The organism is Roseovarius sp. MMSF_3359 (assembly GCF_030733385.1).
In the GTDB taxonomy this organism is placed as follows: Bacteria; Pseudomonadota; Alphaproteobacteria; order Rhodobacterales; family Rhodobacteraceae; genus Roseovarius.
Window position 1 is genome coordinate 114,042 of the sequence record NZ_JASHJC010000008.1, and the last position, 107,872, is coordinate 221,913.

106 protein-coding genes and 1 tRNA gene are annotated in these 107,872 nt (G+C 61.7%); 41 read left to right on the forward strand and 66 right to left on the reverse strand.

The window, feature by feature from the left end; translation table 11 throughout:
* Positions 1 to 144 precede the first annotated feature (144 nt).
* Both RBB29_RS13105 and RBB29_RS13110 read left to right on the forward strand, forming a co-directional pair.
* Positions 145 to 1,584: an ammonium transporter gene (locus tag RBB29_RS13105; protein WP_306116103.1), complete on the forward strand. Its 1,440-nt coding sequence runs from the start codon at positions 145 to 147 to the stop codon at positions 1,582 to 1,584.
* Positions 1,585 to 1,597: 13 nt separating this feature from the next.
* A complete protein-coding gene (locus RBB29_RS13110) occupies positions 1,598 to 1,828 on the forward strand; it encodes a hypothetical protein (RefSeq protein ID WP_306116102.1) in 231 nt (76 codons plus the stop codon).
* 62 nt (positions 1,829 to 1,890) lie between these two features.
* On the opposite strand, the gene RBB29_RS13115 is transcribed toward RBB29_RS13110, so the two are convergent.
* The gene (locus RBB29_RS13115) at positions 1,891 to 3,078 is read right to left on the reverse strand and encodes an MFS transporter (protein ID WP_306116101.1); all 1,188 of its coding nucleotides are present in this window, start codon (positions 3,076 to 3,078) and stop codon (positions 1,891 to 1,893) included.
* 82 nt (positions 3,079 to 3,160) lie between these two features.
* On the opposite strand from RBB29_RS13115, the gene RBB29_RS13120 reads away from it, so the two are divergent.
* The 4 genes from RBB29_RS13120 to RBB29_RS13135 all read left to right on the forward strand — a co-directional run bounded on the left by RBB29_RS13120 (position 3,161) and on the right by RBB29_RS13135 (position 7,043).
* Positions 3,161 to 4,129, forward strand: a complete 969-nt coding sequence (locus tag RBB29_RS13120) for a GlxA family transcriptional regulator (protein WP_306116100.1) — start codon at positions 3,161 to 3,163, stop codon at positions 4,127 to 4,129.
* Positions 4,130 to 4,252: 123 nt separating this feature from the next.
* Positions 4,253 to 4,813, forward strand: a complete 561-nt coding sequence (locus RBB29_RS13125) for a GbsR/MarR family transcriptional regulator (protein WP_306116099.1) — start codon at positions 4,253 to 4,255, stop codon at positions 4,811 to 4,813.
* A gap of 101 nt (positions 4,814 to 4,914) precedes the next feature.
* Positions 4,915 to 5,535 (forward strand): DUF4166 domain-containing protein, encoded by a 621-nt coding sequence (locus RBB29_RS13130; RefSeq protein WP_306116098.1) that lies wholly within the window; start codon positions 4,915 to 4,917, stop codon positions 5,533 to 5,535.
* A 5-nt stretch (positions 5,536 to 5,540) separates the two neighbouring features.
* Positions 5,541 to 7,043: a TIGR01777 family oxidoreductase gene (locus RBB29_RS13135; protein WP_306116097.1), complete on the forward strand. Its 1,503-nt coding sequence runs from the start codon at positions 5,541 to 5,543 to the stop codon at positions 7,041 to 7,043.
* Between the two features lie 13 nt (positions 7,044 to 7,056).
* Here the strand turns inward: RBB29_RS13135 and glmM are convergent, their stop codons facing one another.
* The 3 genes from glmM to glpD form a co-directional block, all read right to left on the reverse strand.
* The gene (glmM, locus tag RBB29_RS13140; protein ID WP_306116096.1) at positions 7,057 to 8,397 is read right to left on the reverse strand and encodes a phosphoglucosamine mutase; all 1,341 of its coding nucleotides are present in this window, start codon (positions 8,395 to 8,397) and stop codon (positions 7,057 to 7,059) included.
* Positions 8,398 to 8,490: 93 nt separating this feature from the next.
* Positions 8,491 to 9,969 carry a glycerol kinase GlpK gene (glpK, locus tag RBB29_RS13145; RefSeq protein WP_306116095.1) on the reverse strand — a complete coding sequence of 493 codons (1,479 nt, stop codon included), beginning with the start codon at positions 9,967 to 9,969 and terminating at the stop codon, positions 8,491 to 8,493.
* Positions 9,970 to 10,036: 67 nt separating this feature from the next.
* The gene (gene glpD, locus RBB29_RS13150) at positions 10,037 to 11,602 is read right to left on the reverse strand and encodes a glycerol-3-phosphate dehydrogenase (protein ID WP_306116094.1); all 1,566 of its coding nucleotides are present in this window, start codon (positions 11,600 to 11,602) and stop codon (positions 10,037 to 10,039) included.
* 118 nt (positions 11,603 to 11,720) lie between these two features.
* Between glpD and RBB29_RS13155 the strand changes: the two genes are divergently transcribed.
* From RBB29_RS13155 to RBB29_RS13165, 3 genes are all read left to right on the forward strand, one after another.
* Positions 11,721 to 12,488 carry a DeoR/GlpR family DNA-binding transcription regulator gene (locus RBB29_RS13155; RefSeq protein ID WP_306116093.1) on the forward strand — a complete coding sequence of 256 codons (768 nt, stop codon included), beginning with the start codon at positions 11,721 to 11,723 and terminating at the stop codon, positions 12,486 to 12,488.
* Positions 12,489 to 12,638: 150 nt separating this feature from the next.
* Positions 12,639 to 12,715: transfer RNA gene (locus RBB29_RS13160), tRNA-Met, on the forward strand.
* A 192-nt stretch (positions 12,716 to 12,907) separates the two neighbouring features.
* Positions 12,908 to 13,702, forward strand: a complete 795-nt coding sequence (locus RBB29_RS13165; RefSeq protein WP_306116092.1) for a pentapeptide repeat-containing protein — start codon at positions 12,908 to 12,910, stop codon at positions 13,700 to 13,702.
* A 56-nt stretch (positions 13,703 to 13,758) separates the two neighbouring features.
* Here RBB29_RS13165 and pqqE read toward each other — a convergent pair whose 3' ends face one another.
* The 7 genes from pqqE to RBB29_RS13200 form a co-directional block, all read right to left on the reverse strand.
* A complete protein-coding gene (gene pqqE / locus RBB29_RS13170; RefSeq protein ID WP_306116091.1) occupies positions 13,759 to 14,868 on the reverse strand; it encodes a pyrroloquinoline quinone biosynthesis protein PqqE in 1,110 nt (369 codons plus the stop codon).
* The gene (pqqD, locus tag RBB29_RS13175; protein ID WP_306116090.1) at positions 14,865 to 15,140 is read right to left on the reverse strand and encodes a pyrroloquinoline quinone biosynthesis peptide chaperone PqqD; all 276 of its coding nucleotides are present in this window, start codon (positions 15,138 to 15,140) and stop codon (positions 14,865 to 14,867) included. The genes pqqE and pqqD overlap by 4 nt, the downstream gene beginning before the upstream one ends.
* On the reverse strand, positions 15,140 to 15,889 hold the full coding sequence (pqqC, locus tag RBB29_RS13180) for a pyrroloquinoline-quinone synthase PqqC (protein ID WP_306116089.1): 750 nt from the start codon (positions 15,887 to 15,889) through the stop codon (positions 15,140 to 15,142). The genes pqqD and pqqC overlap by 1 nt, the downstream gene beginning before the upstream one ends.
* The gene (pqqB, locus tag RBB29_RS13185; protein ID WP_306116088.1) at positions 15,886 to 16,782 is read right to left on the reverse strand and encodes a pyrroloquinoline quinone biosynthesis protein PqqB; all 897 of its coding nucleotides are present in this window, start codon (positions 16,780 to 16,782) and stop codon (positions 15,886 to 15,888) included. Before pqqB ends, pqqC begins: the two co-directional genes overlap by 4 nt.
* Before the next feature lie 22 nt (positions 16,783 to 16,804).
* A complete protein-coding gene (pqqA, locus tag RBB29_RS13190) occupies positions 16,805 to 16,903 on the reverse strand; it encodes a pyrroloquinoline quinone precursor peptide PqqA (protein WP_306116111.1) in 99 nt (32 codons plus the stop codon).
* Positions 16,904 to 16,991: 88 nt separating this feature from the next.
* The gene (locus RBB29_RS13195) at positions 16,992 to 17,693 is read right to left on the reverse strand and encodes a response regulator transcription factor (RefSeq protein ID WP_306116087.1); all 702 of its coding nucleotides are present in this window, start codon (positions 17,691 to 17,693) and stop codon (positions 16,992 to 16,994) included.
* A gap of 9 nt (positions 17,694 to 17,702) precedes the next feature.
* Positions 17,703 to 19,289: an ATP-binding protein gene (locus RBB29_RS13200; RefSeq protein WP_371931498.1), complete on the reverse strand. Its 1,587-nt coding sequence runs from the start codon at positions 19,287 to 19,289 to the stop codon at positions 17,703 to 17,705.
* A gap of 163 nt (positions 19,290 to 19,452) precedes the next feature.
* On the opposite strand from RBB29_RS13200, the gene RBB29_RS13205 reads away from it, so the two are divergent.
* Positions 19,453 to 19,656 carry a hypothetical protein gene (locus RBB29_RS13205; protein ID WP_306116085.1) on the forward strand — a complete coding sequence of 68 codons (204 nt, stop codon included), beginning with the start codon at positions 19,453 to 19,455 and terminating at the stop codon, positions 19,654 to 19,656.
* 110 nt (positions 19,657 to 19,766) lie between these two features.
* Here the strand turns inward: RBB29_RS13205 and RBB29_RS13210 are convergent, their stop codons facing one another.
* The 9 genes from RBB29_RS13210 to RBB29_RS13250 all read right to left on the reverse strand — a co-directional run bounded on the left by RBB29_RS13210 (position 19,767) and on the right by RBB29_RS13250 (position 26,564).
* On the reverse strand, positions 19,767 to 20,558 hold the full coding sequence (locus RBB29_RS13210; RefSeq protein WP_306116084.1) for an ABC transporter permease: 792 nt from the start codon (positions 20,556 to 20,558) through the stop codon (positions 19,767 to 19,769).
* Positions 20,555 to 21,274: an ABC transporter ATP-binding protein gene (locus tag RBB29_RS13215; RefSeq protein ID WP_306116110.1), complete on the reverse strand. Its 720-nt coding sequence runs from the start codon at positions 21,272 to 21,274 to the stop codon at positions 20,555 to 20,557. Before RBB29_RS13215 ends, RBB29_RS13210 begins: the two co-directional genes overlap by 4 nt.
* Positions 21,275 to 21,379: 105 nt before the next feature.
* Positions 21,380 to 21,976 (reverse strand): ABC transporter ATP-binding protein, encoded by a 597-nt coding sequence (locus tag RBB29_RS13220; RefSeq protein ID WP_306116083.1) that lies wholly within the window; start codon positions 21,974 to 21,976, stop codon positions 21,380 to 21,382.
* Positions 21,973 to 22,722: an ABC transporter permease gene (locus tag RBB29_RS13225; protein ID WP_306116082.1), complete on the reverse strand. Its 750-nt coding sequence runs from the start codon at positions 22,720 to 22,722 to the stop codon at positions 21,973 to 21,975. The genes RBB29_RS13220 and RBB29_RS13225 overlap by 4 nt, the downstream gene beginning before the upstream one ends.
* Positions 22,723 to 22,728: 6 nt before the next feature.
* On the reverse strand, positions 22,729 to 23,694 hold the full coding sequence (locus RBB29_RS13230) for an ABC transporter substrate-binding protein (RefSeq protein ID WP_306116081.1): 966 nt from the start codon (positions 23,692 to 23,694) through the stop codon (positions 22,729 to 22,731).
* A 6-nt stretch (positions 23,695 to 23,700) separates the two neighbouring features.
* Positions 23,701 to 23,952: a PepSY domain-containing protein gene (locus tag RBB29_RS13235; protein WP_306116080.1), complete on the reverse strand. Its 252-nt coding sequence runs from the start codon at positions 23,950 to 23,952 to the stop codon at positions 23,701 to 23,703.
* A gap of 14 nt (positions 23,953 to 23,966) precedes the next feature.
* A complete protein-coding gene (locus RBB29_RS13240; protein WP_306116079.1) occupies positions 23,967 to 24,404 on the reverse strand; it encodes a hypothetical protein in 438 nt (145 codons plus the stop codon).
* Between the two features lie 18 nt (positions 24,405 to 24,422).
* A complete protein-coding gene (locus RBB29_RS13245; protein ID WP_306116078.1) occupies positions 24,423 to 25,394 on the reverse strand; it encodes a YVTN family beta-propeller repeat protein in 972 nt (323 codons plus the stop codon).
* 12 nt (positions 25,395 to 25,406) lie between these two features.
* Positions 25,407 to 26,564: an ABC transporter substrate-binding protein gene (locus RBB29_RS13250; RefSeq protein ID WP_306116109.1), complete on the reverse strand. Its 1,158-nt coding sequence runs from the start codon at positions 26,562 to 26,564 to the stop codon at positions 25,407 to 25,409.
* 187 nt (positions 26,565 to 26,751) lie between these two features.
* Here RBB29_RS13250 and RBB29_RS13255 point away from each other — a divergent pair, with 187 nt between their 5' ends.
* The 4 genes from RBB29_RS13255 to RBB29_RS13270 are packed head-to-tail and all read left to right on the forward strand — an operon-like array spanning position 26,752 to position 29,525.
* On the forward strand, positions 26,752 to 27,246 hold the full coding sequence (locus tag RBB29_RS13255) for a DUF3280 domain-containing protein (protein ID WP_306116077.1): 495 nt from the start codon (positions 26,752 to 26,754) through the stop codon (positions 27,244 to 27,246).
* On the forward strand, positions 27,243 to 27,788 hold the full coding sequence (locus RBB29_RS13260; RefSeq protein WP_306116076.1) for an SRPBCC family protein: 546 nt from the start codon (positions 27,243 to 27,245) through the stop codon (positions 27,786 to 27,788). Before RBB29_RS13255 ends, RBB29_RS13260 begins: the two co-directional genes overlap by 4 nt.
* Positions 27,772 to 28,710 (forward strand): YncE family protein, encoded by a 939-nt coding sequence (locus RBB29_RS13265; protein WP_306116075.1) that lies wholly within the window; start codon positions 27,772 to 27,774, stop codon positions 28,708 to 28,710. The genes RBB29_RS13260 and RBB29_RS13265 overlap by 17 nt, the downstream gene beginning before the upstream one ends.
* A 2-nt stretch (positions 28,711 to 28,712) precedes the next feature.
* Positions 28,713 to 29,525 carry a quinoprotein dehydrogenase-associated SoxYZ-like carrier gene (locus RBB29_RS13270; RefSeq protein WP_306116074.1) on the forward strand — a complete coding sequence of 271 codons (813 nt, stop codon included), beginning with the start codon at positions 28,713 to 28,715 and terminating at the stop codon, positions 29,523 to 29,525.
* Between the two features lie 7 nt (positions 29,526 to 29,532).
* Here the strand turns inward: RBB29_RS13270 and RBB29_RS13275 are convergent, their stop codons facing one another.
* The 7 genes from RBB29_RS13275 to RBB29_RS13305 all read right to left on the reverse strand — a co-directional run bounded on the left by RBB29_RS13275 (position 29,533) and on the right by RBB29_RS13305 (position 35,821).
* Positions 29,533 to 30,090, reverse strand: coding sequence for a PQQ-dependent catabolism-associated CXXCW motif protein (locus tag RBB29_RS13275; RefSeq protein ID WP_306116073.1), 558 nt, complete (start codon positions 30,088 to 30,090; stop codon positions 29,533 to 29,535).
* On the reverse strand, positions 30,087 to 30,926 hold the full coding sequence (locus RBB29_RS13280) for a substrate-binding domain-containing protein (RefSeq protein ID WP_306116072.1): 840 nt from the start codon (positions 30,924 to 30,926) through the stop codon (positions 30,087 to 30,089). Before RBB29_RS13280 ends, RBB29_RS13275 begins: the two co-directional genes overlap by 4 nt.
* A complete protein-coding gene (locus RBB29_RS13285; RefSeq protein ID WP_306116071.1) occupies positions 30,910 to 31,446 on the reverse strand; it encodes a c-type cytochrome, methanol metabolism-related in 537 nt (178 codons plus the stop codon). The genes RBB29_RS13280 and RBB29_RS13285 overlap by 17 nt, the downstream gene beginning before the upstream one ends.
* Positions 31,447 to 31,531: 85 nt before the next feature.
* Positions 31,532 to 33,334 carry a methanol/ethanol family PQQ-dependent dehydrogenase gene (locus tag RBB29_RS13290; RefSeq protein WP_306116070.1) on the reverse strand — a complete coding sequence of 601 codons (1,803 nt, stop codon included), beginning with the start codon at positions 33,332 to 33,334 and terminating at the stop codon, positions 31,532 to 31,534.
* Positions 33,335 to 33,458: 124 nt separating this feature from the next.
* On the reverse strand, positions 33,459 to 33,848 hold the full coding sequence (locus tag RBB29_RS13295) for a cytochrome c family protein (protein WP_306116069.1): 390 nt from the start codon (positions 33,846 to 33,848) through the stop codon (positions 33,459 to 33,461).
* A 25-nt stretch (positions 33,849 to 33,873) separates the two neighbouring features.
* Positions 33,874 to 34,704, reverse strand: coding sequence for an S-formylglutathione hydrolase (gene fghA, locus RBB29_RS13300; RefSeq protein ID WP_306116068.1), 831 nt, complete (start codon positions 34,702 to 34,704; stop codon positions 33,874 to 33,876).
* A 4-nt stretch (positions 34,705 to 34,708) separates the two neighbouring features.
* Entirely contained in the window at positions 34,709 to 35,821 is a 1,113-nt protein-coding gene (locus RBB29_RS13305) for an S-(hydroxymethyl)glutathione dehydrogenase/class III alcohol dehydrogenase (protein ID WP_306116108.1), read from the reverse strand.
* A gap of 171 nt (positions 35,822 to 35,992) precedes the next feature.
* Here RBB29_RS13305 and RBB29_RS13310 point away from each other — a divergent pair, with 171 nt between their 5' ends.
* On the forward strand, positions 35,993 to 36,610 hold the full coding sequence (locus tag RBB29_RS13310) for a hypothetical protein (RefSeq protein WP_306116067.1): 618 nt from the start codon (positions 35,993 to 35,995) through the stop codon (positions 36,608 to 36,610).
* A gap of 107 nt (positions 36,611 to 36,717) precedes the next feature.
* On the opposite strand, the gene RBB29_RS13315 is transcribed toward RBB29_RS13310, so the two are convergent.
* Positions 36,718 to 37,761 (reverse strand): quinoprotein relay system zinc metallohydrolase 2, encoded by a 1,044-nt coding sequence (locus RBB29_RS13315; RefSeq protein ID WP_306116066.1) that lies wholly within the window; start codon positions 37,759 to 37,761, stop codon positions 36,718 to 36,720.
* A 124-nt stretch (positions 37,762 to 37,885) separates the two neighbouring features.
* On the opposite strand from RBB29_RS13315, the gene RBB29_RS13320 reads away from it, so the two are divergent.
* Positions 37,886 to 38,698, forward strand: coding sequence for a quinoprotein dehydrogenase-associated SoxYZ-like carrier (locus RBB29_RS13320; RefSeq protein ID WP_306116065.1), 813 nt, complete (start codon positions 37,886 to 37,888; stop codon positions 38,696 to 38,698).
* Positions 38,699 to 38,716: 18 nt separating this feature from the next.
* Here the strand turns inward: RBB29_RS13320 and RBB29_RS13325 are convergent, their stop codons facing one another.
* From RBB29_RS13325 to RBB29_RS13400, 16 genes are all read right to left on the reverse strand, one after another.
* The gene (locus RBB29_RS13325) at positions 38,717 to 39,067 is read right to left on the reverse strand and encodes a hypothetical protein (RefSeq protein ID WP_306116064.1); all 351 of its coding nucleotides are present in this window, start codon (positions 39,065 to 39,067) and stop codon (positions 38,717 to 38,719) included.
* Entirely contained in the window at positions 39,064 to 39,735 is a 672-nt protein-coding gene (locus RBB29_RS13330; RefSeq protein WP_306116063.1) for a hypothetical protein, read from the reverse strand. The genes RBB29_RS13325 and RBB29_RS13330 overlap by 4 nt, the downstream gene beginning before the upstream one ends.
* 36 nt (positions 39,736 to 39,771) lie before the next feature.
* Positions 39,772 to 42,060, reverse strand: a complete 2,289-nt coding sequence (locus tag RBB29_RS13335; protein ID WP_306116107.1) for a PAS-domain containing protein — start codon at positions 42,058 to 42,060, stop codon at positions 39,772 to 39,774.
* 2 nt (positions 42,061 to 42,062) lie between these two features.
* Positions 42,063 to 43,220: an FIST N-terminal domain-containing protein gene (locus tag RBB29_RS13340; RefSeq protein ID WP_306116062.1), complete on the reverse strand. Its 1,158-nt coding sequence runs from the start codon at positions 43,218 to 43,220 to the stop codon at positions 42,063 to 42,065.
* Between the two features lie 8 nt (positions 43,221 to 43,228).
* A complete protein-coding gene (locus RBB29_RS13345; protein WP_306116061.1) occupies positions 43,229 to 43,948 on the reverse strand; it encodes a response regulator transcription factor in 720 nt (239 codons plus the stop codon).
* A gap of 162 nt (positions 43,949 to 44,110) precedes the next feature.
* The gene (locus RBB29_RS13350; RefSeq protein WP_306116060.1) at positions 44,111 to 45,298 is read right to left on the reverse strand and encodes a hypothetical protein; all 1,188 of its coding nucleotides are present in this window, start codon (positions 45,296 to 45,298) and stop codon (positions 44,111 to 44,113) included.
* Positions 45,295 to 45,969, reverse strand: a complete 675-nt coding sequence (locus tag RBB29_RS13355) for a hypothetical protein (protein ID WP_306116059.1) — start codon at positions 45,967 to 45,969, stop codon at positions 45,295 to 45,297. The genes RBB29_RS13350 and RBB29_RS13355 overlap by 4 nt, the downstream gene beginning before the upstream one ends.
* Positions 45,966 to 46,865, reverse strand: a complete 900-nt coding sequence (locus RBB29_RS13360) for a VWA domain-containing protein (protein WP_306116058.1) — start codon at positions 46,863 to 46,865, stop codon at positions 45,966 to 45,968. The genes RBB29_RS13355 and RBB29_RS13360 overlap by 4 nt, the downstream gene beginning before the upstream one ends.
* Positions 46,862 to 47,824: a VWA domain-containing protein gene (locus RBB29_RS13365; protein ID WP_306116057.1), complete on the reverse strand. Its 963-nt coding sequence runs from the start codon at positions 47,822 to 47,824 to the stop codon at positions 46,862 to 46,864. The genes RBB29_RS13360 and RBB29_RS13365 overlap by 4 nt, the downstream gene beginning before the upstream one ends.
* Complete coding sequence (locus RBB29_RS13370; protein WP_306116056.1) at positions 47,817 to 48,188, reverse strand: hypothetical protein; 372 nt, start codon at positions 48,186 to 48,188, stop codon at positions 47,817 to 47,819. Before RBB29_RS13370 ends, RBB29_RS13365 begins: the two co-directional genes overlap by 8 nt.
* Positions 48,185 to 49,090 carry a DUF58 domain-containing protein gene (locus RBB29_RS13375; protein WP_306116055.1) on the reverse strand — a complete coding sequence of 302 codons (906 nt, stop codon included), beginning with the start codon at positions 49,088 to 49,090 and terminating at the stop codon, positions 48,185 to 48,187. The genes RBB29_RS13370 and RBB29_RS13375 overlap by 4 nt, the downstream gene beginning before the upstream one ends.
* Positions 49,087 to 50,043 (reverse strand): AAA family ATPase, encoded by a 957-nt coding sequence (locus RBB29_RS13380; RefSeq protein WP_371931499.1) that lies wholly within the window; start codon positions 50,041 to 50,043, stop codon positions 49,087 to 49,089. Before RBB29_RS13380 ends, RBB29_RS13375 begins: the two co-directional genes overlap by 4 nt.
* An 82-nt stretch (positions 50,044 to 50,125) precedes the next feature.
* Positions 50,126 to 51,040 carry a hypothetical protein gene (locus RBB29_RS13385; protein ID WP_306116054.1) on the reverse strand — a complete coding sequence of 305 codons (915 nt, stop codon included), beginning with the start codon at positions 51,038 to 51,040 and terminating at the stop codon, positions 50,126 to 50,128.
* A 153-nt stretch (positions 51,041 to 51,193) separates the two neighbouring features.
* A complete protein-coding gene (locus RBB29_RS13390; protein ID WP_306116053.1) occupies positions 51,194 to 51,628 on the reverse strand; it encodes a universal stress protein in 435 nt (144 codons plus the stop codon).
* Positions 51,625 to 54,231 (reverse strand): TRAP transporter permease, encoded by a 2,607-nt coding sequence (locus tag RBB29_RS13395; protein WP_306116052.1) that lies wholly within the window; start codon positions 54,229 to 54,231, stop codon positions 51,625 to 51,627. The genes RBB29_RS13390 and RBB29_RS13395 overlap by 4 nt, the downstream gene beginning before the upstream one ends.
* A gap of 100 nt (positions 54,232 to 54,331) precedes the next feature.
* Positions 54,332 to 55,303 (reverse strand): TAXI family TRAP transporter solute-binding subunit, encoded by a 972-nt coding sequence (locus tag RBB29_RS13400; RefSeq protein ID WP_306116051.1) that lies wholly within the window; start codon positions 55,301 to 55,303, stop codon positions 54,332 to 54,334.
* A 452-nt stretch (positions 55,304 to 55,755) separates the two neighbouring features.
* Here RBB29_RS13400 and RBB29_RS13405 point away from each other — a divergent pair, with 452 nt between their 5' ends.
* Together RBB29_RS13405 and RBB29_RS13410 are read left to right on the forward strand one after the other, a co-directional pair.
* Entirely contained in the window at positions 55,756 to 57,696 is a 1,941-nt protein-coding gene (locus RBB29_RS13405; protein ID WP_306116050.1) for an ATP-binding protein, read from the forward strand.
* Between the two features lie 40 nt (positions 57,697 to 57,736).
* Positions 57,737 to 58,375 (forward strand): response regulator transcription factor, encoded by a 639-nt coding sequence (locus tag RBB29_RS13410; RefSeq protein ID WP_371931500.1) that lies wholly within the window; start codon positions 57,737 to 57,739, stop codon positions 58,373 to 58,375.
* A 15-nt stretch (positions 58,376 to 58,390) separates the two neighbouring features.
* Here RBB29_RS13410 and RBB29_RS13415 read toward each other — a convergent pair whose 3' ends face one another.
* Both RBB29_RS13415 and RBB29_RS13420 read right to left on the reverse strand, forming a co-directional pair.
* Positions 58,391 to 60,043, reverse strand: a complete 1,653-nt coding sequence (locus RBB29_RS13415; protein ID WP_306116049.1) for an amidohydrolase — start codon at positions 60,041 to 60,043, stop codon at positions 58,391 to 58,393.
* Positions 60,044 to 60,128: 85 nt separating this feature from the next.
* Positions 60,129 to 61,721: an ABC transporter substrate-binding protein gene (locus RBB29_RS13420; protein WP_306116048.1), complete on the reverse strand. Its 1,593-nt coding sequence runs from the start codon at positions 61,719 to 61,721 to the stop codon at positions 60,129 to 60,131.
* Between the two features lie 209 nt (positions 61,722 to 61,930).
* Here RBB29_RS13420 and RBB29_RS13425 point away from each other — a divergent pair, with 209 nt between their 5' ends.
* Positions 61,931 to 62,659, forward strand: coding sequence for a helix-turn-helix domain-containing protein (locus RBB29_RS13425; RefSeq protein ID WP_306116047.1), 729 nt, complete (start codon positions 61,931 to 61,933; stop codon positions 62,657 to 62,659).
* Between the two features lie 84 nt (positions 62,660 to 62,743).
* Entirely contained in the window at positions 62,744 to 64,300 is a 1,557-nt protein-coding gene (locus RBB29_RS13430) for an acetolactate synthase large subunit (protein WP_306116046.1), read from the forward strand.
* A gap of 2 nt (positions 64,301 to 64,302) precedes the next feature.
* On the opposite strand, the gene RBB29_RS13435 is transcribed toward RBB29_RS13430, so the two are convergent.
* Positions 64,303 to 65,094, reverse strand: a complete 792-nt coding sequence (locus tag RBB29_RS13435; RefSeq protein ID WP_306116045.1) for a LuxR family transcriptional regulator — start codon at positions 65,092 to 65,094, stop codon at positions 64,303 to 64,305.
* Between the two features lie 95 nt (positions 65,095 to 65,189).
* Here RBB29_RS13435 and RBB29_RS13440 point away from each other — a divergent pair, with 95 nt between their 5' ends.
* From RBB29_RS13440 to RBB29_RS13460, 5 genes are read left to right on the forward strand one after another with little or no spacing between them, the layout of a single operon-like run.
* Positions 65,190 to 66,332 carry an ABC transporter ATP-binding protein gene (locus RBB29_RS13440; protein ID WP_306116044.1) on the forward strand — a complete coding sequence of 381 codons (1,143 nt, stop codon included), beginning with the start codon at positions 65,190 to 65,192 and terminating at the stop codon, positions 66,330 to 66,332.
* A 33-nt stretch (positions 66,333 to 66,365) separates the two neighbouring features.
* A complete protein-coding gene (locus RBB29_RS13445) occupies positions 66,366 to 67,520 on the forward strand; it encodes a PotD/PotF family extracellular solute-binding protein (RefSeq protein WP_306116043.1) in 1,155 nt (384 codons plus the stop codon).
* A gap of 22 nt (positions 67,521 to 67,542) precedes the next feature.
* Positions 67,543 to 68,394 carry an ABC transporter permease gene (locus RBB29_RS13450; protein ID WP_306116042.1) on the forward strand — a complete coding sequence of 284 codons (852 nt, stop codon included), beginning with the start codon at positions 67,543 to 67,545 and terminating at the stop codon, positions 68,392 to 68,394.
* 11 nt (positions 68,395 to 68,405) lie between these two features.
* Positions 68,406 to 69,218: an ABC transporter permease gene (locus RBB29_RS13455; protein ID WP_306116041.1), complete on the forward strand. Its 813-nt coding sequence runs from the start codon at positions 68,406 to 68,408 to the stop codon at positions 69,216 to 69,218.
* 27 nt (positions 69,219 to 69,245) lie between these two features.
* On the forward strand, positions 69,246 to 70,004 hold the full coding sequence (locus tag RBB29_RS13460) for an SDR family NAD(P)-dependent oxidoreductase (RefSeq protein WP_306116040.1): 759 nt from the start codon (positions 69,246 to 69,248) through the stop codon (positions 70,002 to 70,004).
* A gap of 22 nt (positions 70,005 to 70,026) precedes the next feature.
* On the opposite strand, the gene RBB29_RS13465 is transcribed toward RBB29_RS13460, so the two are convergent.
* From RBB29_RS13465 to RBB29_RS13510, 10 genes are all read right to left on the reverse strand, one after another.
* Entirely contained in the window at positions 70,027 to 71,850 is a 1,824-nt protein-coding gene (locus RBB29_RS13465; protein WP_306116039.1) for an ABC transporter ATP-binding protein, read from the reverse strand.
* A gap of 297 nt (positions 71,851 to 72,147) precedes the next feature.
* Complete coding sequence (locus tag RBB29_RS13470) at positions 72,148 to 72,360, reverse strand: hypothetical protein (protein WP_306116038.1); 213 nt, start codon at positions 72,358 to 72,360, stop codon at positions 72,148 to 72,150.
* Positions 72,361 to 72,364: 4 nt separating this feature from the next.
* Entirely contained in the window at positions 72,365 to 72,859 is a 495-nt protein-coding gene (locus RBB29_RS13475; protein WP_306116037.1) for a hypothetical protein, read from the reverse strand.
* Positions 72,860 to 72,868: 9 nt separating this feature from the next.
* Complete coding sequence (locus RBB29_RS13480; RefSeq protein ID WP_306116036.1) at positions 72,869 to 74,953, reverse strand: FAD-dependent oxidoreductase; 2,085 nt, start codon at positions 74,951 to 74,953, stop codon at positions 72,869 to 72,871.
* A gap of 21 nt (positions 74,954 to 74,974) precedes the next feature.
* Entirely contained in the window at positions 74,975 to 77,044 is a 2,070-nt protein-coding gene (locus RBB29_RS13485; protein ID WP_306116035.1) for an FAD-dependent oxidoreductase, read from the reverse strand.
* A gap of 63 nt (positions 77,045 to 77,107) precedes the next feature.
* Positions 77,108 to 77,821: a TetR family transcriptional regulator C-terminal domain-containing protein gene (locus RBB29_RS13490; RefSeq protein ID WP_306116034.1), complete on the reverse strand. Its 714-nt coding sequence runs from the start codon at positions 77,819 to 77,821 to the stop codon at positions 77,108 to 77,110.
* Positions 77,811 to 78,905 (reverse strand): ABC transporter ATP-binding protein, encoded by a 1,095-nt coding sequence (locus RBB29_RS13495; RefSeq protein WP_306116033.1) that lies wholly within the window; start codon positions 78,903 to 78,905, stop codon positions 77,811 to 77,813. The genes RBB29_RS13490 and RBB29_RS13495 overlap by 11 nt, the downstream gene beginning before the upstream one ends.
* Positions 78,906 to 78,918: 13 nt before the next feature.
* Positions 78,919 to 79,722 carry an ABC transporter permease gene (locus RBB29_RS13500; RefSeq protein WP_306116032.1) on the reverse strand — a complete coding sequence of 268 codons (804 nt, stop codon included), beginning with the start codon at positions 79,720 to 79,722 and terminating at the stop codon, positions 78,919 to 78,921.
* Positions 79,719 to 80,648: an ABC transporter permease gene (locus tag RBB29_RS13505; protein ID WP_306116031.1), complete on the reverse strand. Its 930-nt coding sequence runs from the start codon at positions 80,646 to 80,648 to the stop codon at positions 79,719 to 79,721. Before RBB29_RS13505 ends, RBB29_RS13500 begins: the two co-directional genes overlap by 4 nt.
* A gap of 74 nt (positions 80,649 to 80,722) precedes the next feature.
* A complete protein-coding gene (locus RBB29_RS13510; RefSeq protein ID WP_306116030.1) occupies positions 80,723 to 81,847 on the reverse strand; it encodes a PotD/PotF family extracellular solute-binding protein in 1,125 nt (374 codons plus the stop codon).
* 273 nt (positions 81,848 to 82,120) lie between these two features.
* On the opposite strand from RBB29_RS13510, the gene RBB29_RS13515 reads away from it, so the two are divergent.
* A complete protein-coding gene (locus tag RBB29_RS13515; RefSeq protein ID WP_306116029.1) occupies positions 82,121 to 82,873 on the forward strand; it encodes a cupin domain-containing protein in 753 nt (250 codons plus the stop codon).
* Between the two features lie 3 nt (positions 82,874 to 82,876).
* Positions 82,877 to 84,208, forward strand: a complete 1,332-nt coding sequence (locus tag RBB29_RS13520) for an NAD(P)/FAD-dependent oxidoreductase (protein WP_306116028.1) — start codon at positions 82,877 to 82,879, stop codon at positions 84,206 to 84,208.
* Here RBB29_RS13520 and RBB29_RS13525 read toward each other — a convergent pair.
* The gene (locus RBB29_RS13525; protein ID WP_306116027.1) at positions 84,205 to 84,537 is read right to left on the reverse strand and encodes a hypothetical protein; all 333 of its coding nucleotides are present in this window, start codon (positions 84,535 to 84,537) and stop codon (positions 84,205 to 84,207) included. The genes RBB29_RS13520 and RBB29_RS13525 overlap by 4 nt on opposite strands.
* Before the next feature lie 77 nt (positions 84,538 to 84,614).
* Here RBB29_RS13525 and RBB29_RS13530 point away from each other — a divergent pair, with 77 nt between their 5' ends.
* Genes RBB29_RS13530 through RBB29_RS13540 form a run of 3 tightly spaced genes read left to right on the forward strand, consistent with a single transcriptional unit; the run spans position 84,615 to position 88,124 of the window.
* Entirely contained in the window at positions 84,615 to 85,907 is a 1,293-nt protein-coding gene (locus tag RBB29_RS13530) for an FAD-binding oxidoreductase (RefSeq protein ID WP_306116026.1), read from the forward strand.
* Positions 85,908 to 85,954: 47 nt separating this feature from the next.
* Entirely contained in the window at positions 85,955 to 87,340 is a 1,386-nt protein-coding gene (locus RBB29_RS13535; protein ID WP_306116025.1) for an aminotransferase, read from the forward strand.
* Positions 87,333 to 88,124 (forward strand): phytanoyl-CoA dioxygenase family protein, encoded by a 792-nt coding sequence (locus tag RBB29_RS13540; RefSeq protein WP_306116024.1) that lies wholly within the window; start codon positions 87,333 to 87,335, stop codon positions 88,122 to 88,124. The genes RBB29_RS13535 and RBB29_RS13540 overlap by 8 nt, the downstream gene beginning before the upstream one ends.
* Here the strand turns inward: RBB29_RS13540 and RBB29_RS13545 are convergent.
* Entirely contained in the window at positions 88,106 to 88,705 is a 600-nt protein-coding gene (locus RBB29_RS13545; RefSeq protein ID WP_306121165.1) for a GNAT family N-acetyltransferase, read from the reverse strand. The genes RBB29_RS13540 and RBB29_RS13545 overlap by 19 nt on opposite strands.
* 170 nt (positions 88,706 to 88,875) lie before the next feature.
* Between RBB29_RS13545 and RBB29_RS13550 the strand changes: the two genes are divergently transcribed.
* The 4 genes from RBB29_RS13550 (at position 88,876) to RBB29_RS13565 (ending at position 92,970) form a co-directional block, all read left to right on the forward strand.
* Positions 88,876 to 89,970 carry a phosphatase PAP2 family protein gene (locus RBB29_RS13550; protein ID WP_306116022.1) on the forward strand — a complete coding sequence of 365 codons (1,095 nt, stop codon included), beginning with the start codon at positions 88,876 to 88,878 and terminating at the stop codon, positions 89,968 to 89,970.
* A 134-nt stretch (positions 89,971 to 90,104) separates the two neighbouring features.
* Positions 90,105 to 91,184, forward strand: coding sequence for a glycosyltransferase family 4 protein (locus RBB29_RS13555; RefSeq protein WP_306116021.1), 1,080 nt, complete (start codon positions 90,105 to 90,107; stop codon positions 91,182 to 91,184).
* A complete protein-coding gene (locus RBB29_RS13560; RefSeq protein WP_306116020.1) occupies positions 91,184 to 92,062 on the forward strand; it encodes a hypothetical protein in 879 nt (292 codons plus the stop codon). Before RBB29_RS13555 ends, RBB29_RS13560 begins: the two co-directional genes overlap by 1 nt.
* Positions 92,059 to 92,970 carry a hypothetical protein gene (locus RBB29_RS13565; protein WP_306116019.1) on the forward strand — a complete coding sequence of 304 codons (912 nt, stop codon included), beginning with the start codon at positions 92,059 to 92,061 and terminating at the stop codon, positions 92,968 to 92,970. Before RBB29_RS13560 ends, RBB29_RS13565 begins: the two co-directional genes overlap by 4 nt.
* Positions 92,971 to 93,050: 80 nt before the next feature.
* Here RBB29_RS13565 and RBB29_RS13570 read toward each other — a convergent pair whose 3' ends face one another.
* Positions 93,051 to 94,682, reverse strand: a complete 1,632-nt coding sequence (locus RBB29_RS13570; RefSeq protein ID WP_306116018.1) for a hypothetical protein — start codon at positions 94,680 to 94,682, stop codon at positions 93,051 to 93,053.
* A 52-nt stretch (positions 94,683 to 94,734) separates the two neighbouring features.
* Positions 94,735 to 95,748 (reverse strand): glycosyltransferase family 2 protein, encoded by a 1,014-nt coding sequence (locus tag RBB29_RS13575; RefSeq protein ID WP_306116017.1) that lies wholly within the window; start codon positions 95,746 to 95,748, stop codon positions 94,735 to 94,737.
* 254 nt (positions 95,749 to 96,002) lie between these two features.
* On the opposite strand from RBB29_RS13575, the gene RBB29_RS13580 reads away from it, so the two are divergent.
* The 3 genes from RBB29_RS13580 (at position 96,003) to RBB29_RS13590 (ending at position 100,036) form a co-directional block, all read left to right on the forward strand.
* Positions 96,003 to 97,958 carry a C1 family peptidase gene (locus RBB29_RS13580; protein ID WP_306116016.1) on the forward strand — a complete coding sequence of 652 codons (1,956 nt, stop codon included), beginning with the start codon at positions 96,003 to 96,005 and terminating at the stop codon, positions 97,956 to 97,958.
* 247 nt (positions 97,959 to 98,205) lie between these two features.
* Positions 98,206 to 99,300: a ribosome small subunit-dependent GTPase A gene (gene rsgA / locus RBB29_RS13585; protein WP_306116015.1), complete on the forward strand. Its 1,095-nt coding sequence runs from the start codon at positions 98,206 to 98,208 to the stop codon at positions 99,298 to 99,300.
* Positions 99,290 to 100,036: a VOC family protein gene (locus RBB29_RS13590; RefSeq protein ID WP_306116014.1), complete on the forward strand. Its 747-nt coding sequence runs from the start codon at positions 99,290 to 99,292 to the stop codon at positions 100,034 to 100,036. Before rsgA ends, RBB29_RS13590 begins: the two co-directional genes overlap by 11 nt.
* Positions 100,037 to 100,525: 489 nt before the next feature.
* On the opposite strand, the gene RBB29_RS13595 is transcribed toward RBB29_RS13590, so the two are convergent.
* Positions 100,526 to 101,020, reverse strand: a complete 495-nt coding sequence (locus RBB29_RS13595) for an Rrf2 family transcriptional regulator (RefSeq protein ID WP_306116013.1) — start codon at positions 101,018 to 101,020, stop codon at positions 100,526 to 100,528.
* Positions 101,021 to 101,135: 115 nt separating this feature from the next.
* Here RBB29_RS13595 and RBB29_RS13600 point away from each other — a divergent pair, with 115 nt between their 5' ends.
* Both RBB29_RS13600 and RBB29_RS13605 read left to right on the forward strand, forming a co-directional pair.
* Positions 101,136 to 101,570, forward strand: coding sequence for a carboxymuconolactone decarboxylase family protein (locus tag RBB29_RS13600; RefSeq protein ID WP_306116012.1), 435 nt, complete (start codon positions 101,136 to 101,138; stop codon positions 101,568 to 101,570).
* Complete coding sequence (locus RBB29_RS13605; protein ID WP_306116011.1) at positions 101,567 to 102,037, forward strand: cupin domain-containing protein; 471 nt, start codon at positions 101,567 to 101,569, stop codon at positions 102,035 to 102,037. Before RBB29_RS13600 ends, RBB29_RS13605 begins: the two co-directional genes overlap by 4 nt.
* Before the next feature lie 88 nt (positions 102,038 to 102,125).
* Here the strand turns inward: RBB29_RS13605 and RBB29_RS13610 are convergent, their stop codons facing one another.
* Genes RBB29_RS13610 through RBB29_RS13620 form a run of 3 tightly spaced genes read right to left on the reverse strand, consistent with a single transcriptional unit; the run spans position 102,126 to position 105,180 of the window.
* Positions 102,126 to 103,223 carry an agmatine/peptidylarginine deiminase gene (locus tag RBB29_RS13610; RefSeq protein ID WP_306121166.1) on the reverse strand — a complete coding sequence of 366 codons (1,098 nt, stop codon included), beginning with the start codon at positions 103,221 to 103,223 and terminating at the stop codon, positions 102,126 to 102,128.
* A gap of 17 nt (positions 103,224 to 103,240) precedes the next feature.
* Positions 103,241 to 104,161 (reverse strand): LuxR family transcriptional regulator, encoded by a 921-nt coding sequence (locus RBB29_RS13615; protein WP_306116009.1) that lies wholly within the window; start codon positions 104,159 to 104,161, stop codon positions 103,241 to 103,243.
* Positions 104,161 to 105,180 carry an agmatine/peptidylarginine deiminase gene (locus tag RBB29_RS13620; RefSeq protein ID WP_306116008.1) on the reverse strand — a complete coding sequence of 340 codons (1,020 nt, stop codon included), beginning with the start codon at positions 105,178 to 105,180 and terminating at the stop codon, positions 104,161 to 104,163. The genes RBB29_RS13615 and RBB29_RS13620 overlap by 1 nt, the downstream gene beginning before the upstream one ends.
* A gap of 95 nt (positions 105,181 to 105,275) precedes the next feature.
* Here RBB29_RS13620 and RBB29_RS13625 point away from each other — a divergent pair, with 95 nt between their 5' ends.
* Both RBB29_RS13625 and RBB29_RS13630 read left to right on the forward strand, forming a co-directional pair.
* Entirely contained in the window at positions 105,276 to 106,172 is an 897-nt protein-coding gene (locus RBB29_RS13625) for a LysR family transcriptional regulator (protein ID WP_306116007.1), read from the forward strand.
* Between the two features lie 277 nt (positions 106,173 to 106,449).
* On the forward strand, positions 106,450 to 107,016 hold the full coding sequence (locus RBB29_RS13630; RefSeq protein WP_306116006.1) for a protein-S-isoprenylcysteine O-methyltransferase: 567 nt from the start codon (positions 106,450 to 106,452) through the stop codon (positions 107,014 to 107,016).
* A 112-nt stretch (positions 107,017 to 107,128) separates the two neighbouring features.
* Here RBB29_RS13630 and RBB29_RS13635 read toward each other — a convergent pair.
* Positions 107,129 to 107,872 (reverse strand): TonB-dependent receptor domain-containing protein (locus tag RBB29_RS13635; RefSeq protein WP_306116005.1); only part of this gene is annotated, 744 nt, incomplete at its 5' end.

Genomic DNA, 107,872 nt, shown 5'->3' on the forward strand with positions numbered 1-107,872 from the left:
TTTTGCAATGAAAAGAGTCGAGTTAGAGGTAGTATTGGTGTACCATCCATAACCACTGATGGACCAATACTAAACCAAAACGAAGGGGCCGCATCAAAAGAGCCCCGCAGACAAAAGCAACTGTCCAAACGGGAGGACAACTGAATGGATACCGATATCGGTGCTTTGACGGTGATATTCACCGAGTTCTATTATTGGGTGACTGTACCGCTCATGTTCCTGATCCATGTAGGGTTCTGCATGTATGAGGTCGGCGCAACCCGCCACAAAAACCACGTTCACACGCTGATGAAAAACACCATGCTCATTCCGCTGGTGACCGTGACCTTCTTCTTCTTTGGCTGGTGGATTTACTTCGCCTTCCCCAATGGTCCGGGCATCACCGGCGGCATCACGCAATCCGACAACGCGGTGCCATGGGGCGAACTCATGGGTACACACCTGGGCGGCCCGGGCGTGGCCAGCCAGGACCCGGTCATGGGCTATGGCGTGGAACTGGGCAACAGCTTCTGGGCGCGCATCAACGGCGTGTTCTGGGCGGCCTTCCTTCTGTTTAGCTGGACCGCGGCCTCGATCGTCTCTGGCGCCACCATCGAACGTATCCGTCCCTCGGCCTTCTGGATCCTGGCCGTTGTCATCGGTTCGTTCACCTGGATCATCGACGCGGCCTGGGGCTGGCACCCGGATGGCTGGATGGTCACGCAGCTTGGCTATCACGATGCCTACGCTTCGGGGGTTATCCATGCGATTGCCGGTGGCTTCGCGCTTGGGGTGGTCTGCGTGCTTGGGCCACGGATCGGCAAATTTGCCCCCGATGGCACCCCACGCAACATCAACCCGCATAACAAGTGGCTCGTCACCATCGGCCTCTTCCTGATCTATTGCGGCTTCTGGGGCTTCTACGTCGCCTGTAACGTGCCGATCATCGACCACGGGACACTTGGCGGTGCCGAAGGCGTGGTGAACTTCACCGCGACGACGATCTACCTGACGCCCACAACGCTGTCGGCCATCGTGTTCAACTTCCTGATGTCGCTCTCGGGCGGTCTCATCATGGGGTACATCGTGTCCAAGGGCGAGGCATTCTGGACGTATTCGGCCGGTCTTGCCGGGGTCATCACCGCATCCGCGGGCAACGACCTCTACCACCCCTACCAGGCGATGATCATCGGTGCGATCGGTGCTTACTGTGCCTACAAGCTCCACTTCTGGGTCGAGCGCAAGTTCAAGATCGACGATCCGGTGGGCGCGATTGCCGTGCATGGTTATGCCGGTTTCATCGGTCTCATCATCTGTGGCTTCATGCTCTGGGGTCACCCGGCGACGGCGGCCTATCATGATCCGGGTGCGGTTATCACACCCTGGGGCCAACTGGCCGGTGCGATCATCATGTTCGGTGTTCTGGGCTTCCTGCCTGCCTTCATCGTCTCGAAGATCCTTTCGGGCATGGGCATGCTGCGGGTGCCGCCGGCAGTTGAACTGGTCGGGCTCGATATGAGCGAGGAAATGGCCGAAGAGGCTGATGCCATCGCGATTTCCGAGGCCGATATCGCCGAGGCCAAGCGCCTTGGTCTGCTGAGTTAAGGAGGACGATGATATGTCAACGACACAAGTAGAAACCTGGTCCGGCGCAGATCTTTCGCAGATCGGACCGATCTATCCGATGGTCGGGATGGAGTTCATCCTCTTCATCATCTGCGTCCTCTTCTGGCTGGCCTTCCACGTCATGCAGGCGGGAATCGAAAAACGCGAGATGGAGGCCGATGACGCCGCCGCCCGGAGCCCGGAGCGACTAAAACGGGTATTCGAGGAAGAAGCGAAAGAGTAGCTCAGCCAGCTATTCGTGTGATCTCGGCGCCGACCTTCGGGTCGGCGCCTTTTTATTGGCGTTCATATCTCCGCGGCCATCTTCCGGCGGCTGAAAACCAGCACACCGGCAATCACGCAGATCAGGATCGGCAGGGCGATCAGGTTCAGGGAGATCCACCCAAGCCCGGTGACAACCGCCCCCGATGCAAAGGCACATACCGTCGAGGCCAGCGCGACAATCGTGTCATTGGCCCCTTGTACACCTGCGCGCTCTTCGGGCGCGAGGGCACTGGACAGCATGGCTGTGGCCCCGATGAACCCAAAATTCCAACCGATGCCCAGGAGGATCAGCGCAAGGTAAAAATGCAGCGCCGACAATCCGCTTGCCGCAACCGCCGCCGATGCACCCAGCAACGCCAGGCCGCACAGCGCGACCGGTTGCGCTCCTACCCGCTTGATGACGAAGCCGGTCACGAAACTCGGCGCGAACATCGCCACCACGTGCCAGCGTATCACGTCCCCCGCCATCGTCTCCCCCAGGCCACAGCCGATCATGGCAAGCGGCGTGGGTGCCATCAGCAGAACCATGAACCCTTGCGCCGCACCGGCGATGACCACCGCCTTGATGACCGGCCCGCGGCGCAGTGCGGCAGAGACCTTGGCTCGTCTCGGCCCCCTCCCCGGTGCCGTTCCCCCGGGCATCCGGACAATGGCCAGGGGGATCATGCCGAGCAGGCTGACAACACTGATGGCCGCATAGGCGCCGGCCAGGGGCACAGGCGCAAAGAAATCCTTGGTGGCAATGAAGATCTGCGGGCCGACCAGGGCCGCCACCAACCCCGAGGTCAGCATCAGCGATATCGCCACCGGCTGCCACCTGTCCGGCACCACCTCGGCGGCGGCAAAGCGGAAGTACTGGTAGCAGGCCAGTGCCGCGCCGAAAAACACATGGCTGAGGCAGAGGAGAAGGAAACTCCCCTGCAACAGCGCGAATGTGCCGATCACGCCGCCCAATGTCGCGATGGCCCCGCCCAGCAGGAAGCCAGCCGTGCGCCCCAATCGCCCCATCAGCAACGAAAACGGTCCCGCCGCCGCCAGCCCTGCCAACATCTGCACCGACGGTGGAAAGGTCGCCAGCGCCTTGCCCGGTGCCAGCATCAACCCGGCGAGGCCGCCAAGGATGATCAACATGGGCATCGCCACGCCCAGGACCGTATTTGCGGTCAGCAACCCCACGAAATCACGCGCGCCGGTCTGTTCCTCTGCCATGATGCACCTCTTTCAATCGATCTTGACCAACCTGGTTCTAGCTGCCATTGATTTTGTCTGAAATGTCAATTGAGCGTCAAATTTGGACAAATCACCTACCAACCGCAATATCGACGTCCTGATTTTCGAGGGTGTGAACCTGCTCGATATCGCGGGACCGGTGCAGGCGTTCGAGGCGGCGCTCCATCATGACCGCCGGGTCTATGCGCATCGGTATGTCAGCTTTGACGGCGGGCCGGTGCGGGCGTCGAACGGATTGCTCTTGCAGGCCGACTGCGCCCTTGCAGGCAGGGTGCCGGGGCGTGACTTTCTGGTGCCCGGCGGAGATGGCGTAGACGCAGCCCTGCGCCACCATCCACTGCTTGACGCCGTGCGCGACAAAGCGGCCGAGACCTCGGGCGCCCGCCTGATCTCGATCTGCTCGGGGGCGTTGATCCTTGCAGCCGCCGGGGTGCTTGATGGCCGCCCGGCAACGACCCACTGGTCCCGCGAAGGGGATACGCGCGATTACGCGCAGGTGATGTGGGACCTCGACCGGATCAGCGTATCACAGGACAACGTCTTTACCTCCGCGGGCGTGACGACGGGGATCGACCTGGCGCTGGCGATCATCCGTGCGGATTGCGGCAATGCCACCGCCCTCGCGGTCGCACGGGAGCTGGTGGTGCAACTGCGCCGTACCGGCGGGCAGAGCCAATATGCCATCCATCTGGCGGGGCAATTCACCCGCGACGACAATCTTGGGCGGTTGATCGAGGCGGTCATCGCCCGCCCCGACCGGGACTGGACCCTCGACGATCTGGCGCGTGAAGCCGGGATGAACAGCCGGACCCTGTCGCGGCAGTTCAACCGGCACCTCAAGACCTCTCCGGCGCAGTTCGTCGAACGTGTCCGCGTCGATCATGCCCGTGGATTGCTGAGTGAACGGATGCCCCTCAAGACCGTCGCCAGCAGCAGCGGCTTTGGCGACACGCAACGAATGCGCCGCGCGTTTCAACGGCATTTCGGCGTCGGTCTTGGGGACTACATCCGCATTTTCGGTGACGGATGACGTGCCGAATAGACACAAAATCAAATACTTACCGCCGGTTCAGCTCTCTTTGTGCCCGGCTGGCGCAGGGTTGTAACATTCGTTGGGCTTGACTTTATTGCGGATATGACAGATATTTCTGTTATGACAGAAATTATAGATACCACCGATTCTTCGGCCAAAGCCCAGTTCATCCTCTATTGGGGCGACATGGGCAGCCAATGGGGCGTCAACCGATCGGTGGCGCAGATCCACGCGCTGCTCTTCCTGAGCGTCAGCCCGATGAACGCCGAACAGATATCCGAGGAGTTGGGCATCGCACGGTCCAACGTGTCGAATTCGCTCAAGGAGCTGGTCGGCTGGAAACTCATCCGCCGCGTCCCCCTGCCCGGCGACCGGCGAGAACATTTCGTGGCCGAGGTCGATGTCTGGGAAATGGCGATGCTGATCGCACAGGGCCGCAAGGAGCGCGAGATCGACCCGGCCATGGCCGCCATCGACATGTGCCTGAAACAGGCCGCGGACGAGCCGAACCTCAATCCCGTGGTCCTTGGAAGGATGCAGGAAATGCAGACCTTTCTGCAAACCGCCGACCGCTGGTCTACCCAGATGCTGTCGGTTCCCAAATCCAAGCTGAACGCGTTGATGAAGATGGGCGACAAGGTGTTTTCCCTTCTGAAATTCACCGGCAAGAAGTCCGAATAGCCACGTCGCTTTTTATTTGACTGTTTATTTCTCTCTGTACAGAAATAAACGATTTTACTGAACGCGTTGATGTTATGATGATACACCCCGCCCCTCTCCCGATGGCCCGCCACACAGACACCCGGTTTCGCGACCTTGTGGGGGCGAAAAACTGGAGCTGCCTGCCTCGCGCGATCCGCCAACGCTTTGGCAAACGCCTGAGCGGCGGGGCCAGCGTGACCTATCAGGGCCAGGTGACGGTGATGCGGATGAACCTCGCCGGGAAGGTCCTTGCCAATCTCGCCCGGCTGGTGGGCGCGCCGCTTCCCTTCGATGCCTCCGCCGTGGGTCAGCCCGCGATTGTCTCGGTCACCGAGGATATCGCCACCAATGGGCAGTTCTGGATCCGCCAATATGGCCGCGCCGCAGGGTTTCCGCAGGTGGTCCACAGTTCCAAACGCTTTGACGGCCCGACCGGGCTTGAGGAATACGTGGGCTATGGCATCGGCATGGCGCTCAGGGTCGAGACCGGCCCCGATGCGCTCTACTTCAAGAGCGACCACTACTTCCTTCAAATCCTGGGTCGCCGCCTGCGCCTGCCGCGCTTTCTCAGCCCCGGGAGGTTGGTGATCGGCCACCATGACCTGGGCCACGGTCAGTTCATCTTTTCGCTCGACCTCAAACACCGTCTGCTGGGTCAGTTGATCCGGCAGGACGCCCTTTTCAACGACGCCAAGGAGTAAATGTTATGGACAATCCCATCCTCTGGACCCTGATCTCAGTGCAGGTCTTCATGGGCGCGTTTGACACGCTTGTGCATCACGAAGGCACCGAACGCCTCGCCTGGCGCCCCTCGCAGAAGCAGGAATTGCGCCTGCACGGGGTGCGCAACTTCTTCTACATGGTGATCTTCCTTTGTTTTGCGTGGTTCGAGCCGCGCGGGGTCTTCACCGTGATCCTCGCGGGCATCCTGACCGTCGAAGTGCTCATCACGCTCTGGGATTTCGTCGAAGAGGACCTGACCCGCAAGCTGCCCGGCACCGAGCGGATCAATCACACGCTTCTGGCTCTGAACTACGGCGCGATCCTGGCGCTCGCCGCGCCTTACCTGTGGGACTGGGCCTTTCTGCCAAGCGCGATGATCCCGGTCAGCTATGGCTGGTGGAGCGTGATGGCGACTGCCTCGGCCATCGGTGTTGGCCTCTTCAGCGCCCGCGACCTGCTGGCCGCATCGCGCAGTGACCGGCTGCATCGGGGCGATTCCGCGACCCTCGTGGCAGGGCTGAAGCCGCGCCAACACGTGCTTGTCACCGGCGGCACCGGGTTTATCGGCGCACGTCTGGTCGAGGCATTGGTTGGCGCCGGGCACCACGTCACCGTCCTGACCCGCGATCTGCGCCATGCCGACGATCTGGCCCATCCCGTGCGCCTGATCTCTCGCCTTGAGCAGATCCATGACGACGACCACTTTGATGCCATCGTCAACCTCGCGGGCGAGCCGATTGCCAACGGTTTCTGGACCGCGCGTAAACGCAGGCGCATCGTCGCGTCGCGGGTCGATATGACCAAGGCGCTCGTGGCGCTGGTCACGCGGCTGCACCACAAACCGGCCTGTTTCATCAATGGCTCCGCCGTCGGCTGGTACGGCCTTCGCGGTGACGCGGAACTGACCGAAGATGCAGGCCCCGCCCCGGCCTTCACCCATGATATCTGCGCCGCGTGGGAGGCCGCCGCCGCGCCCGTCCGCGACCATGATGTGCGGCTGGTCATCCTGCGCATCGGTCTGGTCCTGGGCGTCGATGGCGGCATGCTCGCCAAATTGCTGACCCCGTTCGAATTTGGTAGCGGCGGCGTCATGGGGGACGGTCGGCAATGGATGCCCTGGATCGAACGCGATGACCTCATCCGCGTGATCGCCTTTGCCATGGCCCGTTCTGATGTCGAAGGGCCGGTCAATGCCACCGCCCCCAACCCGGTGCGCAACGAGAACTTCTCGCGCGACCTGGCGAAGGCGTTGCACCGCCCGCTGCTCTTGCGGTTCCCCGGCTGGCTGCTCTCCGCCGCACTGGGCGACCTGGCACGCGAGACCATGCTTGGCGGACAGCGCGTTCTGCCCGCGGCCCTGCTGCGTCACGGGTTCCGCTTCGACCATCCGCATCTTGGTCCGATGCTGGCGCGGATCACCGGATCCAACGCGGCACCGCGGGCGAAGAGCCGCCAAGACGAAGGCGCCCCCGCGCGGGAATACTGAAAAAACGCGCCGATTAGCTCTCGGCGCGAACCGCATCGGTGATACGGCTCAGGACCTGGTCCAGCAGGGGCAGGTCCTCGGCCTCTCCCATCACCCGGATCAGGGGTTCGGTTCCCGATTTGCGGATCAGGAGCCGCCCGCCCGTGCCAAGGGCCGTCTCCCCGGCAGAGATCGCCTCCTGCACCCGATCCGCGTCCAGCGGCGTCTTGCCCTGCTCATAGCGGATGTTCACGAGTTTCTGCGGCACCGGATCAAACACGCGGCTCAAGTCGCTTGCCTTGCTGCCGGTCTCGACCATCGCCGCGAGGAATTGCAGCGCACCGATCAACCCGTCGCCGGTCGTGGCATAGTCGGTCATGACGATATGGCCGGATTGTTCCCCGCCCAGGTTGAAACCGCCGCCGCGCATCCGTTCGACCACATAGCGATCGCCAACTGACGTCCGCTCCAACCCGATACCGTGCCCCTCAAGGAACCGCTCAAGTCCGAGGTTGGACATCACCGTCGCCACAAGCGCATCGCCCGAAAGCCGCCCTTCCCGCGCCCAGCGGGACGCAATGAGGCCCATGATCTGATCGCCGTCCGACACGTGGCCGGTCTCATCAATCAGGATCACCCGATCAGCGTCCCCATCGAGGCAAATCCCCAGGTCTGCGCGGGTTTCGATCACCCGCTGCGCCGCCCGCTCGGGATGGGTCGACCCGCAATCCTCGTTGATGTTGAAACCGTTGGGCTCCACACCAAGGGGGATGACCTCGGCGCCCAGTTCCCAAAGCACTTCCGGCGCGGTCCGGTACGCGGCCCCGTTGGCGCAATCGACGACAACCCGCAGACCATCGAGCCGTTTGCCGGTCGGAAAGGTCGTCTTGGCATATTCGATATAGCGCCCACGCACGTCGTCAATCCGCTTGGCGCGGCCGATGTTTTCGGGCGCCGCGGGCGAGACCCCGGCCTCCAGCAGCGCTTGGATTTCCGCCTCGGCCTCATCGCTCAGCTTGAAACCATCCGGGCCGAAGAACTTGATCCCGTTATCCGAGGCCGGGTTGTGGCTGGCGGAGATCATCACGCCCAGATCGGCGCGCAGACTATGGGTCAGAAACCCGATGGCTGGCGTCGGCACCGGCCCCAGCAGAAACACGTTCATGCCCGTCGAGGTGAACCCGGCGGTCAGCGCGTTTTCGATCATGTAGCCCGACAGCCGCGTATCCTTGCCGATCACCACGCGGTGTTCGTTCTTGTCGCGCCGGAAATAGCGCCCCGCCGCCGCGGCCAGCCCAAGTGCCACCTCGGCCGTCATCGGCCAGCTATTGGCGCGCCCCCGCACCCCATCGGTTCCAAAGAGTTTGTCCGCCATCTTTTCCGTGCCACCCTGCCCCAATTGGCCTGCGTTGCAGGCGTATCTTCATTTACCCGCTGATCCGCCTGTTTTCCAGCGGCTTGTTTGGCATCAGACGGCCATGGTTGCCGCAACCGCGCGCTTCCAGGTGGCGTATTTTGCCTCCCGCGCCTCCGCGTCCATACCCGGCGCAAACTGCCGGTCGCGCGCCCAGCTTTGCGCAAACTCCTCCGGCCCCGGATAGATCCCGGCGCGCATCCCCGCCAACCAGGCCGCGCCAAGAGCGGTTGTCTCCAGCACCTTGGGCCTGTCCACCGGCGCATCGATGATGTCGGCCAGGAACTGCATGGTCCAGTCCGACGCACTCATCCCACCGTCCACACGCAAGACCGCCTGCCCGGCATCCCCCGCCCAATCGGCGCGCATCGCCTCAAGCAGGTCGCGGGTCTGATAACCCACGCTCTCAAGCGCCGCACGGGCGAATTCCGCGGGACCGGAATTGCGCGTCAGGCCAAAGACCGCACCGCGGCAGTCGGCATCCCAATAGGGTGCGCCAAGCCCGGTAAAGGCCGGGACGATTACCACGTCCTGCGCGGTATCAGCAGCCTCCGCCAGCGGTTTGGTTTCCGCCGCATCGCTGATGATCTTCAACCCGTCACGCAGCCATTGCACCACGGCACCCGCCACAAAGATCGACCCTTCAAGCGCATATGTCGGCTTTCCGTCCAGTTGATAGGCGATGGTGGTCAGAAGACGGTTTTGCGAGGTCACCGGCGTGTCGCCCGTGTTCAGAAGCGCAAAACAGCCGGTGCCATAGGTCGATTTCATCATGCCAGGGGCAAAACACGCCTGCCCCACCGTGGCGGCCTGCTGATCCCCGGCGACGCCGAGGATCGGGATCTCCCGACCCAGCAAATCTGGCCGTACATGGCCAAAATCGGCGGCGCTGTCGCGCACATCGGGCAGCATGCCCATGGGTATGTCGAGCAGATCGCAGATGGTCTGACTCCACCGCCCCTTCCGGATATCATAGAGCAAGGTGCGCGCGGCATTGGTGGCATCGGTGGCATGGACCTTGCCGCCGGTCAGTTTCCAGATCAGGTAGCAATCGACCGTGCCAAAGAGCAATTCGCCGGCTTCGGCCCGGGCGCGGGCACCCTCGACGTTCTCGAGGATCCAGCGCAGTTTTGTCCCCGAGAAATACGGATCGGCCAGCAACCCGGTGCGCGCCGTTATCATCTCCGCATGGCCCGCCTCGCGCAGTTCCCGGCAATAGTCTGCCGTGCGCCGGTCCTGCCAGACGATGGCGTTGTGCACAGGCTCGCCGGTGGCCTTGTCCCAAACGAGGGTTGTCTCACGCTGATTGGTGATCCCGATGGCGGTAATCTCGCCCCCGGCCTCAGTCATGGCCTCGCGACAGGTGGCCAGGGTCGTCTCCCACAAATCCGCCGGGTCATGTTCGACCCAACCCGAGGCCGGGTAATGCTGCGGAAATTCCTGTTGCGCCGTGGCCACGACGTTCATCTTGTCATCGAAGACGATGGCGCGGCTCGATGTTGTCCCCTGGTCAATCGCGAGAATGCTGGTCACGCGGCGGCCCCTCCCTCTTGTGGTGCCGACACTCTGGCAATCGCGGGTGCAGAAGGCAATCCCGCGATCACGCGGCCTTCATCCACGCATCCAGCGCGGCGATCTCGTCGGCACTCATCCGCAAGCCCAGCTTGGAGCGGCGCCAGACCACATCCTCGGCCGTCCGGGCAAATTCGCGATCCATGAGCCAGCGCACTTCGGCCTCGGTCAGACCCGCACCAAATGCCTTGCCAAGCCCCGTCTCGGTCGCAACATCTCCAAGGACGCGCCATGCCTCTGTGCCGTAGGCGCGTACGAGCCTGCGGGCCTGCCGCGCCTCGAGGAACGTGTAATCCTGCACCAGATCCGCGACCAACCCCTCGAAACCGTCCACCGGAAAATCCCCGCCGGGCATCGCCACCCCCGCGGTCCAGGCGCCCGGTGTGCCGGGAAAGAAGAGCGCGATCTTCTCCAGCGCCGCCTCCGCCAGTTTGCGGTAGGTGGTGATCTTGCCGCCGAAGATGTTGAGCATCGGTGCGCCGCCATCGCTCCGCACCTTGAGGACATAATCGCGCGTGGCCGCCGTGGCCGAACTGGCCCCATCATCGTAAAGCGGCCGCACCCCGGAATAGGTCCAGACGATATCGTCCTTTTCAATCGGCGTGCGGAAATAGGACGAGGCGAATTTGCGCAGGTAGTCCGCCTCTTCAGGCGTACAGACTGGTTTTTGGCCGACATCCGCGTGTTCCGCATCCGTTGTGCCGATCAACGTGAAATCTGTCTCGTAGGGAATGGCGAAGATGATCCGCCCATCTTCGCCCTGGAAGAAATAGCATTTGTGGTGATCGAATAGCTTGCGCGTCACGATATGGCTGCCGCGCACCAACCGAATCCCTTCCGAGGCATTTACCCCCGCGACATTGCCGATCACGTCCTTGACCCACGGACCGCCCGCATTGACCAGCATCCGCGCCGTCACCTGCCGCGCGCCGTCGGGGCCATCCAGGTGGATGACCCAGTGATCCACGCCCCGTTCCGCCCGGGTGACCCTGGTGCGGGTGTTGATCCGCGCCCCGCGCGCCTCGGCGTCACGGGCGTTCAGCACCACAAGCCGGCTGTCTTCGATCCAGCAATCGGAATATTCATAGGCTTTCTTGAACCGCTCCTGCAGCGGCGCGCCGGTCGCATCGCGGGTCAGGTCCACCGTGCTGGTCGCCTGCAGGATTTTCCGTCCACCCAGATTGTCATAGAGAAACAGCCCCAGCCGGATCAGCCAGGCGGGCCTGCGCCCGCGCATCCACGGCATCACGCGGCTCAGGAGTTTCGACGTCGGTGTCTCGGCCTCGAACCGCATGTCTTTGTGATAGGGCAGCACGAAACGCATGGGCCAGCTGATATGCGGCATCGCCCGCAGGAGCGTTTCGCGTTCGATCAGCGCCTCCCGCACCAGGCGGAATTCGAAGTATTCCAGGTACCGCAGCCCACCATGGAAGAGCTTGGTCGAGGCCGACGAGGTGGCCGATGCCAGATCGTTCATTTCCGCCAGCTCCACCCGCAGCCCCCGGCCCGCCGCATCGCGCGCGATGCCACAGCCATTGATGCCGCCGCCGATCACGAAGAGATCGACATCGAAGGGATTGGATGATGCAGACAAAGCGAGGCCCCCGGCCACAGGTTGACGGATATCCGTGATCTCCCAAAACTTAAAACTTGTCAATATCGCGCGTTCGTTTACTTTCGTTTTCGATCAGAAACGCGCATGAAGGCTCCAGATGCCGCAGACTTTCCGCCACCCTGAAATCATCGACATTGCCCGGGCCGAGGGGAAGGTCACTGTCGAAGACCTCTCCGAGCGGTTCGGTGTCAGCGTCCAGACGATCCGGCGCGACCTGACGGATCTGGCCAATGCGGGGCAGTTGGCGCGGGTGCATGGCGGTGCCATCCTGCCGTCGGGCAGCCGCAACATCGTCTACGAAGAGCGCCGGCAACTGAATAGCGCCGCGAAGGAGGCGATGGCCCGCGCTTGCGCCCGGCTGATCCCCGACGAGGCGTGTCTTTTCCTCAATATCGGCACCTCGACCGAGGCCCTGGCGCGGGAGTTGGTCGGACATGAAAACCTGATCGTGGTGACCAACAACATTAATGTGGCGCAGATCCTGGGCGCGAATCCAAGCTGCCAGATCACCTTGACCGGCGGCAGTTTCCGGCCTGCGGATGGCGGGTTGACCGGCGCCCTGGCCGCCCAAGCCCTGCGTTCGTTCAAATTCGACTTTGCCGTCATCGGATGTTCGGGCGTGGATGCCGATGGCGAGCTGCTCGATTACGATTTACAGGAGGTCCTGGTCAGCCAGGCCGCGCTCGACAGGTCGCGGCACCGTATCCTCTTGGCGGATCAATCGAAGTTTGGCCGCGCCGCCCCGGTCTGCATCGCTTCGGTCGCGCGGCTCGACACGGTTGTCACGGATGCGCCCGTGCCCGCCACGATCGAAGACCTGTGCCAGCGGTCCTCGACCGAAGTTCGATCTGTCTTGCCCGGCTGACCCGCTCCGGGAAACCAAATCCATGCCCCGTCGGTGCCGCTCCACCATACCATCTATCGCAATCCCGACCCCGCCAGACCAATGCCAGCTTTTTCGCCCAGATTGAGGCTTGACGCGGCGCGCCCGCTGTCTTACCTAGCGGCTCGGTCCGGCGGAGTAGCTCAGTTGGTTAGAGCAGCGGAATCATAATCCGCGTGTCGGGGGTTCAAGTCCCTCCTCCGCTACCAAATTCCCAATCTCTGTTTGTACAAAACACTGCGTATCGCACGGCGATGACCTGTTGCTGCGTTCTCATCGCGTATGTTGAACCCCGTAACAATCGCGTGAAACACGGCGATCGACGTTATGTCGATCCGGCAATTGCGGCCACAATCCCCCATCCGGGCGCCAATGCGCCGGACCCAGGAAAGGGGGGCAAGATGTTCAAATTCGCTCTGGCGGTGAGTGTGTTGATCCTGGCGACAAGCCCATCGCCACCCTTTGCGCAATCGGCGATGCAAGGTGTCGACATGACGCTGCCCCGGATGACCGAGGCCGAGTTGAGCCGCGAAGAGGTGGCAGAGCGTCTGGCGCATGCCACCGAGGCGCAGCCGGCGGATTTTACGCGCATGCGCCTGAATGGCCTCGACCTCTCTGGGCTGGATTTCACGGGTGCGATCCTGCGGGCTGCGGCTTTCAACGGCGCTGATTTTTCCGGCTCCATTCTGGATGACGCCGTTCTGGATCAGGCCTGGGCGGTCGAAGCGGATTTCTCGGGCGCAAGCCTTCGCAACGCATCGTTGTTCCAGACCCAGTTTCGCCGCGCCAACCTCCAAGGCGCAGATCTTGAAGACGCGCGCGCGGCCGCTGATTTCAGCCGGGCCGACCTGCGGAACGCCAATCTCCGCCACGCGGATTTTTCGGCCGATATGCGCAATCAATCCATGGGGTTGATGCGTGGTGTCCTGCGGAAGGCAATATTGGATGGGGCGGACCTGACCGGCGCCCGTATGAACCGGGCCGATCTCGAATTCGCGACCCTCAAGGCGGCCGATCTGACGGGGGCGGACCTGTCGATGACCACGCTGGGCGGTGCCGATCTGAGCCGCGCGAACGTCTCGAATACAGATTTCAAAGATGCCGATATCACCTCTACCCGCCTTGCGTCGCTAGTCGGCCAGACCCGGGATCAGTTTGCAACTAGCAAGAACCTGGAAAGGGCGATCTGGGAGTAGCGAGGGCAGGCAAGCGGCATCGCGCCAACAGGCGACGCCAAGGGGGACAACCCTTTCTACTCGGCCATCTCCACCGGCTTTCCCGGGGATACCCTGTAGGTCAGTTCGGCGTCGTCCTGGCTGGCATGGGCATTGGCCTGTGCCTGCAATGCGCCGTGATGCGGTGACTTGACGCAAACCGGATCTGTGGCCGAGGCATCGCCGATAATCGCCATGGCCTGGCAACGGCAGCCGCCGAAATCAATCGTCTTGCGTTCGCAACTCCGGCACGGCTCCGCCATCCAGTCGGTGCCGCGATAGGCATTGAAGGCCGCGCCGTCATACCAGATTTCCGACAGCGCCTTTTCCTGCACCCGGTCGAACACGAGGTGAGGGATGGATTGCGCCGCGTGGCAGGGCAACACCTGCCCGTCCGGTGCCACGTTCAAGCCCGACGTGCCCCAGCCCCCCATGCAGCGTTTGGGGTAGTCCTCGTGATAATCCGCGGGCACGTAGTCGATTACCAACCGGCCCTTCAGCGCGGCACGGGCCTCCGTCACCAGGTGGGTCGCCTCGGCGGCCTGTTCCCGGGTCGGCATCAGCGCGTCGCGATTCTTGAGCGCCCAGCCGTGAAATTGCACCGTCGCCACTTCGATCCGGCGTGCGCCCATTTCCTGCGCCATCTCCAATGCGCGGGGCAGTTGATGCAGGTTTCGGCGGTGCAGCACCGCGTTGAGCGTCAGCGGAAACCCGATTTTGCCAATCCATTCCGCGACTTGCATCTTGCGCTTGAAGCCGCCGTTATAACCGCCGATCTCATCGGCCAGTTCGGGATTGGTGCCTTGCAGTGAGAGTTGCACATGATCTAGCCCCGCCGCATCAAGCTCATTCAAACGCCGCTCGGTCAGGCCAATGCCCGACGTTATGAGATTGGTATAAAGCCCCGCCTCGCGCGCCGCCTTGACCAGAGACACCAGATCGCGGCGCGATGCCGGTTCACCGCCCGAAAGATGAAGCTGCAACACCCCCAAATCCGCGGCCTCGCGGAAAACCCGCACCCATGTGTCGGTATCCAACTCCTGATCCTGCCGCGCCAATTCGACAGGGTTCGAGCAATAGGGACAGGAGAGCGGACACCGGTGGGTCAGTTCCGCCAGCATGGCGATGGGGGGCGCGACCTTGGTCATGCGGTCACGTCCAGAAACCGCCTGTTTCTGAGCGCGTCGAGAAATCCGGCGCTGTCCTGCGTGATCTGCTGCACCGAAGCATCGTATTTCTGCGCCAGCATCTGCGTGATCTCGCCAAAACTGCGCGTGCCATCAATCTCGGAGAGGATGGCATGGCCCACCGGGTCCAGCGTCACGGCCCGTTCCGGCGCCAGAAGCACCCATTTTTCGCGCACCTTGTCGAAATGCAGGCGGACGCCACGCGGCAAGACGGGAATATCGGTGCTTTCCATCACGATGCCTTTCTTAACAAGAGCCCCTCACCGGGTTGCCACGCACCGGGCGGGATGCGGGCGGGTTCGACATAGGCGCCCCAAAGGGCGTCCAGTTGCGACCAGAGCACGTCGGTCTTGAAGATCAGGGCTTTGGCCGCTGCATCCTGCTTCTCGGCGGTATCGGCGTGGTCAAGCACCCAGGCGAGCCCGAAGGCCACATCCTTGGGGGCTTCCTTGAGGCGATTTTGAAAGTAGGAGAGCGAGCTGTCATCGGCAAAGTCGTAATTCTGCAACAGGCCCTGGATGCGATTTGCGTGAATCTTCGGTGCAAAGAGTTCGGTCAGGGACGAGGCGACTGCTTCAAGCAGGGTTTTCTCGCGCACGAACCGGACATAGGCGTCCACCGCGAATTTAGTCGCGGGCAGCACGCCGGCGGTCGAAGCCACGTAGTCGGGATCGAGCCCGACCGCCTCGGCCAGACGCAGCCAGCGACGGATGCCCCCTTCGTTTGTCTCGGTCCCGTCATGATCTTCGATGCGCGAGCGCCATTGCCGCCGCAATTCCGGATCCTCGACCCGCGACATGAAGGCCGCATCCTTCATCGGGATCGAATGCTGATAGTAGTACCGGTTGATGACCCAGGCGCGGACCTGATCCGGGGAGCAACCGCCGCCATGCAGCAGGTCGTGAAATGGGTGCAGGTCGTGATAACGCTCGGCCCCGATCTGACGCAGGCGGTCTTCGAAATCTGCACGGCTTTGCATCATATCACCATCTCCATGCCATCCTGCCCGATGATCCAACCGGCGGCTTCGGCCGCGGCCCGCTCCTCCGAGCTTGGCCGCAAAACCGGGTTGGTGTTGTTCATGTGCACAAACACCTTACGCCCGATATCGAGATCGCCAAAGGCTTCGATTGTCCCGTCGGGGCCGCTCATCGACATGTGACCCATCCGCTTGCCGGTTTTCTGGCCTAGGCCCGCGCGGAGCATCTCGTCATCGGTCCAGAGTGTGCCGTCGAAGAAAACCGTTTCCGCCCCCGACAGCCGCGCGCGCAGATCGGGGGTCAGGGCCGCGCATCCGGGGATGTAATGCGCCGTCTTGCCGCCCGCGGTGAGGGCGACGCCCACGGTCTGCTCTCCGATGAGATCGGTTTCCACCGTCTCCCCTTCGAGATAGAGCGGCACCTTGCCCGGCACGGGGTAGAGCGTAGCCTCCAGCCCCGGCGCGATCTCAAAAGGGGTGTCGAGCGCGATGACCTCCCGGGTCACGACCGAAGCGTTCAGCGCGTCGAAAACGGGGTTCTGGCGCAACACCTCGTGAATACTCTCGGTTGCGAAAAGCGTAAAGGGCTGCATCTCACGCAGAGTCAGCAGACCGGCGATATGATCAATATCGCCGTTTGTCACGAGAACCGAAGAGAGGGGGAGCTGTCGCAAGCCTTGGGGGAAGAGAGACTGGGCCTGCGACATTTGTAACCGAATGTCGGGAGAGGCATTCAGTATCACCCACGCATCGCCGTCCCCCGTGACGGCGATCGAAGATTGTGTCTGTGACGGAATATCGCCCGACCGCGCAAGCACGCAGTTCTGGCAACCGCAGTTCCACTGAGGCAGGCCGCCCCCGGCAGCCGCCCCCAGAATACGCGCGCGGAATGTCATGTCATCCTCGCGCGCGGAAGCGTCAGAACAGGACTTCGCGCTCTTCGTCGTAGTCCGGGCCGTACATGTTGATTTCCATGCCGCATTCGATTTCGCGGATGATTGGTTTTGCCCATGCCATGATCTTGATCCTCCTATCACGCATTTCTGGTCCTCCTCAAGGTGCCAGAAGGCCGTCCCGCAAGCGACTCTTATTTTATAAGAAGAGCTTAGACTTTGGTCGATACCGGCGGCTGCTCGATCACCGGCACGAGGCCGGTCACACAGAAACCTTGATTGCGTATCGTTTTGATTTCAAACTGAAATTCACTTTCCGCCAGTTTCTTGCGCAAATACCCGATATAGACATCGACCACATTTTCGTTACCCGACCCGTCACCGGCCCAAAGCGTGTCGAAGATCTCGCCACGTGGCAGGGGCGCGCCCGCATTCACCGTCAGCAGTTCAAGCAGGTCGTATTCCCGTTCGGTCAGGGTGACGGTGGCATTGGCATCGCCGAGGGTGCGCGTTTCGGGATCGAGGCGTGGCGGTTGCAGCCGCTCGGACTTGGCGCGGTGTTCCTGCACACGCAGGCGGGCCACCAACTCGTCGAAATGAAAAGGCTTTACCACGTAATCATCCGCCCCCGCCGCAAGGCCCGCGGCCCGGTCTTCGACATCGGAAAGCGCCGAGAGCATCAGGACCGGTAGCGTGACTTGCGCCTCCCGGATGCGCCGCACCAGGTCGATGCCGCTATCCGCCCCCAGCATCACGTCCACGATCGCGGCGGAAAACTCCCCCGAGCAGAGCCGCTCAAGCGCCCTGTCGGCGCGGTTTTCGGCCTCGGCGTGATAGCCGTGCAAGGTCAGACCCCGCACCAGGGCGGAGGTGATCTCGGGATCATCATCAATGACAAGAAGTCGCGGTGTCATACGGGCAATCTAATCCTCTGCGTCCGGCAAGCGAACCGAGATTTTGGTCCCGGGTGCGGACCCAAGCGCCTCATCGCGCCCGACGGGGCTTGTGACCGTGATCTGCCCGCCCTGCGCGTCGATCACCCAACGCGCAAGCGCCAAGCCGATCCCGAACCCCTGCGCCTGCGTCTGGCCCGCCTGCGCGAAGCGGTCGAAAATTCGGTCCTGGTCCTTTGGCGGGATGCCGGGGCCGTTATCGGTTACGCTCAATTCGACCCCGTGCTCGGTCCTGGCCGCCTCAAGGCGGACCTGACCGCCATCGCGGGCGTGTCGGATGGCGTTGCTGATGAGGCTGACCAGCACCTGGCGCACCCAGTTGGGGTCGCAGTTGAGCGACAGGCCGGGCTCTTGTGCTTGGCTGAGCGTCATGCCCGCGTTGTCAAGCTCCGCCTGAACCTCCTTGGTTACCTCTTCGAGTAGATCATCGACAGAAACCGCCGCATCCTCCAGCGCGAGCTGACCACTATCGGATCGCGCCACCCGTAGCAGGTCGTCAATCCGCCGGTTCAGGCGCCCGGCACGCGCTTCGATCGTGGCGAAGGCTTCGGCCGCCTCCGGTGCGGCCTGCCGCCCGATCTGCGCCTCCATCAGGATCACGGTGAGCGGCGTACGCAACTCGTGGCTCACATCCGCGAAAAAGCGGCGCCGGTTTTCGTCGATCTCCGATAGTTTCGCATTGGCATTGCGCAAATCCTCCGTGCGCTGCGCGATGGTGTCATTCAGCCGTGCCCATTCCTCCTGCACGGTCTCGTACCGGGCGGAAAGCGCCGCCGCCATGCGGTTTGTCTCGGTATAAAGTTGGCCGATTTCATCCGGTCGCGTGACCGGCAGCGCGACATCGAAATCCTCCTGCCCGATCTGATGGGCCGCCGCCCGAAGTCGATCAAGGCGCCGGAATTGGGGGCGGATGAGGCCCAGGTAAAAAAGCGCGACTACCGCCATCGTCATTCCCGCAATGACCAGCGAGGTAAGGATGAGGGTGCGCCGCAGGGCGTCGATGCTCGACAGGGTGGCGTTGCGAAACAGCACCTCGGTATTGACCGCCTGGCTCAGCAGCGGATCGAAACTGGACGCGAAGGTGTCAACATGCGCCCGCAGACGGGCGGTATCGTCGGTATCTGCGCTCAGCCCGTCCAATGTGTTGTTCAGCATCGCCTCCATCCGGGCGAGGCCCAACGATTGCGTGCCATAGCGCGACTGCGCATCAAGCCCCAGCTCTTCCGCCGCAATCACCGCATCCTCGACATCGGCGCGCAGGCGCAGGAAGGTGCCGTTAATCTGATTGACCACCGGGTCGAGGCGATCCATCCGTATCTCGGCGCTTTGCCCGGTCTGGATGGCCTCTGTGCCGATCACGAGGAAGGTGGCGACCTGCGTCGAAAGGGTGGCATAACGCGCCATTCGTTGCTCAGAGGCCAGCGCCGTGTCGAGGCGGCTCGCCACCTGTTGCAGCCCCAGATAGAGGATGCCCGCCGTCAGCAGGGTCGCGGCCCCGAGCGCCGCCGCCCCCAGCCCGAGGCGCATCTTGAGGGATAATGATCGGGTCAGGCGCAACAAGATATTCCAGTGCTTCCAGGGGTAAATTCAGGTTGGATGGCGACCCAAAATGGCACGCCGCCCCTTTTGTGGGCGGCACGATAACGGTATTTTTACGGCTCCTGAGTTCTATGACAACACTGCAAACTACGACCAAAGTATTAGTTTATGAGGAAATGATATGGTTGAGCTCATGTTTGTTGCCTGCCTGTCGGGCGCGCCGGAAAACTGTCTTGAACGCAGTCTCGTGTTTACGGATATCACGCCGATGGCCTGCATGATGGGCGCGCAGCCCGAATTGGCCAAATGGGTGGCATCACATCCGAACCACACGATCCAAAGCTGGAAGTGCCGGACGGTTTCGTTTGCCGAGATGGAAACCTGATCCCGCCTAATAGCATCGACCAGGAAGCCTGGATCACGAAAGATGCTGTAGGCTATTGAGATTACGCGGTATCGGAGCCGAAAATCGTTTCCGATTTTCCCGCCATCGCTCTAGACCTTGCGTTTCATCAATCCGCGGGCAGGATCATAGCCCCAGATCGCAATGGCCCCGAGGATGAACGTGCTTGTCACGACCCAGAGGAAGGCCGTCGGGTTGAACTGCAGATAAAGCAGGAACCGGATCAGTTCCACCACATGGGTAAACGGGTTCAGCGCGCAAAGATCGTGCAGGAAAGGTGAACTTTCTGCCATTTTCCATAGCGGATAGAGCGCCGATGACAGGAAGAACATCGGGAAAATGATGAAGTTCATCACCCCTGCGAAATTCTCTAACTGCCTGATGAAGCTGGAGAGGACGAGGCCAAGCGCCCCCAGCATCAGCCCCCCGAGAAACAGACCCGGCAAGACCGCGATATAGCCCCAGGCGGGCATCGTTATGTCAAAGACCGCCGCAATCCCCAGAAAAGCATAGACCTGCAGGACGGAAATGACCGTCGCGCCGAAAAGTCTGCAAAAGAGCAGCCACCAGCGCGGAAACGGGCTGGTCAACAGAAGGCGCATTGATCCCATTTCACGGTCATAAACGAGGCTCAGCGAACTTTGCATGCCGTTGAACAGGAGCACCATCGCGCAGAGGCCCGGCACGATGTAGGTCTCGTAAGTGATATAGGTCTGGTAGGGCGGGATGATCGACAGGCCAAGCGCCGCACGGAACCCCGCCGCAAAGACCAGAAGCCAGACCAGCGGACGCACAAGGGCGGCGATGAAACGCTCGCGCTGATGTACGAAGCGCAGAAATTCGCGGCCGATGACCGCGCGCGTGACGCCCCACCAACCGGTCATGCCGCCTCTCCCGTCTGCGCGAGGAACCAGTTCGATAATGTGTGGTCGCCACGAAGGACCCCCGCCTGGCCATGGGTGAGAACGCGGCCCCGGTGCAGGACGATCAACTGATCGCCATCGCGCACTTCATCCGTCAGGTGCGTTGTCCAGAGTACACAGAGCCCCTGAGCCGCAAGGTCGTGGACATGATCGGTGATCGCGGACCGCGCCGCCGCATCGAGGCCCACGGTCGGCTCATCCAGCAGCAAAACCTTGGGATCGTGCAACAGCGAGCGGGCCAGTTCGGTCCGGCGCCGGTGGCCGCCATTCAAGCCCCCTGCTCGTTCATCTGCCCGCTGCCGCATGTCGAGGCGGTCGAGCGCCGCATCAATGCGCCCCGGCACCTCGCTGCGCGGCAACCCATGCAGGGCGGCGAAATAGGCGAGGTTCTGACGCACGGTGAGGTTCAGATCGAGCGTCGATTGCTGAAACACCACGCCGAGATCGCCCAGCGCCCGGCGCGGATGTTTTCGGAGGTCGTGACCGGCGACATGGATCTCGCCCGCGGGCGCCACCAGAAGCCGGGTCAGCAGCGCGGTCAGGGTGGATTTGCCCGCGCCATTGGGTCCAAGCAACGCGCAGAACGTGGCGGGCGGGACGTCGATCGACACGTGGTCCAGCGCCTTTTTCGAGCCGTAGTCAAAGCTCAGATCGCTCACGCTCAGGCCGCCTGTCATCTGCCGCTCACCTTTTGCTGCATCGGTGTGATCCATCCCCATCTGGCGGACAGAGTGCCGTCAAAGCCCGCACATCTCAAGCGCCCCGGACCAAAAGCGGTTTTCTTACCCCAATGTCGCGCCATCCGGCCCCTCCCGCAGTGTCAGCACCCGATCCGCCAGGTGGTTCGCCTCCTGCATCGAATGGGTGACGAACAGCGTGGCGGGTCTGTGCCTGGCGATCAGGGTCTCGGTCAGGCGCAGCATGCCCTGCGCGGTTTCCTGATCCAGGGACGCATAGGGTTCGTCCATGATCAAGAGCTCTGGCTGGCCCGCGAATGCCCTAGCCAGCGCAAGGCGGCGTTGTTGCCCCAGCGAAAGCTGCCCCGGAAAGAAATCCGCCTTGCCCGCAAGCCCCACCTGTACAAGAGCCTCTTCCGCCTCCGCGGGGGTCAATGCCGGGTGCACGATCCGCAGATTTTCCCGCAGGCTGCGCCACAGCAGAAGCGTGGGTTCCTGAAACACCATGGCGACCGCATCGGGCCTCTCAACCCGCCCGTCAAAGGCGGTATCAATCCCCGCCACGATCCGCAGGATGGTGGATTTACCGATGCCCGAAGGCCCGACCAGCGCGACGGTCTCACCCTCGTCGATGGTAAAGGAGACGCGGCCAAGCACCCGCGCGGTGCCGAAGCTTTTGGACGTGATCTCGACCCGGGTCATGCGCGGCGCCAGCGCGCTGTGCGCCGCTCCCAGGGTTGCAGCAACAGCCATTCGACCAACAGCATGACCGCGATGAAAGACAGCGCATAAACCAGCACCATGCCGACATCGAAAAGCTGGAAATAGAGGTGGATCTGGAAACCCACACCGGAGGAGCGCCCGAGGAATTCGACCACCAGCACGATCTTCCAGATCACCGCCACGCCAGAGCGGGCGGCTGCGGCAATGAACGGTGCAAGCTGCGGCAGGATCACATGGCACATCCGGCGCCACCAGGAAAGGCGATAGACCTGCGCCATCGCGTCCAGCGCCGGGTCGAGCGCCCGCCCACCTTCGCGGACGACGGTGGCCACGTTGGGGACCTTGTTCAGGGTGACCGCGATGATCGCGGCGGCTTCGGTCAGCCCGATCCAGAGATAGCACAGCACAATCAGCACCAGCGCCGGCAGGTTGAGAAAGATGACCAGCCAGGGATCGAGCCAGCGGTTCAGTCGCACCGAACGTCCCATGGCGAGGCCGATCGCCGTCCCGAGGCTCATGGCCAGAACAAAGGCCCAGAGCACGCGGATGATCGTGGCTCCGAGATGGGTCAGCAATTCACCGGATGCCAGTTCCTGCGCAAATTTCGGCAGAAGCGCCCAGGGGGTCGGCAGTAGTTGCGCGTCATCGGTCAGCAACGCCGCCACGACCCAGAGAACCAGAAGCCCCAGGATCGACAGGAAGGGCGTGAGGCGCGTGTCCTCCATCCCGTGCTATTTCACATCCGCGAAAAGACCGGCGGGAAGTGTGGTCGCATCGCCCACAAGGGCCGGTCCGCCAAGGTCGGCCATCACGCCGAGGAACTCCGCCGCAGCCTTTTCATCCATCCGTGCGCGGGCCGGGATGCCCTTGATCCAATCGGTTTTCAGTTGCTCGAATTCCGCATCATTGGCCGCGTTCATCTGCGGGCGGATCGCCTCCCAGGCTTGGGGATCGCGGGCCAGGATATCCTTGGCCTCACGACTGGCCTCGAAGAAGGACTGCGCCAATGCCGGGTGATCGTTCAGGAAACGCTCTTTCATGTAATAGCCGACAAGCGGTGTTTCGATGTCAAGGCCGAGTGCCGCCCCGGCCTCTTCGACCGAGATCAGTTCGCTCATCCCGGCGGCTTTCATTTTGGCGAGGAAATGCCAGAAATTGATCGCTCCGGCATATTCTCCGCCCAAAGCGGATTTGAAGATCAGAGGCGGCGCGCCATAGACCTGCTCGGTGGTGGCCTTGAGGTCCATGTCATGGGCCTGTGCCGCATAGGCCCTGAGGATCAGCCAGGACTTGTCGAGCGGACCGCCCGCAATGCCGATCTTGCCCCCGGCCAGATCCTCAAGGCTGGTGCTGGCGGCGTCCCCGGGGACAACAACACCACCCACGGCCTTGGAATAGGGCACAAAGACATAATCCTTGCCCGCCGCGCGCTGCCGCGCGAGCCAGATCCAGTCGGCCACCGCCATGTCGGCCTCACCACCCTCGACCGCGATCCGTGTCGCGCCGTTGTCGGCATAGGGTTGCACCGTGAGTGTGAAGCCGTGTTTGCGGTCAAGCCCGTTGTCGATAATCGTCGACAATTCCCAGTTGACCGTCCCGATCTTGAGCACCGCCGCGCGGATCACCGGCATATCCCCCGCCAGGACCGGCCCGGCGGCGAGCAAAATCAGCGCGATGATCCAGCGGCAAGTGGCCATGCGCCGCTACTCTGCCCGGCGCTCGACCTCGTTGAGATCCTTGTCCAGTTCGATATCGAACTGGTTGCCGCCCTTGCAGATCACATCGTCAAGCTCATAGCCCTCATCGGTGACCTCGATGTCATCGGGGTCCATCTGGCATTCGATGGAGGTCAGCATCGCCTCGATCTTGCCGATGGTCTCGGCGTCGAGATGTTCATGCGCCATCGCCGGTGCTGCAAAAAGTGTGGCCAGTGCCAGTGCGCCCATGTGTTTCATGGAGTAACTCCCTGTTATTGAATGGAAAACGTGACGGACTGCGCGTCACCGGTGGAGCCCGGAATGCGCAGCGTATGACTGCCCGGCTTGATGGCGATGAAGGACAATTCGACCACGCCCGCCTTGTCGAACTCGATGGAATCGATTGCCATGGGACGAATTTCGATCTTGTTGATGACGATCTCGTTCATCCAGATCGCGCGGAAAAAGCTCGGCCCCTCAACGGCGAGTTCGGCAGATCCGTCAGCGGTGATTTCGAGCTTGTAGTAGGCCCCCGATTGCAGCACGACATCCTCGCCCAGGGGCTGCCCCGAGGCCAGCGTCAGCTTGATTGTCTCGCCGCGGTTACATTTCGCCAAGAGCCCCGCAAAGCCCAGATCGTCGCAAAGCGGTGCCGCGGCCACCGGCCCGGCCAGGGCCGCAAAACACGACGCCAATATCCAGTTTCTCATTCTGTTACCTCCCTAAATTCATTCGATTGTCACCACGCCCCAGGGCTGCTGCCCGACCTGTACGGACCGCACGGCCTTCTCGCTGGCCACGTCGATCACCGTCACATCGTTGGAGTTGCCGTTGGTGGTGAGCAGGTATTTTTCATCCGGCGTGAAATCGAGTTGCCAGACCCGTTGCCCAACCAGGATATAGTCGAGCACCTCAAGGCTTTGCGCATCCACCACGGCCACCCGGTTGGCAGGTCCAAGCGCCACGAAGAGCCGCTTGCCATCGGATGTGACCTTGGCCCCCACCGGTTGCAGCCATTCCGGCAGAACGCCGGGCACCTCGAAGCTGATCTTGCCCACGACCGTCGGTGCGCCATCCTCGGCGATGTCCATGACCGAGACAGTCCCACCGATCTCGGAGGTCACGAAAAGCCGCGATCCGTCCGCCGTGTATTGCGCATAGCGCGGTCGTTGATCGACCAGCACGTTGTGCTTGATCTTGTAATCCTCGGTCGAGATGAAATGCGCCATATTGGTCGTCTCGGACGTATTCACCACCCACTTGGCGTCCGGGCTCATGCCCATCCCTTCGGGTTCGACCCCCACCGGCACCTCCGCCAGGATCGTGCGGGTTTCGGTATCGGTGACGGTCACCAGGTTGTCATCCTCGTTGGCGATGTAAAGCCGCTTGCCCGAGGGTTCGATGATGAAAAGCTCCGGGTCTGGCCCCGAGGGCAAGCTCGGCAATTCCTCGTAGGTCTCGGTGTCAAAGACCCGCACGATATTGTCGTCGGAGGCGCAGACATAGAGCTTGGTGCCATCCGGGCTGGCGGTGATGCCGCGCGGCCGGTTGCCGCCCGGGAATTCTGCGATCACTTCCCAGCTTTCGGTATCGAGCACGGTGATCGTGTTACCCCGCTCGTTCGAGACAAAGGCTTTGCCTGCGAGCCCCGGACCAGCCAGTAAGACCGCCAAAAAAGTCGAGAAAAACAAGGATTTCATCGGTATCTTCCCTTAATTGAATGCCGTGCATTTAGATTCCGGCCGGTCGAGTCCCAGCGTATCCAGCGGCGAAGTCTGGTGCAGGAACCCCTCCTGCGGGCTGACGCTGACCGTGATCGAACCGTCATAAAGCAGGATCGGCTGGCGCAACTGCCCGTTCCAATCGCGGAATGTCACCTTCTGCCCCTTGAACGCGGCCAACTCAAAGGCCTTCGACAGCGCATAGTCGCGCACGCCGTCCGGTTCCGCGGTATTGGCGCGGGTCACGGCCTCGCCAACGACCCGCAGTGCCAGCCAGACGTTGTAATCCTCGGGCTTGGCATAACGCCCGGACAGCTCTTCGAACCGCGTCTGATACTGCGTTGCACCCCAGGCCTCATGGGCGCCATGGAAGGTGACCGGGCGCAAGCCACCCGACCCCATGACCGCCCGAGGCGACCAGAGGTGATAGGGCAGGAAGCGGGCGAAGTAATCGGTTTCGTCGGCGGCGATCACCACGTCATGGTCATCGGCCTCCTGCATGAAAAGCGGCAATTGCCGCTGCACCAGGACATGGCCGGAATCGGTCCGGCGGGCGCCGCCGGTATCTTCGAACGTCAACTCACTCACCAGCGTTGCGCCGAACTTGTTGGCCGCCCTGCGATACGCCTCGGTCAGGGCCATGTCCGCGGGGTTGGAGCCGCCGATCAGCACCCAGTCGTCCCATTTCTTCCAGATCGCAAACTGCGCCACCGCATCGGCTTTCATTGCGTGTGATGGCGCCGTATGCAGCATATTCACGCGGCATTCCGCATCTCGCAGGGGAAGGTCCGCTGCGCCGGCGTTGAAGACCAGCGCACCTTGGTCCGCGGCCTTGTCCGTCAGGCGCAGGAGGTCCTCTCCCGCTGCCAACACCACGATCAACCGGATGCCATCTGCAAGGAGTTTATCCATCGCCGCATCGGCGTCTTCGGGCGCGGCGGCAACGGTGGTGGTCTCGTAAGTATGCCCGAGGAAACTGCCCGTGGTCCCGTTATCCTCATCGGCCAGCGCGGCCCCCGCAAAGCCCAGATCATCGGCCTTCAGGTCATATCGCGAAATCGGCAGCAACGTGGGATAGTCGACGCGCAGTACCGCGGCCTTGACGTCAATCGCAGCCGCAGACCCGGCGCCCAGGCACCAGATCAGCATCGACAGAAGCGGCAAGACACCTTTCAGCACATGGACCTCCCCTCGGACACGCCTCTTGAACAGGGCTTGTCCGACTTTACTCTGCGGCACTTTTTTCGAATGAAAACCGATACTTTTGGCCGTCTTGTTAAGAGAACCCTAGCAGCCTCATCATGAAGCTCGATTCTTATTTTTTAAGAATGGAAATATGCGGCTGATCTTGCTTACCCTTTTCGCAACCGCTCTGGCGGGCGGCGCGCTGGCGCAGGACAAGGTTGCCTTTTTCGGCCTGACGATGCTCGATACCTCGCTTCAGACCACGGTGCAGGGGCAGCACCCCGATGAGGTTGCCCGCCTCGAGATGCTGGAGGTGCTTGTGGCCGACCGTTTTCGCGACGAAGGCTATGAGCTTGTCGATCTGGCGCCTGTGCAGATCGATCTTGACCGCGTGGTGAACCCCGCGAAGTGTTACGGCTGCGACACGCGGATGGCCGCCAAGCTGGGCGCGGATTATTCGCTCGTGGGCGAGGTGCAGAAAGTGTCGAACCTGATCCTGACTCTCAACCTGCAAATGCGCGCGGCGGAGAGCGGTGAGATGGTCAAAGGCGGGGTTGTCGATATCCGCGGCAACACCGACGAAAGCTGGACGCGCGGCATGCGCTACATCCTGAAAAATCGCTTTTTCAAACGGGAGGAACAATGAAAAAACGAACATTCCTGACGGCCATGGCCGCCGCGGCGCTGCTGCCGGGCCTGGCGCTGGCCCATGGCCCCACACGGCAGAAAGTCACCCTGACGACCGAAGTGGCCGCGGACCCGGCGGAGGTCTGGGCCGCCATTGGTAACTTCCAGGATGTTTCCTGGCACCCGGCGGTACATTCGACCACCGGCGAGAATGGCAACGATATCGACGCCACGCGGCTTCTGACTCTTGGGCAGGAAGGCGGGCCGACGATTGCCGAAGTGCTCTACAAGTACAGCGACGAGAAGATGAGCTATTCGTATCGGATCACCGATGTGAAGGTCGAGGTGCTGCCGGTGACGAATTACTCATCGCACCTGACCGTCAAGCCCCGCGAGGGGGGCGGCTCGATCATCGAATGGCGCGGGGCCTTTTATCGCGGCTATCCCAACAACGATCCGCCCGAGGACCTCAACGACGCGGCGGCAATCGCGGCGGTAACCGGTGTCTATCAGGCCGGGCTTGACGCGCTCACGGAACGCTTTGGTGCGGCGGGCTCTTAACGCCCTGCTGGCCTTCGGGCTTACCGCCACGATGGCGATGGCCGATACCGCCTTTGTCACCTGCCAGTCGGGTGACGAACTCAGCGTTCTGGACATCGACGCCGGGACCGAGCGGGCGCGATGGCCACTGCCCGGCAAACCGGCAGGCATCGCGGTCACGCGCGCCGGGCGTGTCTACACGGTTTCCGCCGGGTCGAAACACGTGCGCCTCAAGGATGGGGCAACCGGCGAAACCCTGGCCGAACGAGCGTTGGAAGGCGGTCCCACCGGGATCGCCGCGGACCCAGAGCGGGGGCGGATCTTCGTCTCGGATTGGTACAACGCGCGCCTGTGGGTGCTCCATGCCGAAACGCTCGAGCCGCTTGGTGAGTTGGCCACGGGTGAGTCGCCAGCGGGCATTGCCCTGTCACGCGATGGGCGGTTCCTGGCCTCGGCGGACAAGGAGGCCAACCAGGTCTCCGTCTTTGACGCGGAAACCCTCGCGCCGCTGCGCCAAATCCCCGTCGGCACCCGCCCCTTCGGCCTTGGATTTGCGCCAGACGGTCGGCTCTTTGTCGGCAATGTCGGGTCCAACGATGTGAGCGTGGTGGATGTGGAGGCGGCAAAGGTGGTGGCAACCATCCCGGTGGGCGAGCGCCCTTATGGGGTGAGCTTCACCGGGTCGCGCGCTTTCGTCACCAATCAATACGATAACAGCCTGAGTGTGATTGACCTGCAAACCCTGACCCATGAGGCGAAGATCGCCGTCGGCGAATACCCCGAGGGAATTGATACAACCTCGGATGGCGACCGGATCGTCGTGGCCAACTGGTTCGACAACACGGTCAGCGTCGTAGACGCAAAAACCCTTTCCGTGTTAAGTAAAATCGAGACATGCGACGGCCCCCGGGCCTTTGGCGCATTTCTTCTCGGAGGAGAATAATTATGAAGAAGTCATTTTTGATCGCCGCGTTGCTCTGCGCCATGGCGCAGCCCGCCCTGGCCTCAAACGAGGCCTGGGAAGCGGTCAAGGAACAGCTTTATGGCGACCGGATGCTGCTCAACGGGAATAGGGTGATCGCGATTGACGCGCCTTACCGGACCTTTGACGACGCGCGCACCGATATTGCCGCGCAGGTGGTCGCGCCGGAGGGGGCAAAAGTGGCCAAGGTCACGGTGGTGCTCGACGAAAACCCGATGCCCGTCTCTGCCGTTTTCGAGCTGGCAGAGCCGCAGCCGAGCTTCTATTTCGACGTCACGCTGCGGGTGAACGGCCCCACGCCCATGCATGTCATCGCCGAGACGAATGACGGGCGGGTGTTTGTCACCGAAACATTCGTGAAAACCTCCGGGCAAGGCGCGTGTTCCGCTCCTCCCGGGACCGATCCGGAACTGGCGCTGGCCTCGCTGGGGCGGATGGACATCGCCGTGGCCTCGACCCTGCCCGGCGTGGATACCGGACGCCTGTCGAGCCTGACCGCGGGCCTGAACCGGATGGATGTGGACATCTCGCACCCGTCGCATTCGGGGATGCAGATGGACCAGATCTCGCTTCTGTTCATCCCGATGCGCTATGTCGAAAATGTCGAGATCGACCTTGACGGCAAGGGTTATGTCGAGCTGACGGGCTCGATTTCACTGTCCGAAAACCCGCGTGTGGGCCTGTCGGTGCCAAGCCGGACGCAGGAGGTGGATGTCACAATGACCGACACGGACGGGACGCAAAGCAAGGCGCACAAGAAACTCGCGGGTTTCTAGGCTTGCGTCAGCCCCCGGTCTGGGGCTGGCCCGGCGCGGGTTCGAGCCGTTCGAGCGGGTAATCCCAAAGCTGCCAGCCATCGGTGCCTTCGGGCAGCCAATAGACGTCCGTATACCCCCATTCGACCGCGCGGCGGGCGGCGTTCCAGCTCATCCAGCAATCCTCCAGGCAAAAGATCACCACCGGGTGTGACACGTCCCCGCCTGTCGCCGTCTCAAGCCCCTCGCGAAAATACTTGGCCGTCTCCTCGGCGATGGCGCCATAGCCCACATTCGGCAGCCAGATCGCGCCGGGGATCGACTGCCGTGGCTTGTCGCGCCAGATTGTGCCTTCGGGCAGGTTCGAGGGTTTCGGCGCCTGGGGCAGCACGTCGATGAAACCGGCGGTTCCCGCCTCCCAAAGCGCATAGGCCTCTTCGGGGCCAATGGTCGTTCCCCCGGTCAGGCTCCCCGGTACCGGCGCGCGGTAATGGTCCATGCGGTAGTCATCAGGTTCCGGCACGGTCTGGGCGAGGGCCGCCTGCATGAGCAGGCACAGCCCCCCGACCGCCAGCGCACGGATCATTGCGAGGGCTCCAGAACCTCTGTTCCCAGATCATTCAAGAGCGGCACGCCAGCGTCCCACAGGATGCCGTTGATCTCATCCTGGTTGCGCCGGATGAGGGAATTGAGCTTGCGCTGCCAAACCTTTTCGCCCTGCCTGACGCCCATCGTAATTCGGAAGAAAAGACGCGGTGGCAAGGTCTCTTTCACCAGCGGGACCACCTTCATGCCCGGATAGTCAGACTTGACCAATGGCCCGCCAAGCGGCCCCCAAAGAATGCCCGCGTCGATATCGCCCGCCGCCAGATCATCAAGCATGTCGACCACCGGGCTTTCGTGGCGCCGATCCACCACGAGGTTATAGACCTTTGCCTTTGCGATCAGGCCGTTGCGGGCCATATGTGCCGCAGGTGGCGTCCCGGCAATAATGCCAACCCGGCGCCCGTCAAGGGCCGGATCACCAAGGGTCTGAACCTTGGCCAGATCGCCGTCCTCGGGGACGATCAGCGCATAGGCGGAGGTGAAATAGTGGTTGGTGTTGAGCACCAGCTCATGCCCCTGCGCATAGCCCATGACGATATCGCACCGCTTGGCCTTGAGCGTGTTGCGGATGAAGCCGGTGGCCTGCGGGTACCAGGTGTATTGCACGGGCAGGTCAAGCTGCCCGGCAATCAGCTCGGCCAGCTTGTTTTCATACCCCTCGCCCGCGTCATTGGACATCGGGTAATTGGCCGGATCGGCGCAGACGCGCAGGGCGTTGTTCGACACCAGATCCGAGGTTTGCGCGGCGAGCGTCCCCGGCGCGAAAAGCAGGGCGACAACCAGCGCCCTGCGCAGGAGATCAGCCCATGCAGGCATCTTCCGCCTCGCGGATCAGATCCGATTTCTTCTCTTTCTTGGCGGGGCGCCCACGGGGTACCGCCTCCATCCCGCGCGCGGCGAGATAGACGTAGATGTCATCGAGATAGCACATGACATTCTGGTTTTCGCCGAAATGGGGCATGACCGAATTACCGTTCTTCCGGCCGTTCACGACCACGTCGAAGAAGTCGTAATAGCCCATGTGCAGGGCGGAGTTCTTGATCTTGGGCGCGTAGGTCGAGCCTTCGCCATCGGGGCCGTGGCAGACATGGCACTCGGCGTGATAGCGGCGGAACCCGTTGAAGGTCAGCCAGTCGACGGTGCCATCCTCGGCGATGTTGTAGGTCGGGATGTCGTCCTCGGTATAGTAACGCCCGTCCTCATCATAGGAGATGACAACCTGATCCTCGAAATCTGCGGGATCCACGGGCTGATCGTCCCAGTTCGAAGCGAATGCGGCGATCGGCAGCGACGCCAGCGCGGCGGCGAAAACTAAATTGGATGCGGGGCGCATCATCTGGGCGAACCTCCCTGGTATTTGTGATACTTGGGGCCGGCACCCCTGATCGGAGCGCCGGCCCGCGTTGCTTAGGCCTGATACCTTAGTTGGGCAGTGCGAACACTGTCAGCTGGCCACCCAAGGCGGTGTAGTCGCTGAGCGCAGCATAGCCGCCCACAGCACCCAGACCGTCATTGGGATTGGTCAGACCAGCCGCCAGGCCGATACCGGCCCAGCCCCCGACACCCGAGAGAATGCCGACATACTGACGTCCCGCATGCTCATAGGTCATCACGTTGCCGATGATGCCCGACGGTGTCTTGAACTTGTAGAGCTCCTCACCGGTTTCGGCGTGAATGGCCTTCAGGTGACCCTCAAGCGTGCCGTAGAACACCACGTCACCCGCGGTGGCCAGAGCACCTGACCAGACCGAGAACTTCTCGGGGATGGACCACTTGATTTCGCCGTTGATGTTATCCCAGGCGATGAAGTTGCCCATGCCGCCATGGCTGTCAGGAGCCGGATACATCGCCAGGGTCGCGCCCACATAGGGTTGACCAGCGGTGTAGCTGACGCGGAACGGCTCGTAGTCCATGCAGACGTGGTTCGTCGGCACGTACATCAGCTCGGTTTTCGGGCTGTAGGCCGCGGGCTGTTGGTCTTTCGTGCCCAGAGCCGCCGGGCAGATGCCGGTGGAGTTAACGTCTTCGCCGTTCTGCTCGGTCGAGTACTGAGCCACCACGGCCGGACGGCCATAGGTCTCTGACTCGGGGTCCATGTCGACGCCGGTGGTCCAGTTCACGACCGGGTCGAATTTCTCGGCAACCAGAAGCTCACCGGAAACACGGTCCATCGTGTAGGCCAGACCGTTACGGTCAAAGTGGGTCAGAAGCTTGCGCGTCTCACCATCAATTTCCTGTTCCGACAGGATCATTTCATTGATGCCGTCATAATCCCACTCGTCATGCGGGGTCATCTGATAGACCCAGCGGGCCATGCCAGTGTCGATGTCACGCGCCATGATGGTCATCGACCAGCGGTTGTCGCCCGGGCGTTGCGCCGGGTTCCAGGTCGACGGGTTCCCTGTACCGTAATACATCAGGTTCTCGTCGAGATCGGCCGAGTACCAACCCCAGGTCGTACCGCCGCCGATCATCCACTGATCGCCTTCCCAGGTGTTCGTCCCGGAATCGGCACCCACCGGTGTCCCCAGATGCGTCGTTTTCTCAGGATCCATCAGGATGTCTTCATCCGGACCCATCGAATAGGCGCGCCAGGCGAGGCTGCCATCGGCCATGTTATAGGCGGTGACACTGCCGCGCACACCGAACTCGCCGCCCGAGATGCCGACAATGACCTTGTCCTTGATCGGCAGGACGGTCGCAGTGTTGGTCTCGCCGATGGCGGGATCACCATTCTGCACTTCCCAGACCACGGCACCCGACTTGGCGTCGAGCGCGACGACCTTGGTATCCGCCTGATGCAGGAAGATCTTGCCGTCGCCATAGGCCACACCGCGGTTCACGGTATCGCAGCACATCACCGGAATGACATCCGGATCCTGCTTGGGCTCATACTTCCAGATGATCTTGCCCTCATTGGCCAGATCCAGCGCGTAGACGATGTTGGGGAAGGGCGTATGCACATACATCGTGTCCCCGATCACCAGGGGCGAACCCTCATGACCGCGCAGAACGCCGGTCGAGAATGTCCAGGCCACCTGCAGATCGCCGACGTTATCCGCGTTGATCTGATCAAGCTCCGAATACCGCTGGTTCTTGTAGTCGCCGGTCTGGATCGCCCATTGCTTCGGGTCCTCCATCTGTGCGACGAGATCGTCATTCGCCATCGCCATCTGCGACGCGAAGAACGCGATCCCTGAGGTTAAAAGCATTAGCTTCTTCATTTTTCTCCTCCCATGGATGCGGCGCGCTGGCCGCTTAGTTGGACCTGTCCCGGGATAGGGTCAGGCGTCGTTTAAAGTCCGGGCCATCGGGTCTCTCCTCCGACGCCCCGGACAATTCGAAGGTCTACGATCCACCCTCCGAAAAGCTGTCCAGATAGGCGATCACGTTGTCCCGATCAGCCTCCTTGCGCAGCCCGGCAAAGGACATTTTCGTGCCCTTGGCATAGTCGCGCGGTTTGGTCAGAAAGGCCGCCAGTTCTTCGGCAGACCATGTCTTTCCTTCCGCGCCAAGCGCGTTCAGCGCATCTGAATACTTGAAACCTTCCGCCCCCGCGATGGCGCGGCCCACGACCCCGTTGAGTTCGGGGCCGACCTTGTGTTTGGCGCCCTCGCCCACCGCGTGGCATGCCTTGCATTTCTTGAACACCTTCTCTCCCTTGGCCGCATCGCCCTCTGCCATGCAGAGCGCAGGTGTGGCCATCAGGCAGACGGTGGTCAGAAAATTCTTGAACATGGATACCCTTTCCTAAGTCCTGTCATCAGTTCAACTGCTGCGCATGCCATGCGACGTGATCGCCGGCGAAGGTGTTCACGAAGAAATACGAGTGGTCATAGCCTTTCTGCATCCGCACCTGTCCAGGCTGACGCCGCTTGGCCATCATGTCGGCAAGCGCCTCGGGGCGAAGCAGGTCAAGGAACTGATCGCTTGCGCCCTGATCGACGAGCAGATCGCTTTTCCAGCCGTGTTCTTCGAGGAGCAGCGTGGAATCGTGATCGGCCCAGGCGCCCTCGTCATCCCCGAGATATGCGCTCAGTTGTTTGCGCCCCCAATCGGATTGGGTGGGGTTGGCAATCGGGGCAAAGGCCGAAAGGGAATCGAACAAATCCGCATTGCGAATGGCGATGGTGATCGCGCCATGTCCGCCCATTGAATGCCCGGTGATGCCGTGCCGGTCCTGCAGGGGCATGTTGTCCATCGCAAGCGAGCGCAACTCGCTGACGATATAGTCATACATGCGATAATGCGCGCGCCAGGGGTCACGGGTTGCGTTCACATAGAACCCCGCCCCCTGCCCCAAATCATAGGCCCCGTCGTCGCTGACCCCTTCGCCGCGCGGCGAGGTGTCGGGAAAGATCAGGGCCAGCCCGTGTTTGGACGCATGCGCCTGGAACCCGCCCTTGGTCATCGCGTTTTCATGGGTGCAGGTGAGGCCCGACAGGTACCAAAGCACCGGCACGGGGCCATCCTGTGCCTGCGGCGGCAGGTAGGCGGCAAAGGTCATCTCGCAGCCACAGGTATTCGAGTGGTGCTTGTAGACACCCTGCGTCCCGCCGAAGCTCTGGTTGGTTGAGATGACCTCGAGATCCATCGCGTCAGAACTCCACCACGGCGCGGATGCTTTCGCCCTTGTGCATGAGCTCAAACCCGTGGTTGATCTCATCGAGTGACAGCTTGTGCGTGATCATCGGGTCGATCTCGATCTTGCCGTCCATGTACCAGTCGACGATCTTCGGCACATCGGTGCGCCCCTTGGCGCCGCCAAAGGCCGTCCCGCGCCAGACGCGCCCGGTGACCAGTTGGAACGGGCGGGTCGAAATCTCGGCCCCCGCGGGTGCCACGCCGATGATGATGCTTTCGCCCCAGCCCTTATGTGCGGCCTCGAGCGCCGTGCGCATCACGCCGACATTGCCGGTGGCATCAAAGGTGTAGTCCGCCCCGCCACCGGTCAGGTCGACAAGATGGGCCACCATGTCGCCATCGACCTTCGAGGGGTTTACGAAGTCGGTCATGCCGAAATGGCGGCCCATCTCTTCCTTGTCGTCATTGAGGTCTACGCCGACGATCTGATCCGCGCCCGCCATCCGCAGGCCCTGGATAACGTTGAGGCCGATGCCACCAAGTCCGAAGACGACGCCGCGCGAGCCGATCTCGACCTTGGCGGTGTTGATGACCGCCCCGATGCCCGTCGTCACGCCGCAGCCGATGTAGCAGATCTTGTCGAACGGCGCGTCCTTGCGCACCTTGGCAAGCGCGATCTCGGGCACCACCGTGTGATTGGCGAAGGTCGAGCAGCCCATGTAGTGATGAATGGGCGTGCCATCCAGCATCGAAAACCGGGTTGATCCATCGGGGAGAAGCCCGGCGCCTTGCGTCGCGCGTACCTTCTGGCACAGGTTGGTCTTGGGGTTCAGGCAGTATTCGCATTCCCGGCATTCGGGCGTGTAGAGCGGGATGACATGATCGCCCACTTCTAGGGTGGTGACCCCCTCGCCCACCTCGATCACGACGCCCGCGCCCTCATGGCCCAGGATCGCCGGAAAGATCCCCTCGGGGTCATCGCCGGAGCGGGTGAATTCGTCCGTGTGACACAGGCCCGTCGCCTTGATCTCCACCAGAACCTCCCCCGCGCGAGGCCCCTCAAGGTTGACCTCCATGATTTCAAGGGGTTGGCCAGCAGCGACAGCAACAGCGGCGCGTGTCTTCATCATCGACGGTATCCTCCCTAACGCATACGGCAGACAAAAAGGCGCATGCGGCCGGGTTTCAGTATGTATGCGACGACCTCACCCAAACAACTAAGACAATAGTGTGTATTCCGCAGGATAGACTTGCCGGATCAGCGCGGGCATAGTCGCGAACCAACAAGGAGCCTTGCCATGTCCTTTGCCCGTCCTGCTTTTCTTGTCCTTTGCCTCGCAGCGACCCCGGGTGCCGCCGCGGACTTCTCCGATCCTACCTGGCCGTGCATACAACGCAAGGTAGAAAATCTTTCGCTTGGCCTGATGTGGCCCCTGCCGGTTGACCTCACCTTGACCGAGGGCGACGCGGCGCTTGAACGCGACGTGGCGGAGCTTGCGGAAACGCTGATCCTGCGCCGTATCCCGCTGGAAGATCTGCAAGGCCAGGTTGACGGTTTCGCGGCGACCTATGAGGGCGACGCCGACAAGCTCGGCCTGGTCTTTGCCCGGGCTTTCGACACGATTTCCAAGCGGCGGACGCGGATCATCAAGGGCATTGGCGATTTTTCGCTGGGTCAGATCGCGCTTGCGGAAAAGATCGACGTGGCCCGCGCCGAGATCGACACGCTGATGGCCGCGTCGGAGCCGGATTTCGACCGGGTGGACGCGCTTGAGGAACAGATCGACTGGGATCAGGTGATCCACACGGATCGGCAGCGATCCATCACCTATCTCTGCGAAACCCCGACCTTGCTTGAACGCAGGCTTTTCGGCATCGCGCAGATGCTACAACAGGCGATCCGGGAAGACGGATAGAGCGTGTTGCGTTTAATCGGAAACAGAAGAACGCTGCCGCTCGCTCACGCTCGAACGCGTTTTCTATTGCTTGACCCCATCTGATAGAACGCCACCCGCTGTAAGCCCTATTCCCACTCCAGCTCGGTAAAGGCCACGGTGGCGTTGCGCGGATTGTAGTCATCGAATAGCTGCCAATGGGGCGCTTCGCTCCGGGCTATTTCCTCAACCGCCTCGCCCAGCCGTTGGCCGCTCTCGATGGCGGCGCGCGTGTCCTCTTCGAGCACGGCCAGATAGCGCGCCATCGGCGCAACACTTTCCGGCCAGTCAAGCACCGGCCCGCCATGGCCCGGCACGATCCGCGCGACCGGCATCTGCGCCATCTCGGCCAGTACCGCCCGCCAGCCAAGAAGCCGGCCGTCAAGCGCGGGGGTGTGTTCATGAAAGACGAGATCACCGGTGAAGAGGGTGCCTGTGGTCAGGTCAAAGACGGTCACGTCCGTGCCCGTATGCGCCGCCGGCCATGCCTTGATCTCAAGCACCCGGTTGCCGAGATCAATCTCAAATCCCCCCTCTACGCTTCGGTCAATCGCGACCGCGCGCGTCCCGAGAAATGCCTCCGCCCCGATCAGGCGTTCCAGGCTTTCAAGGTAGTTTGGCGCCCGGTCCGACAAGGCCCGTGGCAGGGCGGCATGCCCCACGATTTCGGCCCCCGCATCGGCAAAGAGGCTCGCGCCAAGGACGTGATCGGGGTGCATATGGGTCAGGATCACGTGGCTGACCGGCAGGTCCGTGCGCGCCCGTATGGCCCGCCATGTCGCCTCGCCCATCCAGCGCGCCGTGCCGGTGTCGATGACGGCAACGCTCTGCGCACCGACGACAAACCCGAGATTGGTCACATCGCCCTTGTTCTGGGCGTTCGGCACGTCGATCGCGCCGCGATGGGCATAAACGCCGGGGGCTACTTCGGTGAAATCAAGCGTCGCGCCGACCTCCTGACACCGCGCAGGGCCCTGGGCCACAGGCCCCTCGGGTATTGCCTGAAGGCGTGGATCAGAGGTCAGGATCGCTTCGCATTCGGCCTGTGTCGCCGCCTCTGCCCCGGGCAGAAGATGGTCGCGGCAAGGCGCCCCCGACAGGCCCAGACAAAGCGTTATGACGGCTTCGAACATCCGCGATCCTCCGCAGGCCAGCCTAGCACAGGAGAGGGCCAGACCCATTCAGCCATTCGTCGCAGTATCTTTTTCAGGGGTTTTATGTCATAAAACGCCCGAGTTTCGAACAGGAGGACAGGTAATGGCTCCCAAGTTGACGACCTTGGCGGCGGTTGTGGCACTGTTGGCGGCCCCCGGATGGGCAAGTGACACGATCAAGAACCCGCTGACCGAAAGCGAGACCTGGAAGGATCTGCGCGGTGATGTTCTGGGCGAGGTCGAGGTGACCGATGCCGATCAATTGCTGGCGGTCGAGGCACCTTACCGGGCCCATGACGCGGCCACCGTGCCGGTCATCCTGCGCCAGCTTGACCCCTCGACACAGATCACCGCGGCAACGGTCGTGGTGGACGAAAACCCCGCCCCTGTCGCGGGTGTGTTTGCATTTTCCCCGGCCATGGCACCGCTTGATTTCGAGATGCGGGTTCGGGTCAACCAGTATTCCAACGTCCGCGTGATTGCCGAAACGCCCGACGGGCTGCACATGACCGGTCGCTTCGTGAAGGCATCGGGCGGGTGTTCGGCGCCCGCGTCGCGTGATCCCGAGGTCGCGCTGGCCTCCATGGGGCAGATGAAGCTGCGGACTTTCGACGGCGCCGCGCAAATGTCAACGCCCCGGCGCGAGGCGCAGATCATGATCCGGCACCCGAATTATTCCGGGCTGCAACGGGATCAGGTGACGCAACTTTTCATCCCTGCGCATTTCATCGACCATATCGAGGTTTGGCAGGGCGATGATCTGATGTTCACCATGGATGGCGGCATCTCGATCTCGGAAAACCCGGTGTTCCGTTTTTCCTATAACGACAACGGATCAACGTCGCTAACCGTCAAGGCGACCGATACCGAGGGCAATAGCTTCGAGCGGGAATTGCCGAAATCGGCCGAAAGCTGAGAGCTTAGACTTTACGGGTCAGAAGCAGATCAATTCTGCTTCGGCCTGCGCGCGGCGCAGGTCAGCCACGAGGTTCTCCGCCATGGCGGCCGAGTTGAAGAAGGCCATGCGCTCACCGCCCACGCGCCGCATCGACAGGACCGTTTCGGCCTCCAGGTATTGCTCATAGGTCAGGATCGCCGCGATTTCGTCGATTGAGCAGGAACACCGATCCAGCATTTCGCGGGTCTGGCCGTTGGTCACCATACAGGCAAAGACATAATCCGCCCGCGCCGCCGTTGGATAGTCATTCAGACGCTCGGTCACGGTCTGCCCCGATGCCGCGAGCGGCATCAGCAGCGCCACCGCCATGCACAAGAAACGCTTCATTCCGGCGCGGCCTCCAGCCTGTCGAAAAGCACCTCGGAGCGATAGACAGGGCTGCCCGCCTCCGCCGCTTCGGCCACGAGGCTGATATACCAGCCCGGCACCGCGTCCGACATGGTCACCGCAAGCTCCAGCGTGCCGAACCCCTTCATCCGGTCCTGGTTCGGGTCACCTTTGAAGGGGTACAGGCGGATCGTGCGGGTGGGTACCGTTTTGCCATCCAACACCGTCTCGCCCTCCTCGATGTCTGATGGTTGCACCAGGGCCTCCTTGACCCGGTTGCGGATGTAGTAAGGGCTGCCACCGGCAGCCTCGGCCATGTCACGCACGACGGTTTCATAGAAATACATAATCATCGGATTGCCGACGCTGGCGGGGAAGACGCCCAAAGCGCGATGTTTCTCGTCCTGACGGAACTCAAGCTGCGCCATTTCCTGCTGGCTTTCGCGGAAGGAAAGCGCGATCTGCCCGGTATCGCGCTCGGCCGCGTCGGGTTTGAGCGTATTGGTCACGTTGCGCTGATAGACCAGCGCCGTATCCCGGTCGACCTGATCCAGCGTGCCATCGCGGAACAGGAGGTCATAAGTCGCCTCGCCGTCAATTTCCGACGCAAGCGCGACCCCGGCGGCCAGAACCCCCGCCACTATAGTCATGGAAAAAGATCTGATCATCGCTTCACTCCTCCGGCCTTCCGCGACTCTAGGCGCTCAGGCAATCCTGTCATCGCCGACCTTTGTCGGTATGTTCAACCGGCGCATCCGGTCCTCGCCCTGGACCACCGAGCTCCACCGGATTTTCCAGTCAATCAGCGGGCGCAACTGCGATAGCTTCACCGGCTTGGTCATCACCGATATGTCGTTCTGAATGCCCGCCTGACGCAGTGTCTTGCTGCGGTCCGCGGTGATCAGGATCGCCGGCACATGACATCCGGACGCCGCCCGTATCTGCGCGATGGCCTCGACACCCGTGGTGCCGTGATCCAGATGATAATCGGCCAGGATGATGTCCGGCGGGAGGCCCATATCGGCCACGAAAGTCAACGCCTCTTCGATGGAACTCGCCGGCAGGACGCTCGCCCCCCATTGTTCGAGCCATTGCGTGGTCCCGTAGAGCACATCGCGGTCATTTTCGATCACCAGAACGATATGCTCCAGCGACAGATCGTCGGTCAATTGCATCAACCCCTCGGGTTCCGCCCGTTCCGGCGTGCCTTCAACCTGTTCCAGTTCGATCCCGAAGACCGAGCCGACACCGGGTTTCGACCGGACCGACAGCTTGTGGTTCAAGAGCCGGCAGGCGCGGTCCACGACCGACAGGCCCAGCCCCACACCAGAGCCGATCGGCACATCGCCCGCGCGGGCGAATTCCTCGAAGATGCGGGCCTGATCCTTGAGCGCGATGCCGATGCCGGTATCCCAGACCTCAAGCCTGACCTTGCCCTCCTCGCGCCTGCAGCCAACAAGCACACGCCCGCCCGGATTGGTGTATTGGATCGCGTTCACCACGAGGTTCTGGACCGAGCGCAGCAGATAGATCGGGTCGGAATGCACAAAGACCGAACAGGGGATGACCGACAGCTTGACGTTCTTTTCCTCGGCCACAAGCACCTGATCGGCGAAGATACCCCCCATGAGCGGCGCCAGGTTCAGCGTCGTGGGCGAGACCGCATCGGGATCCGGGCTTTCGAGGCGCGAGATATCGAGCAGCGAATGCAGCAGGTGTTCAGCCGATCCAAACGCCCCTTCAAGCCGTTCCATCATGCCGTGAAATTCGGTCTCGCGCGTGGTTTCCATCAGGGTCGAGATCAGGAGTTTGGCCGCATTGATGGGCTGCAAGAGGTCATGGCTTGCCGCCGCCAGGAACCTGGTCTTGGAGGACACCGCCGCCTCGGCACGTTCCTTGGCCAGCCGCAGTTCCTCTTCGACGCGGGCCTTTTCCTCGTATTCCGCCACCAGCTTGGCATTGGCCCGGGTCAGCTCTGCCGTGCGCTCCATGACCCGGTTTTCAAGCATTTCGGTCGCGCGCGCCTCAAGCGTCACGTCCTTGAGTTCAACCAGAAACCCCCCATCGGGCAGCATGTTGGCGTGAATGTCCATCACCCGGTCGGCCCCGTGCCGCACCCGCCGGTGAAACCGTCCCTTGCTCGTCAGGATATGCCGCCATTTTTCGACCAGGTCGCCGTCGCCGGGCCGGATCAGGTCACGCTTGACCATGAATTCAAGGACCCGTTGCAACGGCATGCCCGGCTCGAGGATGGTCAGCGGTATCCCTAGGATTTCGCGAAACCGGGCGTTTTGCATCATCACCTCGTCCGAGGCGGAGAAGGTGCATACGCCCGAGCCCATGTTCTGATACACCGCCTGCAGATAATCCGCCTGCCGGTCGATCAGGCTTTCCTTTTCCCGGCGATTGCGGCGCAGGATGGCGGTGATTTCCGTCAGCAGCAGCACGAGGTTTTCCGAGGACGCATATTGCGCGCTCATCTGGTACCAACGGTCATTCCTGAGCTCGATGACCATCGACACGATCGCCGCCTCATTCTGAGGGTTTTTCAGTGCCGTCGCGACCAGCCCCAGATGCCGGTCGGTCGAGACAAGATGTCCGCTTTCACTCAGAAGGTCGAAATACTGCTCGACCCTGAGGCCCGTGACGATCCGGTCGGACACATCCGGCAGCAGGTTGCGAAAAAGGTCGTTACACAAGTCCAGACGCCCCGAGGAAAACAGGGCAAACCCCTCTTCCATCGACGACAACGCCTCAACCAGGCTCTTGCGGCTGCGTTCGCGTTCGTACCGGGCGCTCTCAAGCTCCGTCGTGGCGCGTTCCAGGTCGCGGCTCTGGGCGGCGATCTGCTCCTGCAGGTCAATCGCCGACTGAAAAGCCCGAAAGGCGGAGGGGCCGACATCCTCCTGACGGCTGGCGCGACGGACCAGGGCATCAATGATCTTGGCCTGCCGGGCGATCTGCTGTTCCGGCGGCTCGTTGGGGTCGATCATCGTCAATTGAGCGCCCTCTCCTCCGGCTCAAAAAACGCCACCCCGACGAAGGTCTGGTTCATGTGGACGCCAGATTGCTGCTCGCCATAGGTGTTGAAGCCCAGAACGCGGTGCGATTTGAGGCAATCCGATACTTCCTTGCGCAACTGCTTCTGCTCGATCTCGAGCTTGCGCAGCACACAGTCGAACCCGAGGATGAAATCCGGGTCACGCCCCTTCTGGTCGCGGACATCAAGCCCGGCCTCGAGCGTCTCGAGGATCTCCTGCCCCTGCCCAAGCGTCATGATGAGCCCATCGTCGATCGCCGCCAGGAAAGACAGCGCGTGTCCTGTTCCCGCATCACTGATCGCGCGGACGTAATGGTTGGACTTATGCTGCACCAGTAACGGGTTTTCGGCGAAGACCTCGGGCGACAGCTTTTCGGTGGGACACCCGACCAATCGCGCATATTCCAAAGCGGCAGGCGCCCCGTTGATTTCATAAACCAGCCGCTCATCGGGGTTGGCGCCGGTGATTACGATCGGGGTGCCGACCGGCAGAAAATGATCGAAGCCAAGCCCCTGGAATTCCAGGTTCGTCTCGATCAACAGAAGCACGGCGGCATTGGTATGGGCGCGTCCCTCATGCAGCACGAAGGTCTTCTCGAACAAGAGCCCATCCCCCGCCGATCCGCCAAAGATGGGCAAACCATCAAGGGCAATCTCAAGCGTGGCGACCAGCACGTCTTCCTGCTTGGAAAGGCCATCGGCAAAGATCAGCGCCAGGCGGTTCCAGCCAGCCGTGTGGCGGAATTTCTCCGCATGGCGCCGCGCCTGCGCCGCGATTGTGGTCGTGGAAAGCGGGTTAAGACGGTCAAGCAGCGTCGAGGCGCAGCGAAAATTCGCCTTTGGAAAGGCCAGAAGCAAGAGAGCCTCGGATTCGTAGCCTTCACTGGTGATCTGGCCCGCGGTGGTGCAGCCGAAGACCGGGACACCGCCAAGCCGGAGATCAAGCGCCGAGATCGTCGCGTCGAGGTCAAGCGCGTTGGGCACAAACGCCATGACGAAACAAGTGTCGGATGGCCGGATCTCGGCAGTGGCCTCTTCAACCGCCAACGGCGCCGCCGGGTTATCCGATCGGCCGACCTTCACGTAGGATGGGCTTGATCCGTTTTCGTGCATCGGAGCACCTAATGCTGCAGAAAGGCGCGCGCTTCCGGCTCAGTACCGCTTTGCCGGGCCAGAATCCCTTCGACCCGGACCACCGCCTGCGTACGGTTCCGCACGCCAAGGCGGCGTAGAAGGGCCGTGATGTGAGCCTTTACCGTGGCTTCGGCCAGCGACAATTCATAGGCGATCAGCTTGTTTGGTTTGCCAAGGCAGATCAGTTTCAGAATGCGGACCTGCTGCGGCGTGAGCGAGGCAAGTTCCGGGATATCCTGAAATGGACACTGATCCGCCGTCCCACCGTCATCGGTGCGCCGATATTCCTTGGGGACGTATTCGCGCCCGGAGGTGATTTCGTTCACGGCGAACTTGAGCGTCTTCGCGGAGGAATCCTTGGGGAGAAAACCGGCGGCCCCTTCGTCCAGCAGCGATTGCACCAGTTCCACCGAGGCAAGCGACGAGATGACGAGGACCTGCGTGTCCGGCAGCCGCTTGCGCAGCTTCTGAAAACCCGAGATGCCGGCAACATCCGGAAGTTTAAGATCGAACATCACTAGGTCGGGGTCAAACCCGTCTTCGAGCGCCTCGAAAGTCTGCTTCAGAGAGCCGGTTTTGCGGATCATGCAGTCGTCAAAGACGAACTCGAGCGCCGAGGCAAGCGCGTCACTGTAAAGCGGATGATCATCGACGATCAACATCTTCGACATCTTGCGATGCGTTTCCACGGCAGACGATTGCTGCATTCGATCTCCTCCCCAGCTCAAGCTAAACTAAACGCCGTTCAAATCAAATAAATTAAGTGAACACTCGGGCAGCAGCATAAACAAATCAAGTAGATAAGCGATAAATTGCGCATAGGTCACTGGCGGGAAGTTTGTGGTTGCAAGGTGGTTTCAGGGCGTCCGTTAAGGCGTTTTTCGTAGGAAATCGCCCGCGAACCGCCTCAGGTTCACCGGCGGTTTTGCAGGGTCAAACAAGGCGCGATCGAGGGTGTTCAAGACCTCTAACCGGGCGTCCAGCGGTCCATCACGCCGCAAGATCAGGCGCGCCAGGCGCCGCACGGCCACCGGGTTGTTCGCCCGCGCCTGCCAGCGCAACCGCCACGCGAGCGGATCGAGCAGAGAATTGTTGCGCAGAGCATCCCGACCTGTGAACCGCCACCCGGACAACGCCATGAAGAGCCCGGTCCCAAAGGTCAAAAGCGCGGCAAGCGCCACAGGCCAGCCGGGCAGACGTGCCGGGGCCGCGGCATCGGGTTGCGCCGGGGCGGCCTCCGGCAGGACATCACCGTAAGCAATGCGCTGCGCCGAAATCGTCACCTCCCGCGCGACACGTTCGCGGGTATCGAAATAGGAGAAGCTCAGCGGCTCCACGATGGTCGAGATGTCATTGGACGGCCGGATGGTCCAGCGCCAGAACGCATAGGTCACGGGACCTTCGGGCGTCAGCTCGACCAGGCGTTTTTCGGGATGCGGAAAGATCATCGCCGAGGGCGAATTGAGCTTGGGCATCGGCGGGATCATCTCCGGCGTCACGCCAAGCGCCTCAAGGCGCACAACCCGCAACACCCCCTCGCCCGATGCCAGTTGATCGGGCGCGTTCGACCATTGATCCGAAACCTTGAGGCTGCGCACGGGAAACCACCAGCCATCGGTTTCCGGTGCCGGCTTGACCTCGATACTGACGGGCTCGGACGTGATCCGGTGTTCGAACCAGTCATCAACCTCATCGGTCAAGGTGAGTTTGTGGACGAACGGCCCGATGGTCAGGGTCCCGGGGCGATCGGGGTAAATGGCCATCCTGCGGTTGAGGACCTTGACCTTCTTGCCATCCAGCAACTCTTCGGACCAGGCATCCGGGCCAAGTTGCGACCAGCTGAACCCCTCCAGGTCAGGCTGCACCAGCGTCTCGCGCGTGATGTGGCGCCGGTATACCCCGCGGATGTTGAGCAGGATCATCTCGCGCACGAAAGGCGGCGCGTCGGTTCTTTCGACCGAAACGCTCAGGCTCAACTCATGGGGCAGAACCGTGCGGGACTGCGCCATGAGGCCCGGAGACCAAAGCAGAAGACAGAGGCAAAGGATCACCCTCATTCCGGATCCTCCGGAGCGGCAGGCGACAGCCCGGCCTTGACCCGCCGCTTGTATTCCTGCGCGATGCGGGCGGCGAGGTATTCACCGGGAACGTCGCTCAATTGCCTGAGCCAGCGTTCATCGGCGACCATGAACTTGTCATCAAAGATGCGCCGCACCCCGAGGCGGCCGCGGCTATCGAGTTCGGCCAGCCCCAGCATCGTGTTGGCGTTCGTCACCTCGCTTCCCGATCCGGCGGCGCGGGCGTCACCGCGGGCGATGAAACTGTCAGCCTCCGGACCGGTCTTGCGCTCGGGGAAAAGTCCGAGGGAAGCCGGGTCTATGCCAAGCCCCGCGTAAAACGCCGCGACCACGTCGAAATTCGCCTGCGCATGAGGATGACCCTGCGCGATGGCCAGGTCATATGCCTCAAGCGCGGCGGCATGGCGCCCGGCATGGGCCAGGGCGTTGCCCGCGTTGAACGGATCGCGCGCCGCGGTGAAGGCCGCAGCCGCCGCATCGAAATCGCCCGCGCGATAGAGCGCGACCCCGCGCCATCCGGGGGCGTCGAACAAAGGCTCCGCCACGCGCGGCAGGCCAAGCGCCAGGGCCACCCGGCCCAATGGCGCCGTTCCCCCAAGCACCAACGCGATGCCCAGGGCCAATATGGAGAAAAGCAGAAGACGTCTCATGCCGCCTCCCGCCGGAACATCATCAGGATCGGGATCAACGAGAACAGCAATAGGTACCGCCCGAGGTCGTGCCAGAACAGGAGCGGATATACCTCCCGTTCAAGCCGCGTGCGCGCGTCTTCCGAGAGCCATCGCCCCAGGTCGTCGGTCTGATCGAGGGTGAAGACCTTGCCGCCACCGATGGACGCATGGGTGGCAAACGCCGCCTCCGGCGCGTGCAGCGAAATCAGCGATAGGCGCGCGCCCTGTTCCGCGATCCGCTCCGCCGCCCTTGCCGTTTCGGGATTAAGACCCGCGCCATCGGTGAAGAGGACCACATCGCCGGCAATCACGTCGGCCTTGGCCAGCAGGTCCGCAGCAAGCGTCAGCGCGCGCAGGGGGCGTGATCCGGCGTCGGGGACGATTTTGGCGTCGATGAGCGAGAAGGTCTGCCCCAATTGCAGGTGATCGCGGGTCATGTCGGTCGCGACATAGGCGTCGCCGCCATAGACGATCAGCCCCCCCGGACGGGTCCCGAGGGCCGCAAGCCCGAACCGTCCCATGGTCAGCATGGCAGGCCAGCGGTCATCGCCCGTGACGCTCGACGACGTATCGACCAGAAAGAGCACCCCGTCGAGGTTGCGGAAGGACAGGGCATCGCGCCGCTCGATCGCGGGCCCGGAGAGGGCGAGCACGCTGATCGTCACCGCCGCCAGCGTCCCGATCAGGGCCATCCGCCCGGTATGGGGATCGACCCGGCCAAGGGCCGCCATTGCCTCGATCAACCCAGGATCCGCCGCCTTGTGCCAATCCCCAAGCCCACCGCGGCGGTGCATGAGCCACCAGCCCAAAAGCCCGATCACCGGCAGGGCCAGAAACCACGCGGGGCGCAGCAGGGTGACCTCGACCCCGCTCATGCGCCCTCCCGCCAGGCCAGACCCAGGCAGAGCAGCGCCGCCACCGCCGCTGGCCAAGGCCAGTAGTCGCGATAGACCTCGGCCGAGAGGCCATCGCTATCGGTCGCCTCCAACCGGTCAAGCGCCTCGGTCACGGCGATCAGGTCATCGGTTGTCTTGACGCGAAAGCTCTCACCGCCCGAAATCTCGGAGATCGCCCGCAGGGTGGCGGCATCTACCACGCCGCGTTCACCCTCTTCGGCGGTGGCGCGGTCCTTGGGGCCAAGGGCAATTGTGTGCACGCGGACACCCATCCGGGCGGCCAGTTCGGCCACGCCGCGCGGGTTGGTGGCACCGGCATTGTTCACCCCGTCCGACAGCAGGATCACCACCCGCGTTTCGGCATCGCTGTCCGCCATGCGTTTGAGCGCAAGGCCCAGCCCGTCCGAGATGTTGGTGGCACGCCCCGACACGCCGATGGCGGCCTCTTCGATCCGGCGAGCAACGGCATCGGTATCGAATGTGAAGGGGGCGGCGTAATAGGCCTCGGACCCGAAGACGATCAGCGCCAGCCGATCGCCGCCCCGGCGGCGCGCAAAATCGGCGCCGACGGTCGTGACCGCCTCAAGCCGGGTGACCTGCTGCCCGTCGAGCGCGAAGTCATCGCGCACCATCGATCCGGAGAGATCGAGCACGATCGCCAGATCGCGGCCGGACACCTTGAGAGCCGGAACAGGCGCGAGATCCCGCGGTCCCGACAGCGCCAGCAGCATCAGGCCCCAGACGACCCAGATCATGATCCGCCGTTGTTGCAATGGCCCTGCCCCGGCGGCGCCGCGTCCGGCGGCCAGGAGCGCCTCCCCGATGCCGTCGGGCACACGCAGCGCGCTTCCGGCAAGCGCCGCCGGACCCAACAGGCGCCGCGCCAGCAAAGGCAGCGGCAGCAACAGCAGGAACAGGGGATCGGCCAGCTCAAGCAAGGCGGGCGACCTCGGCGGTGAGTTGGTGCAGCTCGGGGCCGCCATCGGGGCGATAAAGCGAAGGCGCCAGCGCCGCATAACGCTCTGGTGCCGTGTCACGAAGCAGATGCAACAGCGCCACGCGGCGCTCAGAGGCAGGCAGAAGGGCGATCTCTGCCAGGCGTTCCTGCATCGTCGGAACACGCGCCGCCCGTCGTCTTTCCGCCATAAGCCGCAGGAGTGCCGCGACACCAACGGCCATCAAACCAGCCAACCCCAAGGCGGCGGCGGCGTCCGCCCATGGGCCGCCGGCAGCCTCCGCAGGAAGCGAGATGTCGACCAGGGACGCCCGCATCGCGGCCTCGCTCAACGCACCTTCGCTCATGCCACCTGCCCCCCGGGCCGCGGTCGGACAAGACGTTTCGCGGTCGTCTCGATACTGTCCCCGGCATCAAGGACCAGCGCGGGGCGCCCGGCAACCGTCTGAACGTCCGGGGGATCAACCTCCGCAGGGCCGCCCAGATGAACCCGCACCCGGCGCCCATCCCGCAAGCGCATCGGATAGCGCCCCCTGGGCAGGGCGCTGGCCGCGACATCGGTTATCATAAGCAATTGCGGGTGGCGTCGCCGCGCCAGCGCGTCGAGCCGGTCGGCCAGCCCCTGCCCCATCGCGTCGAAACCCGATGCGATGATCAATTCGGACCCGGGCGGCACGAGGCGGCTTGCGCGGGTCAATCCTTGCTCCAACGGCGCCTCGTGGTCTTGATCCGTGGCCAGCGCGTCAAGCCCGGCCTGGTGGGCCTGCACAAGGCCCCCAATGACATCCAGCATCCCCCGCGCGCGGCCTCGCACCGGTACGATCACCGGCTCCGTCGGCGTCAGGGCCAGAAGCCCCACGCGCGCCCCTGCCTCGACAACATTCCATCCGATCATCGCTAGGGCTTCGGCGGCGGCAACCGAGCGAAAGGCCCGGCGCACGCCCCAGAACATCGAGGGCCGAAAATCCGCGATCAGAAGGCAAATCCGGTCGCGCTCCTGCTGGAACTGACGCACATGCAGCCGCCCTGTTCGGGCGGTCGTGCCACGGTCGAGATGCCGGATATCATCGCCTGCCACATATTCCCGCATATCGGCCACTTCGAGCCCGTGACCCTTGCGGCGGGTGGCGAAACCACCGGGCAATGCGGCCAGCACCGGCGATGTTGCCGCCGCCATGATGACACGGCGCAGGGCAATCAGATCCTCGGCCCTGAGCATCACGCCGGGGATCTGGAGCGCGGCGGTCACAGCGCCTCGACCTCGGTCAGAATATCCGCCACCACATCGCGGGCGCGGCGCCCCTCGGCCACGGCGCGCCAGGAGAGCACCATCCGGTGCGCCAGCGCGTCCGGCGCCAGCGTTGCCACGTCTTCGGGCAGGGCAAAGTCGCGCCCCTTCAAATAGGCCCGCGCCTTGGCTGCCGCCGCCAGTGCAAGCGATCCGCGGGGGGACACCGCATGTTCGATATCCGTCGCCTGCGCGCCCTCCCGTGTGGCCAGAACCAACCGCACGATATAGTCGCGCAACTCCGGCGCCAGGTGGACCGACCGGACCGCCGCCCGGGCTTCGGCAAGCGCATCGAGGCTCATCGGCTCGGCCTGCGGCGCTCCGTCTTGGCTCTCGGCCTCGACCAGGTCAAGGATCTGCCGTTCCGTCTCGCGATCCGGCAGGTGCAACACCACATGCAGCAGGAAGCGGTCAAGTTGCGCCTCGGGCAACGGGAATGTGCCGTCATGTTCGATTGGGTTTTGCGTCGCGACCACGAGGAACGGATCGGGCAGCTTGTGGGTGTCGTTCCCGGCAGTGACCTGATGCTCGGCCATTGCCTCAAGCAGGGCGGATTGGACCTTGGGCGGGGCGCGGTTGATCTCATCGACCAGCACGAGGTTGTTGAAAACCGGACCCGGCACAAATTCGAACGTGCCGTCCTTGGGATGATAGACGGGCGTGCCGGTCAGGTCCGAGGGCAGCAGATCAGGCGTGCATTGAATGCGGGCGAAACTGCCCTCGACCGCGTCGGCCAGCCATTTGACCGCCCGCGTCTTGGCCAGCCCCGGCGGCCCTTCGACCAGCATATGCCCTCCCGCCAGAAGCGCGATCAGCAGCCGCTCGATCAGTTCCTGATGCCCAACAAGTCCCTGCGTCAGATGCGAGGTCAGCGCACCCATGAGCGGCGGCGATACGTCCGGTCGTGCATCCATGTTCTGTCACTCCTGCACCGGCAGGCTAATCCATAAGGCAAGGTGCGCAAATACCCCCGAAGGTATCATTGGCATAGGGATTTCAGGTTGGCCGTTCGCAGGTGGGGTCGAGAATGGGCGCGAATTGCGGGTCGGCCATCGTCTGCTGCGCCAGGGCCAGCAGGTCATCGAATTCGGTGTCGATATAGTCGAGGAACACGGGCTCGACCGTCTGATCCACCGGCGCACGGGCCACCGCGTGCATCATAAACACGTCAAAAGCGCAGAGGCCGCTTGGGTTCGAACCCAGCAGCGCGCGCATATAAGCCTGCGAGCCCCAGGGCAGCCGCTGCAGGTTCAGCGGTGTTTCCTGCAGCTTCGATAGGAACCGGGAGGAGCGGTCGAACTGGATGATGTCCATGCCGAATGTGAAGGATTGGAAAAGCTCTTCGATCAGGATGGATTTGTAGAACCGCGCCTCCATCCGACCGGGGCGTTCAAACGCGGATTGCTTGACCATGATATGCGTCCCCTGCCCACGCCGCCCGAAAAAGGTCTGCGCCATGGCCGGAGAGGTCGCCGCATAGTCGCGGTTTTCCGGCAGGCCCAGCAGATAGGCCTGGTTCATCCAGCGCAGATCGGCGGAGAGCGCCTGATTGGGTGGATAGCCGGAATAGAGCCGCAGGATGACAGTGCGCCCCGAGCCACAGCCCCGGGCATCGGGTCCCGCGTATCGCATCGGCAGCGGCTTGCCGAAGCTGTGATGCGCCAGCGCGCGAAAGGCGTTGAGGATTTCGAGCGAGACCGGATGCGGCCGTTCGCCCACGATGCAAAGCGACGCCCCGGCGAGGTCACGCCCGTTGATATGGACCGGGATCGACATGTCGCGGCCAACCATTGTTGTCCGCAGCTCGTAGATCCACCCGCGCTCTGCCAGTTCAAGATAGGCATTTTTGTCTGCCCGGGCGGCACCAACCGACCCCGCAACCATCACCAAAACCGCCAGAATTACGCGCATGAACCACTCCTGTCAGGCAGAAGGTAGTTCGAAAAGGGCGCATCGTCCACGATCTTGGCCCGCCGGGCAATCCGGCCCCGCGGGGATCATCGCGCCGAAAGCTGGACCACCGGCGCCCCGAAACGGAACGCCGGTGGTAACCCCCAGTACTCTTTACCGAACAACGAATACTGAACAGCTGGAATGGCGAACCACCCGCGAGGCGTTCGGGCCAAGCAGGTAATCCTTGAAATCCGGCTTATGGGCCCCGATCACAATGAGGCCCGTATCCGCCTTTTCGGCGGCGTTCAGAATTTCTTCGTAAGCGTTGCCCGTGGCGACCACGTGGCGCACGCTTTGATTGGTTTCAGCCCCAAGGACCGTTTCGACGAGTTCGTTAAGGCGGCGCTTGGCCTCCTCCACCGCTTTTTCGTGGTGGTGCTCCTCGAAAAAGCTGCCGACGACACTCATGCCGAAATCCGGGACGACGGTGATGACATCAAGCTGCGCGTTGTCGAGGCTGGCCAATCGTTGTGCCATCCTGAGGACGTCGTGATCGCGGTCCGAATTGCTGATGTCAACGGCACATAATACGGGACGCAAAGTCATGCCGGCACTCCTTCCTTGTTCATGCGGCCACGCTGCAGCATCGCGATCAGACCGAGCACGATCAGCGCCGGGATAAAGACCAGCTCCTTGGGCATCTGGTTTGCAGGGGCCTTGACCTGGCTGATAACAACCGGGTCATCGCCATAGAAATCATAGCCTTGCATCGTGTCCGAGAAGGGCGAACCAAAGAGCGGTTCTTCCATTTTCACGACGCCATCCTCTTCGAGCAGCATGACACCAAGCGCCTCAAGCCGTTCCGCTCCGGTCCCGTCGGCTTCGGGCGCGAACACCAGGGTGGTGTCCTTGGGCTCGCCGGTGTCGAAATCTGGGCCGGTGACGATGACACGCAATTCATCGCCCACTGCCGCGTTCCCAAGGGCCTGCTCCAGACCCGCGGGTTCGATCATCTCGAACGGCGGTTGCAGCCTGTCCATGATGAAGTCCGGCCGGAAGAGCGCAAAGGCCACCGCGATCAGGATCACGCTTTCATAGATCCGGCTGTGGGTCAGGAAAAAGCCCATCGTGCCGGCGGTGAAGACAAGAATGGCAATGGTGGCGGATATCGCAACCAATATGCCTTGCATCATCGTCACATCAATTAGCAGAAGATCGGTGTTGAAGATGAACACAAACGGCAGCGCCACGGTACGCAGGCTATAGAAGAACGCCACGAAACCCGTCTTGATCGCGTCCCCGCCGGAAACGGCGGCGGCCGCGAAACTGGCCAGGCCCACAGGTGGCGTCACATCCGCCATGATCCCGAAGTAGAAGACGAAGAGGTGTACCGCGATCAGCGGCACGATGAGGCCCGATTGCGCGCCCAGTTCGACAACGACACCGGCCATCAGCGAGCTAACCACGATGTAGTTCGCCGTGGTTGGCAGACCCATCCCGAGGATCAGGCTGAGTAGGCCCACCATGACCAGCATCAGGATGAGGTTACCGCCCGAGAGGAACTCCACCAGGTCGGCCATCACCTGCCCCACACCGGTCAGCGTCACGGTGCCCACGATCACACCCGCCGTCGCCGTGGCGAGACCGATGCCGATCATGTTGCGCGCGCCGTCGACGAGGCCCTGGATCAAGTCCATGACGCCGAAGCGGAACGCACCGCCCATGTCACCCTCGCCGCGGAACATCGCCTTGAGCGGGCGTTGGGTCAGCAGGATGACGAAGAGCAGCGACGAGGCCCAGAAGGCGCTGAGGCCGGGAGATTTCTGCTCGATCATCAGGAAGTAGACCAGAACGATGATCGGCAGCAGGAAGTAGAGACCGGATTTGTAGATCTCACCAACCACCGGCAGCTTGACCTCTTCGGCATTGGGGTCATCGGGCTCAAGATCCGGCACCGATGCGGCCAGCTTCAGAAGCAGCAGGTAGACCACGAAGATCAGTGCCGAGAGGATCAGGCCAGATGATGGCAACGCCGAGGTGATCCAGCGGACCGGGTATTGCACCCCGTAGCACAGAAGCGCGAAGCCCACGAAGAATGCCGCCATCCCGCCGATGGTACGGCCCATCGAGACGACGCGGTCGCCCAGGGTCGGCATGTTGTTCTTCACCGCTTCGAGGTGAACGATGTAAACCAGCGCGATGTAAGAGATCGCGGCAGGCAGGAAGGCGTGGGTGATGACCTCGACATAGGAGATGCCCACATATTCCACCATCAGGAAGGCCGCAGCGCCCATCACCGGTGGCATGATCTGCCCGTTGACCGAGCTTGCCACCTCGACCGCGCCACCCTTCTCGGACGAGAAGCCCACACGTTTCATGAGCGGGATCGTGAACGTCCCGGTGGTGACCACGTTGGCAATGGACGAGCCCGAGATCAGGCCGGTTGCGGCCGAGCCGACAACCGCGGCCTTGGCTGGGCCACCACGAAGATGACCAAGCGCGCCAAACGCCATCTTGATGAAGTAATTGCCCGCCCCGGCTTTTTCGAGCAAAGCGCCGAATAGCACGAAGAGGAAGACGAACTTGGTCGAAACGCCAAGCGCGATGCCGAAGACGCCCTCAGACGTGATCCACATATGGCTCATCGCTTTTTGCAGGCTGGCCCCTTTCCAGCGGATCACATCGGGGACCCAGGAGGATGAACCGAAGAAGACATAGCCCAGGAAGATCGTCGCGATGATCGCCATGGCCGGCCCGAGAGCGCGACGCGCCCCTTCGAACAGCAGGATCAGGCCGATCAGGGCCACCCATTTGTCGGTATCGTCGGCCAGGCCGCCATTGTTGACGATCTTCTCGTAGAAGAAAAACCCATAGAGCGCGATCCCCGCGCCCAGAAGACCCATCACCCAATCCTGTATCGGCACGTAATTGCGGGGGGAGGATTTGAGCGCCGGGTAGGCCATGAATGCCAGGAAGATGGCGAAGGCCAGGTGAATCTGACGGGAGTTGTTGATGATGTCGCCGGGCAGCACGTAGTTGGCAATCGGCGAGGCCAGCAGCACCTGGAACAGCGACCAGACAAGCGCCACGATCGCGAGCAGCATGCCGACCGCACCGGCAGGATCGCGGGAGCCCGCGTCACTGGACGAGACCAGTTCCTGCAGCTCTTCTTCACTAAGAGGGCCTTTGCCCGACGCGTTCTCGGCCATGATTCACTCTCCCTGATGCCGCGGTTTTTTGGTGCGGCTTAATCTTGTTCTGAAATCGAAATGAGGGGGCAGTTGCCTGCCCCCTCGGATGGTTGGTCGATTATTCGATCCAGCCTTTTTCTTTGTAGTACTTGGCCGCACCGGGGTGCAGCGGCGCCGAGAGGCCAGCCGAAGCCATCTCTTCGGGCTTCAGGTTGGCGAAGGCCGGGTGCAGCTTCTTGAAGTCTTCGAAATTGTCGAAGACCGAGGAAACAACCGCATAGACAGCGTCTTCGCTCACGGCATCCGAGGTCACGAAAGTCGCGCCCACACCGAATGTGGTCGTTTCATTGTCGCTACCGCGGTACATGCCGCCGGGGATCGTGGCCGTCCGGTAGAACGAGTTGTCGTCGATCAGCTTGTCAATCGCGTCACCGGTCACGTTCACCAGGACCGAGTCACAGGCAGTCGATGCTTCCTGGATCGACCCCGACGGGTGACCGACGGTGTAGATCATGGCGTCGATCTGGTTGTCGCAAAGGGCTGCAGACTGTTCTGCCGCCTTCAGCTCGGATGCCAGGGCGAAATCGTCGATGGTCCAGCCCATCGCCTCCAGGACAACATCCATGGTGCCGCGCTGACCCGAGCCGGGGTTGCCGACGTTGACACGCTTGCCTTTCAGGTCCTCGAAGCTCGAGATCCCGGCATCGGCGCGGGCCACGACGGTGAAGGGTTCCGGGTGCACGGAAAAGACCGCACGCAGCCCTTCGAAGGCGCCTTCATCTTCGAACTTCGATGTGCCGTTAAAGGCGTGGTACTGCCAGTCCGACTGGGCGACGCCGAACTCCAACTCACCCTGGCGGATGGTTTTGATGTTGTAGACCGACCCGCCGGTCGATTCGACCGAGCAGCGGATGCCATGTTCCTTGCGGCCCTTGTTCACTAGGCGGCAGATGGCGCCGCCGGTCGGATAATACACACCGGTGACACCGCCGGTGCCGATGGTGATGAACTCTTCTGCCATCGCATGCGGTGCGGCGACACTGAGCGACGTGGCCAGAGCGGCCGCGACGGCGAATTTTCCGTGATACATTTTTTTGACTCTCCCAATTTTAGTTGCATACTCTCACGCGCCGCGGGAACGATTGACCTCGTCACTCGTTCTTTGGCGAACTCATACTCGTAAAGAAACGGATACCCCCGGTTCGGGTTCCAAAAGTCTCAGTCATCCATCCGCCTGTCTATGCGCGTTAATACCTATAGAAAGCAGCAGGCAAAAATAAGAACATCGACAGATTCGCGGGCGGATTCGAAAGCATGGTACACTTTTATCCGTTAAATTCCAAAATCTTGGCGCCGCTTCCTGCTGTGACGTCGAACGCCGCGCCCCGCTGTTTGGTGGCCCGGGAAAAACCGGGGCGCGTGACCTCCACAGCAGATCGGTCAAGCTGGCTCCGCTCGTCTCCGGACGTCCCCGCGGCCCTTGTGCCGTCTTGCCCGACAACCCTGCGCAGGGAATGGGATCGCCGTGATGCGTGAGCTGCGATGAAGTTTTCGCTCGGGTCCGTTCTGGCAATCAGCCTTGCTGGTCTGCAGTTCCTGGCCATCACGATCGTGGTGTCCACGACCTATGTCACGTCGGAAAAAGCGATGCTGGAGCTGGCGCGGCTCCGGCTGGCCGAGGCCGGCAAGAATGCAAGCCAGCACTCCCAGAGTTTCCTGAAGCCCGCCCGCGAAACCGCCGAACTGGTCAGCCGTGTGTTCGAAAGCAGTGTCCTTGATGTGGAGGACGCGGCCGAGGTCGAAAAGTTCCTGTTCCAGAGCCTGCAGGCGGATCAACACCTCTCGGGGCTCTATTTCGGCGATGAGGCCGGGAATTTCATCTATGTCATGCGCAGCAGCGGCCCTGGCCCCTTCCGCACCAAGATCATTGACGTCGCCGAGGACGGCAGAACGACGCAGCTTATCTGGCGCACCGCGGATTTTTCCGTGGTCGAGCAGCGGTACGACCCCGAAGACCGTTTCGATGCGCGCCAACGGCCTTGGTATGAAAGCGCCACCAAGGAACGGCAGAGCATCTGGACCGCGCCCTATATCTTCTTTTCGTCGCAACAGCCCGGCATCACCGCGGCAACACCGGTGTCCTACCCGGACGGGCGCCTCAGGGGCGTTATCGGCGTCGATATCGAAATCGCCGCGATTTCCGAGTTTCTGGCAAATCTCGGCATCAGCGAGAACAGCTCGGCGCTGATCCTGAACGAGAATGGCGATGTGATCGCCTATCCGACATTCGAACAGACAGCGGCAGATGGTGCGCTTGATTTCGACAGCATTGCGAGTTTCGACGATCCCGTGGCCCGGGCCGCCTTTGCGGAGCTTGCGGCGAATGGCGGCATCACGGTCACGCGCGAAACCCTTTCGGAGTTCGAATACCGGAAAAACACCTATGTTTCGCTGGTCAAACCTGTGCTGGGCAAGGACGTGCCGTGGACCATCGCGATTTATGCACCACAGAATGACTTTATCCAGACGATCAAGGATAACCGCCGGCGCAACGTCTGGATCGCCGCCGCGGTGTCGATTGTCACTGCCTGCCTGGGCCTCCTACTGGCCGAACTGATCCTGCGCCCGGTGCGGGCCTTTGCGGTCAGGACCGCGCTCGTCTCCCAGGGCGAGGCGCTGGCCTCCCAACCCCTGCCCGGCACCTACCGCGAGTTGGAGCGCGCCAACAAGACCCTGATCGACGAGATCGCGCAACGCCGCGAGGCGGATGCCAAGATTCTCCAGTTGAACCGCGATCTGTCGCATTTCTCGCGGCTTGACCTCATGGGTCAGATGGCCACCGGCCTTGCCCATGAACTCAGCCAGCCGCTCACCGCGATCTCGCAGAACGTCGATGCGGCCATCACGATGGTCAAAGAAAAACCCGACCCGGATCAGGAGCTGATCGGCATCCTGACGGAGCTTGACGAACACGCCCATCGCGGCGGCGACATCATCCGTACGCTGCGGGGGTTCATTCGAAAGGACAAGGGCGAAAGCAAGCCATTTGACCTTAACGCCCTGATTACGCAGACAATCAGCCTTCTGCAGAACGAAGCCACAACCAATGACGTCGATATCCGCTTTGCCCGCCGCACCCTGCCGGAGGTCATCGGGAACCGGGTTCAATTGGCGCAGGTTCTGGTCAACCTGGTGCGCAACGCGATCGAGGCCATGGCAGATGCCGACAGCACGCAGAGAACCGTGACGATCCGCGTCGAGCCGAAAGGCGACCACGCAGAGGTCTCTGTCGAGGATACCGGCCCGGGCGTTTCCCCCGGTATTACCCTTTTCAAACGGTTCGAAACCAGCAAAACGGGCGGTATGGGCCTCGGCCTGTCGCTCTGCCGGACGATCGTGGAAAACAATGGCGGCAAGCTCTGGTATGATCGAGAAAGCCTTGAAGTTTCCCGATTTTGCTTCACGATACCGTTTCAGGCATAATCGCCTGCATGAACTTGGGTAATCCATTGGTGAAGAAAACGTGACTTCGGTGACGGACAGGCAATCGACGGTCTTTCTGGTGGATGATGACGAACGTATTCGCATCAGCTTGTCACGCGCTCTCGGCAAGCGCGGCTTCCAGGTCAGCACATTTGCCTCGGCCGAAGATTTCCTTGAAGGTTACGATCCGGATCTGCCCGGCTGCCTAGTGCTTGACTACGGCATGCCGGGGTTGAACGGGCTGGAACTGCAGGAACATCTGTCACGCGAACGCATCAGCATCCCCATTATCTTCATCTCCGGGCATGGCGGTATCCCGGAATCCGTTCAGGCCATGAAAGGCGGGGCGGTCGATTTCCTCGAAAAACCGTTTCGGCAGCATGTCCTGGTTGATTGCATCGAACGGTCGTTCAAGAAGGACCTCGAAAGCCGGGCCATTCGCGAAAACACCCGCTCTGCGCGGGAACGCTACGACATGCTGACGGCGCGCGAGAAAGAGGTTGCCCGGTTCATGATCGCGAACCCCTCCAACACCTCAAGCAAGGAAATCGGGCGGGAGCTGGATATCAGCCCCCGAACCGTAGATCACCACCGCGCCCGGATCCTCGAAAAGATGGGCATACGCTCGGTCGCGGAACTGATCGACCTGTCGGTGTCGGCGTCCCTGCCCGAGGAGTGACCGCCGACGCTATCGTTACCCTGCACGCGATTGCGGCGCTGCCAACTCAGAGACAAAGACTGTTCTGCCGCGACGCACGGTCCGAGTGACCGCGCAGCTTTCGAGACTGTCGGCATGATCCAGAGGGTTTGACCGAAGCACGGCGAAATCGGCCAGCTTGCCTTCGCGGATCGACCCGCGCACATCCTCCTGAAACACCTGCCAGGCCGCGTCGATCGTCTGCGCCCTGAGTGCAGACATCACCGGCACGCGCTCCTCCTCGCCAAGGATGCGCCCCGATGCGGTGCGCCGGGTCACCGCGCAATTGGCCAGGTGCAGGGGCCGCGTGGGCGTGACCGACGCATCGTTATGGATCGTATAGCGCAGCCCATGTTTTTCCGCCGACGCCGCCGGCGAAATGCGTTCGGCGCGGTCGGGGCCCAAGAACGTGTCATAATGCCGGTCGCCCCAGAAATGGATATGGGCCGAAAAGAAACTGACCGTCACGCCAAGCTGCACCATGCGCGCCATCTGATCGTCGCGGAGCACCTGCCCATGAATGACCGTATGGCGATGATCATGCCGCGGACATTCGGCCAGGGCCGCGTCAATCGCATCGAGGAACATGTCAGTCCCTGCATCCCCGTTGCAATGGCAATGGATCTGAAAACCCATCCCGTGCAGCTTGCGCACTTCGGCGTTGAGCGTCTCGGCATCGGTATAGGACATGCCATTGGGCGCCTCCGGGTCGGCGGGCGTGTGATAGGGCGCGGTCAGAAAAGCGGTTTGAAGCTGGAACGCCCCGTCGGTGAACAGTTTGCGTGGGCCAAGCGTGAAATAGGGTGTTTCCGGCCAACAGATGGCCTCCGGCCCGCGACTGACCGCGGGTTCCAACTCGCCGATTGGCAGCAGGAGGATGTCGATACCCGGATCTTCACCCGCCGGGAGGCTGGCAAAGTGCCCGAGCATCTTGCGCGACGCCCAGGCATTCTGCGCAAAAGTCACCCCGTGGGACAGGTATTCATCACGACACGCCCTGAAGCCGCGCCAGAAACGGTCGCGGTCGATCAGGAAATCGGTGTCACCCAACGCGCCCATGGCCGAGATGCCTTCGATCACTCCGGTCAGCGAGCCAATGTCCGGATCACGGCCAAAACGCCCGCCCGGCGGATCAGGCGTATCACGATGCACGCCGTGGATCTTCAGCGTGCAGGAATTGGCGGTGCCGTTGTGACCCGAGGCGTGGATCACCCACACCGGATGTTCGGTTGAAACCGCGTCCAGTTCCGCCCGCGTCGGCATCCGGCCTTCTGCAATCGCGGTATTGTCGAAGAGCACGCCCATGACCCACTCCCCCTTGGGTATTTGCGCCGCCTTGTCCCGCAGGCGCGCCAGGGCGGTGGCCATATCCACGCAATCGCCCCGCGGTGGCGGCGCCAGATCGACACGAAAAAGCCGGATGAACCCGGGATCCGGGAAATGGCCATGCGGGTCGATAAAGGCGGGGATCATGGTCTGCCCCCCAAGGTCGATCTCTTCCGCCGTGCCGGTCATCTGCGCACGCAACGCGGTCTCGTCACCCATTGCCAGGATATGCGCGCCCCGGGTCAGCACGGCCTCGACATCCGGCCGGTCCGCTTCCATCGTCAGGATGGTCCCGTTGAAATAGAGCGTCTGTTGTTCGCCCATGGCTCACCCCTGTCCAGTTGTTAGGCCAACGCGCCTTCCGCACCTGGCGGGGTGCGGAAGGCCTCGTGTGATCCGGGAGGAGAGATCACACCATCCACCAACGCTCCATGATGCGCCGGCCATCGAAGCCGCGGACCCAGCTCAGATCGCCATGGCCGATCTTGTCGTTACGGGCGTGGACTTCATTGGCGAACATCGGCACGATGTTGCCGCCCTCGTCGCGCAGGATGACCTGAATGTCGCGGTACATTTCGGCGCGCAGCCCCTCGTCCAACTCGGCCCGCGCAGCGACCAGCAGTTCATTGAACTTCGGATGGTCCCATTGCGTGTCGTTCCAGGCCGCACCGGGGGCAAACCCGGTCGAGAGCATCGTATCCTCGGTCGGATACCCGCCCCAGTAACTGGCGCTCCACGGCTTCTTCATCCAGACGTCAGACCAGTAGCCATCATTGGGCTCGCGGACGACATTGATGTTGATCCCCGCCGCCTTGGCCGAGGCCTGAAAGAGCACGGCCGCATCCAGCGCGCCGCTATAGGCAGCATCCGACGCGCTCAGGTTGATCTCGACACTGCCGAGGCCGGATTTCTCCATGTGATGCTTGGCCTTGTCGGGGTCATAGCTGTTTTGCTCGATATCCGCGGCGTGATAGCGATAGGACGGCCCGATCGGATGATCGTTGCCGACGACGCCATGACCAAAGAGGATCTTGTCCACGATGTCCTGCCGGTTGATCGCAAACTTCAGCGCCTTGCGCAGTTCAAGGTTATCGAAAGGCGCCATCTTGGTCATCATCGGGAAGGTGTAGTGCAGCGGCCCTGCCCCTTCTTCGATCACCACACCGGGCGTGCGTGACATCAGCGCCAGGGTCTTGAGCTCTACCCTGTCGATGCAATCCACCTCGCCGGTGATAAGCGCATTCTGACGGGCCGCGGGGTCGGTGATTGACTGCAGGTCAATAGTGTCCGCATGGGCCGCACCGTCTTTCCAGTAGTTCGGGTTGCGCTCGAACTCATAGCGTTGGCCGGGTTGTTCGTTCTTGAGGATATAGCCGCCGGAGCCGCCTGCCTGCCAGTCGATGCCGTTATCCTTGGCGGGATAAATGCCGAATGTCGCCTCGTTGAAGTTGAACGGGAAATCCGCATTCCCGGCGGCAAGCGTCACAATGATGGTGTTTCCATCGGCCTTGATCTCGGTCACCGCGTCCATGACCGGCTTGCCGACCGAAGTGGACTGCTCTCCCCGGTGATAGTTAAGCGAGGCGATCACGTCCTCTGCGGTCATGGTCTTGCCATTGTGGAATTCGACGCCCTCGCGCAGCTTGAAGGTCCATTCCTTGGCATCGGGCGATGAGCTCCACTCCGTCGCAAGCGACCCCACGAGGTTGCCCTGCGCATCCAGTTCGGTGAGCGTGTTTGCCACGCCATAGGCAACAACCCATTGCAGCCCGTTGGTCAGCGTCGCCGGGTCCAGCGTGTCGGAGGTCGCCCCGTGACCCATCGCTAGGCGCATATGGCCGCCCTTGCTGGGCGTGGCGGCATGGGCCGCGTCAAAGATCCCCGTGCCAACGCCGAGCGCCACGCCGAGCGCGGTACTGCGCCCGAGAAATTCCCGCCGCGACATGCGACCTTTTTCAACTTCGCCAATCAGCCACTTGGCATGTTTTTCCTGTGCGTCCATGTCTCTTCCTCCCAAAAACGCTCCCGGGGACACCGGTGATATGGCCGCATGGTCCGCCAATGGCTTGATTCTTGAAACTGAGCGAGTGTATGTATCTGTAAGCAATCTGACGCTATAATACTTTTCTTCGCGAAGGAATTATCCCGCTGGCCAATGATTTTTCGGAAAACCTGCGCAGCATCTGCGCGGATTACGGGTCCATCGCGCAGGTGTGCCGCGAAATCGGCATCAACCGTCAGCAGTTCAACAGGTATCTGAACGGCGGCGGTATGCCCTCGGCTCACAATCTGCGACGGATCGCGCGGTATTTCGAACTGCCCGAGGCCGATCTTCTTGGCGATCATGGGGAATTCACCCGCCGTCACATCCTGAACCAAAAGCGGATCGCCAGCGGCCCGGCCGACCTGATGACCGGCGTGTTCCGCGACCAGGCCAAACCGCTGCGGCGATATCTTGGGTTCTATCATTCGCATTTCCGAACGCCGACCTGGGACGGGAAAATCCTGCGCAGCCTGATCTGGCTCTACGAGAAGGACGGGTATGTCATGACCCGGTCGCTGGAGCGGGTCCATGACCGGGATGGAAGCCTGTTTCAGAATTCCCGCTATGAAGGGATGGCCGCCCAACGGGGCAACCGCATCTATGCGGTCGAACATGAAATGGTCCGCGAGGGCAGCATTGTCGAGACGATCCTGACCCCGTCCCATCGCCAACAAGTCAAGTATCTGCGCGGTATGACCATGGGGATCGCCTGGCGTCCGCATATCAGCCCCTATGCCTCCCGGGCGATCTGGAAACGAATCGACGAACGGGTCAGCGCGCGCGAAGCGTTGAAGGCTTGCGGTGCTTTTCCGTTGAACAGCCGCCACATCGACCCGACGGTTCAGGCCTACCTCAAGAAGTCGGATGCGGAACGGGGTGCAGATATCCTCGTCTGACCGTTTTATTGGCCATCATAAAGCGATTCAAACTTCCCCGGAAACGCTCTAGGCTAATGCCGAACAGCTACCGGAGGGGTCCATATGAACGGCGCGAAATCACTGGTCGAGACCTTTCTGCAAGCCGGTATCGACACGGTCTTTGCCAATCCCGGCACGTCCGAGATGCATTTCGTTGCGGCCCTTGACGAATATCCCGAGATGAAGTGCGTCCTGTGCCTTTTCGAAGGGGGTACAACCGGTGCCGCCGATGGCTATTTCCGGATGAAACGCGATGTGGCGGGCACCCTGCTGCACCTCGCGCCGGGCTTCGGCAATGCGTTTGCCAACCTGCACAACGCCCGCAAATCCGGCTCCGGGATCGTCAACGTGGTGGGCGACCATGCCAGCCATCACCTGCGGTATGAAAGCCCGCTCAAAGGCGACGTGACCGGGATCAGCCAGGCCGTAAGCCACTGGACACATGTCTCTCCCGATGCTGCCAGCGTCGCCCGTGACGGCGCCGCTGCGATCCGTGCGGCGCGTTCCCACAGCGGTCAAATCGCCACGCTGATCCTGCCTGCCGATACCGCCTGGGGTCCTGCCGACGGGCCAGTGCCGAGCGCCGAGCCGCCCGCGCTGCATCGCCCTGATCTTTCGGTGGTCAAAGCCGCGGCAGAGCGCCTCAAGACCCCGGGTGCTGCGTTGATGATCGGAAGGGACGCGTTGTTCGGCCCGCTGCGCGCGCTTGCCGGGCGGATTGCTGCGCAGACTGGTTGCCGGCTCATCGCCGATACGCTGCTGCCGCGCCTGTCGAAGGGCGCGGGCGCGGCCATGCTTGACCAATTGGTCTACCCGATCACGCCCAAGATCGCGCAGCTAGAGGGGACAAGCTCGATCACGCTGCTCGGGACCGAGCGCCCGGTGGCCTTCTTTGCCTATCCGGGCAAGCCGAGTACGCCCGAGCCTGCAACCTGCCCGGTCAACGATCTCTGCGCCCCCGGGGATGACATCGCCTGGACGCTCGAGGCTCTGGCCGATGCGGCCGGGGCCACCCGCAAGACGCAGCCCCGCACCTATGCCCTCGACATCCCGGCCCTTCCCGTAGGGGCGCTGACCCTCGACAAGGTCGGGCAGGCATTGGCCCACCTGATCCCCGAAAACGCGATTGTCTGCAACGAATCCGTGACCTCCGGTTTTCACGTGATCCCCCCCATGGCGACCGCGCGGCCTCATGACCTTCTGGGCGGCACGGGCGGGGCGATCGGGTTGTGCCTGCCCTGCGCCACCGGTGCGGCAACCGCCTGCCCCGACCGCAAGGTGATCGCGCTGACCGGGGACGGATCGGCCATGTACACCCTACAATCCCTCTGGACGATGGCGCGCGAGAACCTTGATATCACGGTGGTTGTCTTCGCCAATCGCGGCTACCAGATCTTGCGCGATGAGCTTGCAAATGTCGGTGTCGAGACAATCGGGCGGAACGCGCAGGCCATGTTCGACGTCGAAAACCCCATGCTCGACTGGGTGGCGTTGGCCAAGGGTCATGGCGTACCCGCGACAAGGGCCGAGGATATGGAGAGCTTTGCCAAGGCCCTCTCTGGCGGATTGCAGAGTAGCGGCCCATCCCTGATTGAGGTCGTCTGCCCCAACCCGGCCTGACCCTAACGGCTGAGGCGCGCGATGAAGAGCGAGAACAACTCACCCTGCGAATGTATTCGGAGCTTGGCATAGATGTTGCGCCGGTGAATGCGCACGGTCCCCGGCGCAATGCCCAGTATCTTGCCGGTGGCATCGGCGGAATGGCCCTTGAGCGTGTACTCCACCACCTCCTTTTCGCGGGGCGTCAGCGTGTCACCGCCGAATTGCCGGAACACGTGCGAAATATCATCTCTCTTGGCCTTGCTCATACGTGGCTGGCCGCTGGCGTTGAAGAGCGGGCGCGTATCCTGCCAGTTCTTCGCGCAGGCCGCCTCGACAATGGGGAAAAGCCGTGCCAGCAAACGTCCTTCCCGGGCGGAGAAAACGGTGCCCTTGCGCATTAACGAGACCACAATGGATACCGCGCCCGGCAGGATCACGAAAAACCCGACCTCTTCGGCGAGGTGGGTCTGCTCGTAGTAGCCGCGATAGTATTCGCTTTGATAGAATCGGTCCGGTGCCAGGTCCCGCAGCCGGTAAAAGCCCGGCGAAACGGGCTTCACCGAGGCAAGGTAGAACGGGTCAAGAAGGTACGGCCCCTCCTGATAGTCGGCGATGTGGATTTTCTTGCGTCTTTTGTCGGGGAAACTGTCAAACAGGTCCTGCGGCACCTGATTGCCCTGGTAGGCAAATATCACCATGAAATCAAAGGGAACCACCGCATCAACCATGCGGTTCAGCGCCTTCGGGAAGGCGCTGCTGCCAATCGCCTCGATCACCGAAGCGACATTTTCATTCAGCGCGGCATCTGACAATTTCGCCCCATTTCTTCAACCCTACCAAATTCGTGGTATATTCAACATATCGCCACTTTGCTACGATTTTTCAAAATCAAGTGGTATGCCGATACATGAAAATTCCCGACTTTCCGGCAGAAAACTCGGAGCCATCGACTCAATCGCAACGTGACACCTGCATCGCGGAGCTGAAGGGCGTCACCAAGAGGTTTGGCGATGTCGTGGCGGCGGCAGACCTTGACCTGCAACTGCGCCAAGGCGAATTCATCTCCTTCCTCGGTCCATCCGGCTGCGGCAAGACCACTGCCTTGCGCATGCTGGCCGGTTTTGAAACCCCGACCGAGGGGGAGGTCTTGATCGACGGACAGGTCGTGAACGCCCTGGAGCCCTACAACCGGCCGGTCAACATGGTGTTCCAGAGCTATGCGCTTTTTCCGCATCTGACGGTTGCCGACAACATCGCCTATGGCCTGAAACAGAAGCGTCCCCGCCCGCCAAAATCCGAGATCGCGGACAAGGTCGGCAAGGCGCTGGAAACCGTGCGTCTGGCGGGGTTCGAGCACCGCCGCATCTGGGAAATGTCCGGCGGGCAGCAGCAGCGTGTGGCCCTGGCCCGGGCGATTGTGAACGAACCAAAACTGCTTTTGCTGGATGAACCTTTGGCCGCGCTCGACCGCAAGCTGCGCAAGGAGATGCAGATCGAGTTGCAGGATATCCAGCGGCAATTGGGCATCACCTTTATCCTCGTAACCCACGATCAGGAAGAGGCGCTGTCGCTCAGTGACCGGATCTTTGTAATGCGCGCGGGCCGGATCGTGCAGATCGGCACGCCGCAGGATCTTTATGACAACCCCGGCTCGCGCTATGTCGCTGATTTCGTGGGAACATCCAACTTCTTTGACGGGCGGATTGATGCCGTTAAAGGCGAGATATCAACCCTGCAAACCGAGGGCGGCTTGACCCTTGACGGGCGTAATACGGCCAACCTCACCAAGGGCGAAAAAGGCTGCCTGAGCCTCCGCCCCGAGCAGATACGCATCAGCGGCGAGGCAACCGACGGCAGCATGGAGGTCACGGTCCAGAACCGGATTTTCCTGGGCGAACACACCGAATACCTCGTACGGCACGAGGCGCTTGGCAACATCAGCGTCCTGGCGCCGCGACAATCCGAACTTGGCGCGCGCGGCTTCGAAAAGGGCGACCGCGCGCATCTTAGCTGGAGCGGGCAATCCGCTCTCATCCTCAGACCCGATTGAGGAATTCAAACCCATTCAACAGGGAGAAAGATAATGAAAAACAGGGATACGATCTCGAAAACGAAATTCATGGAAGAGCTGCGCCGATATGAAAAAGGATCGGTCACGCGGCGGCATTTCCTGGGGGTGACGGGCCTTGGGGCCGCGACGGCGGTCATGGGCGCGGCGATGCCCGGCCTGCGCGCCGGCCCGGCCTTTGCGCAGGATATCGGCGACCGGGTCGTGCTGGCGACCTGGCCCAACTACCACGATACGGCGAATTTCGACGCCTTCACCGACGCAACCGGCGCCTTCGTGCAGGTCAATGTCTTTGGCTCGAACGAAGAAATGCTGGCCAAGCTGCAAGCGGGCGGCAGCGGGTGGGATGTGTTTGTGCCGACCAACTACACCATCACCACCTATGTCTCCGAGGACCTGATCGAGCCGCTCGACGTCTCGAAACTGCCGAACTATGACCCCTCGGCCTTTGACCCACGCTTCTCGGACGCGGGCACCGTCGATGGCACGCTTTACGCGGTCCCGAAAAACTGGGGCACGACCGGGTTTGCGGTCAACACAGCCCATGACGGCGGCAATGCGTTGACCACCTGGAAGGATTTCTTTGACCGCACCAAGGACGATTATTCCGGCCGGACGATGGTGCATGACTACCAGCTTACGACCATCGGTAACGCGCTGAAATACTTCGGGTATTCCTTCAACTCGGTGGATGAAAACGAGTTGGCCGATGCCGAAAAACTGCTGATCGAGGTCAAGCCGCATCTCTTTGCGATCTCCTCCGACTACCAGCCCGCGATGCGCTCGGGCGACGCCTGGCTCACCATGTGCTGGACCGGCGATGGCAAGCAGATGAACAGCGACATGCCCGAGATTTCCTATGTCCTGGGGGCCGAGGGTGGCGAAATCTGGAGCGATTACTACGCCATCCCCAAGGGTGCGCCGCATAGCGATGCGGCCTACGCGCTCATCAACCACATGCTGGACCCGCAGGTGAACGCGCGCGAGGTGCTGGCCCATGGCTATCCGGTCGCGGACGCCAACACCAACGCGCTTCTGCCGGATGAGATCAAGAATGATCCGATCCTCTACCCGGCGCAGGAGTTGCTCGACGCGCTTGAATTCGGCGCGGCGGCGACGTTGACCGACCCGAACCGGGCGGAACTGCTCGCGCGGTTTAAATCCGCCTGATGGCAAAGACGGGCGGCAGATCATGACCCAACGCGAACGCAACTGGCTGCTTGTGGCCCCTGCGGGCGCGTGGTTCCTGGTCATGCTCGTGCTGCCCCTCAGCGTCGTCTTCATCTTCAGCTTTGGCGAGCGTGGGGCCGCGGGCGGCTATGTCCCGGCCTTCACGTTCGAGCAATATGCCAACCTGCCCGCCCGCCTGACCGCGTTCAAGAACACGATGATCCTCGCACCGCTCGGGACGCTGGCGGCGATGCTCATCGCCTATCCGTTGGCCTATCAACTGGCGGTCCGCACCGATCCGAAATGGAAAAACATCCTTCTGGTCCTGGTGATCGTGCCCTTCTGGACTTCGATCCTGATCCGCAGCTATGCGTGGATTTTCCTTCTGGGCGGGCGCGGCATCCCTGCCCTGCTCGGCACGTTCGGGATCGAAGGCGTGCGGCTCATCTATACGCCCTTCGCGGTGCTCATCGGTATCGTCTATGGCTACCTGCCACTGATGGTCTTCCCGATCTACGTGGCGCTTGACCGGCTCGACAATCGTCTGCTCGAGGCGTCGTCGGACCTCGGCGCGCGGCCCCTGGCCACGTTCTTCAAGGTCACGCTGCCCCTGTCGATACCCGGCGTCGCGACGGGCTGCATGTTGGTCTTCATCCTGCTCATGGGCGAATTCCTGATCCCCGCGCTTCTGGGCGGCGGCAAGGTCTTTTTCGTGGGCAACGCGCTCGTGGACCTCTTCCTGCAATCGCGCAACTGGGCCTTCGGATCGGCCGTCGCCTTCACCCTGATCGTCATCATGCTGGTGACCGTCACAATCTACATGCGTCTCATCGCCCGGCTGCAAACCGGTCGCGACGACGTGTCTGTCATGTGAGGGGGAAAGCCATGCGCGCCTATGCCATCTGCGTCTATCTCTTCCTCTACACGCCGATCGCGATCATCGCCGTGTTCAGCTTCAACGCCGGGCGCCATGCCAGCCAGTTGCAGGGGTTTTCGATGCAATGGTATGGCCGCGCCCTGAAAAACCCCTTCGTTATGGAGGCGCTGGAGACAAGCCTGATCGTCGCCCTCATCTCGGCCACCCTGGCCAGCATCCTCGGCACGCTGGCCGCCGTTGGGTTACAGGGCATCCGCGGTCCGGCACGCGCGATCTTCGACGCGATCATCTACGTGGCCGTGATGATCCCCGGCATCGTGATCGGCATTGCCACGCTCATCGCCCTCGTCACCGTCTTTGGTGTCCTCAACCCCTGGCTGGCCGCGATCTGGCCCGAGGGTGCGACACCACCTGCCCTGTCGATGGGGATGGGCTCACTCATCGCCGCGCATACGATGTTCACCATGGCGCTTGTCATCATCATCGTCCGCGCCCGCCTTGGCACCTTGGAACAGGCCCTGGGCGAAGCCTCCGCCGACCTTTATGCGACACCTTTCGGCACATTCCGGCAGGTGACGCTGCCGCTCATAGCACCCGCGGTCCTCGCCGGGTTCCTGCTGAGCTTCACGTTCAGCTTTGACGATTTCATCATCGCGTTCTTCGTGGCCGGGTCCGAGACAACATTGCCGATCTATGTCTTCTCGTCGATTCGCCGTGGGGTGACGCCCGAGATCAACGCCATCGGCACCATGGTCATGCTGGCCTCGCTGATCCTGCTGATCGCGGCGCAGTTGATCCTGCGGCGTGGCGACCGGAAATGACGCCTCCGAAACAAGTGGGAGAGAATAATGCAGCTTGCTGGTAAACTCGCTTTTGTCACCGGGGCGGCCTCCGGCATCGGGGCCGCAGGCGCACAGGCGCTGGCCCGCGAAGGGGCGCTTGTGATCGTCACTGACCGCGACAGCACCGGAGCCGAAACCGTGGCCGACGCGATCCGGCAGGCAGGTGGGCAGGCCGAGGCGCGCACCGTCGATGTGACCGACGATGTCGCGCTGACGGAGGCCATCGCGGAGACGACCGAGCGGCACGGACGGCTCGACATCCTACATTCCCATGTCGGCATTCAGATCGAGGGCAAACTTGAAGACGTTAATGTTGTCGATATGGATGCCTCCTGGGCGCTCAATGTGCGCTCGCATTTCGTGGCCGCACAGGCCGCCATCGCACCGATGCGCGCGCAGGGGGGCGGCAGCATCATCATCACCTCCTCCAACTCGGGCGTTCAGTATGACCGTGGGATGATCGCCTATTGCACCACGAAACACGCCGTCCTGGCCATGACCCGACAAATGGCGGCGGATTATGCGGGCGAGAATATCCGCTTCAACGCTCTCTGCCCCGGCTTTGTCGACACGCCCTTCAACCGCGGGTTCGAGATACAGATGGGCGGGCGCGAGAAACTCGAAGACTACGTGGCCTCTGCCATCCCGATGGGCCGTTTCGGCACCGTTGACGAGATTGCCGAGAGCGTCGTGTTCCTGGCCAGCGACAAGGCGTCCTTCATGACCGGCCATGCGCTGGTGTTGGACGGCGGCGAATGTCTCTGACCCCGCCGCCGTACCTTGTTTTCTAGCCGATGAACCCGCCGGATTGACGCGCCCATAGGCTCGCATAGAGCCCATCCTGCTTCAGCAGCTCCGCAGGCGGGCCATCCTCGACGATCCGGCCTTCATCCAGAACCACGACACGGTCCATCTGGGCGATGGTCGAGAGGCGATGCGCGATCGCGATCACCGTCTTGCCCTCCATCACGCCGTAAAGCGTCTTCTGGATCGCGGCCTCCACTTCGCTGTCGAGGGCCGATGTCGCCTCGTCCAGGATAAGTATCGGCGCGTTCTTGAGGATCACGCGCGCAATCGCGATCCGCTGCCGCTGCCCACCCGAGAGCTTCACGCCCCGCTCGCCGACCTGCGCGCTGTAACCCGCGCGGCCCTGCGGATCGCGCAGATCCTGGATGAACTCATGCGCTTCGGCACGTGTCGCGGCGGCGATCATCTCGGCTTCGGTGGCGTCGGGTTTGCCATAGAGGATGTTGGCCCGCACCGACCGGTGCAGGAGCGAGCTGTCCTGCGTGACCATGCCGATCTCGCCACGAAGGCTGTCCTGTGTCACCTCGGTGATGGATTTTCCATCAATCAGGATACGACCCTTTTCCGCATCCCGAAACCGCAGCAACAGGTTGACAAGGCTGGATTTTCCGGCTCCCGACCGCCCCACAAGTCCAACTTTTTGCCCGGCGGGAATGGTCAGGGTCACATCGTTGAGCCCACCCTTGTCCCGGCCATAGTGGTGGCTGAGCTTCTCGAACCGGATCTCGGCATTCTGCACAACAAGCGGCGTAGCATCCGGCGCATCAACGACCTCCTGCGGCTTCGCGATGGAACGCAGGCTTTCGCGGATCACACCCGCATGTTCGAAGAGCTCAATCGTGACCCAGACGATCCAGCCACTCATGCCGTTCAGCCGGATCGTCAACGCCGCCGCCGCGGCGACCTGCCCGATCGACACCTCGCCCAGCGACCAGAGCCAGACCGCAGGGGCCACAACCCCCACCATCAGCACACCGTTGATGAGGTTCAGGCCAAACTCAAGCTCGGTCATCAGCCGCAGGAACCGCTGGAACCTGAGCCGCAAACGGCGCATGGCACTCAGCGCATATTGTTCTTCGCGGTCCCCATGGGAGAAGAGTTTGACCGTTTCGATATTGGCATAGGCATCGACCACGCGGCCGGTCACGAGCGAGCGCGCATCGGACCATTTCTCGGACGCAACCGCGACCCGCATGGCGATCTTGCGCACATAGACGACATAGACGACCAGCCAGATCACAACCGGGATCGCGAGGCGGATATCCACATCGCTCAGGATCAAGATCGCCCCGAAGACGTAGGTCAACGCGAACCAGAGCGCCTCCAATGACAGGTACGCACTATCCTCGACCGCGGGGCCGACCTGCATGACGCGATTGGTCAGCCGCCCGGCGAAATCGTTCTGGAAAAAGCTCGACGATTGCCCCAGCAGATGCCGGTGCGCGCGCCACCGGGCCTGCTCCTGCAGGTTCGAGGCCATCGCCTGGCCCAGAAGCAGGTGATTGAGCGCGAACATGACCGGTCTCAGGAAGAGGATGAACAGGGCGGCCGCGATCACCTCGAACTTGTGACTGGCCCAAAAGGCCGCTGGCCCGGCCTCGGTCATGAGGTCGATCAACCGGCCGGAATAGAAAATCAGCCAGATCTCCATGATGGCCACGAGGAACCCCACGACGCAGATGATCGGCAACAGCTTTTTGAACGGTTGCAACTGCGACCAGAGATAGGCCCATAGGGTCCCGGGCGGTGTGGCTGCCGACACGGCGACAAACGGATTCACGATATTTTCGAATTTGCGAAACATGATGCCCTCCAGCGGGCGCAGAAAAACAGAAGATGGGAAGTGAGATGGCACCAAGCCACCCCTTCAGGACCAGCTTGTCAGCCTTGGCTTGGGATCCTGAAAATTCTCATCATTGTCTCTCCTTCATGAGTCGCCCGAGTGATAGCAAAGTTCCGAAGACTTGTCAGGCCCCTATCTTGCCCTAAGCGGCAGCGCGCTCACCAGATCAGATACAACCCCTTGTAATCATTACCTTTCGAAGAAGAGAGCCGTGTTCATTGGGCACCATACTGATCACCTCAACCGCATCTCTGCCATTCAATTGTCGGAGGTCGCTTCCCGCTCGTCATCGTCGCTGCCCTCCGCGGCATCGGGGGTCTTCAAGGCTTCCTGCAGGGCTTGGAGGCTCTTGTGCCGTGCCGTGCAGCTTTGACATTCCTTAGTCTCCGTCACCTCTTCGGTCCCTGAGCTTTGCTGCGCCTTGCCGGCCACGGGGGCCGAGAACAGCAACAGAAGAAGAACCCATCGCATCGCGTCACCCGGCCCGGGCGATCCAGGCCACCGGATCGGTATCGAGATAGGCCCTGAGCGGCGCAGCACTTGCTGCGGGGTCCTGCGCCTCGATTTCCAGAAATTTGAGCGCCGCGACCTCGTGTTCGGTAAGAAACGACAACCGGGGAAGATCCGCCGCGGGTGCCATGGCCTCGAGTTTGTGAAACGACACCAGGTAGCCCGGATAGGTCTTGTTCATACCCGCCAGCAATTCGGCCCAATCCACCGTCGTCGTTTGGGCATCCTTGCGCCCCATCTTGGAGAGTTCTTCACGGGGTCGCGGGATCAGGTCGTATTGCTCCAGCAAAGGCGCCACGCCGTGGGCCGCATGACGTTCTACCTCGGCCAGCAGCAAGAGCTTCTCCCGGGCATCGGGGGCTTCGAACCTGGTGGCCAGCTCATTGAAATAGGCTTCACCCTCCACTTCTTCCTCGTAGTAGAGCAACAAGGTCTCAAGATATGTCGGATCTGCGGTCATGGCGGCCTCCTACTTCCATCGCGCCGGGGCGCTATCGTCCTGCCCCACATCCACGCGGTCATGGCGCAGTGGCATGTCATGGTCGATATCGCAGTCGAGTTCCTGCGCATAACGATGCCCGGCATAGACCGCGGCGGCGATGATCGCGGGCCCGTTGCAGTCACCGATCCGGGTCAGGGTAAAGGGAAGGCCTTCGGGCCCCTCTGCCGCGCGAAGGTCCCGATAGAGACCGTCATTCGGGCGTCGCCCGGACACCATCACGATATTTGAAACCGGGAGGGTTTTTTCCACACCGCTATATGCACATTCCAGAACCGCGGTACTGCCGTCAAAGCCAGTGAGGGACTGTGCCGTTTCGATGCTAACCCCCAGGCGCATCAGATGGGTCCGCACCCGCCAGCGTTCCGACGTGTTGCCCGCCCAGCGCGACACGCTGTCGGAGGCAGTGCAATAGGTCACGTCATGCCCAGCGGCCCAGACCCGCTCGGCCAGCACGCCCGCCATGTAGTAACCATCGCCGTCGTAGACCAGCGTCGGCCCATCGGGCAGGTTGCCGTCCATGATGTCATCAGGCGTGTAGATCCTTGCGGCATCATCGCCATCGGCAATGGGGCGGAACACCTCGCCGTCAAAAACCTCCCGACGCCATGTCGCGCCCGTGGCGATGGCCACGTGATCGGCTTCGACGGCAAAGACGTCGTCGGCGCTCAGGCGGCTTTCGCGGAAGATCTCGACATTAGGCATCTCGACAAGCTGCTGCGCGCGATAATCGCGCACGCGGATGTATTCGCTCATCCCCGGCAGGGACGCTTCGCGGGTGACCCGCCCGCCGATCTCGCGCGTGGCCTCGGCCAGCATCACCTGATACCCGCGCTCACCAAGGGCACGGGCAGCTTCGAGACCCGCAGGCCCCGCCCCGACGATCAGAACACGCGCCTCCGATGCTTTCCCGGCGATGATTTCCGGATGCCAGCCGCGGCGCCATTCCTCGCCCATCGTCGGATTCTGCGTGCAGCGAATCGGCACGCTCAGGCTGTCGCCGGAGTAGCAGACATTGCAGCCGATGCATTCCCGGATCGCCGAAAGCTGCCCGGTTTCGATCTTGCGGGGCAGGAACGGATCGGCAATCGACGGGCGGGCCGCACCGATGAAATCGGTAATCCCGCGCTTGACCTGGCTGACCATCGTGTCGGGGGACGTGAAACGGCCCACGGTGACCACGGGCTTGGTCGTGACCGACTTCACCCAGGCCATGTAGGGCTCCAACGACGCTTCCTTGACGAAGCGTGACACGCCCATTTCCAGCGAGTAATCCGCGATATTGATATCCCACAGGTCGGGCAGATCGGCCAGCATGGCCAGCATTTCGCGGCGCTCGCCATGGATCGGCTGGCCGTCCTCGCCGATTTCCTCGTCCGCCGAAAACCGGACCGCGACGGCACAGCGATCCCCAACCGCCTCCTTGGCGTCTTCGATCAACTCCCGCACAAGCCGGACGCGGTTCTCGAGACTGCCGCCATATTCATCGCTTCGGTCATTGATCCGCGGGTTCAGGAAATTCGACAGGAGATAGCCATGGGTCGCATAGACATAGACCACGTCAAACCCGGCCTCCCGCGCCCGGATCGCCGCGCGGCGGTGCCAATGCCGGAGGGTGCGGATATCTGCCTTGTCCATCGCGCGGGTCTGGAACGGGTGACCTGCGAGGTTGGGCATGCTGGCCACATCCATGGAGGGCAACCGGGTCATCAGGTTGGCCGACCGCGCGCCGCCATACCAAAGTTCCGCCCCGGCCAGCGCGCCATGTTCATGCACCACGTCGGTCATCAGGGAATGCGCCCGCACGTCGCTATCGTCCCAGAGCGAGGCGGAGGGGTGCGGCAGGTCGTCCGACGTGGGATGGATGGAATTGTACTCGGTACACACAACGCCCCAGCCGCCCTGCGCTTTGACGCCCCGCATCGCCGCAAGGGTCCGTGGCCTGAGATGGCCCATGCCAGTGCAATGCGGCACCTGGTAAAACCGGTTCTTCGCGGTGACAGGGCCGATCTTCACCGGCTCGAACAGGATATCGTAACGGGGATCACGTTGCATGGCCTGTCTCCTGCTTTGGTCTCATTCGGCGGCCAGTTGCGGCAGTTCGCGGCGGAACGGCACCCTGTCGGGGTCATTCACTCCGCCCCCCAGTTCACGCGCGTAACGGTGTCCGGCATAAACCGCGGCCGCAATGATCCCCGGCGCCAGGCAGTCACCGATCCGGTTGATGGATTGCGGGCCGCCCTCGGTCAGTTCCGGCCGCGCCATCAGGTCGTGGAAAAGCTGATCCACCGGCCGGCGCATCGTGACCGGCACGAAGGTGCCGCAGGCGATCTTGCGTTCGCGTTCCGTGTAGACGCAGGACAGCGTGACGTGATCCTTGCCGATATGGACGACATTCTGCAGCGGCATGATGTTCACGTCCATTTCGATCAGGCGCTTTTGAATTCGGCCTTGTTCCAACGTGTTATGCGTCCAGTGCGACACATCCGACGACGGGGTGACTAGCGTCACCTCATGCCCCTGCCCGCGCAGAAGTTCGGCCATCAACCCACCCATGTAGTAGTGGTCATCGTCGAAGATCACGACCGGACCTTCCACGGCGTCTCCGGCGCAGATCGCGTCAGGCAGGAGAATACGCGCGGCCTCGTCCCGGTCGATGGGGGCGTGGTTTTCGCGACCGACGCCGCTGTCGCACCATTTGGCGCCGGTCGAGATGACCACGTGATCAGCCTCGAATTCCAGAACCTGCGCGGCGGTGAGACGGCTTTCGAGATAGGTTGCGACATTGGGCATCTGGCTGATCTGGTGCTGGCGATAATCGGCAACCCGCTTCCATTCGGTGAGGCCGGGCAAGCGGCTCTCGATCGTTACACGTCCGCCCAGGGTGTCGGTCGCCTCGGCGAGGGTTACGTCATAGCCACGCTCGCCAAGGGCCCGTGCGGCCTCAAGCCCCGCGGGTCCTGCGCCCACGATCAACACGCTTTCATCCGCATGTTTCCGGTCGATACGTTCCGGATGCCATCCCCGCCGCCATTCTTCACCCATGGTCGGGTTCTGTGTGCAGCGCATCGGCACGGAGGTGAAATCCGCCGAGACACAGATATTGCAGCCGATACATTCGCGGATGTCGTCCACGCGCCCCTCTTCGATTTTGTTCGGCAGGAACGGGTCAGCGATGGACGGACGCGCGGCCCCGATTAGGTCCAACGCCCCGGATTTGATGAGCCGGACCATCGTATCGGGCGAGGTATAGCGCCCGACCCCGACAACCGGTTTGTTGGTGACCTTTTTGACGAAGGACACGTAATCATCCTGAAACCCCTCGCTGGCAAAACGGGAGGTCACGCTGTCATTGTCCCAATCACTGACATTCACGTCCCAGAGGTCGGGAATATCCGCCAGCATTTCGACCACATCACGGCCCTCGCCCTCGCAGTTGAGGCCATCATTGCCCATCAGTTCATCAACGCCGAAGCGTATCGCGATGCCGCAGGTATCCCCGACGGCCTCCTTGGTATCTGCCAGGATTTCACGGAAGAGGCGCACCCGGTTCTCAAGGCTGCCGCCGTACTCATCGCCCCGGTCATTCCACCGCCGCGACAGGAAATGCGAAATCGCGTTCAGGTCATGACCCGCATAGACATAGATCACGTCGAACCCGGCGCGCCGCGCCCGCTTGGCGGCCTCGACATACCAGCGGCGCATGTTGCGAATGTCGGTCTTGTCCATCGCGCGGGCCTGGACCGGATCCATGTAGCTCACCGGGCGTGCGGAAGGGCCCATCGGGATCTCACGGCTATAGCGGTTCGGCGTCGCCAGACCGTCATAGCAGGGTTCGATCCCCGCAAGGCTGCCATGGGCGTGGATCTTATCGGTCATTTTCTGGAACACCGGCAGATCCGCATCATCCCAAAGCCGGCCCTCGATCACCGGGCTCAGCTCCGACGTGTGGTGGATTTCGACCTGCTCGGTACAGACAACACCCCAGCCGCCCTCGGCCTTGATCCCGCGCATCTCTGCCATTGACGACGGATAGGCACGCCCCATGCCATTGCAATGCGGCACCTGGTAGAACCTGTTGCGGGTGGTGACGGGACCGATCTTCACAGGCTCGAAGAGGATATCGTAGCGGGGGTCGCGACTCATAGAGGTACTCCGATCGCAAGTAGGGCGGCGGCGCGGAAAACGCGGTCGCCTGGCGGCGGGATGTCAGAAACTCGGCATCTTGAAATGTTGCGGAAAGACGGTCGACAGGAACCCATGCACATGTGCCCGGGCGGTCTCGCGCGAATAGCTGTCGGGATAGGTCAGGATATCAAGCCAAAGCCCGTCATAAAGTGCCTCAAGCATGTTGGCGACCTGACGCGGCGGCATCAGTTTGTATCCGCCTTCCTCGGCAATCTTCGTGCAGAGGTCGATGGAGATATGGAACCGTTCGATGTCGATGTCTTCGATCAGCTTGCGATAGACACGGCGGCGCCCGGCCTCGCCGTAAAAGGCAAACCACACGGCCAGTTTCTTGCGCGAGCAGATGTTGCGATGAAAATGCGCATCGACAATGGCTTGCAGCTTGGCCGCCGCGCTTAGGCCTGCATCCTCATAGGCCCGGTGCCATTGTTCGTGATGCTCACGCGCAAGAAATACCAGCGTCTCTTCGAACAGCTTCTGCTTGCTCTCGAAATGGAAATTCACGATCCCGATCGACAGGCCCGCAATCTCCGTCACGGACTGCATCGTGGTGCCGCCGATCCCGTGCTTTGCAATCGACTGGATCGTCGCATCAATCAATTGCCGCCGCCGGACCTCTTTCGATTCCGTGCGCCGGGTCGGCTTGTGACCGGTTTTCTGGTTTCTGATCGTCTGGTTCATCGTCTTGCCCATATGGCCATGATAATTGCTGCGCGCATGGTTGTCAGTCCGCATCAAGAATAACAATCGAGTCCGGCGACCACGACAGCCAGACGTCGGCACCGGCCTGCCCCAGATCGGACGCGCCGAGGTTGGGCATCGAAACGGCAACCGGCTCCTCCCGGCCCTGGATCGCGACATAGTGGTGGCTGCGCTCACCGAGATAGGCGGTGTTGTCCATCTTCCCCGCCACGGTCAGATCGGCGGCAGGTTTTTCGGCGCTCAGTGTAAACTTTTCCGGCCGCAGCGCGATCTGCACCGGCGTCTCATCGGGTTTGGTCAACTGTTCCACCGGCACCGGGATCGCGCCGAGCCCCTCGACCTCCACCGCGCCAGTGGCCGACCCGTTCCGCCGCACCGTCCCATTGAAGAAGTTCATGTTACCGATGAAGCTCGCCACGTCGCGTGTCCGCGGCGTTTCATAAAGACCTTCGGGCGTGTCGACCTGCAGCACCTTGCCACCGGACATCACCGCGATCCGGTCCGACAGGGTCAGCGCCTCTTCCTGATCGTGGGTCACAAAGACAAAGGTAATGCCCACCTGGCGTTGCAGCGCGCGCAGCTCAAGCTGCATCTGATCGCGCAACTGCTTGTCGAGCGCGCCCAGCGGTTCGTCGAGCAGCAGAACCTTGGGCTTGAGAATGAGCGCGCGGGCAAGCGCGATCCGCTGCCGCTGCCCCCCCGAAAGCTCCGTGGCCTTGCGGCTGCCAAAACCGGGCAGCTTGATAAGCTCCAACATCTCCTCGACCATCTCGTCGCGTTTGGCCTTGGGCAGTTTCTGCCGACGCAGCCCGTAGGCGATGTTGTCGCGCACATTGAGATGCGGGAAAATCGCATAGCTCTGGAACACCATGTTGACCGGGCGGTGGTGTGGCGGCACGTCGGACATGGCCTGCCCGTCGATGAAAATCTCGCCATTCGACGTACTTTCGAAACCCGCCAGCATCCGTAGAAGCGTGGTCTTGCCGCATCCCGACGCACCGAGCAGCGAAAAAAACTCCCCCTTGGCGATATCCATGGACACATCTTCGATCGCCTGGAACGAGCCGAAGAACTTGTTCACGTTCTGGATGGAGATGAAGGCATCAGCGTTGGTCATATGTCGTCACCCATTAGAGCTCGTCCTCTAGCCCGACTCGCCCTATCCGTTGTGCAACGAAGACCAGGGCAAAGGAGACAAAGAGGATCAGTGATGAAAGCGCCAGAACCGAGGGGAACTCCTGCGGGAACCGCAACTGGCCCCAGATGTACATCGGCAAGGTCGGATCCGTTCCAGTGAGGAAGAACGCCATGATGAATTCGTCGAAAGAGATGGTGAAGGTCAAAAGCATGCTTGCGATCACGCCGGGGAAAACCATCGGGAAGGTCACGCGCCAGAAGGTCCACCAGCCGTTTTCGCCCAGATCGGCAGAGGCCTCTTCCATCGACGGGTCGAACCCTTCGAACCGCGGCAGAAGGGTGGCGACTGCAAAGGGCAGGCACACGATCAGATGGCCCACCGTCACCGTGTAGAGCGACAGCGGCACACCCATCCGGCTCATCAGCACCAGAAGTGCGACCCCGAAGATGATGCCGGGGATGACCAGCGGCATCATGATGAACGTGACCAGCGCGCTTTTGCCCGGCATCCGGTAGCGGGTGATGGCGCGGGCGGCCACGACACCAAGGAGCGTCGAGATCAAGGAGACGACGACACCCACCTTGATGCTGTTCCACAGCGCGTTCCAGACCGGCTCACGTGTCCAAAGTTCGCCATACCATTGCAAGGTGAAACCCTGCAGCGGGAAGCGGACGTAAAGCGAGTCGTTGAAGCTGAACATCGGGATGAAGAGGACCGGCGTGTAAAGCACGATCAGGAAGATCACCGCGTAGATCTGCAACGGCCGATTGGGGCGTTTGATATATGTGCCACTCATGCGATTTTCTCCTGCGCCTTGCGGGTGACGAAGAGGAACACCAGCGCGATGGCAGAGATCCAGAGCATCAGCACAATGGAAAGGGTGGCGCCCATGGGCCAATTGTTCACCGCACCGAATTGAAGCTGGATGAAGTTGCCGATCATCGCGCCATCGGGGCCGCCCAGGAGCGCAGGCGTGATGTAGTCTCCGGTGGTCGGGATGAAGATGAGGAAGGAGGCCGCGATTACGCCGGGCATGGACAGCGGTAAGGTGATGCGCAGGAAGCGTGTCACCGGTCCGTCACCCAGATCCGTCGCCGCCTCGAGCAGAGATTTGTCGATCTTTTCCAGCGAGACGTAGAGCGGCAGGATCGCAAAGGCCGCCCAGGCATGGGCCAGGGTGATGATGACAGCGGTCTGACTGTAGAGCAGGAATTCCAGCGGTGCTTCGATCAGGCCGAGTGACATCAGGCCCGAATTGATGACACCCTCATACCCCAGGATCACCTTCCACGCGAACACCCGCAGCAGGTAGCTTGTCCAGAAGGGCAGCGTCATCAGGATGATCCACATCATCTTGTTGCGATGCACATGGAAGGCTACGTAATAGGCCATCGGATAACACAGCAGCACGGTCGCCACCGTCGCCACCCCCGAAATCCAGAATGACCGGCTCAGGAGCGCGCCAAAGATCGGCTCGGTCCAGACACGTTGGTAATTGGTGGTGGTCAGGGTGGTGTCGAACCCGAACCCCTCACGGGTCCAGAAACTCATCACCAGGAGGATGATGAACGGCACCAGGATGCCCACCGTCATGATCACCATTGTCGGCGACATCAGCAGGTAGCCGCGCAATGTCTCGTTCCGGTGCAACAGGCCACCCAGACGCGAACCCTTGTAGGGTGTCGGATCTGCCTTGGCTTGCGAAAGAGATGTTTCTGCCATCAGTTCAGGTGCTCGCGCGACATCAAAAATTTGGCCCGCCGGCGATGTGCCAACGGGCCAAAGGGGGTGATTTATCAGAACCCGGCTTTGATCTGTTCGAAGGTCTCGTTCATCCGGGTTTCCCACTCCTGCGATTGCGGGATCTGGAAATGCCCGGCTTCGAGGACATCCGCCGGGTTCTTGCTCAGGCCCAGGTTGGCGAGCGTTTCGGCGTCGAACTCGTTGAAGGATTTGGCATTGGAATGACCATAGCCGTAATCGTTGATCATGAACTTGCCGGAGTCGACGCTCAGCAGGGAATCGATCACGTCATAGGCACGGTCCAGGTTGGGGGCGTCCTTGTGCACCATCAGGCCACACACCCAGGTCAGCGCCCCCTCCTTGGGATTGGCGAACTTGACCGGCACCCCTTCGGACTGCAGCAGGGTGGCCGAGCTGTTCCATGTCATCGCGGCGGCCATCTCACCGGACGACAACGCCTGCTCCAGCGTTGTCGTGTCATCGGTATAGACGCGGATCAACGGGCGTTGTTCGCGCATTACGGCAGCGATCTTTTCGAAGGCTTCGTCGGTCGCGATATCTGACATCGGAACACCGGCCTTGATCGCGCCGCACCACCAGGCGTCGCCACCCGACGCAAGCGACCCCAACCGGCCCGTGTAGCGTTTATCCCAAAGCATATCCCAGCTTTCGTCGCCCTCCAGCTCAAAGAGGTCCGTGCGATAGGTCACCGATGTCTGCCCCCAATCGAAGGGCGTCATCCATATCTTGCCGCCATCGGCCTGGTTGCCCGGCAGGTCCACAAGTTCGGGAATGACATCGGGCCAGTTGCTGAGGCGCGATGTGTCGATCGGCTGGAACAAGCCGGTCTTGACCCAGCGCGGCATCCCCGAATTGCACGGGTGCGACACGTCCACCACGAAGCCACCCCGCATCTTGGTCAGCGCTTCTTCGGAACCCCCGAAGATCGAGAAATTCGGCAGTTCACCGTGCTTTTCCTGGTAAGGTACGAAAAGCTCCGGAATGTCATATCCACCCCATGTGAAATAAGACGCCTGATCCTCGGCTGCGGCCATCGCGCGCCTGGTTCCGGCTGGTACGGTCGCCATGGCCACCCCGGCCGACAGCAACCCTCTTGTAAATGCGCGACGGCTCAGCTTGCCTTCGCGAACGGAACCCAATTGGTCAACTACATCCATGTCAGTCTGATCTCCCTTTAGGCCCCGCACCGCATCCCCCGGCTCTGGTGCCCATTTGTTTTTCCAACCCGCTCTGACCCGCGACCGCAACGGAATTGGCAGATTGACTTTTTGACGTCTTGCGGTCATTCCATTGAATGATCATTCAATCATTTATGGACCAAGCCACTCAAGTCAAGTTTTTTGCGCCTCACAGGGCTGAGGCCAGGAAAAAGCCTAGGAAAAAGGCTGTTTTGCAGTGGCGGCGATGGAGACAAAGGAGAGGCAACCGCCATGAAATCGCGCCAACGAATCGTCCGCCTTTCTCCAAATGGCCCCGACGGTCTTGACCCGATGACGCTTGATCCTGCGGATTTTGCCACCCCGCCCGAGGCGCAGAATGTGCATGTCTATTTTCAAGACGACGAGTTGGGTTTGAGTGTTGGCGTCTGGGACACCACCACCATGCAGGAGGCTTTCGGCCCCTATCCGGGGGACGAGTTCATCGTCGTTCTTGAGGGCCATTTCAGGATGCTTGACGCGGATGGCGACGGCGTTCCGGCGCAGCAGGGTCAAAGCGTGATTTTCCGTAATGGCGCGCCGGTCAGTTGGAAGCAGGACGGGTATCTCAAGAAGTTCTACATCACCTATCTCGACCCCCGCGCCCCGACGCCTGCTGTCGAATGCGCCAACGGCGGCATCATTGCGCTGGACCCGGACCAGACCCTGACCGACGCTGACCTTTTGACCGACACTAGGACGCCGCAACGGGAAAAGGTGTTCTTCACCAACGACCACCGCAATTTCGAAGTCGGCCTATGGGACACGCAAACGCTGCAAACCGAAATGGCCCCCTTTGAAAGCCACGAATTCTGCCAGGTTCTCGATGGAGAAGTCACGCTGACCGAAGACAACGGCACAGCTCATCATTTCAAAACTGGCGATGTGTTTTTCGTTCCAGCAGGCACCGTTTGCGCCTGGAACGTCCCCGCCTATCTCAGGAAATACTATGCAACGCTTGATCCATCCATACGCCCAGGAGGGTAATCCATGTCTACACATATCGGACGCCGCGCCGTCTTGGCCGGTCTGACCATGGCCGGTGCAACGCCGCTTCTGGCGCAAAACCTGCCGAGTGATCCCGATGTCGTCATCGTCGGTGCCGGGGCCGCCGGTCTTCAGGCCGGGCGCACGCTGCAGCACAAGGGGATCTCGTTCGTGATCGTCGAGGCGGCCACCCGTGTCGGCGGCCGCGCCTATACCGAAAGCGCGACCTTCGGCGCGCCGGTCGATCACGGCTGTTCCTGGATATCGGGCTCAGACAACAACGCTTTCACGCGCATCGGCAACGAGGGCGGGTTTACCCTTGTCAATCACACCAGCGCCGGAACCGACCTGTTCGACCTCGAAGGGAACCGTGCCGATGACGATGAATGGGCCGCCTATGACCGCGCCTGGGGGGCGATCGAGCGTCCCATGAACAAGGCCGGGCAGGCGGGCAAAGATGTAGCGGCCTCGACCGTCATCCCCGACATCCCCTATGGCGCCTCGGTCCAGTCCTGGTCCGGTGCCATGGACTATGGGGTGGATTTCGATCAGATTTCGACCGCCGATTACTGGAACGGAACCTCAAGTCAGCCCAGCTACATCGTCAAGGAGGGTCTTGGCGCCGTGGTGGCAACGCTGGCCGACGGTCTTCCGATTTCGCTTGGCACCAAGGTTACCGCCATCGACACATCCGGCGCGGGGGTGTCGGTCGAGACCTCCAATGGCACGATCCGCGCCAAGGCCTGTCTTCTGACGGTATCGACCGGCGTGTTGAACGCAGGCCACATCAAGTTCACACCCGAGTTGCCCGATTGGAAACAGCAGGCCGCTGCCGACATCCCGATGGGCCTCCTGATGAAGGTGCCGCTGCTTTTCGACGGTGCGCGGCTTGACCTTGGTGAAAACAACTGGGTCACCTACCGCATCCCCGAAGATCAACCGGGCGAGGCCTGTTACTTTGTCGCCTGGCCGTGCGGGCACGACTATCTCTTTGGCAATATCGGCGGGCGCTTTGCATGGGAACTATACGGCGCCGGGCAACAAGCCGTGGTGGATTACGCGCTTGAGCAACTCGTGCGCCTGGTCGGCAGCGATGCGCGCAAGCATTTCGTGCAGGGATTTGCCACGGATTGGGCAGACAACCCGCTGACGCTGGGGGCTTATGGTGCGGTCCGCCCGGGTGCCTGGGGCGCGCGGGAAAAACTCGGGCAACCCATTGATGAAAAACTCTATTTCGCGGGCGAGGCGATCGGCGGTTCGGTCTCGGCACTGGTCAACGGGGCGTATTACAGCGGCCATGCCAACGCCAAGACGATCGCAAAGAAACTGGCCTAACTCTGCTGCCAGAAGGTGAAAACAGGATCATGAACAAGACCGAAAACACCTGCATGCAACCGGCCAAGAGGTTGTGCGCGCGCCTCAATCGCATCCCAGGCCAGATCGGCCTGCGCCTTGTCGCGAAAGCCGATCACCGCCATCAGGTTGTGCGCGCGCACATCATCGGTATCATAGCCCGATTGAGGCTCGCGATTGAAAAGCGGGCCGACAGATACCGCCAGATCCTCGTCGATCAGATAGGCGCCGAAAGCCGCCCAGGCCGCGTCGAACCGCGCGCGATCCACGCCGGGTTTCAGGTCGAACTGGTTGAGCAACTGATAGGTCATGCCGGGCGCCCCCACGCGCTTCTTCCGGTCAAGGCTGCGGCGGTTTGCGGGGCAACGCAAGCAGGAAAACGACACTTATGATCCAGAACGAACGCCCGGTCATCGCCAACTCGCTCTGGACGGCCACGGCAAACCGCGTCCCGGATTATCCCGTTCTGGAAGGGACGCAAACGGCCGATGTTGCCGTGATCGGCGGTGGTTTCACCGGCCTTTCGGCGGCGTTGCATCTTGCGGAGGCGGGCGCCAACGTGACGCTCCTCGAAGCGCAGCAGCCGGGCTGGGGCGCATCCGGGCGCAATGGCGGACAGATCAATGTCGGGCTCTACGACCCGCCCAGTGTCATTCGCCGGAAATTCGGCGACGAGCACGGCAACCGCATGATCGACATGTCCGGCAATGCGGGTGATCTGGTGTTCGACCTGATCGAAAAACACCGGATCGAGTGCAACGCCATCCGTCCCGGGTGGATACGGGCAGCGCATACGCCCAAAACCCTGCGCGAGTTGCACGCTTTGGCCGAGGAATGGCAGGCGCTTGGCGCCAATGTCGAAAAGATCGACCGCGACAAGATCACCCGCCTCACCGGCACGGATGTCTATCTGGGCGGTCTGGTCGATCATCGCGGCGGCAACCTGCAACCCCTGAACTTCGCGCTCGGCCTGGCGGAGGCCGCCGACCGTCTGGGGGCGACGCTTCACGGGCAATCCCCCGTTTCCGCCATAGACCGGGTGGCTGCCGGCTATACCCTACATGCCGGTCGTGGCACCGTGACCGCGCCACAGGTTTTGATCTGCACCAACGCCTATTCCGGCGACTTGCACAAACCACTGGCAAAATCGGTGCTGCCGGTCCGCTCGGTCCAGGTGGCAACCAAACCGCTTTCCGACAATATCCGCGCGTCGATCCTGCCTGATCTGCATGCGCTCTCCGACGCGCGTCGCCTGCTGCTCTATTTCCGGCTCGACGCCGATGGTCGTTTCCTCATGGGCGGGCGCGGGACGTATAACGACCATTCCACCCGCCGCCAGCTCGACCGCCTCCGCCGGGTCAGCCGGACGTTCTTTCCACAGCTTGCCGACAGTGAATGGGAATACGCCTGGGGCGGCCTCGTCGGTCTAACCCGGGATCACTACGCCCACCTGCACGAGATTTCACCCGGCCTGAAGGCGGGCCTGGGTTTCAACGGACGGGGGGTCGCGATCGCCACGGCCATGGGGCGCGTTTTGTCGAGATGGGCACTGGGCGCGCATAATGACGACCTGGCCTTTCCGGTGACCTCGATCAAACCCCTGCCCCTCTCCTTCGCGCGGCAGACGATGGTCGAGGCTGAAATCCTCCGGCTCAGATTCCTCGACAAGATGGGATTGTGAGGGCTCGACCGACTGCCGAACGAACGAATGCAACACTGCAACAGGGGATGAAAATGGATACCCGGAATACGCCGTCGGATACCGACCTGACCACGTGGAACCGTGACCACCACCTGCACCCCTGGGCCAGTGTCGAGGGGTGGCGCAAGGATGATTACATGCGCGTCAACACCGCCGAGGGGATCTATCTTTGGGACAGCACCGGCAAGCGGTTCATCGACGGGCCGGGCGGAATGTGGTGCGTCCAGATTGGGTATGGCCGTCAGGAAATGGCACAGGCCATCGCCGATCAGGCACTCCGCATGCCCTATGTCTCGCCCTGGTCCTCGACCAGCGAGCCCGCGGCGATCCTTGCCCGCAAGATTGCCGAACGCACGCCCGGCGACCTCAACAACGTGCATTTCACCACGGGCGGCTCGACCGCCGTCGACACCGCCCTGCGCATGGTGCAGTTCCTCAACAACCGGCTGGGACGACCGCAGAAAAAGATCATTCTGTCGCGGGAAAAGGCCTATCATGGATCGACCTATCTGGCCTCGACCATGACCGGCAAGGAACGGTTCAAATCCCGGCTCGACAAGGCCACGGAACTGGTTCGGTTCCTGCCTGACGTGAACCCCTACCTGCGACCCCAGGGGATGAGCGAGTCGGATTGGTGCGATGCCAAGATCGCCGATTTCGAGGCGATGATTTTCGAGGTCGGCACAGACCGGATTGGCGCCTTCATTGCCGAGCCGATCCTGTGCTCCGGGGGCGTGATCGTCCCGCCAAAGGGCTATCATCAGCGCACGCTGGAGATCTGCCGCAAACATGACATCCTCTATATTTCCGATGAGGTGGTGACCGGATTCGGCCGGTTGGGCCACTGGTTTGCCAGCGAGGACGTGTTCGGGATCACGCCCGATATCATCACCTGCGCCAAGGGGCTGACGTCGGGCTATGTGCCGCTGGGCGCCTGCATCATCTCCGACCGGATCATGCAGCGCCTGGCCGATGCCGGAGGCGAGGACGACCTCTTCTACAACGGCTATACCTATTCCGGTCACCCGGTGAGCTGCGCCGCGGCCCTCAAGAATATCGAGATCTTCGAGGATGAGGATATTCTTGGCCATGTCCAGCGTGTCACGCCGCATTTCCAGGGCCGCTTGCGTCAGATCGGGGACCGTTTCGACATCGTGGGCGAGGCGCGCGGCATGGGCCTTCTGGGCTGCCTCGAATGCCGGCCCGACCTGAGCGACGAAAGCTATGCGGCGCATCTGCAGTTTGGCGCCAAGCTCGATGCGGCCTGCGAAGACCGCGGCCTGCTGCTGCGGCCCTATGGCAACATGGCGGTCTTCTCCCCGCCGCTCGTGATCTCAGAGGCCGAGATTGACGCGATGTTCGACATCATGGAGGCCGGGCTGCAACACCTGAGCGAGACAGATTATGCCTGAGATCAAACGCCTTCCGAATGATCCCGTCGCCGTCGCCGGCACACTCCTGAAGGATGGCGGTGTAATCGTGGAGACCTTGTCCGACACGCCGCTTCTGGACCGGATCGCTGCCGACCTGCGCGGGCCATTCGATGACCAGGGGCACAAATTCGCCAACGATTTCAACGGATACAAGACACTCCGCCTGGGCGGCATTCTGGGCCTCAGCCGAGCTGCGGCGGCGTTGATTGCCCATCCTTTGGTCATGGCCGTGGCCGACCGCGTCCTGAAACGCCATTGCACGACCTACCGGATCGGATCTTCGACGGCGATTGAAATCCTGCCCGGCGAGAAGGCGCAGGAGTTGCACCGCGACGATGATTTTTACCCGATCCGCATCCCGGACGTCGAATTCCAGATCTCCGCGATGTGGGCGCTCGACGACTTCACCATCGAAAACGGCGCCACCCGGGTTGTCCCCGGCTCGCAGGATCTGCGCGACATCGACACGATTACCGATGCGGACACGACCCAGGCCGTGATGCCGCGGGGCTCCGTCCTTTTCTATCTCGGGGGCACGGTCCATGCCGGGGGCGCCAACAGGTCCCGCGCCCCACGCTCCGGGCTGATCACCACCTACTCGCTCGGCTGGCTCCGGCAGGAGGAAAATCACTACCTCACCATCCCGCGGGAGGTTGCCGAAAGCTATCCCGACGACATCCGCCGTCTCATGGGGTATCAGTCACACGGGCCTTACCTTGGCGTCTGGCCCGGGGATCCGGACGGTCATTGGTTCGACGCCTGAGCGTTCCATTCCTCGCGCGTCACTTCAAGCCATTCTACATCGTCGTAGCCATAGGCGCGTTTCCGGCCGATCGACCGCATCCCGCATTTCTTGAGAACATGCTGTGAGTTGACGTTCTCCGGATCCGTCGTGGCCACAACTTCGGGCAGGTCCGTCATCTCGAAGGCAAAACGCAAGAGCCGGGCGCAGGTCTCTGTCGCGAATCCCCGTCCCCAGGCTTCGGGAACAAAAAGGTAACCCACCTCGATCTGACTTTGTGGATAGGCGTCCGGCACCACCTGCGTCCAATCGGTGTCGTCCTCATCAATCGGCACCGGCGTCAGAACACCATCCCCGATCTTCTCGCCCGTGTCCTTGCGGGTGATGCACCAGATCCCGATCCGCCCCCCTGCCCCGCGTTTTACCGCGTCCTTCATATGGGACACGACCGCCTCCGGCGTCATCTCATCCGAAACATAATGCATCACCCTGGGGTCACACAGAACCCGCTGCGCGATATCAAGGTCATCCGGCGACAACGGCGTTAGCCGCAACCTTTCCGTCTCGAGGATCAGCGCGGTCTCTGGCAAAGGCTCAATCATGGTCATTCTGGTCCGGAAAAGCTGTTGATATTGCAAAAATCGTGGGCAACAGGCCCCATCTTTGCGCCTCCAGACCCGTCTTGACAATATATTGACGTGTTCGGGCCAAGACTACGTCACCTTTTTCGGGAAAATGACCGCAAAACAACAGGCATCTGGACGTCTTGGCAATGCAGACGGAACTTCTTTCGGGACAGGCCCCGATATCGCAGCGGAAAGCCAGCAGCGTGATCGGCGCGGCCTTGCGGCAGAACAGTATCCTCTGCGGCTTGGTGGCGACATATTTCCTCGCGGCGATCATTCTGAGCACGGCGATTTCCGTTCCACTCTTCGCCGGCCGCCTGTCGAGCAGCTTCTGGATGCTGCTTGGATTGGTGCCGATTTTCCTTCTGTCGATGGTCATCTGGCGTTTTGCACACATGGTTGCGCATGTCCGCCCCACCCGTCCCATCGGCTGGCTCATCCGGGATCTGCGCGATCTTCTCATTACCGACCGGGCGCGGCTCGCAAGCGGCGCGATCGCCATCCTTGGCATCGTTTTCTTCGCGGTGATCTTTTCCTATGTCAAAGAGGCCATTCCGCTTCTGAACCCCTTCGCCTGGGACGAAGCCTTTGCCGAGTTGGACAGGCTCGTCCATGGCGGCGTCGATCCCTACCGCCTGCTGTTGCCGGCCCTGGGCAACGCCGCGATGTTCCAGATCGCGGATCTGACCTATTCGACATGGTTCCTGCTAATCTATTTCTTCGGCTTCCTCGCGGCGATGGACCGCGAAAACCCCGACCGGCGGAACACCTTTCTCTTTGCCTTTATCCTGAGCTGGATCATCGGCGGATCTATCCTCGCAACCCTGTTTTCCTCGGTCGGTCCGATCTATTTCCAGGCCTTTGGCTTTGGCGATCAGTTCCTGCCGCTGAAGGACATGCTGATGCGGATCAACGCAGAAACACCGCTGGTTGCGGTTGAATTGCAGGCGATGCTGCTCGACGGGTACCAAAATAGCGGCGGGCTGGGCGGTATCTCGGCCATGCCGAGCATGCACCTCGCCACCTCCTGGCTGATGGCGTTCCAGGCGTTCCGCTACACAAGGGCGCTCGGGTGGACCATGGTGGCGTTTGCCATCATGATCCAGGTAAGCTCGGTCCTGCTGGGCTGGCATTACGCCATCGACGGGTATTTTGGCTTCCTGGTCGCGCTCGTCTGCTGGATCTGCGGCGCCGGGCTCGCCCGCCTGCAGGCGCGGATCAACAGACCGGTCGCCCCCTGACAACCTCCGCCAAGGCAAGAGCCTTCCCGACTGCAGGGTTGCACCGATGCGTCAAGACCAGAAAATCTGTCCCAATACGGTGTTCGGCGCCGGTGCAGTATTGCCATTTAGGCAGCCTCGCAGAAGATAAAGCCATGTCTGAAAGACCCTCCGTCATGTTTGTGTCGCGCAAATGGCCCCCGGCCATGGGTGGTATGGAAACGTATTCCAAAGAACTTTCCGATGCCTTGCGCCGTTATGCGGAGGTTGAGACGCTTGCCTTGCCGGGGCGTTCCGACGGCAGTGTGCCCGGGAAGGGCGCGCTTCTCTGGTTTGGTTTGCGGGCAGCAATCCGGTTATTTTGCGCCCGGTCGCCGGCAAAGATCACCCATGTGGCTGATATGGCAAGCTGGCCCCTTGCGCTGTGCGCCCGGATCCGGTCGCCGCGTGGTCGGCGGGTACTCTCTGCTCACGGCACGGATGTCGCTTATCCTTTGCGTGGCGGTGCGAAGGGCCGGATCTACGGCAGCTACCTGCGTCTTGGTGCGCGTTGTCTCGGTCATGTCACGGTCATTGCCAACTCCGAGGCGACCGCAAAGGCCGCAAACCGCTATGGCTTCCACGATACTTTGGTTGTCCCGCTGGCGGCAGAGGTCACCGCAGGCGCCCCGTCCAGCCCCGGCAAATCGCTGCTCTTTTCGGGCCGTCTGGTCCCCCGCAAGGGGCTTGCATGGTTCGTGCGAGAGGTTTTGCCACTCTTGCCGGACACCATGACGTTAGACGTGGCCGGGACGGTATGGGATACGGCCGAAGCCGCCGCCCTCGACCATCCCAGGGTCCGGCACCTCGGGCGTCTCGATCAGGCGGAGTTGTGGTGTACCTATGCGTCTGCCGTTTGTGTGATCGTCCCCAATATTGACGTGCCAAACGGCGAATTCGAAGGGTTTGGCCTCGTTGCTCTCGAAGCTGCCGCTGCAGGGGGGATCGTGCTGGCAAGTCACCATAGCGGCCTCAAAGAAGCGGTCCTCGATGGCCAGACCGGGTTTCACATCACACCGGGCGACCCCCGGGCTTGGGCCGACAAGATCATGGAAATCGCAAGTTGGGATGACGCCCAACGGTCAGATTTCACAGGACGCGCCAAAGACCTTTGCAATCGTCATTTCTCCTGGGATCGGGTGGCAACGGATACGCTCTCTGCCTATGCCTCCCCCCGGGCTGGCGGAACCGCCTGATGCGCCCGCCCGTGTCCTCATCCCCGGTCCAACGATTCAGGGCCTGGCATCAGCGCCCTGCGGTCCGGGGCGGGTTGCGGCTGTTGGGGCTGGTAGTGGTTGTGTGCGGGGCGATCTGGTCTCTGGCGACGCTGGAGCTGAACTGGCGCAGCCTGTCGCCAGGTTTGCTGTTTCTGAATCTTCTGGTCCTGACCCCGCTGAACATTCTGATCGCAGCCATCGCTTTGCGGGTTAATGCACGCACCCTGGGCTGCGACATCCCGAACCGCCGCAGTATCTACACCGTCGCCACCGCAAATGTGGCCGAGTTACTGCCGCTGCCCGGTGGCGCGGTGGTCCGTGGTGCGGCGCTGGTGGATGCGGGCGCGGGAATTGGCGACAGCACCCGGATCATCATCTTGACCTCTCTCCTAACCCTTTTCATGACGCTAACACTGTCACTTATGGCCTTAACGCTATTGGCAGATCCGACCTGGATCTGGCTATGCATGGCGAGCGGCATGGGCCTTGTAGGTGTTTTGGTCATCCTGAACCGTCATGCGGCGACACGTTACATCCTCGCCATGATCGCCGTACGGATCGCAATGCTGATCCTGACGGTCCTCAGGGTCGCAGTCGCTTTCGCAACGCTCGGCCTGCTTATAAGCTGGACCGAAGCGGCACTTTACGCAGTCGCCCCGACTCTCGGGGCAGCGGTCGCGATCGTTCCTGCCGGGCTTGGCGTCAACGAGACCGTCGCGGCGGGCCTCGCGGCGTTGATCGGAGGCTCCGCAGCGACCGCGTTTCTTGCGGTGGCCCTCAACCGGGTTCTCGGCCTCTGCGCCGGGGCGGTCATGGCCGTTGCCCTGCCGGTCTCTAAGGGAGCAGAAGCGCCGTGACCAAGCAACTCACCTTCATCGCCTCTGGCGGGCGCACTGGCACACAGTTCTTTGGCGACATGCTGGGTCAGGTCGTGTCCGATTGCCATTCCGAGCATGAGCCCGACATGGTGGCGGGGTTGTCCAGGCTGACCTTAGAGCGCGTCCGCCGTTTCGGCGTTTGGCATATGGGGCCGGGGCGCCTCTTAGGGCAGACCGGGGTGCGCGTGCTGGGGCAAGCATTTCTTGAGGGGCGCATGGATCGCGCCGCCTGCGCCACCAGTCTGCGTGCCACGCGCGACGCCTATCACGCCGCAAGGCCCGAGACGCTCATTATCGAGAGCTACTACGCCTGGTGGATGGTCGCGGATTGCCTAGAGGAGATCTGGCCCGGGGCGAAACTGGCCGGTATCCTGCGCGACCCGCGGGATTGGATTGCCTCCTGGCTCCGTCACGCACCAAAACGGCGAAATGGGGCCCTGACGGAACGATTTCCGCCCGGGCCTTTGGAACCGACCAAGCTGGGCGACGAGGCTGCGGCGGAGCTATGGCCTGACCTGGACCAGGTGGGCCGCCTTGCCTGGGAGTGGGGATTGATTGCCGATACGCTCGACCGGGCCGCAACGCGGTCGAGCAATGTCAGGGTCTTTCGCTTTGAAGACCTCTTTGGGGACGAACATGACTGGCTTGAGCAGTTCGTCGATTTTGCCGTGACGCATGACGCCGGTCCATCACACCGGGTAGGCGATCTTGAAGCGATAACAGGTGATGTGCGCAACGCTTCCCGCGGCAAAAAGCAAAGCTGGCAATCATGGAACGATACGCAGATCCGTGCGGTTGCTCAATTCTGCGGCGCAGGCATGGCGGCGCATGGCTATGGCCAGGAGCCGGAATGGCAAGCCCGCATCGAGGCAGTGCAACACCGTTGAGGTTTAGGTGCGCATTGCCCCGTTCGGTTTTGTTTGCCTCAGCCTCGTTCTAGCGATCCGCCGCGCACCACAAAGCCGAGTCAAAAGGACAGATGCCAGAAGCCCGAATAGTGCTCCGCCCAGGGGGCGCGCTGCGAGGGCGGCACTACCCCTGTATCCCAGATCAGCCGAGCGGTGCTGCCAGAGGGGCCAGAAATCACCGCGTGGCCGTCGATTTCAACCACTTCCCCATCCTCAGGCGACGTACCGTTGATGGTAACGCCAACCGGGCTTTCCAGGCGATAGCGGCCAGCGATGGACATTTCGAAGGACTGGGGGCGGCCGGTCAGGCTGACCTCCTTACCGGCGAGCCATATCGCACCGGAGTAATGCACATAGGTGTCGCGCAAGACCCGGATATCCTCCGGCATCAGGAGGTTCGGGTCATCAATGATCACCGGTTCCGTCATCACGCGGTGCAGATGTTGACGGCTGGCGAGCAAGAGCGGCGGCGCGGTGCGGGCGATCAGGTCTGCCATCACGGGCGCGCCTGACGCACGGTACCGCGCCACGCCCCAACTCGACATAAAGAACGTATCGCGCGGGAAACTCGATATCATCGCATTCTGGTCGATATAGGCAACGGGTTCCGGGAAAAGCCGGTGCACCTCTGCAATCGTCTCACGTTGCAGGCGGGCATCTTCAGACAAAGACATCATCGCCTGCCAGCCGCCACTCAGGATCATCAGGGCGATGAAGGTACTGAGCCGTCCTTTGCCAGCCACCTTCGCAGCGCCCATTGCGGCGGCCACCATCAAGGGTGGGACAATGAAGGGAAAGAAATAGGCGAAAGCGTTACGATAAAAGAGTACCGATAGCACAAGTGGCAACGCGAAAAGTATCAGCACAATGCGCAGGCGTGTCCCGGATGCCCGGGTGATCCCGATAACGGCAAGTGCAAGAGGTGCCAGACTGAGCAAAGCCCAAAGAAATGCCTCCGAGAAGCGCGGCGCGATGCCAGCATCAATCAGGGTGGTCCGCAGGGCGGATTGGCTTGTTGATGCAGCGTCCCTGCCAGGGACCTGAAGAATGCCGCTGGCATGCCAGGTGTAAACCGCACCCGTAACGGCCAGCGCAAGGAACCCCGCGGCGACAAAGCGAACGATCATGCCGCGCTCTCCCAGCCGCCAAAGCACCCCGCCGAGGAGTGCAGGCAGGTAAAGCGCCGACTTGATCGTGACCAGCAGCGCAAGGGCACCGCAAAGGGACAACGCGACGATCTGCACCGCCGTCACCCGCCCGGTCATCACAATCGCCAAAGCGACCATCAAAAGAGCAGCGGCGATCGGATCGGTGCGGAAACTGGCACCATGGCCGAGAACATAACCGGAAGAGAGAAAGGCCAGCACAGCGACGCTGGCGATAACAGAACCATTTCCGTCCCGGCACGCAAGATGGCGCGCGATGCGCCAGATGGCCCCGGCAGTGACCGCGAGGCAAATTGTCATCACCAGACGCGCCGCGAAGATCTGTGTCATCTCGTCGCCGGGCAACAGGGCAAGCCACCCGAAGAAATGTACATGGATCGTCTGTAATGGCCGGTCGAGTCGCCCGTCCAGATGCGCGTGCACCTGCGAAAGGTAGAAAAACTCGTCCCAGTTCACGTTGTGCGTATAGGCCAAGATGGTCAGGACAGAAAACAATGCAACGATCGCCACCCGTATGGTGGCCATCGGGGTCGGACCGTGCAAGGTCTCGGACGACGGGGCGTTTCTTTCCGCCGCGCTAGGATGCATTCGCGACACCGGATCGCTTGCCGGACTGATTGCCCTGCAGCCGAAGCTGCGCCACGTCGGCGCCCGGACGAACCGCTCTGAGAAGCTCCCGCGCGCGGATATCTTCGAGCAGGTTACGATTGGTCGCAACGAGGTCCGCAAGAACCCCAACCGCAAGAAAGACCGTCGCCATAGCCATCAAGCCTGCTGCAAGGATCAGCGATTGCACGTGGCCCGTTCCATCTCCCGCCATGTAAAAAAGAAGAAACCGTCCAATGGCGATCAGCCCCGGCAAGGCAAAAACCGCAGCAATGGCGAAAAAGAAACGAAGCGGCGCATAGATCACGAAAACGCGCAGGATTGTTTTGGCCGAGCGCGCGATGTATTCGCGCATGCTGCGAAACAGCCGCGACGGACGGGTGACCTCATTGACACGCACAGGTACCGAGACCATCGGAATGCGTTTGCGGCCCGCCTGAATGATCGTTTCAAGCGTGTAGGTATAGGTATTGATAACACAAAGCCGCGCCGCCGCTTCGCGGGCATAGGCGCGAAAACCCGACGGGGCGTCAGGAATCGTTGATCCACTTGCCTGTCGGACGACCCAGCTACCCAGGCGTTGCAACGCCTTCTTGATCGGCGAAAAACTCTCGATCTCGCTGATCGGGCGGGCACCGACAACGATTTGGGCGCGGCGTTCTAGAATCGGCTGGATCAGGGCCGGGATATCATCAGCGCAATACTGATTGTCGGCATCGGTGTTAACGATGATGTCTGCACCAAGCGCCAGCGCCTCTTCGATACCGGCGCTGAAAGCACGGGCCAGCCCGACGTTACTCGCCATTTGCAGGATGTGATCGGCACCGGCCTGCCGCGCGACGGCGACGGTTTCATCAGTTGACCCATCGTCAATCACCAGGATTTCAACGCTCGCAATCCCGGGGATATCACGCGGAATGGCCGCGATTGCGGTGGCGAGGGTCTCTTCCTCATTCAACGCGGGAATCTGCACAATCAGTTTCATTGCTTTGCACTCACTCAAGTCTTTCTGGTCCCATTACCTGCCGTTTCGGGCGAAACTGTGACCGATCGTGGGAATTGTATCCATTTCGGCACCAATCAGACAGGATGGGCCAAGGATAGCGGACTTAGGGGCGATTTACGCTCCCCTGCACCACCATTGCGCGAATGCCATCTGTGGTTAAGATGACCACACGTTGAGCATCAGCGTCTTTTTATCACTACAGATATTGAAAATTTCATTAGGGGGAGAGTGACATGGCCCCGAAAGCCACAAAGAAACCAAAGCGTAAGGCTGCAAAAGCCAAATCCGCCGACCCGTCAAAAACACTGGACGCCGCACCAAGGCTGGGCGAGCGGGTGCTCAATGTCCTGACCGACGCGCCCGATTTGCGGGACCGGATCTATGAGCCCGCGCTTCTTGACCTCGCCCTTTCCATGGAACCGCAAGAGGCGACAATCAGCCCCGTCAGGGACCAGGGCAGCGAAGGTGCCTGCACCGGTTTTGCCTTGGCCAGCGCCATTACCTTGATGGACCGCCTGCGGCACAACCGCCGGATCCCGCCCTTTGAGGCCCCACCGGTTAGTCCACGCATGCTCTACGAAATGGCCAAGATCAATGATGAGTGGCCGGGCGAGCATTACGAAGGGTCGAGCATCCGCGGCGCTCTCAAGGGGTTTTACAACAACGGCGCTTGCAAGGATGAGCTCGCGCCCTATCAGGACGGCGAACGGAACTGGTCCCTCACCGTCGAGCAGGCCAAGGATGCGCGCAACGTCGGCCTCGGCGCGTATTACCGTCTGCGCCCGGAGATCATTGACTATCACGCGGCCCTGAACGAGGCGGGCGTCATCCTTGCCTCGGCCAATATTCACCGCGGCTGGCTGAAGCCGTCCAAGGGCGAGATCAAGCCATCGCACCTCACCGAAGGGGGGCATGCGTTTATCATTGTCGGATACGACGAAAAGGGGTTCCTGGTGCAGAATTCCTGGGGTGAGGATTGGGGAAAACTTGGCGGCAGGCCCGGCGTTGCCCGCTGGTTATACGCGGATTGGTCGGCCACGATCATGGATGCCTGGGTCCTGCGGCTTTCTGTGCCGACACCTGACGCGTTCGACCTCACGGTCAAGGAAAGCGAGCCCGAAAGCGAACCCCTTTTCGAGGTACAGAGCCTTCGAGAACCGCGGCACGAAGATGTCGTTGGCCACATCATTCACCTCAATGACGGCAAGCTCGTCGATACCGGCAAGCATCCAACGCCCATTGCCACCATCCGCGAAACCGCCAATTTCCTGGCTGATGAAACCGCCACAGCAGAGCGCGGGTACAAGCACCTCATGTTTTATGCCCATGGCGGCCTGAACAACCTCTCGGCCTCGGCAAACCGGGTGCGCAAGATGAAAGAGGTGTTCAAGCGCAACGGCATCTATCCCATCCATTTCATGTGGGAGACCGGCTTCGTCGAGACCCTGAAGGATGTCATTTTCAGCGCCCGCACGAAGTCCGAAGCGCGTGTCGGTTCTGCGTCCGACTTCTTTGATCGCATGTTTGAAGCGGTTGTGCGCGGCCCCGGCAAGGCGATCTGGCGGGACATGAAATGGGATGCGGCGCAGAGCTTTCGCAGCGATGGTGGCGGTCGCAAAGCCGTGCAGGCCCTCTTGCAAGGCAATGCCAGGCGCGACAAGCCGCTCAACATTCACCTCGTGGGTCATAGCGCCGGATCCATCCTCCTGGCGCATCTGCTGGAGGCGATGAACCGGATGAACCCGCTCGACACACCGGTCAAGTCCTGCTCGCTCATGGCCCCCGCATGTACGCTCGATCTCTTCAACGACGCTTACCTCCCCAGGGTCGGAAAGGCCGGGGCCGCTGACGGCCTTGCGAAACTCCGGCAATACAATCTGATCGACCAGCGGGAACTTGACGACACCGTGGGTCCCTATCGAAAATCGCTGCTCTATCTCGTGTCGAACGCCTTCGAGGACGAAAAGAAAATGCCCCTCCTCGGCCTCGAAAAGTTCAAATCCGACGTGCCATCCAAGGCTGGCCACAAGATCATCTATGCAGGCCGCGAGCCGACATTGACCGATAGCAGGACCCATGGCGGTTTCGACAATGACCGGCAGACGATGAACGACATCCTCAAGACCATCCTCGGCAAGAAACCAACCCCGGCAAAGTGCTTCCAGCCGGAAGATGTCATCGGCTACTGAGCCATCTGCGTCGTTATGGCGGGTCTCACAGCTTGAAAATCCCGCTGGCGCAGCATAACTCACAGGCACTGGAATGGAGATTTTATGCCCCGGTAAGGAGGGGAGGCATCGCGCCTCCCGATGCAAGTCAGACACCTGAACACCCTGCGACACCTCGCGTTCGCAGAGGCATGGCTTGCAACCTCAGTTATCCCTGACTCCTGACGCCCGAGCGACCCTCGGTGCCGAGACATGAAAGCTCATCACGATGACACGTGACTATTCCAAGTTCTTCCCGTCGACCTCGCAACACGAACCGCAACCGCGGCGCCGGTCGACCCTCGAAACCTATGGCTGGCAGCCCTTTTTTGCGCAACAGATCGACATTGCCGAGCTGACCGAAACACCGCCGGTGCGGATCACCGAAGTGCACCGCGCGGTGATGCATGTGGTCGGTGACGATATCGACCAGACGATCCCGCCTATCACGGGTGCAACGGTTGGCGATTGGCTGCTGCTCAACACCAACGCGCCACCATCCAGCCGGGTCCTGCGGCGCAAGAGCATCCTCAAACGCCGCGCGCCAGGTACCGATCGGCAAGAGCAACTGATCGCCGCCAATCTGGACACCTGTTTAATCGTGACCTCCTGCAATCAGGACTTCAACATCGCCCGCCTCGAACGCTACATCGCGCTGTGCTTTGAGGCGGAGATCGCGCCGGTGATCGTGCTGACAAAGGCGGATTTGACCGAGAACATCACCCCCTATCTCGACGAGGCCCGCGCCATTTCGGAGCGGGTCCCGGTGATCGCCCTTGACGCTCGGGGCGACGAACCGGCGCAGGCATTGGCAGAATGGTGCAAGCCAGGTCAAACGGTCGCTTTCCTCGGCTCATCCGGTGTGGGCAAATCGACCCTCACGAATGCGCTGGCCGGCAACCAATCCATCGAGACCCAGGGGATCCGCGAAGATGACGCCAAGGGCCGCCACACAACCACACGGCGGCAACTGCACCTGGTGCCGGGGGGATGTCTTGTTCTCGACACGCCGGGCATGCGGGAGTTGCAGCTCATGGATGCGGCATCCGGGATCGAAGACCTCTTCGCGGATATTCAGGCGCTGGCCGCGACCTGCCGGTTCAATGACTGCCAGCACGTCACCGAGCCCGGCTGCGCCGTTCAGGCGGCGCTTGAGGCTGGTCAGATCGGCGAGGCCCGCCTGCAGCGGTGGCGCAAACTGGTGGCGGAGGATGCGTTCAACTCTGCCAGCCTCGCCGAGCGGCGGCACAAGGACAAGGCGTTCGGCAAAATGGTGCGCCAGGTCACGAAGCAGAAGTCGAAGGGGAAATGGCATGGGAAGTGACAAGACAGGTCGGATCGTCTGGCACGATCTCTTTACCCGGGACCGGCCACGGGTCATGTCCTTCTATCGGGTCATCGCCGAGTGGCATTACAAGACCGAACACGCGACGGACTTCGCCTGGGGTTCCGGCGTGCAGGACTATGTTCTGGCCCTTTCGGGGATGCAGGCCGGGGCAGGCATCATCGACGCACCGGCGGAAATGGCACCTGGGTGGGTTGCCTATGTCGAAGTGGATGATGTCGACGACAGCGCCGATCTGGCGGCGCGTTTGGGCGGCAGCATTATGCGCGCACCCTTCGACGTTCCCGGCGTCGGTCGCAATGCGCTGTTGCGGGACCCCAACGGTGCGGTGATCGGGATCGCGTTGTCGCGGCACAGCTTTCCGGTCCCTAAGCGGCAATTCGGGGCGGAACTCTATGCCTCCGACGCCCGGCCCTTTCCGCTGGACTTCTATGGACCCCTGTTCGACTGGATGCCCAAGGGGGGCCAGGGTGACGGCCAAAGGCTCCTCACCGCAACCGGCCATCACATCGCCAAGACGGTCGGTGAGGTCCCATCTGCGCAGTGGGTTCCAAGCGTCAAGGTCGCAAATCCTCCAGAGGCGGTCCGAAAAGCGGCGTTGATCGGGCGAGTGGGCGACATCCACCATGCGGCCGAGACGTCATGCCCTAGCGGACGGTTCATCCGTGATCCCGATGGTACCGTGATCCACCTGACCGAATGGCAAAAGACCTAGCTTCGCAAAGGCGGCTGGTTGTCAGTTCAGGTTGAATTCATCAAAGCCCGGCGTCTGTCCGAACCCCTTAATGAGTTCAACCGCCATCAGGTGCCCGCCATGAAACTCACGCCGGATACATCCCGCCAGCCCCGAGAGATCGGAGCCGTTGCTAGATGATACCCGCGATCACATGGTCTCCGCAGAACAATGCACTGTCATATTCTGTCTCGAATATCTTGAACTCTGCGGGTGATTTGTCCTCATAAGTTGTGCGCGCGCTATGACGGGTCATTATCAAATTGCGTTAGCAAAAAAGACTTCCGTTTCAGATTCCAAGCGGTTGGCCTCTGGCACAGGTCAGGAAACCTACAAGATTGCCAAAAGTTAAGAAATCATATTGATGAGCTGCTTAGGTGGCTCTGGTTTTCCATCACTCACTACGTCCATGTATCCCCGCAACGCTCTGTTTGCTACCGACATTGGCGGACCGACCAATGGGAGCGCGATTTAACGCTGCCTCTCGGCGATAAATTCTTCAACGGCTTCAAGGTTTTGCGCGCCGATTTCGACCGCTCCGTCGTCAAGAAGATCCTTCAGTGTCTGCGCGCGCAGGGCGTCCCGCCACACCCGCTCGGCACCCAGCATCCGCCGCTTGATAAAACAATCCTTGTCATAGGCGCATCGCGCATTCGTGGTAACATCGCCCTTCTGGCGGATTTCACGGCAGACGAAGGCCGGGCCACTGCCGTCGATGGCCTCGACAACATCAAGCATCGAGACCTCCTCGGCGGGTCGGGTCAGGCGATACCCCCCGCGGGGGCCGGGCACCGCCTCGGTCACCTTTGCCGCGGTCAAGGCACGCAGGTGTTTGAGCAGATAGCTTTCCGAAATGCCATGGAGGACCGCAAGATCCCGGCCTGACAATACCTTTCCCTTCGGCAAGGCGGCCAGCACAAGGGCGCAATGCAACGCCGCTTCAACCCCATCTCCCATACGCCGCATTCAAGTCACCTCTCTATTTTCTGCATTTTGCAAAACCTTGGTTGCAGAAACTAATCATGGATATAAACTATCGATGATTCGCAAGCAACCACCACTCACCCAAAGGATCCAACAGATGACCCTCCGATTCAACGTCGTCAAAGACACGCCTCACCTCTACGAAGCCCTCATGGAACTGAACGCGGCCGTTGCCGGATCTGAGGCGGACGCGCGCCTTGTTCACCTGGTCAAGATCAGGATTTCGCAGATTAATGGCTGCGCGTTCTGCGTCGATATGCACATCAAGGAAGCCCTTCAACACGGCATTGATCAGACCCTCCTCAATCTCCTGCCGGTCTGGCGCGAAACGACACAGTTCGACACTCGCGAACGGGCGGCGCTCTCCTGGGCCGAGGCCCTGACGATGCTCCCCGGCTCCCACGGGTCGGATGACGCCTATGACGAGGTCCACGCCGAATTCTCCGAACAGGAACTTGCGGCTCTGACGGTCGCCATCGGCACGATGAACCTCTGGAATCGCATCGGCGTGGGCGCCCGGATGCAGCCATGAGCTTTGCCGCGCGAAACAGGGTGCCCCCGGGTATCCGGCGGCGCCAGATCGGCAGAGGTTTTCTTGCCTGCTTCCTGGGGCTTGCGATACCGGTGGCCGCGCAGGCGCATGACGTACACGCGGGCCGGTCAGGTTTGAAACGACAGGTCGAGCTTCAAGCTCCCCTGCCCGACTTCCCGGATCGCATCGTGACCGCATTGACCATCGAACTTGCCCCCGGCGCGGTCGTCGGGCCGCATCGCCATGGCGGTTTTGTCTATATCTACCTGCTTGAGGGCCAGATCCGCAGCCAAATGGAAGGCGAAGACCCTGTCGATTATGTTGCGGGGCAAAGCTGGATCGAACCCGCGGAGGCCCTGCATCAACGCACGGAAAACCCCAGCCGGACCGAGCCAGCCCGGTTTCTGGCCGTCGTCTACAGCGCGGTCGATGCGGTGATTACCAGGCCGGAGAAGGAGGAACCTTAACGCCCTTGGACAGCTTCAAGCCACGCCTGCGCCGACAGACGTCAAGGATAATCCGCCCCGGTGGGCCCTGTCGCCGAGGGTTCTGCAATCAGACCTTCGGCTGCTCGTGGGTGGCGCAGTGGATGCCGCCGCCAACTTCCCCCACCGGGTCGGTGTCGAGCATGACAATTTCGCGGTCGGGATAGAGATCCGACAAGATCGTGTGGGCTTCTTTATCCGCGGATCTGTCGCCAAATTCGGATGCGATTACGGCGCCATTGCACACGTAATAGTTCACGTAAGACGCCACGAAATCATAGCTCTTCACCCTGATATCCCAAGGTTCGGGTAGCTCCACCAACTCAAGCGGCCGCCCCTTGGCATCCGTCGCGTTGCGAAGAATATCGTAAGTTTCAAAGGCCGCCTTGCTCCAGGGGTCGTCGGGATCAACTTCTGCGCCAATCTGGATCAGGACCGTGCCAGGCTCGACAAACCTGGCCAGTGCATCGATGTGATAGTCGGTGATGTCGGCACCCTTGATGCCCGGCGCCCAGATCACCTTGTCGGCGCCATAAGTCTCAAGCAGGAGTGTTTCCACCTCCTGTTTCGAGCCCTTGTTGCGGTTCGGATTGACCCAGGAACTGGCATGCGCGATCAGGGTGCCTTCGCCATCGAACTCGGCCCCACCGGCCTCGCCGACAAGACCGACATCGAACAACTCAAGGCCCAACCGCTCGGCCACGCGGGTCGCGATCATGCCATCTTTGCGATGCAACTGCTTGCCGCCCCAACCGTTGAAATTGAAATGTGTCATGGCCAGGCCGCCCTTGCCGTCGATGACAAACGACGGCCCGCTGTCACGCGCCCAAAGATCTTCGGTCGGGATGTCCCAAATCTCCACCCGTTCGCTCAGCAGACGGCGCGCCGCGGCGATATGTTCCGCGGCCATCAGCATCACCACCGGTTCGAACGCGACGATGGTGTTGGCAATATCCGCGATCGTCTCCTGCAACGCCGTCAGAAACGCCCCGTCGGAATAGACAAACCGGCTGACCGGCCACTGCATGAAGGTACGCTCATGCGGCTGTGCCTCTTCCGGATAGAAAAACCCGGCGCTTCGCGCGCCGGTCAGACCGGCATGGGCGGGCAAAACTCCAGAAGCTGTCAGCGCAGCTGTCGATTTCATGATGTCGCGGCGTGTCATCATTATTCTTTCCCTTGGTATCAGTGAGCGGGGCAAAAGTCAGGTGGCAGAAAGTCCAGTGGGTCATTTTCCGCGCCGGGCGGCGTGGCGGACAAGGCCGCCATGAAGACGGAAAAGAAACCGCCCTGCGAATTCACCCCCAACTTGGTATAGATGCGCTTGCGATGCACCTTGACCGTTTCGGGGCTGTTGCCCAATCTCCGGGCGATGGATTTGTTCGAGTGCCCTTTGGCAATCAGATGCGCCACTTCGGCTTCGCGGTCGCTCAGAACAGATGTGCCGAAAAGGGCGAAGGCTTGTTCGACATGGCCACCGATACGGCCGATGCCGGATGTTGACGCAGGCGAAAGACCTGGCCAATGACGCCGCGCCAGCGCACCCAGCAGGGGCAGTATGTCAAGCAGACGCGCCCGCGCATCAGCGCACCCGGACCGGCCATGGCGAATACCAAGCGACAGGACAATGGCCGCGCCGCCGCCACACCGCAGGATCACACCACACTCGTCAGCCAGCCCCGTCGCGGCATAAAAGCGTTTGAAATAATCGCTTTGGCGAAAATCATCCGGGGCGAAACCCGACAGCATTTCAACCAGATCCCCATTGCCGGCGCGATAAAGTTCGTGCAGCGGATCCAACAGGTATGCCCAATTCAGATAGGGCGTCAGAACGGCGGCACCGTCGGTAGTTTCGAGGTCATCGAAAACCACGATGGGGGCATGGTCCGGGAAAAACGCACATGCAAAGACGGATTCGAACCCCGATACCTTTTTGCAGATTTCGGCAAGCAACGACGGAAACCGCGGCGTTCCAACGGCTAGGACAGCCTGCGCCAACAGGGTAACGGTGCGTGGGGCCGTCGCCCCCGCACTTTCGTGCGGATGATCCTTCCCCGCGACAAGTCGCAGCGTCCGGTCAGAATTTCCCGGGGCGACCGCCTGCATCAGGCTGGCTCCTGCTGGGTAATGCAGTGGATACCGCCACCGCCCACGGCGATGTCTCGTATGTCGACCATCGCAACCCGTGCTTCTGGAAACAGATCTTCGTAAATCTCGCGCGCCTCATCGTCCGAACGGGTGCCATATCGTGGCATGACCACACCGCCGTTGCAGAAATAGGCGTTGACATAAGACAGGCAGAAACGCTCACCAACGGCGCAGCTTTCATCCGCCTCCGGGATTTTCACAAGCCGGATTGGCCGCCCCCTGGCATCGGTCTCACCCTCGAGCGCATCAATGTTCGCCTGTTTGATCGCGCGCCAAGGATCGGCGGGATCATCCGCCCCTTCGATCAGAACCACACCTGGTGCGACGAATACAGCGATACCGTCAACATGCCCGTCGGTTTCCGTCTCTTCAGCATTGCCGGGCAGCCAGATGACCTTTTCGCCGCCCAACATCGCCATCAAATCGCGTTCAATCTCTTCGAGCGTCCAATCCGGATTGCGATTGGCGTTGGGGAAACACGTCCGCGTGGTGAGGATCGTTCCCTCGCCGTCAACGCTGAGGCCGCCACCCTCCGCAATGAGGCGGCTGGTGAAAGGGCGCGCACCGGCGATCTCAGCCATGGCGCGTCCGGCGGCAGCGTCCTTGTCAAAGGGATCGTATTTCCGACCCCAGGCATTGAACCCGAAGAGTGCTGCGGCCTTGTTGCCTGCCGCGTCCCGCAGGAAATTCGGCCCGGCATCACGCGCCCAGGAATCGTCAATCGGCAGCTCGATCAGGTCGATATCTGCGCCCAGCATCGCCCGCGCCTCGGCCATGTCATCGGGGTCAACGACCATCGTCACCGGCTCGAACGCGCGAATCGCATGGGCCACCGCGGCATAGCTCTGCCGGGTGGCGTGCATATCCGGCCAGACGATCTTGCGGCAAGGCCACATCATCCAGGTCCGCGCATGGAGCCCGAACTCGGCAGGCATCCGAAAACCAAGATCCTGTGGTGTCGGTGATTGATGCAGCATGGCAGAGTCCCGAAGAAAAGCGTTGCGAAGGATAATCACATGAGATTTTATTAGGACAAAGCGCGAAATAATCATATTTATGGCAAAAATTACTCATGAATAACCCGTACCGATCCCTGCCACCCCTCACCGCGCTGGTGGGGTTCGAGGCCGCGGCCCGGCATGGCAGCTTTTCCCGGGCCGCCGAAGAGTTGAACATCACCCAATCCGCCATCAGCCATCAGGTGCGCACCCTCGAGGACCATCTGGGGCAGCCGCTGTTTCACCGTATCGGGCGCCGGATTGACCTGACGGATGCCGGCAGGGACCTTCGGCAAACCGCTCAGGAGGCGCTTGAGACGGTTCGTCATGGGGTACGCCGCCTGCATGCCTATACCAAACCCGGTTCGGTCATCGTGATGATGTCGCCGGCGCTGGCACAGGGCTGGTTTCTGCCGCGCCTGGCAAGATTGCGGGCGGCCCTGCCGGATGTTGAACCCTGGCTGCACACCACGGACGAAACATGGGTGCCGGAAGAGGCCGAGATCGACATCTCGATCTCGACCCGGCCGTGGCAGGACGACGGGACAATCACCGCGCCACTGACGACCGACCGGCTTTGGCCGATGGCCGCGCCGACGCTCGCCGTGTCCCTGCCCGATGACCCGGACCAAACGCGCCTGGATACCGCGCCGCTCCTGCATGACGAGGGAGTGGATGACTGGCAAAAGTGGTTCGCCAAGGCGCAATCTGGGCGGAAGGATTTCTCCAGCGGCCTCAACTTCTCCGACCCGGGAATGATGCTGCAGGCCGCGGCGCTTGGCCATGGTGTCTGCCTCGGATCGGAAATCCTGGCGCGTCCCCTGCTCGACCAAGGAGGCCTTGTTCGCGTGGGCTCATCACATCTCGAGTGCTCCCAAGGGTTCCATATCTCCGCCTGGAAACGCACCCTCTCCCGCCAAGCCGTGACCGATACTTGGCAATGGCTTTGCGATCAGGCCCTGGAAGACTGAAACCTGCTCGGTCGGACGCCGGGGATTTGCAACAATCCAACGGAGTGGCCCCCTGCCCGGCAGGCATCAACCATGTCGGACCCATCCCACTGGTGCCACATCACCCGGCTCGGTGAGCTCAAACCCGAACGACCGCTGAACAAACTGTACTGTGGGTCGATGTCAACGCACGAGTTGTGACCAAACCATTCCGGCGACGTAGATTCCGGCACCAAATGAGAGATGGGCGATCAAGCTAAGACAATCGCTGAGCCCGGGCGAAGGCGCCTATCTGCTGATGCACGTCATAATGTCAACGATCCGGATGAACTACGCTCAGCCGCCCGAAGGCAAAGTTGAACAACAGGTAGCACCTGCGCGAGAAAAGGCTCTGGTCGCCCTGGTTGTTGTTGGAATGTCGTTCCTTCCTTTTCTGTCGATCGCAACGCCGTTGTTCGATTTTGCCAGGATCAACAGCCCCACCATGCTTCTGATGGCCGGTTCCTGCCTCGCACCTGTCGGCCTGATCCTGTTCTGGCGGGCTCATGCAGGTCTCGGCGACAACTGGTCGCCGATCCTGGAACGGAAAGAAAAGCAGCAACTTGTGACATGGGGCGTATATTCCAAATTGCAGCATCCGATGTATTCGGCCATCTTTCTGCTCGCGTTTGCGCAGGCATGCCTGATTGGCAACTGGATCGTGGGTTTGTTCGGGCTCTTTTCGGTTGCAACGCTGTGTGCGCTGAGGATTGATGATGAAGAGGCCATGATGCGCTCCGAATTTGGAACCGAATGGGAGAGGTACGCAGGAGGCACGTCCGGCCTTTTTTACCTGCCTAGAAGTCGCATAGGGAAACGTCGGTGAACGTAATCTCTGGATGCCTCAGAAGAAGGGCCTCCGCATAAGAACAATCCGGGCGCGCGGTTCAAATGAACCGGCACCCGGACATGACCTTCCCTTCTAACCCCCGCTGGGGTCAGAACCGTTTTGTAAAGGCCAGCGTCGCGTTCATCGGTGCGCCGACGGCCACGTTGTTGTTGTTGGCTGCTGAGGTGTAATAGACCTCGTCGGTCACGTTCTCGATGAAAAGAGTTACTTCCGCATCGTCGGTGATCTTCTTCGACGCCCCGATATCGAACCGGATATAGGATGGCAGCTCGGTCAACACAGTCGGGGATGTTGTCGTCCGCTTTTCACTTTCGTAGATGGCTGCGCCGAAGACCCGCCAATCATTGTTGAACTCGTAGGCCAAACGCAAAGAGGCTGCGTGTTGTGGCACATTCCGGAGCCTTGTCCCTTTGGGCAGTGCGGGATTTTCATTGTTGCTGATGGCTGTATCCAGATAGGTGTAGGCCGCGCCGAAACTCCATCCGTTGCCCAGGTCGCCAGCGAGATCAAACTCGAAACCCTCGCTTCGCACCGACCCGATATTGACCGCACGCCCGAAGGCCGGAAAGGGTGCTGCTTCGATGAGATTATCCTTGTCCGTCCGGAAGAGTGCCGCGGTTCCAACCAGGTTTCCGTCCAGCGCGTTGAATTTGAGACCAATTTCGTAGTTTTCGGCCGTTTCCGGAAGAATTTCGTTTCCGTTCACATCCGTCAATCCAACCTGGTCCTGAAAGCGGAATGTGTCGGAGTAGGAATGACCTGAGCCCCAAGTTTCCTCCACCTTGCGGAGAGTCCTTGGTTTGGGTTTGATCGCCTTACGCGGCCAGTTTGT

What these genes read in the sequence shown, in the direction of transcription:
- RBB29_RS13105 (WP_306116103.1), top strand. Translation starts at nt 145, where the DNA reads ATGGATACCGATATCGGTGCTTTGACGGTGATATTCACCGAGTTCTAT.
- RBB29_RS13110 (WP_306116102.1), top strand. Translation starts at nt 1,598, where the DNA reads ATGTCAACGACACAAGTAGAAACCTGGTCCGGCGCAGATCTTTCGCAG.
- RBB29_RS13115 (WP_306116101.1), bottom strand. Translation starts at nt 3,078, where the DNA reads ATGGCAGAGGAACAGACCGGCGCGCGTGATTTCGTGGGGTTGCTGACC.
- RBB29_RS13125 (WP_306116099.1), top strand. Translation starts at nt 4,253, where the DNA reads ATGACAGAAATTATAGATACCACCGATTCTTCGGCCAAAGCCCAGTTC.
- RBB29_RS13130 (WP_306116098.1), top strand. Translation starts at nt 4,915, where the DNA reads ATGGCCCGCCACACAGACACCCGGTTTCGCGACCTTGTGGGGGCGAAA.
- RBB29_RS13135 (WP_306116097.1), top strand. Translation starts at nt 5,541, where the DNA reads ATGGACAATCCCATCCTCTGGACCCTGATCTCAGTGCAGGTCTTCATG.
- glmM (WP_306116096.1), bottom strand. Translation starts at nt 8,397, where the DNA reads ATGGCGGACAAACTCTTTGGAACCGATGGGGTGCGGGGGCGCGCCAAT.
- RBB29_RS13155 (WP_306116093.1), top strand. Translation starts at nt 11,721, where the DNA reads ATGCCGCAGACTTTCCGCCACCCTGAAATCATCGACATTGCCCGGGCC.
- RBB29_RS13165 (WP_306116092.1), top strand. Translation starts at nt 12,908, where the DNA reads ATGTTCAAATTCGCTCTGGCGGTGAGTGTGTTGATCCTGGCGACAAGC.
- pqqE (WP_306116091.1), bottom strand. Translation starts at nt 14,868, where the DNA reads ATGACCAAGGTCGCGCCCCCCATCGCCATGCTGGCGGAACTGACCCAC.
- pqqD (WP_306116090.1), bottom strand. Translation starts at nt 15,140, where the DNA reads ATGGAAAGCACCGATATTCCCGTCTTGCCGCGTGGCGTCCGCCTGCAT.
- pqqC (WP_306116089.1), bottom strand. Translation starts at nt 15,889, where the DNA reads ATGATGCAAAGCCGTGCAGATTTCGAAGACCGCCTGCGTCAGATCGGG.
- pqqB (WP_306116088.1), bottom strand. Translation starts at nt 16,782, where the DNA reads ATGACATTCCGCGCGCGTATTCTGGGGGCGGCTGCCGGGGGCGGCCTG.
- pqqA (WP_306116111.1), bottom strand. Translation starts at nt 16,903, where the DNA reads ATGGCATGGGCAAAACCAATCATCCGCGAAATCGAATGCGGCATGGAA.
- RBB29_RS13195 (WP_306116087.1), bottom strand. Translation starts at nt 17,693, where the DNA reads ATGACACCGCGACTTCTTGTCATTGATGATGATCCCGAGATCACCTCC.
- RBB29_RS13205 (WP_306116085.1), top strand. Translation starts at nt 19,453, where the DNA reads ATGGTTGAGCTCATGTTTGTTGCCTGCCTGTCGGGCGCGCCGGAAAAC.
- RBB29_RS13210 (WP_306116084.1), bottom strand. Translation starts at nt 20,558, where the DNA reads ATGACCGGTTGGTGGGGCGTCACGCGCGCGGTCATCGGCCGCGAATTT.
- RBB29_RS13215 (WP_306116110.1), bottom strand. Translation starts at nt 21,274, where the DNA reads ATGACAGGCGGCCTGAGCGTGAGCGATCTGAGCTTTGACTACGGCTCG.
- RBB29_RS13220 (WP_306116083.1), bottom strand. Translation starts at nt 21,976, where the DNA reads ATGACCCGGGTCGAGATCACGTCCAAAAGCTTCGGCACCGCGCGGGTG.
- RBB29_RS13225 (WP_306116082.1), bottom strand. Translation starts at nt 22,722, where the DNA reads ATGGAGGACACGCGCCTCACGCCCTTCCTGTCGATCCTGGGGCTTCTG.
- RBB29_RS13230 (WP_306116081.1), bottom strand. Translation starts at nt 23,694, where the DNA reads ATGGCCACTTGCCGCTGGATCATCGCGCTGATTTTGCTCGCCGCCGGG.
- RBB29_RS13235 (WP_306116080.1), bottom strand. Translation starts at nt 23,952, where the DNA reads ATGAAACACATGGGCGCACTGGCACTGGCCACACTTTTTGCAGCACCG.
- RBB29_RS13240 (WP_306116079.1), bottom strand. Translation starts at nt 24,404, where the DNA reads ATGAGAAACTGGATATTGGCGTCGTGTTTTGCGGCCCTGGCCGGGCCG.
- RBB29_RS13245 (WP_306116078.1), bottom strand. Translation starts at nt 25,394, where the DNA reads ATGAAATCCTTGTTTTTCTCGACTTTTTTGGCGGTCTTACTGGCTGGT.
- RBB29_RS13250 (WP_306116109.1), bottom strand. Translation starts at nt 26,564, where the DNA reads ATGCTGATCTGGTGCCTGGGCGCCGGGTCTGCGGCTGCGATTGACGTC.
- RBB29_RS13255 (WP_306116077.1), top strand. Translation starts at nt 26,752, where the DNA reads ATGCGGCTGATCTTGCTTACCCTTTTCGCAACCGCTCTGGCGGGCGGC.
- RBB29_RS13260 (WP_306116076.1), top strand. Translation starts at nt 27,243, where the DNA reads ATGAAAAAACGAACATTCCTGACGGCCATGGCCGCCGCGGCGCTGCTG.
- RBB29_RS13270 (WP_306116074.1), top strand. Translation starts at nt 28,713, where the DNA reads ATGAAGAAGTCATTTTTGATCGCCGCGTTGCTCTGCGCCATGGCGCAG.
- RBB29_RS13275 (WP_306116073.1), bottom strand. Translation starts at nt 30,090, where the DNA reads ATGATCCGTGCGCTGGCGGTCGGGGGGCTGTGCCTGCTCATGCAGGCG.
- RBB29_RS13280 (WP_306116072.1), bottom strand. Translation starts at nt 30,926, where the DNA reads ATGCCTGCATGGGCTGATCTCCTGCGCAGGGCGCTGGTTGTCGCCCTG.
- RBB29_RS13285 (WP_306116071.1), bottom strand. Translation starts at nt 31,446, where the DNA reads ATGATGCGCCCCGCATCCAATTTAGTTTTCGCCGCCGCGCTGGCGTCG.
- RBB29_RS13290 (WP_306116070.1), bottom strand. Translation starts at nt 33,334, where the DNA reads ATGAAGAAGCTAATGCTTTTAACCTCAGGGATCGCGTTCTTCGCGTCG.
- RBB29_RS13295 (WP_306116069.1), bottom strand. Translation starts at nt 33,848, where the DNA reads ATGTTCAAGAATTTTCTGACCACCGTCTGCCTGATGGCCACACCTGCG.
- fghA (WP_306116068.1), bottom strand. Translation starts at nt 34,704, where the DNA reads ATGGATCTCGAGGTCATCTCAACCAACCAGAGCTTCGGCGGGACGCAG.
- RBB29_RS13305 (WP_306116108.1), bottom strand. Translation starts at nt 35,821, where the DNA reads ATGAAGACACGCGCCGCTGTTGCTGTCGCTGCTGGCCAACCCCTTGAA.
- RBB29_RS13310 (WP_306116067.1), top strand. Translation starts at nt 35,993, where the DNA reads ATGTCCTTTGCCCGTCCTGCTTTTCTTGTCCTTTGCCTCGCAGCGACC.
- RBB29_RS13315 (WP_306116066.1), bottom strand. Translation starts at nt 37,761, where the DNA reads ATGTTCGAAGCCGTCATAACGCTTTGTCTGGGCCTGTCGGGGGCGCCT.
- RBB29_RS13320 (WP_306116065.1), top strand. Translation starts at nt 37,886, where the DNA reads ATGGCTCCCAAGTTGACGACCTTGGCGGCGGTTGTGGCACTGTTGGCG.
- RBB29_RS13325 (WP_306116064.1), bottom strand. Translation starts at nt 39,067, where the DNA reads ATGAAGCGTTTCTTGTGCATGGCGGTGGCGCTGCTGATGCCGCTCGCG.
- RBB29_RS13330 (WP_306116063.1), bottom strand. Translation starts at nt 39,735, where the DNA reads ATGATCAGATCTTTTTCCATGACTATAGTGGCGGGGGTTCTGGCCGCC.
- RBB29_RS13335 (WP_306116107.1), bottom strand. Translation starts at nt 42,060, where the DNA reads ATGATCGACCCCAACGAGCCGCCGGAACAGCAGATCGCCCGGCAGGCC.
- RBB29_RS13340 (WP_306116062.1), bottom strand. Translation starts at nt 43,220, where the DNA reads ATGCACGAAAACGGATCAAGCCCATCCTACGTGAAGGTCGGCCGATCG.
- RBB29_RS13345 (WP_306116061.1), bottom strand. Translation starts at nt 43,948, where the DNA reads ATGCAGCAATCGTCTGCCGTGGAAACGCATCGCAAGATGTCGAAGATG.
- RBB29_RS13350 (WP_306116060.1), bottom strand. Translation starts at nt 45,298, where the DNA reads ATGAGGGTGATCCTTTGCCTCTGTCTTCTGCTTTGGTCTCCGGGCCTC.
- RBB29_RS13355 (WP_306116059.1), bottom strand. Translation starts at nt 45,969, where the DNA reads ATGAGACGTCTTCTGCTTTTCTCCATATTGGCCCTGGGCATCGCGTTG.
- RBB29_RS13360 (WP_306116058.1), bottom strand. Translation starts at nt 46,865, where the DNA reads ATGAGCGGGGTCGAGGTCACCCTGCTGCGCCCCGCGTGGTTTCTGGCC.
- RBB29_RS13370 (WP_306116056.1), bottom strand. Translation starts at nt 48,188, where the DNA reads ATGAGCGAAGGTGCGTTGAGCGAGGCCGCGATGCGGGCGTCCCTGGTC.
- RBB29_RS13380 (WP_371931499.1), bottom strand. Translation starts at nt 50,043, where the DNA reads ATGGATGCACGACCGGACGTATCGCCGCCGCTCATGGGTGCGCTGACC.
- RBB29_RS13385 (WP_306116054.1), bottom strand. Translation starts at nt 51,040, where the DNA reads ATGCGCGTAATTCTGGCGGTTTTGGTGATGGTTGCGGGGTCGGTTGGT.
- RBB29_RS13390 (WP_306116053.1), bottom strand. Translation starts at nt 51,628, where the DNA reads ATGACTTTGCGTCCCGTATTATGTGCCGTTGACATCAGCAATTCGGAC.
- RBB29_RS13395 (WP_306116052.1), bottom strand. Translation starts at nt 54,231, where the DNA reads ATGGCCGAGAACGCGTCGGGCAAAGGCCCTCTTAGTGAAGAAGAGCTG.
- RBB29_RS13400 (WP_306116051.1), bottom strand. Translation starts at nt 55,303, where the DNA reads ATGTATCACGGAAAATTCGCCGTCGCGGCCGCTCTGGCCACGTCGCTC.
- RBB29_RS13405 (WP_306116050.1), top strand. Translation starts at nt 55,756, where the DNA reads ATGAAGTTTTCGCTCGGGTCCGTTCTGGCAATCAGCCTTGCTGGTCTG.
- RBB29_RS13415 (WP_306116049.1), bottom strand. Translation starts at nt 60,043, where the DNA reads ATGGGCGAACAACAGACGCTCTATTTCAACGGGACCATCCTGACGATG.
- RBB29_RS13420 (WP_306116048.1), bottom strand. Translation starts at nt 61,721, where the DNA reads ATGGACGCACAGGAAAAACATGCCAAGTGGCTGATTGGCGAAGTTGAA.
- RBB29_RS13430 (WP_306116046.1), top strand. Translation starts at nt 62,744, where the DNA reads ATGAACGGCGCGAAATCACTGGTCGAGACCTTTCTGCAAGCCGGTATC.
- RBB29_RS13440 (WP_306116044.1), top strand. Translation starts at nt 65,190, where the DNA reads ATGAAAATTCCCGACTTTCCGGCAGAAAACTCGGAGCCATCGACTCAA.
- RBB29_RS13445 (WP_306116043.1), top strand. Translation starts at nt 66,366, where the DNA reads ATGAAAAACAGGGATACGATCTCGAAAACGAAATTCATGGAAGAGCTG.
- RBB29_RS13450 (WP_306116042.1), top strand. Translation starts at nt 67,543, where the DNA reads ATGACCCAACGCGAACGCAACTGGCTGCTTGTGGCCCCTGCGGGCGCG.
- RBB29_RS13455 (WP_306116041.1), top strand. Translation starts at nt 68,406, where the DNA reads ATGCGCGCCTATGCCATCTGCGTCTATCTCTTCCTCTACACGCCGATC.
- RBB29_RS13460 (WP_306116040.1), top strand. Translation starts at nt 69,246, where the DNA reads ATGCAGCTTGCTGGTAAACTCGCTTTTGTCACCGGGGCGGCCTCCGGC.
- RBB29_RS13465 (WP_306116039.1), bottom strand. Translation starts at nt 71,850, where the DNA reads ATGTTTCGCAAATTCGAAAATATCGTGAATCCGTTTGTCGCCGTGTCG.
- RBB29_RS13470 (WP_306116038.1), bottom strand. Translation starts at nt 72,360, where the DNA reads ATGCGATGGGTTCTTCTTCTGTTGCTGTTCTCGGCCCCCGTGGCCGGC.
- RBB29_RS13475 (WP_306116037.1), bottom strand. Translation starts at nt 72,859, where the DNA reads ATGACCGCAGATCCGACATATCTTGAGACCTTGTTGCTCTACTACGAG.
- RBB29_RS13480 (WP_306116036.1), bottom strand. Translation starts at nt 74,953, where the DNA reads ATGCAACGTGATCCCCGTTACGATATCCTGTTCGAGCCGGTGAAGATC.
- RBB29_RS13485 (WP_306116035.1), bottom strand. Translation starts at nt 77,044, where the DNA reads ATGAGTCGCGACCCCCGCTACGATATCCTCTTCGAGCCTGTGAAGATC.
- RBB29_RS13490 (WP_306116034.1), bottom strand. Translation starts at nt 77,821, where the DNA reads ATGCGGACTGACAACCATGCGCGCAGCAATTATCATGGCCATATGGGC.
- RBB29_RS13495 (WP_306116033.1), bottom strand. Translation starts at nt 78,905, where the DNA reads ATGACCAACGCTGATGCCTTCATCTCCATCCAGAACGTGAACAAGTTC.
- RBB29_RS13500 (WP_306116032.1), bottom strand. Translation starts at nt 79,722, where the DNA reads ATGAGTGGCACATATATCAAACGCCCCAATCGGCCGTTGCAGATCTAC.
- RBB29_RS13505 (WP_306116031.1), bottom strand. Translation starts at nt 80,648, where the DNA reads ATGGCAGAAACATCTCTTTCGCAAGCCAAGGCAGATCCGACACCCTAC.
- RBB29_RS13510 (WP_306116030.1), bottom strand. Translation starts at nt 81,847, where the DNA reads ATGGATGTAGTTGACCAATTGGGTTCCGTTCGCGAAGGCAAGCTGAGC.
- RBB29_RS13515 (WP_306116029.1), top strand. Translation starts at nt 82,121, where the DNA reads ATGAAATCGCGCCAACGAATCGTCCGCCTTTCTCCAAATGGCCCCGAC.
- RBB29_RS13520 (WP_306116028.1), top strand. Translation starts at nt 82,877, where the DNA reads ATGTCTACACATATCGGACGCCGCGCCGTCTTGGCCGGTCTGACCATG.
- RBB29_RS13525 (WP_306116027.1), bottom strand. Translation starts at nt 84,537, where the DNA reads ATGACCTATCAGTTGCTCAACCAGTTCGACCTGAAACCCGGCGTGGAT.
- RBB29_RS13530 (WP_306116026.1), top strand. Translation starts at nt 84,615, where the DNA reads ATGATCCAGAACGAACGCCCGGTCATCGCCAACTCGCTCTGGACGGCC.
- RBB29_RS13535 (WP_306116025.1), top strand. Translation starts at nt 85,955, where the DNA reads ATGAAAATGGATACCCGGAATACGCCGTCGGATACCGACCTGACCACG.
- RBB29_RS13540 (WP_306116024.1), top strand. Translation starts at nt 87,333, where the DNA reads ATGCCTGAGATCAAACGCCTTCCGAATGATCCCGTCGCCGTCGCCGGC.
- RBB29_RS13545 (WP_306121165.1), bottom strand. Translation starts at nt 88,705, where the DNA reads ATGATTGAGCCTTTGCCAGAGACCGCGCTGATCCTCGAGACGGAAAGG.
- RBB29_RS13550 (WP_306116022.1), top strand. Translation starts at nt 88,876, where the DNA reads ATGCAGACGGAACTTCTTTCGGGACAGGCCCCGATATCGCAGCGGAAA.
- RBB29_RS13555 (WP_306116021.1), top strand. Translation starts at nt 90,105, where the DNA reads ATGTCTGAAAGACCCTCCGTCATGTTTGTGTCGCGCAAATGGCCCCCG.
- RBB29_RS13560 (WP_306116020.1), top strand. Translation starts at nt 91,184, where the DNA reads ATGCGCCCGCCCGTGTCCTCATCCCCGGTCCAACGATTCAGGGCCTGG.
- RBB29_RS13570 (WP_306116018.1), bottom strand. Translation starts at nt 94,682, where the DNA reads ATGGCCACCATACGGGTGGCGATCGTTGCATTGTTTTCTGTCCTGACC.
- RBB29_RS13575 (WP_306116017.1), bottom strand. Translation starts at nt 95,748, where the DNA reads ATGAAACTGATTGTGCAGATTCCCGCGTTGAATGAGGAAGAGACCCTC.
- RBB29_RS13580 (WP_306116016.1), top strand. Translation starts at nt 96,003, where the DNA reads ATGGCCCCGAAAGCCACAAAGAAACCAAAGCGTAAGGCTGCAAAAGCC.
- rsgA (WP_306116015.1), top strand. Translation starts at nt 98,206, where the DNA reads ATGACACGTGACTATTCCAAGTTCTTCCCGTCGACCTCGCAACACGAA.
- RBB29_RS13590 (WP_306116014.1), top strand. Translation starts at nt 99,290, where the DNA reads ATGGGAAGTGACAAGACAGGTCGGATCGTCTGGCACGATCTCTTTACC.
- RBB29_RS13595 (WP_306116013.1), bottom strand. Translation starts at nt 101,020, where the DNA reads ATGCGGCGTATGGGAGATGGGGTTGAAGCGGCGTTGCATTGCGCCCTT.
- RBB29_RS13600 (WP_306116012.1), top strand. Translation starts at nt 101,136, where the DNA reads ATGACCCTCCGATTCAACGTCGTCAAAGACACGCCTCACCTCTACGAA.
- RBB29_RS13605 (WP_306116011.1), top strand. Translation starts at nt 101,567, where the DNA reads ATGAGCTTTGCCGCGCGAAACAGGGTGCCCCCGGGTATCCGGCGGCGC.
- RBB29_RS13610 (WP_306121166.1), bottom strand. Translation starts at nt 103,223, where the DNA reads ATGATGACACGCCGCGACATCATGAAATCGACAGCTGCGCTGACAGCT.
- RBB29_RS13615 (WP_306116009.1), bottom strand. Translation starts at nt 104,161, where the DNA reads ATGCAGGCGGTCGCCCCGGGAAATTCTGACCGGACGCTGCGACTTGTC.
- RBB29_RS13620 (WP_306116008.1), bottom strand. Translation starts at nt 105,180, where the DNA reads ATGCTGCATCAATCACCGACACCACAGGATCTTGGTTTTCGGATGCCT.
- RBB29_RS13625 (WP_306116007.1), top strand. Translation starts at nt 105,276, where the DNA reads ATGAATAACCCGTACCGATCCCTGCCACCCCTCACCGCGCTGGTGGGG.
- RBB29_RS13630 (WP_306116006.1), top strand. Translation starts at nt 106,450, where the DNA reads ATGCACGTCATAATGTCAACGATCCGGATGAACTACGCTCAGCCGCCC.